We start from the raw sequence: 112,035 nt of genomic DNA, 5'->3' as shown, positions 1-112,035 counted from the left end.
TTATGTCGATGACTCGCACCAAGTCCTCGAATGTGCTCTGGCGCACCGTTCCCGTATGCATAGCGCCCGCGAAGGTAAAGACACAGTCAAGAGCCGGTGCTTTTTCAACCCAATTTGCGAGGTCGTGTCGGTAGTCCGTGGCCGTGACGTCCAACGGCGCGACCACTGCTTGACACGGCAGCTCGGCTGCTAGTGCATCGAGCGAATTCCTATCTGTGTCAACAAGAATCAAGGACTCGTAGGTGCCAGCGAGGCATCGTGCAAGGGCGCTGCCGATGCCCCCGCTCGCGCCGGTGATGAGGGCACTACGAGGCTCTGCGCGCATAGCGCGATCGAACCTGTGCGGGGTAAAATTTCGCTGCCGCTCACGCAGGTGAGATCGGCTCTGCGCCTGATGTTTCGGCCGGAGTCCTGAGCTAAAAAAGTGGTGCCTCACGGGCACTGCTTAGCACGGCGTTCCCTTTCGGGGAAGGCGCCGGAGGGACTAGAGCATGCCGTCGAGCAGCTGGCGCGCACTCCAGGGGGAGGGCGCTGCACCAGCAATCCAGGACGCCGTCCGCATTCCACGGTGGGCAGGCTGCTACCGGCACATCATCATCCAGGTTCTGCGGCATATCGCCGTGGACGACGTCTTGGTGGTTCGCAGCGACGGCGACCAGATCTGCGTGGCGATGCCGTTGCAGTCTGATCTTGCGGACCAGCTGACGCAGCACGCCCGAAGGTGGCGGCGCCAGGGCGAGACTTTCGAACTGTGGTTGGGGCCGGCGTGCGACGCAGAACTCCACGAATCGAACGACCTAATCCTTGCGGGGCGCACGCCGAGGTGCTGGCCGAGCGTCTTCGGCACACGCGTCACCGGTGGCTATTCGACGGCCGACGCATCGTGCTCAGGCAGGGTGAAGAGGCGGCGGAACCCATGATGCCGTGCGGAAGGGAGGCTCTGGTGGCACAAGTGCGATACGAGGTTGTGGACGAGCACCTTCAAAGATTCATAATGCACTAGTGTAAGTGCATCGATTTGAGCCGACGTGACCGCCAGGACCCCTTATACGGACCTTCTGGCAGGCGAGACAACAAGGAGACCGACATGACGAAGGCGATGCGGATGGCAGGCGCGACCCTGGCTATGGGGAGCGTGCTGCTGGTCTCTGCGTGCGGGAGCAGCGACGGCAACAAGGCGCCATCGACGACCGCCACGGCGCCTCCCGGCACCAAGTCGTCAACGAAGCCGGCCAGCTCGTCCACAACGACGAGCAGTGACCCGTTGGCGAAGAACAAGGCAGCGGCCATCGCGTCTGTGATCGCGTTCGAGAAGCGCGTCGATGCCCTCTATGCCAAACCGAAGGGTGATCTAACTTCCCTCGATCAGGTGGCGCGTGGCAAAGAGCTAGCTCAGTGGCAATACAACATCGGCAGTAGCCGGGAGCAAGGCATCACAGTCAAAGGGAAGACGATGATCGAAAAGCCCTCCGCCACAACGACGTCCAAGGTGTCGAAGTACAACGTCATGGCTTGTGTTGATGTCAGCGGGAACAAGACTCTGAAGAAGGGCAAGCCCCAGCCACGGCCGTCCGGCGCCCCTGTGCGCACCCGGACGAGGTTCGCGGTCACCCAGGACACGAAGACCCAGAAGTGGTACGTCACTGATGAGAAAGTGCTCGGGACATGCTGACCTGGGTGCGGGCAGCCGTTCTCGCAGCTGGAGTGTCGCTGGCGTTCGTGGGGATCACCCGTCCGACTGCCCAGGCTGCTGGCGGGGTGAAGTGCCCGCCGGGGACTGTATGGAATGGCAAAACCGGAATCTGCGTCATCAGCATCGTGGTCCCCGGCCCGCCGAGCCCGACACCAGACCCGCCGGGACCTACCCCGCCAGGCAAGAAGCCGCCCAAGAAGGGCAAGGGGAAGTGCGAGAGCAGCGTGACTGGCAAGGAAGTTCCGTGCTCCAAGGGCAATGCGTGGTGGTCGCCGTCGAAGCAGTGCTACGTGAGCGTTGCCAAGCCGCAACCGGCGAAGTCTGATCCTGTGTGGCAGGGGCACAAGAACGGCACGATCTACCAGTGCGACTTAATTACGTCTCGGTTCTTCTTCTGGTCTGCGACGCAGCCGGGCGGGCCGAAGGCGCCGCCTGACCCGGTGCAGTTGGCACGCGAAGCAGTCACGGCCATGCAGCTGAAGGCGATCACGATCGGGATCGTCCCGGGTAACGACCCCGGCAAGGTCGGGTTGGTCGGGCTCCCACAGTGGATGTGGGTGAAGAATCCGACCCCGAACACGTTCGGCCCGATCACCAAGAGCGCTTCCGCTGCCGGGTACACCGTGACGGCGATCGGCAAGGTCGACCGCGTCGTGTGGAACATGGGCGACGGCCAGATCATCACCTGCGATGGGCCGGGTACGCCGTACACAGCGGCGGCCGGCAAGGCGAAGTCCCCGACGTGCGGGCACAACGAGTACGCCAAGCAGGGCAGCTACACGGTGACGGCGACGAGTTACTGGACGATCACCTGGTCTGGCATCGGTCAGACCGGCACGATCCCGGTCACCACGGCCCGCAGAACGACCATTCGAATCGGCGAGGCCCAAGTGCTCACGAAGTGAGCGGTATCCAACGGAACACGGACTGACTGGGGAGACAGCAGCCATGGCAATTGCACCAACAGACGAGCAGCGCAGCGCGCGCCGCCGCGACCGGGGGACCAAGGATCCNTCACGAAGTGAGCGGTATCCAACGGAACACGGACTGACTGGGGAGACAGCAGCCATGGCAATTGCACCAACAGACGAGCAGCGCAGCGCGCGCCGCCGCGACCGGGGGACCAAGGATCCCGAGGACGCGATCGGACCCGCGGCTTCGAGTGACACCGTGGCGCCGCCGCCGAAGATGCGCCGGCGGCCACTGCTTATCGCCGCATCGGTGGCTGCGGTCTGTTTGGGGGCGTTGCTGGCCGTGATGGCTTTCACGTCGATGAACTCCGCGAAGGAAGTCCTCGCGGTGCGATCGACGGTGCACCGCGGTGAGGTGATCACTCGTGGGGACGTGATGACCGTCCGCGTGGGGGTGGACCCCGGTTTGAAACCGCTGTCAGCATCGCAACTGAACAACGTGGTCGGAAAGCGCGCAGCGATGGACATCGCCGCGGGCGGGCTGGTCACCGGTGACGAGATCACCTCAAGCGTGGTGCCCGGTGCAGGCGAGAGCGAGGTTGGGATCAGCCTGGCGCCCGGTGCTCTTCCGGCCAACGGGCTAGAGAACGGCGACGATGTGCGGATCGTGCTGACCCCGGGCCAGCAGGGACAGTACAAGACCGACTCGACACCCACGGACGTCGCAGCGACCGTCGTCGGCGTCTCGAACGGCGGCTCGAACGGGCAGAAGGTGGTGGACGTCCTGGTCCCCAAGGACCAGGCGCCCGACGTGGCATCGATGGCGGCCACCGGAAAGGTCGCTCTCGTCTTGGACTCGCGAGAGCACTGAGCCATGGCAATCATCATTCTCACCTCAGCCTCGGGATCGCCCGGCGTGACGGCTACTGCCCTGGGCCTGACACTGACCTGGCCGCGTCCAGCTGTGCTGGTCGAGGCAGACCCGACCGGTGGCAGTGGACTCCTGGCGGGTTACTTCCACGGCGAGGTCGCTCACTCCGGCGGTCTGATCGACTTGGCGGTGGCACACCGCGAAGGCAACCTGGCGCAGTCGCTGTGGTCTCAGATGGTGCCCATCCCGGGTTCGAACGCCCTGCTGCTTCCCGGGGTCCGCAGCCACGCGCAAGCGCGCAGCCTGACGACGTTGTGGGGTCCCCTCACAAGCGCACTACGCGGGCTGGAGCGCAACGGCCAGGACGTCATCGTCGACGCGGGCCGACTCGGCTTGGAGGGCGCGCCGGGACCCTTGATGATGGGCGCCGATCTGGCGTTGCTGACGATGCGGACAAGCCTGCCGGCGCTATCGGGTGCCAGGTCCTGGGCCGAGTCACTGCGCGAGGAGTTCGAGAAGATCGGTTCTCTGCCCCGGCTGGGCACCCTGCTGATCGGGGAGGGACAGCCATACGGCGCGCGGGAAGTTCGCAAAGTCCTCGGACTGCCCGTCATAGAGAGCGTTCCGTGGGATACCGGCGGCGCCTCCGTGTTCTCCACCGGAGCTAACCGCCCGCGCAAGTTCGACAACTCCAGCCTGGTGCGCGGCTTGCGCGCGACCGGGGCAGCGATCCAGGCCGCGGTCGAAAGCAACCGCGCCGATCTTGAGGCCACCAAGAACGTAGGGAGCCCCGCATGACCCAGTCGAACCCCTGGGTGTCCGATCCGGATGACCCGACAGACCCCACCTCCTTGCCGCTGTTCGCCGGCGACGACAGCGCGGCCGCGGCCCAGCCGAAGACTGGCCGAGTGCGGTCATCGTTCTCGCTGGGGGAGCAGTCGCACGACCGCCGCGCCTACATTCATGCAGTCGACCAGCCAGGGTCGGACGACGACGAGTCCGATGGCGGGCGAGGGCGTCGGGCAGGCAGATCAGCACGACGACGCAAGACGGGCGCGAACGCGCACGACGGCATCGACTGGGGGCTGGTCGCTGCGTTCCGCGGCAGGGCATCCGAGCAGCTGAGTGCGGCGATCGGTGAAGACCGCACGTTGGATGAGCAAGCCCAGGAGGAACTCGGGCGCTCGATCATCGTCGAACTACTGGAAAGCGAGGCAGCAGAGGCTGTTTCGGCCGGCCGTCAGTCGTGGTCCCTGGACCAGCAGGACGACATGGCCGACGCGATCTTCAACGCACTGTTCCGGTTGGGTCGTTTTCAGCCGTTGGTCGATGACGAGACGGTGGAGAACATCGAGGCGTACGGCAACGATCATGTGCTCTTACTGCACGACGACGGGCGGATCGAACAAGGCCCGCCGGTCGCCGAAAGCGACGAGGAGCTGGTTGAGTTCCTCACGTTCCTGGGCAGCAAAGCAGGCAGCGGACGGCCCTTCTCCGAGGCGCAACCCCGGTTGCATATGAACCTTCCAGGAGGCGCTCGACTCGCTGCCGCATGCTGGAGCTGCACCAGGCCGACAGTGGTGATCCGCCGGCACCGCGTGCGCGATACGGACCTGCGTGAGTTGGCCGCGACCGGGATGCTCAGCGATCTGCAAGCCGATTTCCTCGAAGCGGCAGTCAAGGCCCGGCTCAACATCATCGTCGCCGGCCCGCAAGGCGCGGGAAAGACGACCATGGTGCGCGGGCTGTGCGCCGCCATCGACCCCTGGGAGAAGATCGGCACCTTCGAGACGGAGTACGAGCTCTTCCTGGATGAGATGCCTCGCCACAAGCGGGTCATCGCCTTCGAGTCCCGTCCGGGATCGGGGGAAGTGGGCATGAACGGCCGGCAGGCCGGTGAAATCACGCTCGATGAGCTGCTCATCGACAGCTTCCGGTTCATGCTCGGACGCACGATCGTGGGTGAGGTCCGTGGTCCGGAGATCTTGTCGATGATCAAGGCCATGCAGTCCACGTCCGGGTCGATCAGCACGACGCACTCGGCCAACGCGAAGGCGGCGATCCGAAAACTGGTCATGTGCGCCATGGAGGCGGGCGCGCACATCTCCGACGGTTATGCGGTGAGTGCGGTGGCCGGACACGTCGACCTGATCGTGCAGCTGCACTACCAGCCCGGTGCGCAGGAGGGGACCGACGAGGAGAGGCGGCCGCAGCGGTGGATCTCTGAGATCGTCTCGGTCGAGCCCGGGGAAGAGTCCACCGGGTATGCGACTCAGCATGTGTTCCGGCCTAAGTCTGGCGGGCCGGCGGTCGCCAGCGTGCTGCCGGAACACATCCGCGGGGTGTTGGAAGAGCACGGATTCGACACTCGCGCGTTCGAGGACGAGCGCCGGATCCACGGGGGCGAAACCTCATGACCGCCCTGGTCCCTGGCCTGGCGGGTGCGCTCATCGTGGCCGGCGTGCTGGGTGCTGTGCTGGGTGTTCGACCCGCGCCGGAGAAGCCACCTGCACCAGCCCGGACGCACCTGCCCTTGGTGGCACGGCTGGGTCAAATCTCCCCTAGAACCCGGGTGCTATTGCTGGTCGGGGCTGGTGCAGGTCTCATCGTGGCGATCGTCACGGGATGGTTCATCGCGATCCTTGCGGTGCCCGCGATCATCGTGGGGCTGCCGATGCTGCTGACCGCGCCTCGTGCGGCGTCCGAAATCGAGCGGCTCGAAGCGATGGAGGAGTGGACCCGGTCGTTGTCGGGTGTCCTCACGGCCGGAGTCGGTCTCGAGCAGGCATTGATCGCCACGTTGCGATCGACCCCGGACGCTATACGCCCGGAGGTGACCCGGCTGGTCGCTCGGCTCGGTGCCCGGTGGGGTACCGAGGACGCGTTGCGGGCGTTTGCCGAGGATCTCGACGACGCCACGGGAGACCTGGTGGCCGCCAACCTGATCCTCGGGGCTCGGCGCCGCGGTCGCGGCCTGGCCAACGTGTTGGAGTCACTGGCCGAGTCGGTGGCTGCTGACGTGCGGGCTCGCCGGCAGATCGAGGCCGACCGCGCCAAGCCTCGCGCGACTGCCCGCTGGATCACCTTGATCACTGTCGGCGTGCTGGCGTTCCTGGCACTCACCGGACGGTATGTCGCACCGTACGGTTCGCCGCTGGGGCAGGTCCTGCTGGTTGTGCTGTTGAGCGCGTACGTCGCCACCTTGATCTGGATGCGCACGATGACGCGCGGCGCGGCCCTTCCGCGCTTCATCGGGATGCAGGCTGAGGGAGGGAAAGCATGATCACGGGACTGCAACTGGCGCTGGTCGGCGGCGGGTTCATCGGCCTCGGCATTGCGTTGCTGGTGTGGCGGCTGGTGCCCGCTCAACCCGACCTCGGGGACGCCCTGGGGCGTCTCTCCCCGGACCAGCCGCGTCGCGTTCGTGATCGTGCCGAGACGGCCGCGCAGCCGGCGGATTCCCGTGAGCGGGTCGGTCAGTGGGCGCTCAAGACGTTCCCGCCTGGCGCGTGGGCCCGCACCCCACACAGGGAGCTGGCGCTGCTGCGGATTCCGCTGACCCGCTTCTACGGCGAGAAGGTGCTGTTCGCCGTCTTCGGCCTGGTCGTCCCGCCGTTGTTGACGAGTTTCTTCGCGGTGATCGGACTGCGGCTGCCGTTCGTCATCCCGGTCGTCGCGACGCTCGTGTTCGCCGGGGTGATGTTCTTCCTACCCGACTACAACGCACGCGACGACGCCAAGAAGGCCCGCGACGAATTCAACCGGGCGCTGGGTGCGTACATCGATCTTGTTGCGCTGGAGCGCAATTCAGGCTCGGGTGCCCGGCAGGCGATGGAAGTCGCGGCGGGTGTCGGCGACAGCTGGGTGTTCCGCCGGCTCAGCGAAGAACTCACCCGGTCACGGTGGTCGGGGGAGGCGCCCTGGGAAGCCATCCGGGCACTGGGGCACGAGCTCGGCTTGACCGAGCTGGAGGACCTGGCCGACATCATGCGGCTGTCCGGGGAGGAAGGAACTCAGATCTACACCCAGCTGCGCGCCCGCTCGGCGTCGATGCGGACCGCGATGCTCAACTCCGAACTCGCCAAGGCCAACGAGGTAGGCGAACGGATGAGCATCCCGATGAGCTTGCTCGGGGTGATCTTCATGGCCCTGCTGATCGCGCCGGCGCTGCTGCGAGTAGTCGGAGGTGGCAGCTGATCGGACCTATTTCCCCGCCACACCAGACCAACCGAACTGAACCGTCACCAACCGGGCCGCCGGCCACTTACTAGAAGAAAGGCACAACCATGATTCAGCTCATCGCCACTTTGCACACTCTCGGCGCACGCATGCAGAACAGCCTCGACGAGGCCCGCACCACCATGCGAGACAACCGGGAGGAGGGCTCGGTCTCGATCGAGTCCGTCGTCTGGGCGGTTGCCGTGATCGCGATCGCCGGCATCGTCGTGACAGCCATCACCGCCTACGTCCGCAGCAAGTCCGGCGACATCAAGTAGACGGACCGGGCAGAGCAATGACCAGGATCGTCACGCTGTTCCGCACCCGACTCGGCCGCCGAGCCGGGGCGGAACACGAACGCGGATCGAGCTCCATCCAGATGATTGTGCTCCTGCCTGCGCTCTTCACGGTGATGTTCCTGGGCATGCAAGCTGCCCTCTGGTTCCATGCACGGTCCGTCGCGATCGCCGCGGCACAAGAGGGTGCACGAACCGCCGGTGCGCAGAACGGGTCCGCGGCGGCCGGGATCAGCGATGCTGCCTCTTTCGTCAGCGATGCCGGCGGCAGCGATGTGCTCGCCGGCGTCCACGTCAGCGGCGGCCGTTCCGGAAACCGGGCAACGGTCACCGTCAGTGGCACCTCGATGAGCATCATCCCTGGCTGGACCATCTCGGTGCACCAAAGCGCCACGGTCCCGGTGGAAAGGCTCACCCGATGAAGTGGCCACGCAACCGTCGCGACCCGGAGGAGGGCTCGGCCGCCATCGAGGCCGCCATCGCGGTGCCAGCGTTCATGCTCTTCGTGCTGCTGGTGATCTTTGGCGGCCGGGTCGCCATGGCGCACCAGGCGGTGCAGTCAGCAGCAGCCGAAGCCGCCCGGACAGCATCACTGGAACGGACCGAAGGAGCCGCACAAGGCAGCGGGGCCAGTGGTGCGGCGGCAAGCCTGACATCACAAGGCCTGCACTGCATCTCGCAACACGTCGACGTCGACGCCTCCGGTTTCGCCGCTCCCGTGGGGACACCGGCCACCATCCGGGCGACGGTTCGCTGCACTGTCGACCTGTCGGACGTGTCCGTGCCTGGTGTCCCGGGGTCGATGACGATCACCGAGACGATGACCAGCCCGCTCGACACATACCGGGAGCGATGATGCAGAACGGCAAGAAGCAGCATCAGGAACTCGACCGCGAACGCGGTTCGGTAACCATCTTCATGGCCGCGGCGGCCTTCGTGATGATCGTGCTCGTGGGTCTGGCCGTCGACCTCGGCGGGCAGGTCGCCGCTCAGCAACGCGCCCGGGATGTGGCCGGCCAGGCCGCACGGGCAGGCGGCGAGCAGGTCCTCGGCGGGCCCGCTGTCGAAGGCCAGGGCGCCCAGATCGACACCAACGCAGCGGCAGCCGCTGCCCGCAGCTACCTGGCAGCAGCCGGAGTAGACGGCACGGTTGCGGTCAGAGGCAACGACACCTTGGTGGTGACGACCTCGCAGAACTACCAGACCAAGTTCCTGTCGGTCATGGGAATCGGGAGCCTGCACGTCACCGGCCACAGCAGCGCGCGGCTGATCCGCGCGCAGAATGGAGTAGCCCGATGAGAGGCATCCGCGCCCGGCTCGCCGGGCTGTTCGCCACGTTGCTGATCCTGGGCATCATCATCGGGCTGCCCCTGGTGCTGCTTGCCGTGGGAGCCAACCCGGCGCACTTGTCGGTGCCGACGCTCGACGGCATCAAGACCGCATTGACCAACCCCGACGACGGCACCCTCGCCTTGTCGGCCGTCAAAGTCATCGCTTGGGTGGCATGGGCGTTCCTCACGGTGTCGATCGTGCTGGAGATCTTCGCCCGCGCCAGAGGAGTCCGGGCACCGCAGCTGCCCGGACTGCACATGCCGCAGTCGGCCGCCAAGGGCATGGTCGGCATGGCCATCCTGCTGTTCACTGCCTCGCCCGTCACCGCTCAGCTGGCCAACGCCGCCCCGCTGCCCGCGTCGCAGAACGTGACCGCCTCCTCCGTCGCCCATCCCGGCAGCAAGTCCGCCCCGCAGGCCAAGGACACGAGCCACGGCCAACAGGCCACCAAACCGGCAGCCACCCACACGGTCAAACACACGGTGCAGCCAGGTGAGACCTTGTGGTCCATCGCCCGAGACCACTTGGGTTCGGGCGAGCGATACACCGAGATCGCCGCGTTGAATCACGACGTGCTGGGCAACAAGCCCGGCTTCTTGAAACCCGGCTGGACCCTCCACCTGCCGGCACCCGCGGGGCAGACGTCAACCGGCGAGCACACCGTGACCGTGCACGCCGGGCAAACCCTGTCCGGGATCGCGCAAAAGCAACTCGGCGACGCCAACCGATACCCCGAGATCGAAGCGGCCTCGAAGGCGCTCGTGCAGCCGGGCGGCACCCACCTGACCAACCCCAACCACATCGGCGCAGGATGGACGCTGGTCATCCCGGGCTCGACGAGCAGCAGTCACGTCAAGCAGGCGATCACCCAACACCCGGCACCAAACCATGCGCCCGCACCGAAACACAGTGCACCAAAACCCACTGCGACGGCGACACCACCTGCGGCTCCTGCTCCTACCCACCAGGCGCCCGCGCCGAAGGCCACGCACGAAACCCCCGCGCCGCCACAAACGCACAGCACACCGACGCCGGCACAGTCCACGGAACAGCAGACCGTTCCGCACGAGGCCCAGCTGGACCAACAGCACGCGAGCAGCGCGCCCTGGATGCTGACCGGCCTCACGGGCGCCGGCGCGATCCTGGCGGGATCGGCGTGGCTCACGCTGCGCCGGCGTCGTCGCACCCAGTTCCGAGCCCGCCGTCCGGGGCGAACGATCGCCGTACCAGAGCCCGAGCTGGCACCGGTCGAGAAGACCATCACCGCTGTCGGTGCGACGTCGGCTCCCACGGTCGAGCAGATGGACACGCTGCTGCGGGGTCTGGCGTCCCACGCCACGGACGCCGGGTTGACGTTGCCGCCGGTCGCCGCGGTTGAACTCGGCACCACACAGATCGTGCTGCACCTCAGCAGCCCGAGCTCCCTGCCCGAGCCATGGGAAGGCACCGACGATCAGCTGCACTGGGTGTGCCCGGCCGAGGGCCTTGCCGGTCTGCCCGCCGACCTGGACCAAGACCAGCCGGCGCCCTACCCGCTCCTGGTCACCATCGGTTCCAGCGACGACGACCACGTGTGGCTGCTCAACTGCGAGGACCTCGCCGCGATCAACCTGACCGGAGACACCACCTACGCGCACGACTTCGCCCGATACCTCGCGGCAGAACTCGCGCTCAACCCATGGTCAGCCGGCGTCACGGTCGACTGCATCGGCGTTGCCAGCGAAATCGCCGGGCTGAACCCCGAGCGGGTCCGCTACCACGACGCGTCCGGTGACGCCGCCGCCGAGGCCGTCGCCGATGCCGTGGCGATGATCGACCGCGCCGAAGCGCAACAGGTCGACGTGACAACTGGCCGCGGCAGCAAAACCGACGACGATGTGTGGCCCGCCCGGCTCCTGCTGGTTGACGCCGACCGGACTGCGGATCGGAAGGTCGTCGACCAGCTACTCGACCTGGTCGAGCAGCACAGCGGAAAGACCGGCACCGCGATCGTCGTGTCAGCCACGCAGAGCGAAGAACCCCCGACTGGAACCGTGCTCAACCTCAGCTCCGCTGGGCGGCTGACGATGCCTCGCGCCGGACTCGACCTGGTAGCGGTCGGACTAACCGCCGACGAGGCCAAAGGCTGCGCCACACTGTTCGCGAACAGCGAGGTCCTCGACGACATCGCGATCCCGGTCGACCAAGACGCCACCGACGGATGGCGGTCGTTCACCAATGAGGCCGGCGCGCTGCGCGAGGAGCACACCAAACCACGCGAGGACCGCGACGACGAGACAGCCGAGAGTGTGCTGGACGCCGAGGACGCCGACTACGTCGCCGCGGCCGCGACAACCGAAGAAGACCTGAAAGCGCTGGCCCCACAGGTCCCGGCCCAGGTCCGGGCGGACATCGAAGCCGCCGACCCCACCCTCGACGACGACGTCACGGCCTGGTTCAACGACGACTGTCCGCTGCCGCGTCTGACCCTGCTGGGCCCGATCCATGCACGAACGCACGGCTCCGCCGTGGCAGTGGCCAAGCGCAAGCCCTACGCCACCGAGCTGCTGGCGTACCTGGCAACACGGCCCTACGGTGCGACCCCGGCCCAGCTGGCTGAGGCGTTCAACCTCACCGAGGGACGGGCCCGCAGTGACATCAAGATGGTGCGCGACTGGCTTGGGGTGAACCCACGCACCGGCAACAAACACCTGCCGAACGCGCGCGAATCCGCAGCAGCCAAATGCCGCGGCGTCGGGGTGTACGAGGTGGAGGACATCCTGGTCGACATCGACCTGTTCCGCAGGTTGCGCGCCCGAGGTGAAGCCCGAGGCGGGAGCGAGGGCATCGCCGATCTGCTGCGCGCCCTCCAGCTGGTCGACGGACGCCCCTTCGATCAGATGCGCCCGGGCGGTGGAGAGTGGCTGGCCGGTGGCGACCGGATCGATCACCACATGAACGCCGCCATCGTCGACGTCGCGCACATGGTCACCACCTCGTGCTTGGAATCTGGGGACCTCGTCCGTGCTCGGGCGGCGGCTGAAATCGCCACCGCCGTTGCACCAGACTCAGAAATCGCCAAACTCGACCTGGTCGCGGTCTTCGAGGCAGAAGGCCACCGTGCCGATGCCGAAAGAATCCTGCGTGACGAGGTCTGCAACCGGTCAGACGACGGTGGGGCACCGGTGGAGCTGTCCGAGCGGACCGAGACGATCATCCGTAATCACGAGTGGCTCAACCCGGACCGAGCGGCCAGCTGATGGCCGCCGAACGGTTCGACCCGGCGCCCGAACGGGCAGCGGTCGCGGTGCGCATCCGCAGGATCAGCGGCGACCTCGCCGACCAGCACGACGTCGACGCCCTGATCAACACGTGGAACCGCAACTACATGCCGCGCTGGTTGCTCTACCCCGGCGGGGTCAGCAGGGCGCTCAAACGGCAGACCGGACCAGCACCATGGAAGCAACTCGCCCAGGCCGGGATTCTCCCCACAGGCGGATGCGTGGTCACCGATGCCGGCGAGTTGAGCACGCGCCTGAAGCTGATCCACGTGGCCGGACTCAACCTCCTTTGGAGGGCTACCGAGGCCTCAATCCAGGCATCTGTGCACTCGGCCCTTCGAGCGGCGAGCACCCACCGGATGCAACGCATCGCGATGCCGCTGATCGGATCAGGATCGGGCGGCTTTGACCGTGCTTCCTCGTTGCGCTGCATCGAAGACACACTGCGCCAGTACGAGGTGGGCGAGCCACTCGAGGTGCTCGTCGTCGAACACGACGAGCAGCGCTGAAACTCGGAGATGGCAAACATGATCACGACGTCGCCCGCCGCGCGGGGAAGTCTCTATCGGCAACAGTGGCCGGATCACGAATGCGTCAGCCGCGACGAAGCTACCGGCGGCTTGGTACACATCTGTACCTCGTTCAATACAGAGTGTGACTGGTGTGTCGAGGCCCGCCGCGACTACTTGCGTCTCAACGGGTATGCGGCCCGTGGTGAATGGGACGGACTCGCCGGTCTTGCCGCGACCGCGCTGGTGCCGTGGCAGGCAGCGCCGGACGCCCCCGGCGGCTACGCAGTGTTCGCGACCGACCTAGCAAGGAAGGGCCTCACGGCCGCCGCCGTACCCCACTTAACGGTGTTGGCCGAGGCGACGAATGCGCCGTCGGACGCCGAACCGTCTCGGCATGGTTCGGACGACGGGATCACACCGTGCACCTGAACGATGACACCCCGAACCTGCGACAACCGAACGGGAGATAACCATGCACTCGAAGAATTCTGAGGCCGACGACATGTTCGCGCGGGAACGTTCCGACGTCGAGATCATGCTGAGCCTGGCCAGAGGGCTGTTCGTGGTGCTCCTGTTCGGTGCGGCAATCACACTCACCGTGTGCGGGGTTCGTGGGCCCGTACTCAACTTCGCATGGGTGCTGGCACTCCTGGGTGGTGTCGGAATTGCGCTCGGCAGTTCGGTCGGGGCAGATCGATCATGATGATCGCGATCGCCGGCCAGGCCCCGGAATCGAGATAGGAGCTCGACCCGTGACAGATGGTATGAACCAGATCGGACAGACACAGAACGTGGTGACGCACTTGGCGCTGCTGGTGCCGGGTGTCGGTCCGATCACCGTGGACCGTCTCGACACCGTCACGCGACACCCTGAGGGAAAGGAACTGCACGTCGAACGCAGAGACGTCGTGCTGTTCTCCCGTGACAGCGCCGGCCGGCTCAGTCCGCTTGATCCGGCTGATCTGTCGCAGGGCTACGCCGGCGATGGGGCGCTGACTGTCGTCGACGACGACGGTACGAGTTTCGTCTTCGCTGCTGGGGCCTGGCCGGGTCTGAGATTCACCGTTGCTGAAGCACGGTCGTTGCTCGCGCGGGGAGATCGGTGATGGTCGGCCGGGGAGGCGGGAATTACTTCTCTCGCGCGGACGAGGCGGACGAGGCCGAGCAACTGCAGATCCTCGCGGATGCCGGGATCAGCGCCGAGGACGTCGACCTGGTGGTGCAGCACCATCTCCGTCACGAGCACGAGAGCGCGCGCGAGCACGTTGAGGTGTTGCGCGCCGCGCAGAGTGCGCTGGAGCGGCATGGTGGCGCATGTAACCCCGTACCGCAGGCGGATCGCTGGGACCTCGGGCCGATCGTCACCGCGACTGACCTGATAGGTGCCGGACGTGTGTTGAGCGCGGCGATCGCGCACGCCCAGGACGAGGCTGACCGTGGGGACACCCAACGGGACATCACTTTCGCCCGCAGCGCGGTAGTCGGCGGCATGGTTCGCCGGGAGGCCGAGGGGAAGCACGACGAGAACCTGCGGCTCATCGAGGGTGCGCGGCCGCGTCGCCGCGGCGGGCGTACCGGCACCTGGCTGTGACCCCGATGCCACCGATAAGCAGCCGCTACGACAAGCCGGACCGGCCCCGGTACCCGTGGGTGCAGGTGTGGGTCACTCTGGTCGCGTGCGTCCCCGCGGTGTTCGTTGCGTGCTATCTGGCGGATCGGTGGTGGCATCCACGCTGGGGGCACAACGACCCGCGCGAGCTGCTCACCTTGCCGATCCTGGTCGTGCTGCTCGTGCCCGCAGTCGTGCTGGCGGCCGTCGCGCTGCGGCGAACGCAGCGGTCGTGATGAGCTGGCGCGTTGCGAGCTTGGTTGCCTCTGCGGTCCTGGTGACCGGGTGCCAGTCAACGGCCTCGACGTGGTCGCCGGTGGGCGGCTCGTCGACCACACGCGCAGCCATCCACGGCGGGCGAGTGCAGGCCTACGTGACAGCGACGACAGACGGCGACACCTTCCGCGCCGACGTCGATGGCCGGTCGCAGCGAATTAGGTTCCTTGGGACAAACTCTCCGGAGGTCCGACACGGGTCCGCGCCGGAGCAATGCGGGGGAGAGGATGCCCGGACCGCGCTGGATCGAATGATCTGGCGCCACACCGTCACATTGTCGCCCGGCCCGGGCAGCGACACTGTAGATCGCTACGGGCGCCTGTTGCGTTACGTCACTCTCGACGGCCGCGACGTCGGACTGGCGATGATCCAGGCGGGCAGGGCGTCGGAATATCACCCACGCTCGACAGCCCCGGAGTCACGCCGCGCACAGTATGTTGCCGCGCAAAGGGAGGCGCAGCGTGCCCGCCGTGGTCAGTGGGGGACGTGCACGATCAGCCAGGAGGGAAAGCGATGACAGGACCCGATGCCGGCGGACCGATGCCGGGCTCCGCAACTTCCACGGCCTACGGTCCGGTGTTCGCAGCGGCGCTCGAGGCAGCGGCGCGGGCGATGTACGAGACGTCGAGCGGTTTCGGCAATGTGTTGCCGCACCCGCCGTCATGGCCGGAATTGCCGGCAGCGGACCGCGACCGGTGGCGTGACGACGTGCCTCGTCCGGTGGTCGAGGCCGTGTTACGCGTCGCGGGAGGTTCGCTCGCCCACCAAGGCAGTGATAGCTCCTGTGTCGAGGGCCGCTCCGACGAGCGATTGGTCTCCGTCGACGGGCCTGCTCGATCTGCGTACCGCAGCGCCTGACACACCATCTGAGGTGTCAGTGCCCTCGGTCAGCATGGGGGCTGTGCACGCTGGTGAGCTGATCGAATACGCCGACACCTGCGCCCTGGACGCCGGGCCCGACCACCGGGAGTGGATGCGGATCTGGATGGACCGCATGCTATCTGTACTCGTCACGCCTGCTCTGGGCGTTCTTGCTGGTCGAACCGTCAGCACTATATCGCTGAAGCCTCGCCCCCAACCGCTTCTTGGCGTTGGCCAACGGCCGTGATCGTCCGTCTCGTTGCCGCTGCCCGAACCCGTTACGGGGCGGGATGAGATGCGCGAATTGTCCGGTTATCTGTCGTCGGGCCGGTACTGCTCAACTCAGGCGGGCCAGAACGAATTGCGCTGCCTGGTCGGGCATGCCGTTGTGGAAGTACGCGACGTGTCCTTCGACGTCTGATCCTGGCGCGTTTTGAGCGGAGATGTCGCCCCGGGCGCAGTAGTCGCGGATCTTGGAGACGTGCCCTGCGAGCATGCCGGATTGGCGGGGTATCACTCCGCTGACTCCGGGGGCGGGCTCGCCTGCGTTGTGGGGTTCGCCTGCGGTGAAGGTGGGGTTGCCGAACAGCGCGATGGCGGCGATCTGGTCGATGGCTGGCGGGTCGAGGTCGGGTGCGTCGGTTCCGGCATACCGCACCTCATGCGGCACGAGTGCGTCGGTGATGACTTGGGCGCCTTGGGACCAGCCGAGCAGCACGGTGCGTCGCTGCGGGCGGGAGGCGGCTTCGTCGTTGAGCAGTGACACCAGGTTGCGCACGCCGATCGTCGGGCTATGTCCGAGGTCGATGCGTGCCGGGTAGGTCGCGGTGAAGCTTTCGAACGTCGCCGGGTAGGGCAGGCTGTGGACCTGCACCTCCCCGGCGTACCGGTGGCTGATCGCGTGGGCGATGGGTGTCAGTAGGCGTGACCCGCTGGCAGGTTCGGTACTGCCCCGGACCGTGACGATCAGGACGGGCGGTTTCCGATCGTCTTTACTCATCGGCTGTGCCGGGTGGGTTGTTGGTCATGGCGTCGAGGCCCCGGTGGTGGCTGTTGTCGCAGCGGTCGCGTGTTCGCGGGCCCAGGTCTGGGTGGCGATTTGGACGGCGTCCCACGGTGACCCGAGGGGCGGGGTGTAGGACAGGTCCAGTTCGCTGACGGCTTCGACGCTCATGCCGTGGAAGAGGGCGGTGGCGTAGGTGTCGACGCGTTTGGCGGTTTCGGTGCCGCGGGCTCCGACCAGCTGCGCACCCAACAGCCGGCCGGTGTGTTGGTCACCGGTGACACGGATGGTGATGGGGCGCGCGCCCGGATAGTACGCCTTGTGGTCGTCCGGGGTCGCCGTGGCTGAGACGGGTGCGAAACCGGCTGGGGTTGCTTCGTGTTCGCGGAGCCCGGTGCGGGCGGCGACCAGGTCGAACACCTTCACGACCTGGGTGCCCAGGGACCCGGCGAACCTCGCGTGACCGCCGAGGGCGTTCTCTCCGGCGACCCTCCCTTGTTTGTGCGCGGTCGTGCCCAGCGGCAGGTAGGTGGTGCCCAGCAGCCGGTGGTGGGTGACGACGCAGTCACCGGCGGCCCACACGTGCGGCAGACCGGTGGCCATCGTTTCGTCCACGAGCACGGCGCCGCGTGGCCCGGTGGTTGCTCCGGCCCGCACGAGTAGGTCGGTGTCCGGGGTGACGCCGACGACCACGAGGACCAGGTCGACGTCCCACGACAGGGGCTCTCGGTCGGGGCCGGTCCCGGTGACGTGCAGCCCGTCGCCGGTTTTGGTGATGCGGGTGACGGTGGTGTTGGTGTGCACGGCGACGCCGTGCTTGGTGAGTTCGGTGTGCACGAGGGCGCCGAGGTCGGGGTCGACCGTGGGCAGGACCTCGGGAAGCATTTCGACCTGGGTGACGGCAATGCCGCGGCCGGTCAGTCCTTCGGCCATTTCCAGGCCCACGTACCCGGCGCCCACGATCAACGCGTTCGTGGGGTTGATCCGGTCCAGGGAGTCGGTGAGGGCGAAGGTGTCGCCCATGGAGTGCAGCAGGTGCACCCCGTCACCCGCACCGAGCTGGTCGAGTCCCTCGATCGGCGGTGTGGCGGGTACGGCACCGGTGCCGACGACCAGCTCGTCGTAGCCGATCGTGTCGGTGCCTCCATCGGCCGTCTTGACGATCAACTGTTGGCCGGCCACGTCGATGTCGGTGACCAAGGTGTCCAGCCGCAGCCGCATGCCGGTGGCTTCCAGGTCCGCGTGGGTGCGGTGGGCCAGGTTGGACCAGTGCGTGACTTCGCCGGAGATGTAGTACGGGATGCCGCAGATGGAGAAGTTCGGGTAGGCGTCCGCGACGACGACCGTCACGTCGGTGGTGGGGTCGAGTTCGCGGGCGCGCAGCGCGGCGGAGATACCGGCGTCGGAGCCGCCGATGGCAACCAGGTGCATGGACGTTGGCCTTTCAGAACGGGAAGGTCACGGGACGTGCAAGGACAGGACGGGTGGTTCCGAGCAAAGGGGTTAGATGTTGAGTTCGCGCAGCAGGGTGCCGACGCGGGTGGTGAGGTCGTCGCGGATGTCGCGCAGCACGGGCAGGGGTTGCCCGTCGGGGTCGGCGACGTTCCAGTCTTCGTAGCGTTTGCCCGCGTAGACGGGGCAGGCGTCGCCGCAGCCCATGGTGATGATGACGTCGGCGGCGTGGACGACGCTGTCGGACAACGGTTTCGGGTAGGCCTCGGTCAGGTCGATTCCGCGCTCGTGCAGGGCTTCGACGGCGACCGGGTTGACGCCCCCGGTGGGGTGGGACCCGGCGGAGCGTACGTGCACTTTCCCGGGTGCCAGGTGTGCGGCGATCGCGGCGGCCATTTGGGAGCGTCCGGCGTTGTGGACGCACACGAACAGGATTTCCGGGACGGTCTTGGCGACCAGGCCGGCCGCTTGCGCGGTCGCGGTGAGTTGTTCCTTGGCGTGCCGGGTGATCAGGATTGGCAGGAACGTGGCGATCTTCGAGGGCGGTTCCAGCAGGTCGCGGGCGTCGGTGACGGCGACGGTGACTTGGTCGCGGGTGAAGACGCCGTCGAATTGGTAGGCCAGGTCGTCGATGATTGGCGCCAGCTCGACCGGCCGGGCCGGGGCAGAGGGTGCGTCAGGTGAGGGCATGGGCCGACTCCTTTGTCGTGAACCTGTTGCGTAGCGCCAATGACACGTAGACGAGGCCGACCAGGACCGGGACCTCGATGAGGGGGCCGACGACACCGGCGAGGGCTTGGCCGGAGGTGACTCCGAAGGTGGCGATCGCGACGGCGATGGCCAGTTCGAAGTTGTTGCCTGCGGCGGTGAACGCCAACGTGGTGGTGCGTTCGTAGCCAAGGCCGACAGCCCGACCGAGGGCGTACCCACCGCCCCACATGAGGGCGAAGTACACCAGCAGCGGGAGCGCGATGCGGGCCACGTCCAGCGGGTGACCGGTGATCTGGTGGCCCTGCAACGCGAACAGGATGACGATCGTGAACAACAGCCCGTACAAGGCCCAGGGACCGATCCGGGGCAGGAACTTCTCCTCATACCAAGTACGCCCCTTGGCCTTCTCCCCGAGGCGGCGTGAGAGGTACCCGGCCAGCAGCGGGATGCCGAGGAAGACCAGGACGGACCCGGCGATCTTCCACGCGGACACGTTGAGGTGTTCTTGGTGCAGGCCGAGCCAGCCCGGCAGCACCGACAGGTAGAACCAGCCCAGGACGGCGAACATGATGACTTGGAAGACGGAGTTGATCGCGACCAGCACGGCGGCTGCTTCGCGGTCGCCGCAGGCCAGGTCGTTCCAGATGATCACCATCGCGATGCACCGGGCGAGGCCGACGATGATCAGCCCGGTGCGGTAGGTAGGCAGGTCGGGCAGGAAGATCCAGGCGAGGGTGAACATCAGCAGCGGCCCGATGACCCAGTTCAGCACCAGTGAGGTGACCAGCAGCCGCCGGTCGCCGGTGACGGAGTCCAATTTGTCGTAGCGGACCTTGGCCAGGACCGGGTACATCATGATCAGCAGCCCGAGCGCGATCGGCAGTGAAACGCCTTGGATGTCAACGGCGCTCAGCGCGTTGTCCAGGCCGGGGATGGCGCGCCCGAGCAGTATCCCGGCGACCATGGCGGCGCCGATCCAGACCGGCAGGAACCGGTCCAGGGTGGACAGCTTCCCGACCACCGCATCATGGGCCGGAGCCTGCCTCGTGGTGGTCATCAGGACAGACCACCCGTGGTGGACAGGCCGCCGAGGCTGACCGGTTGCGGACCGACCGGGCCGCAGCAGCCGCCGCCGGAGCCTTCCTCGGAATCGAACAGACCCGCGCCGCCACACACGCCGGTGTCGGGCAGGGCGAGCTCCACCTGGCGGGCCGCGTCCAGGTCACCGGCCAACGCCGCGGCGATGGAACGGACCTGCTCGTACCCGGTCATCGCCAGGAACGACGGGGCACGCCCGTAGGACTTCATCCCGGCCAGGAACAAGCCGTCCTCGGGTTGGACCAGGACGTCATACCCGTGGGGCTGCACCGACCCGCAGGAGTGCCAGTTCGGGTCGATTTCCGGGGCGAGCTTGGCCGGTGCCTGCAACCGCTGATCCAAGTCCAGGCGCACCTCGGACAGGAACGACAGGTCGGGACGGAACCCGGTCACGCACACCACCTGATCCAGGCCCTCGATGCGGCGACCATCAGAAGAGACCAACACAACTCGGCCGTCAGCGTTGTTGTCGGTGCCGCTGTTGTTGTCGGCGTCTTCGACGGCGATGGTGCGGAACCCGGTGACGACCTCGATCCGGCCATCGGTGACGGCTTCACGGACCCTGGCGCCCAGGGCGCCACGTGCCGGAAGTTCGTCGGCGTCGCCGCCGCCGTAGGAGTTCCCGACCGTCCCGCGGCGCAGCACCCACACCACCCGGGACCCGGGGGTGTGGACGCCGTCGCCGGTGAGCGCGATCAGCGACGTCAGCGCCGACGCACCGGAGCCGACGACCGCGACGGCCATACCCGCGCACGGGTTACCGTCCGCTGTGGCGTCCGGCATGCCGTACAGAATCCGGTCGGCGTGCGCGGTCTCACCGGAGACCGGGTATCCCTCCGAACCCAGCGGATTCGGCACACTCAACGTGCCGGTCGCGTCGATCACGGCCCGCACGAACACCCGCTCGATCGACCCATGAGAGGACTGCACGTGCAGCACGAACGGTTGCTCGTCGCGGCCGGACTCCACCAGCAGGTCCCGATCCAGTCGCGACACACCGACCACGGTGGCACCGGTGCGTACCCGGTCGCCCAGCACTGCCGCCAACGGCGCCAGGTAGTCCGTGATCCACGCGGTGCCGGTCGGATACCGCTTCCCGTTCGGTGCCGCCCATCCGGTGGGTGCCAGCAGTTTCTCCGCAGCCGGAGAGGTGAGTTCGGACCACGGGGAGAACAACCGCACATGTCCCCAGGTCCGCACCCCGGCCGCCGGTTCGTTGCCTTGCTCGAAGACCACGACCTTCTGGTCGCGGCCGACCAACTCCGCAGCGGCGGCCAGACCGATCGGTCCGGCACCGATCACAGCGACCGGAAGCTCTTGGGGGACAACGGAAACCATCAGCGACCACACCTTCTGACTAGACGACTGATTAGATGAATGTCGATATGGTCAGCGTTGCGCATTGCATCGATGATTGTCAATATGGTGTGGTGACCGCAACCAAGACGACCCGCACACCACCCGCCGCGACGCCGGTGTGCGACACCGCATGCGTGCCAGGAGACGGCCTCGACGCCGTAACCGCCGAGCGCGCCGCGGCCGTCTTCAAAGCGCTCTCAGACCCGGTCCGGCTCCGGCTGTACACCCGGATCGCGTCCTGCGCGGGCGAGACGTGCGTGTGCGACATCCAAGACGTCGGCGTCTCTCAACCGACCGTGTCCCACCACCTGCGCAAACTGCGCGAGGCCGGGCTCATCGACTGCGAACGCCGCGGCACCTGGGTGTACTACTGGCCCGTCGCCGGCGGACTCGATCCACTGAGCGCAGTGCACACGCACGCCCGGTAAAGGCTTCCCGGCGCGACTCAAGCCCACCAGCGCGAACTCGCCGACCTCGCCGCACGACTGGACCAGCCGCGCGCCGAGCGCGATGCCGCTCTCGGCAAACTCATCACCCTGCGGCGAGGCACCCGCAGTAGTGAATCAGCCACTCGAACAACGATTCCCACTGATCCGCGCCCCTGAGCCGCGGTATTCAACGGTCGTGTTCGTATCTAGCTAGCTGCCGGGGACTATCGCAATTTTGGTGTTTCTGGTCCGTGACACGCCCCCCTGGTTGGGGCGGGATCGGAGTAGTAGCGCATGACACTGCAGCGCACCACGTCGTCGACCAGCTGCACGTCCTCATAGAGCCTGCTGGATCCGGTCATACACCGCAGGTCCCGTGCTGTGGTGACGAGTTGCTCCAGGTCCTCGCTACTGGGCACCGTCCCAGCAACGTCGGGTGCGGGGGAGTAGGTCAGCGTCACGGCGTAGGAGCTCATGCCGTGGATTGTGTCGCGGCGACCTGACACCCGGGTTGGCCAACGGTGCCGGCACGCCGACGGGCGCCTTATTTGGCGACCGTCAGTAGACCCAGGGGATGCCGCCCCGGTCCGTGTTTCGTCACCGATTCCCTCCCGTGCGGTGCGCCCGGTGAGGGAGTAGATCCCCGCCGCGAGATCGCCGGCGGAGGGTGCGGGATCGGGCGACAGCGCACGCCCGATGCGCGTCCAACCACCTGGCGCAACCCCTGGCCGGAAGAAATTCTGAGAAGAGGGGGAACGAGGTGTTTGTGCAGGTCAACGTGCCGTAGCGGTCAACGTTCCCCCTGCGTTCCCCCAGCCACGGTGCCCTTGGAGGCACGTAGCCGGATACGTCCGCTGGGGACCTTCTGTCTGTCCGATTCGACAGACAGGAACTCAGGCGATGAGCGTTGAAGACTGCCTCGGTCTCTCCCCGAACAGCGAGCTGCTGGCGCAGGCCGACCAGGCGTGGCCGACATGGTGCGAACAACATCCCAGGCTGAGTGCCGCCACCGACACCACGACCATGCGGTCCTGGCTGCGGCAGCACACCACCGAGGAATGCGACCAGCTACTCCGGTGCCTGGCGGAACTGGCCGCCACCGACGGCAGCAACGACGTCGCGGCGGCCGCCGCTCTCGCCTGGGCGCTGATGCCCGGGGTGTGCTCCCTAGCGAACAGGCTGGGCACGCTCGCCCCGGAGATCGACCAAGTCGTCGCCGGACAGCTGTGGCTGGAAGTGCGCACCTTCCCGTGGCGCCGGCTGACCAAGGTCTCCGCCAACATCCTGCTGAACACCCGCGCCGGGGTACTGCGCGAATGCGGCGCCCACTCCCAGCTCGAACGGACCGACCCGACATGGTCACGCACCAGCCCGGTCGACCCGTCCCATTGGTTCTGGCTGGAGGGACCGGCCGACCCCAACGACGCGGCCGCCGAGGAGCTCCTCCAACTTTTGGAGTGGGCATGCGACCACGACGTCATCACCCCCGCTGACCGGTCGCTGTTGCTGTGCCTGGTCGAGGCGGCCGACCGGACAGCGATCAACCGCACCGGCCGCAGCGGCGCCGGGCTCATGGCCAACGGCCTGAACCAAGAGGTTGCCACCCAGCTGGGGATCTCGGTGCGGACACTGCGCCGCCGCACCCGCCGCAGCATCGACGCCCTGACCGATGCATGCGGACACGGGAAGGCGACGGCATGAGTGACCGCCAGCACCCCCATCGGCACCTTAGGTCGGTCGAGGTGATCACAGTGACCGAGACGACGGAAACCCCGGCAGAAGAACCCCAGCACGAGGCTGGACGCAGCACCGCAGACATCGCGGCCTTGTTCGACGTGGCCGGCCGCGAAGAAGAAGCCATCCGCCAGCTCGACGGCTGCATGGCACGCCTGCACGAGGTGCAGCACGCCAAGGCCGCGCTCAAGACCCTGTCGGCGCCGGAACTGCGGGCGGCACTGGAGTTTCGCCGGGCAGCCCTCGGTGGTGAGCCCGCATGACACAGGTAGTCGCCGAACGGCCCGCCGTCTCCGTCGACGAGCTCAAACGCGCATGGGTGGCGGTGCAGGCCGGACAATTCCGGGCTAACACCACACGGCCCGCAGCGCAGCCCGCTGTCGACCCGCGCCGGACCCGCACGACCAGCCCGTGGCAGCCCGACCCCACCGAGGTCGTCCTGCCGGTCCTCGGGTGCGGAGGATCCTCCGGGGCCACCACGCTGGCCGTCGCGATCGCCACCGCCGCCGGGGCCGGCTCCCGGGTCGTGGAGTGCTCGTCAGTCACCTCCTCCGGTCTGGCGGCCGCCAGCACCGCGGAACTGGGCGCCTACGAGAGCGCCTGGTGTCGCGGTAGCCGCGACCATGTGCTGCTCGAACGGGTCGTCGACGTCCTCACGACCGCCGAAGAGATCCCGCACCCGTCAACCCCCGACCGGCCCGTGACGCTCACCGTGCTGGACATCGGGTGGGAGCTCGGCCAGGTCCTGACCACTCCGGGCTGGATCGGCGACTTCGTCCGCGATGCCACGCACGTGGTGTTGACCACCACCGCCACCGTGCCCGGCATGCGCCGCCTCGAGGGGGCACTCGACCTGCTCGGCAACGACCACGCGTGCGCCGCGGTCCTCGGACCGCGCCGCAAGAAGTGGCCCAAGAGCGTCGAGCACACGGCCGGTCGCGTCACCCGTGACCTGGACCGGCAGGGGCTGCTGTTCGAGATCCCCGAAGAGGCCGCCCTGGCGGTCGACGGGCTCACCGGGTGCCCGCTTCCCAAGCCGCTGCTGTCGGCAGCTGACCAACTCGCCCAGCGCCTGCTGGACGACTCCACGAAAGGAACACCGCAATGATGAGTCAGACGAGTGTGCACGCGGTCGCTCTGGCGGCCAAGGTCTGCCCGAAGGCGCCGAAGGGCGCCACGGGGGCGATGAACGACATCACCGGCTACGTGATGTGGGGCGTCATCGCTCTCATGGGCTTGGGGATGCTCGTCGGCGTCGGCGGCGTCGTCGCCGGCCGCGTCTTCTCGATGCCGCACGCGAGCAAGATGTCGATCATCGGCATCTGCGTCGTGTTCGGCGCGGCGATCGCCTACCTGGTGCTGCCCGGAATGCTGAACGCAGTCATCGGTAAGGGCTGCGTGTGACATGAGTGCGCAGCTCGATGGAACCGTTGGCTGGGACCGTCGTCGGCTGGTGTTCGTGCTCGGGGTCGTGGTCGCAGCCGGGGTCGCTCTGATCCTCGGCCTGGGGTTTGCGATCTATTTCGCGATCTCCACCGCGATGTCCGGCGGACACAGTGACTCCGGCTCGGCCGGGAAAGAGTCGCATACCAGCACGCACGCCACCGGCACGGCTCACCGCAATCAGATCGCGGCCGAGCCGATGCTGACGGTCGACGAGGACGCGGCGCAACCAGCGCCGCCGGCCGCCGTGGCAGCGAAGACGGTCAACATCCCGCAGAGCACCACACAGGGGCCGGCGGGAGTGCCATCGGGTTTTCCGCACTCTCCGGAGGGCGCGGTCGGCCAACTGGCCGCCATCGAGCAAGTCGTGCTGCAAAGCATGAGCATCCAGCAGGTCGACAGTATCCACGCCGGTTGGGCGATGCCCGGCGCGCCGAGCGTCGCCAAGTGGCCACTGACCCAGGACGTTCAAACGTTCCTCGGCGACGCTCAAATGGGCGGCACGCTCGACCCCACGAGCACCGTGGTGGTCACCCCTGTCGGTGCCCAAGTCAAGGGCAGCGACGGACCGGACTGGGTCTTGGCGTGCGTGCTGGTGAAAGTGCACGCCACCATCACCCAGGACGCCCAGATGGGATACGGCTACTGCGAACGCATGCAGTGGCACACCGGCCGCTGGATGATCGCACCCGGGGCCCTTCCGTACCCGGCACCGTCGACCTGGCCAGGTAGCGATATCAGCAACAAGGCCGGCTGGAAGACCTGGGCCGGCGCCGACGAGGGGTCCGACCAGTGATCCCCGCAATCGGTTGGCCTCATGTGCCCAACCCGTTCAGCTGGCTCGCCGGCGAGGCCGGCAAGGTCGTGACCGGCGGGTGGACCATGGCGATGCTCGGCCTCTGGAACGCCGGGCTATGGATGCTGCGGCTGGTCCTGAACATCATGGACGCGTTCCTGACTCCCGATCTGAGTGAGAACGGGGCCGGGTCGGAGGTCTACCAGTACACGTTCTGGATCGCGGGATCACTGGTTGTGCTGATGCTGATGATCCAGCTCGGGGTGGCCGCGATCCGCCGCGATGGCAAGAGCATCGCCACTGCCCTCGTAGGCACCGGCCAATTCACGCTCGTCTGGTCCTGCTGGGTCGGCGGCGCCGTCATGGTGCTTGCCGCCGCGGGCGGGCTGCAACGGGCCTTGATGCTGGCCTTGCTGAAGGTCGACTCCTGGTCCGCCTGGAGCCCCTTTCAGGACATCAGCACCAAGACCATCACCGATGGCACAGTCGCCACCGTTCTCGGCGGCATGGGCTGCCTACTCTGGCTGGCAGCGATCGGCCACCTGCTGGTGATGCTCACCCGGGCCGGCGCACTGCTCGTCCTGTCGACGACGACACCGATCTCGGCGGCCGGGCTGGTCTCGGACGTCGGCCGGCCGTGGTTCTGGAAATCGTTGCGGTGGTTCATCGCCGCGGCCTTCTCGCCCGTCATCATGGTGCTTGTCCTGGGCCTCGGGGTGAAGCTGAGCACCGGCGTAGCTACCGGATTCACCGACTCCACCCAGAAGGCGATCGGCACCGCCGTGCCCGGGGTGGTGTTGATCCTCATCTCCACGTTCTGCCCGCTGGCCCTCTTCAAGCTGCTCGCGTTCGTCGACCCGGGCACCACCTCGGGAGCCGCCCTGCGCGCCGGCCTCGATGCCCAGGGCGGCCTGCAAGGGCTCCTCAGCGGCGGTGGCGGAGCCGAAGACGCAGGGTCCAGCGCTGCGTCCAGCTCGGACGAGAACGGCACCTCGCAGGGAGAGGCATCCGGCGAGGACGCCACTTCGTCCCGGTTCAACAAGGCCGAGGGCGGCATGCTCCAGTCCGCCGGCGGCATGCTCGGCAGCGTTGGCGGAGCCATCGGCGGAGCAGCGGGCAAGGGCCTGGGCGCGATGCAGACCGTTGGCACCCGGGGCGCCGCGATCGGTGCCGATCTGACGAACCAAATGGGTGTCGGACACAACAACTACTACCCGGACTTCAGCGGCGGGAAGCAGCAGCAGAAGAGCAGCGGCAACAGCGGCAAGGACGAGAACCCGGACCGTCACAAGGACGGCGAAGGCGGCGGCGACGGGCAGGGCGCGGGTCCCAACGACCCCTCGAGTTCGACCCAGAACGACCCGACCACCGGGCAAGGCGCCGACGGCGAACAGGGCCCGACGAACCCCGGGCAGGCCACGCAGGGACCCGAGATGCCGACACCACCTATGCCACCCAATACGTCTCCGTCAGGCGGCGACGGCGGGGGCCAACAGGGCGGCGGCCAACAGGGCGGCGGGTCGAAGGGCGGCGGCGGCGGTGGTCCGAAGGGCGGCGCCCCTGGCGGATCCGGTGGCGCCGGCGGCGGAGCAGCAGGAGGCGGCGCCAGCGAAGCGGCTGTCGTTGCGGTGTGAGCGAAGAAGGAGTGAACTGAAATGGCAACGATCTACAACGACTACTCACGCGATCGGATCGGCTGGTTCTTCGGGCTGTCCGGATGGCAGGCCGGGACTCTCGCCGTCGCGGTGCTGCCACCGTGCTGGGCCCTGTCCAAAGGTGCGTGGGCCTCGCTCGGCCTGTTCGCGTTGCTGTGGGTGGTGCTGTTCGTCGTCACCGTGACGCCGGTGCGCGGCCGCTCGGCAGTGGGATGGTTCGGGGCGCTGACGCGGTCGGCGGTCGGCGGGCTCTTGGGCTGGACACGGTTCCGGAGCAAGGCGGTCACCGGAGAGATCGACAACCTGGATGACGCCGACTTGCCCGGAGTCATCCAGGCCGTGCAGATCCACGACGGCCCACCCTCGGGGCCATCGCTGGCTCGGATCGCGGTGATCCAGGACCACGCCACCAAGACATGGGCAGTCACCGCTTCGGTCGTACATCCCGGGATCGGCCTGAAAGAGGCGGCCGAGCGGCTCCAGCAGGGGACGGGGCTCAGTGACCTGCTGGACACCGCGATGCGCACCGAACTCGTCGAAGAGATCATCTTCCTCATTCGCACGGTGCCCGACGATGGTGCCGAGCGAGACCTCTACGTCGAACGACACCGCCGCAACGGGCCAACGCTGGCGCGACAGATCAATGACGAGCTCCAGGCCGGCCTGTCCGCAGCGGGCGTGCGCACCGAGGCGTTCTGCACCATCGTCGTCGCGGAGTCGCGGCTGAAGGGCGAAGCCAAGGAGACCGGCGGCGGGTTGGACGGTCGATGCCGCGTCCTGTACAGCCTGATGGCCGAAATCGAGGCACAGCTGCGCGGCGGCATGGCGATGACCAACGTGGCCTGGCTGACCTCCCCGGAACTGGCGCTGGCGTGCCGCACCGGGTTCGCCCCGGGCGATCGGGCAAGCGTGGTCGACGCCCTGGCAGCTCGAGAGCGCGACACCGACGTGAACACCGATGTCCCTTGGGCGATGGCGGGGCCCTCTGGTGCCGACGCCGCGATGCGGCACTACAGCCACGACGCGTGGAACTCGGTGTCGAGCACCATGAAGCTGCCGACCAAGGGCGCCGTGATGGGAGCACTGGCGCCGGTGCTGACCCCCGGCGAACCAGGGGAACGACGCAGCTTCATGGTCTGCTACCCGATCGTGCGGCAGGCCAAGGCAGATCGGCAACAAGGAAACTCTGAGTGGAAGGCCGACGTCGCCGACGCGCTGCGGAGCAAAGCCAAGGTGAAGGCCCGCGCCCGACAGCGCAACGAAGCTGCCAAGGTTCGCGGTCTGGACACCAAACTCGCGCGCGGCAACGCGCTGATCCGCCCTTACGCCGTGTGCACCGTGACGGCACCCAAGACCGCTCGGATCAGCGAGTACGGGCGTCGGCTGGACGCCTCGGTCCGCCGAGCAGGGTTCGCGCCGCTGCGTCTCGACGTCGCCCAGGACGCGGCTTTCGCCGCTTCGACCGTCCCGCTCGGCATCAGCCTTTCCCGGCAGGGGGACGCATGAGACCTGTACCTGGCACGCGCACCGGCTCGGCTCGACCACTCGAGCTGCACGACCAACGCCGCTTCGGACGAATCAAGCACGGCAAGGGAGCAACGCTCAAAGCCGTTCTCGCGCAAGCGATTCAGGAGCAGAAGCGACGATGAAGCCACACCGCAAAGACGGCCGCGATATGGCCCGCCTGCTTCACGACTTCGGGCACGAACTGCCACGGGTCCCCGCACCGGTGCCGACCCCGAAAGACCTGCGGCTGTTCCATTACGCCTCATGTGGCGGAGCCAAACGTCGCGGCCGAGGCTGGGCGCCAGCCAAGGCACCCGTGACCGCTTGGCGGATGACATCGGACCAGGCGCCGGTCCTGTGGCCCTTCGTGGCAACCCCGGGTCTGCCGCCCACCGGCGCGCAGATGGGTATCGACCAGCTCAGCGGCGGCTCGTTCTTCGCCGACCCACTCGGATGGGTGCTGGACGACGAGGTCCCGGTCACCAACCCCAACATCATGCAGTTCGGCAAACCGGGCCGCGGAAAGTCCGGCAACACCAAGGCCTTCTGCCTGCGGATGATGGACTTCGGCTACCGCACGCTGATCCTGGGCGACCCGAAAGACGAATACGAAAAGCTCTGCCTGGCTCTGGGAGTGGAGCCGTTTGCGATCGGCCCCGGAATGCCCGCGCGGATCAATCCGCTGGCATTCGGTCCGCTGGGTCAGGGGTGGGAAAAGCTCTCGGCGGAAGAGGCGCAGCGTCGCGCGCCGATCATCTTCGGGCGATGGCTCACCCTGGTCCGCGGGCTCGTCGGCTCCCAACGCATCGGTGACGACCGTGTGCCCTTCGGCCCCGACGAAGGCAACGTCGTCGAGAACGCGTTGCGGGTGCTCACCGGATACAGCGCCGGCGCATCGCGGCTGCGGGAAACCACCATCCCCGAGCTCTGGTATTTGCTGCACAACCCGACCGAGGAACTGATCGCCGAATGCCGCTACAGCTCGGACCGGCACTTCCTCGACGAGACACGGTTGCTGCGCAACGCCCTCGGTCAGCTGGTCTCCGGTGCACTGGCCGGAATGTTCGATGCGCACACCACGATCGACGTCGACTGGAAAGCCCCCATTCAGAGCCTGAGCCTGCGCCGACTCGAACCGCTGGGCGATGACGCGATGGGTATCGCGCTGACCTGCGTCGGCTCGTGGGGACGCGGCATGCGCGAGATGGCCGACCCCGGAGACCTGCGAGTTGTGGTCCGCGACGAGATCTGGAAGCAATTCCGCCTCGGCCCCGAGGCAGTCAAGGCGTATGACGCGGATCTGCGACTCTCCCGCACGGACGGCGACATCCAGTGGGCCAACGCCCACAAGCCGTCAGACCCGATGTCGGCGGGCGACCAGGGATCGCAAGCTGTCGCGATCGCCAAAGACCTCATGCACCTGGCAGACATCAAGATCCTGATGGGCCAAGACAACGCGATCGGCGACGAACTCGAACAGCTCCTCGGCCTGGGCCCCATCGCCCGATCCCTGATCACCGGCTGGGGCATGCAAGGCAAGGGCCGAGGCCTGTGGGTCGTCGGCGAGCAGATGTACAAGGTGCAGACGGTGCTCCACCCGCTCGAGCGCGAGCTGACCTTCACCAACGAGGCAATCGAGTCGGCGGCCTGAACCATGAAGAAGGTCGTCATCGGTCTCGCGATGGTCCTGGCCCTCATGGTGGCCGCGCCCCTCGCGGCAGCCGTGATGATCGTCGTGGTGTCGTCCCCAGCTGCCGGGGAAGAGCTCAAAGCGCAGAAATGCCAGTCGGGTTCGACGGTCGCGACCGGCCCATGGCGTGTGCCGACGGCGCAGAAGTATGTCATCACCTCCGGGTTCGGCCACCGGACATCACCAGGCGACGGCATCGGTTCCACCTACCACGAAGGCGTCGACATCGCGATGCTCCCCGAGCCGGCGTCGGTGCTCGCCGCCGCAGCCGGCACAGTCAAAGTCGCGGGCCCCTACGGCGGGCTGGGGAACGCCGTCGTACTCGACAACGGCTCCGGGATCTCGACGACCTACGGCCACATGGCCAAGCTCGACGCGAAGATCAAGGTCGGATCGAAGGTCACCATCGGGCAGCGCCTCGGGTTGGAAGGATCGACAGGAAACTCGACCGGCAACCACCTGCACTTCGGCGTCGCCGAAAACGGCAAGTACATCAACCCCGTGCCGTTCATGAGTCAGCACGGCGCGCCCCTCAACGGGCAACAAGTCGCACCGACCCCACCCAAGAAAACGCCCCCGGGCGACCCCGGCGGCGAGGGCGGGATCGGTTTCCCGCTGCCGCCGCCCGGAAAGCCACGGAAGGCGTCGCTGCACAACCCGCCGATCGTCATCCCCAGCGCGATCAAGGCGTTCTACGTGAAGGCCGCCAAGCGCTACAAGTTGCCGTGGACCCTGCTGGCCGGAATCGGCATGGAAGAGACCTCGCACGGATTCAATCTGGGTGTGAGCTCCGCCGGGGCTCAGGGGCTGATGCAGTTCATGCCCTCGACCTGGGCGACATACGGGGTCGACGGCGACGGCGACGGTAAGGCCGACATCGACAACAACGCCGATTCCATCATGACTGCGGCGAACTACCTGACAAAGCTCGGCGTGACCACCGGCGGAGCAGCAGGCGTCAAAAGGGCGATCTTCGGATACAACCACGCCCAGTGGTACGTCAACGACGTGCTGTATTACGCCGCCAAATACGGTGGCGGCACCGTGCACGGGGACCCCACCGAGTGCGGTACCGGGAAAGGCAACGGAAACCCAGACCTGCCTCCGCTGAAGAGCAAACGAGTGAAGAAACTGCTCACCTGGGCCAGGAGCCACCTGGGTGACAACTACGTGATGGGGGCCAACGGGCCGCACACCTGGGACTGCTCCAGCTTCGCCTCGGCGGCATATCGACAAATAGGCATCACCATGCCAAGGACCGCCCAAGTGCAGCAGAAATGGCTCGCGTCCGGGAACGGATTCCGGGTGTCACCCAGCGACGCCAAGCCTGGCGACCTGATCTTCTTCGACAGCTACCTCGGCCCCAACGCCATCGGCCACGTCGAAATGGTCTTCAACCCCGCCACACATCAAGCGATAGGCGCGCAGAACCCGAGCATCGGCGTCGCGATGACCGACTACTCGTACGACATGAAGAACAAGCACATCTTCCAGGTGTGGCGCGTGGGTGACATCTCGGATAGCGGCAAACACACAATGTAAATAGGTTAGCTATAGTTTAGATATCTGGACTGCACACGAGTCAGTCACCCTCCGTCATCGCGGGCGTCCGAATCGGGTGAGCGGCGGTGACCGCCGGGAGGGCCTCCTTCTCCTTCGGGACAGCAGAGCCAACCTAGGAGGAACGATGCAGAGAGCTCGTCGCCGCGACCCCGTCCCGTGGACGTGGGAGATTCCGTTCGCGATCACGGTGGCCGTCCTGGTGGTGTTGTCGCTCGGCGTGCAGCTGGGTCGAGCGATCGCGAACCTGTTGTCGGGGGACGGTTGGACGTGGGCGCCCAGAGTCGAGCTGTTCAGCAGCTTGCCGGGGGTCTTGGGCGGGCACGCCGATAGCGGCCTCACTGGCGCAGGCCACGTCGCCGGCGCGCATCTGTTGTGGGCGTGCGTGATCGTCGTCGAACTGGGCCTGATCGTGGCCGCAGGCTGGGGCGTGAAAGTTGGGATGGACCGTTGGGGACCGAACCGACTGCGCGGAATGGCCAGCCGTGCGGAAGCTGAAGAGCTGCTGGGCCGGTCGCATTTGCGGGAGGTCGCGCCGGTGGTCCGACCGGACCTGTACGGCAAGAGGAGCGGCCGATGAGGGCGTTACGGGTAGACCCGGCCGAGGTTGGCTGGAAGATCGGCACGGCGCACGAGCCACGCGGTGGCGAGCTGTGGCAGCCGTGGGACCGTACCGCCGGCGTGATCGGACCCCAGGGCTCCGGTAAAACCCTCGATCTGCTGATCCCAGCGCTACTCGGCGCACCCGGTGGGGCGTTGGTGACATTGACCAAGCTCGACGACCTCTTGCTGAGCCTGACCGCCCGGCGGCGAGATGGCCGACCGTGTGTGGTGCTCGACCCCTTCGGGCTGGCCAGCGGACTGGACGAGCTGATCTTCGACCCGATCGCCGGCTGCGTCGACTCGATGATCGCGGAACGCCGAGCCAAAGCGTTCACCGCCGGCACCGTCAAGGGAGCTATCCAGGGAGGGCAGGGCGATGACGCCGCCCGGTTCTACGCCGCGGAGGCGGCCAAGGTCCTCCAGGCCTATTTCCACGCTGCTGCACTGAGTGGCAGGACCCTGGAAGACGTATTGCGGTGGGTGGCGAATCCGCAGAGCACCACCGACCCGACCGAGATCTTGCGTGAGCACCCGCACGCTGCACCGTTCTGGCACGGGCTGCTGCATGGGGCGTTGAACGGTGACGATCGCACCGCCGGCAACACCATCACCACGGTGCAGCAAGCGATGAGCCTGTTCTTCCAGCAAGACATCCGCCGCCGGTGCGTGCCTGGAGACGGCCGACCGGCAACCGACATCGCCAAGGTCATCCAGCAGGGTGGGACGATCTACCTGCTCGGCCGGGAAGACCCGTACGCCAGCGCATCGCCGCTGATGACCGCGGTTGCCGAGCATGTCCTCGATATGGCGCTACTGGCGGCCAATAGTTCACCGTGGGGCAGGTTGTGCCCACCGTTCCTGGCCTGCCTGGACGAGCTGCCGTCGACGGCGCCGTTGCCGACGTTGCGGACTCGGATGGCCAACGAACGAGCCCTGGGGTTGTCGTTCATTTATGCGGCGCAGACCTGGCGCCAGCTCTCCTCGATTTTCGGTGAGAACGATGCTCGGGCGTTGTTCGGGTTGACCAACTCGGTGATCGTGTTCGGCGGCTCGAAGGACGTGGCGTTCAACCAGGAGATTTCGGACCTGGTCGGCATGGTCCGGGTCTCACGCACCAGCTGGCAGACCGGGCAGATGGGCGGACGCACCACCTCAGGGGAGGACATCGCGATCCTGCGGCCGGAGGAGATTCGGCAGTTGGAGGAGCGGCACGCCTTGGTGATCGCCGAGAACGGCAAGTCGATCATCGCCCGCTTGCATCGGTCCATCGACGGGGCCGCAGGTAGGCAGCTGCTGGCCGAGCAGGACAAGCTGCGGGTTTCTTTGGCGGCCGTCCGCCGCAAGGCCATCACCCCCGAAGCCCGCACGACCGCAGCCCTGGTGGAAGCCAAGCGCCGGGGCCTGACCGTTGACAGGAGTCAGCAGTGAATACCGATGCCGCGCGTGAACCCCTGGTCGCCTCGATGGTGCGCCCCTTCCCGGAAGGCGGCAGCATGGTGCGGCTGGCCTACCGGGAGCTCAGCATCGCCGCCAATGGCGACAAGGACCAGGTCAAGGCTCTCGGGCCGTTGCACATGCTGCCGCGGCCGTGGGATCCGCCGACGTGTCGTCGACCCGAACTGCGCGAGCAGCTGTGGGAGTGGCTGGAGGAAGTCGTCAGCTGGCTCAATCGCGAGTACACCTGGGACGTGGCCGGGGCGATTCCTCCTTGCTGGCCTCAGCACCCTCACCTGGTGCACGAGATCGCGGTGCTGGCGGACCAACGTCGCCGCGCGGGCCTCGCCTTCGACAGCAACGCGATGGAGGAATGGCACCGCTACGCGCTGCCGGCGTTCGCCGACCGGATGCGCAACCGGCTCAAAGATCACTGCGAGGACGGCCACCAGGGCTGGCCGGGCCGAGGCCGGTATGCCCGGTTCACAAGCGATCAGACGGTGCATGAGCGGCAGGAGACCTACGCCGCCGACGTTCGTACGACCGCACTCGGCCGCAGGATCGAGCACAAGGTCGAGGAGGAGAGCCGCCCCCGGCTGGCTTCGGTCAACCTGGACACCGGCGAGCTGGACGATCTACCCGAGGGTCCCCAACCGGAGTAGTCGAAGATCAGGGCGCGAAGACCGCCACGGCGATGAGTGAGCCCAGCAGCATCCACGGTCCGAACGCGATCCGAGTGATGCTGGGTTTGCCGCGCCGCGTGACCGCAACCCACGCCAGGCACAACAACGAGGACAGCAACATCGCCCACCACAGCACACCAAGGCCGACAGCCCCGAGGGCGAGACCCAGGACGGCCGCGAGCTTGACGTCGCCGAGCCCGACCGCGCCACCGCCCACCAGGTGCAGCGCGAAGTAGCAGCCACCGGCAAGGACGAGGCCGACTCCACCCAGGACCGGCACCTGGAGCCGGTCGGTCACGGCCGAGACAACGACGACCGCGAGTAGCGAGGCGACCGCAACCGGTCCGAGCACACGATCCGGCAGCCGGTGCACGTCCAGGTCGACCGCGGCGAGCCACGGCCCGGTGATCGCCAATGGCGCCAGTAACAGCAACGCCCACGGCCGGTCAGGTGACAACCGCAGGCCCAGGGCCGCGGCAGCTATCAGGGCAGTCGGCAACACCCATGCCACCGAGGACGGCCGCGGAAGAGCAGCTTCATGGTCGTAGCGGTACCGCAGGGCGCGTAGGTTGCGGACGCTCAGGACCCCGGTGAGTGCGCCGACCAGTGCCGCGGCCACGGTGAAACCTGCGGTGTCCATGGCGCTGACGGTACGGGAATCGGCAGCTCGCGCCGCTGCGTCATCCACAGCCCCCGGCGCGCTACGTGTAGTTCCTCAGCGCCGGGGTGCGCGCAGGCGAACGGTCATGTTCGGTGCCGGATCCGGCCGGGACGGATCTCGACGCCTGCTGACCTGCTGGGCCTCGGCGCGATCCAGGTCAGTCGACGGGCCGCGGTCGCTGCTGGTGGAGGTCGTAGACATCCGCTGGGGTGTGCGTACGAGGCTCTCGGAGATCGTGAAGTCGGCGTGCCGGCCACGGTTGGACGTGAACCCAAACCGCCGATACAGCCGGTCGAGGCCGGCACGGGACGAACCGAATGAGGTGTCCGGAGTGCCCGCGAGAATCCAGCCGTGACGATCGGCGGCCGCCGTCAGTTCGCAGAGAGTCTGAGTCCCAATGCCGTTACGGCGCAACGGCTTCGGAACTTGTAGCAAGGCGATCACGATCAGGTCGTCGCGAAGTGCCGTGATGCGCAGTTGCTGGACGTTGCCTGGCTCGAGCAGCCGGGCCCGCAGCGCCGCAACCTGCTCGACGACGGCAGGGCTGGTCATCGGCGAGGACCGACCGGGCGATCGGTCGGTGCCGTGGTCGGTGCGCGCCGCTCCTGCGCAGCACCCGACTGAGGTGTGCCGGAAACTGGTCCGCCGGTGTCGACCTGGACGTCGAGCGTCGCGACCAGGCGGTAGCGCAGGTCCTGGGCTGGCTGCTCGGCCAACGGACGTTCAGCGACCAGCTGGCGCGCGACTGCCGGCACGTCGTGCCCTTCGGCGGCTGCCTGGTCGAGCATCTGCGCCAACGCCGGCCAGTCGGCCTGCCGGGGGAGTCGAGGGTCGAGTTCGCCGGCGAGACCGGCCCACCGTTCGCGCGGTGGCAGCTGCGCGGCCTGCTTCATGCGATCTCGCACCTCCGCAACCTGGTCGAGCTGGGTGCGCGCCGCCTGGCGGCGATCGCCCACCCAGGAGTCGGCGGCCGGGATCAAGTCGCGCTGTGCCATAGCGGTGCTGATGTGCAGCCGGTCGGAGATACGTGTCGTCCCGTCCTGCCAGTGCCGGGCCGGGCGGGCAGCGATGATCTGTGCCCCGGCCGTGCGGGCCTGGCCCGGAGGCAGGTTGGTCAGCCGCTCTTCCAGCAGCGAATTGGCCAGCGCGTTCGGCTGCTTGAGCGCCTCACGCAGCGCGGCCGGCCCACGCAGCGTGTACATGTCGGCCGGGTCGAGACCGGACGGGAATGTGGCGTGGCCGGAGTCCAGGTCGTGGGGGGCCAGGAGCCAGTAGTCGCGCTCGGCGGCTACCTGTCCGGACAGGTTCTCGTCGTTGTCCGTGGCGACGATCAGCCACGGGTCGAACTCTGTCGCGGAGGAGTCCAGATCGGAGGCGGTGCCCGCGCCAAAGTGTTCCCGGATCGCAGCGAGCTGCTGGGACTGTTCCTCGGTGAGGGAGGTGCCCAGCGGGGCGACCCCGACCAGCTGCCCCGCCGAGGCGAGGGTGATCGCGATGGCGTCCATCGGACCCTCGACGAGCACGGGCCGCGCGCCGTTCTCGTAGAGATCGTTGCCCGCGACATACAACTGCGCACCCATGGCGAACAGTGAGGTGGTCGGACTGTTGAGGTATTTCGGGCCGCTCTTGTCCTTGTCCGTGAGGTCGGGGTGCCGGCGTCCTACGAAGCCCAGGACGACATCGCCGCCGGCGAAGGGCACGGTCTCGAAGTTCTCCCAGCCGTCGCGGCGGTGGACGATCGGCAAGACCAGGCGATTGACGAAATGGTCGCGGATCCGCCCGGTCGACTCGTTCCGTTTCGCGACACCGGCCGCGACCATTTCCTCGTCGCTGACGCCCAAGGTGCGCAGGTGCTTGACCAGGCGCTCCCACCCCGGCGGGGCGAAGCCGGGCCGGAATCGTTCATCCGCGGCGAGATCGTCGCCGAACCGGTCGACCAGGTGCTGTGCGGCCCACGACCCGGGCAGCTGCTGGCGGTAATACGCGAGGGTGAGCGTGTTGATGTGCGCGATCCGGTCGTTGCTGACCGGGCTGCTCGCGAACCGCATCGCACGGTCGGCGGACCGGTCCATCTGTTCGTCGGAGATCTCCAGCGGTCCGAGGGCATCACGCCGCAGCTCGGCCAGGAGCAGCTGCCGCTCCAGGTCGTCCTCGTCGATCTCGTCCACCAGGTCCGGCGGTGGTTCGTCCTCGAGCGGCGGGTGCTGATCGACGGTGACGTCGGGGGGCAACATCACGACGGCATCGTCGGGCAACGGGACGTGTTCCCACAGGTCCTCGTCCTCGTCGGGGTAGGCGTCGTAATGCTCGTCGGGGACGGGGTCCATCGCAACGGACAACCGCCAGATCAAGGCCTGGCAGGGATCGTCGCCAGGCTCCAGCGGCTGTGCTGCTTCACTGCGGAACAAGTCTTCGACCGACCACCCGCGCTGAAGCGCGCGGTCCACGGTGGTGACCAGGGTGGGCCACCACGGGCTGGCCTGCACTTCGGCTGCGCGGTCCTGACCCAGCAGCTCCGGCAGGCGCGGCGTCCAGGCGGCCTCAACGTGGCGGTCCTTGTCGACCTGTTCGGCGACCGCCGGGGACAGGTGACGACTGATGCGCCACCACAACGCGGCAGCGGCGTGATCGTCGGGCAGGGCGCCCGTCGCGGCAGCACGCCGCAGCATGCCGGCGGCGTCGACCCCGGAGCGGGCCATCGCAGCGAGCCGTTCGGCCAGGATCGGCGCGAACGGGTCGCTGCCGGTGGCACGGGAGGCAGCGGCGATCTGCGGGCCCCATTCCTCCATCGCGGGCGCACGGTCGCCGACGAGCCGCTCATTCAGCTTGCGCTGCCAGATCGCGGCCGCCTTCTGCATCTGCGCCCGACCGGTGGGACGCCGGTCGGCGTCGTCGACGAGCATCGCGGCCCGCCATACCGCCACGTCGCCCAGCACCGCATCGGCGGGCCGGCCGGCGCCGGCGGATGCCCAGCTCGGCGTCGTACCGATGGTGGCGTCCTCACGAACAGTGGCTGCCAGGTCGGTGACCTTCGCGGCCCGCTGGACCAGGTAGGAGCCCCACACCGTGTTCTCGGACAGGGACGAAGGCACGCCGGGGATCCACGGCAGCGGTCCTCGGCCGCCGCCACGCAGGCCGGTGTCGTCCAGCCGCCAGTCCAGCACCGCAGCGGTGTCGCCGGCTGTGTCGAGCTCACGAGACTCGGCGGCCGCGCGCAGCTGCACGATCGGGTCGACGCCGTGAGCGCTGGTGAGGATCAGGTGGGCGCGCAACGCCGGCCAGGCGGGCTGCTCGGTGACGTCGGGGACCACACGCTCGACATCCGCTTCCAAAGCGGCGACCTTCTCCGTGCCCAACTGATGCTCGGCCGCGGTGTACAGGGCATCGAGGTAACGCTGCGTTGCCTGACCGAGCAGCGTCGCCGGCTCGCTCTGCTCGCGCAGCATGGTGGTTGCCGATCGGGGTGCGTCGTCGCGCGCCAGGATCTGCTCGAGTAGGTCGGTCGGGGTCAGCGGGTGGGTCATCTCCGGGCGGATAACGCTGTGCGGGTCACCGTCGCCGACGACCTCCAGGTACACGTGGTTGGACTGCTTTCCGCGGGTCAACATCGTGTACAGCTGCTGCCGTGATTCGTCACCGCTGGCGAGCCCGTGCATGGTGTCCACCGACACGCCCTGAGCCGTGTGCACCGTCGTTGCGTAGCCCAGCTCGGTGTTCTTGCTGACGTAGTCCGCCGGCAGGGTCACCAGCCGTCCGCTCTGGGTGTGCTGCACCCGCAGCTGGCCGTCGTCGATCTCGAGCACGCTCCAGCGGTCGCCGTTCTTCACCCAATCGGTCGAGGATGACCGCAGCCGGCGATCGTTGGAGCGGGTGATGATCAGTTCGCCGACGCTGGCCAGGTTGCCGTCCGCCAGGCGCACCGTCGGCCCCTGTTCGCCGGGGTCGTCGACGGCGTCGTCACCGGCGCCCTCGAGTCGGTGCGCGCGGGCGCGTTGGTTGAGTTCGCTGACCAGCTCGCGGGTCGGCGCGAGCATGATGGAGTCCAGACCCTTGCCGCGGTCGGCTTGCCACGCCCCGAACACGTCCTCGGTCATGGTCGCCAGGTCACCGACGTGGACCCGGTCCCGATCCAGATAGAACCCGAGCGACTCGGGCCGACCTTCGCGCAGCGCGAGGGATGCGGCACCCTCGGCGGGGTCGACGAACCGGACGAGTTCGGTCAGTCGGCAGGCGCCGTGGGTGGTTTGGATGTCGCGCAGGACACCGCCGGCGCCGATGGCGGCCAACTGCTGGTCGTCGCCGATCAAGCGCACGCTGCCGCCTCTGTCGAGGACGAACTGGACTGCCAGATCGAGGGAGATTGTGTCGGCCATGCCGGCCTCGTCGAGAACGACCAGCGTCTTGGGCCCGATATCGGTGGCCGATACCCGCCAGGGCGCCAGCGGTGCCCCTTCGGCGACCTGTTTCGCGCCTGCGGGGGCGTACCAGGAGCGGGCTTGCGGATCCCAACGGGCACCGGCGGCCTTTGCCTCGTTCTTCTCGCTGATCGGGACGTCAAGCCAGGTGCGGGCGTTCGGGTCGCGGCTGGTGAGCTCGTGCACGAGCTTGGCCAGGGTGTCGGTACTGGTGTCGATCTGGGACCGCAGTGCCGCCGCTGCGGCCGCGGATGGGGCGAGCCCCAGTACCTGGCCACCGCCTTCGATCCACGCGCCCGACAAGGCCCGCATGGCGGTCGTCTTGCCAGACCCGGCGGGCGCGATCGCGAGCTGGAGGCGTGCCCCGGAGGTGGCCATCTCACGCACGAGCGATGTCTGGCCAGCGTTGAGCGTGACCCCGTTGGCAACGCTCTCCATGAGGGCCATATCGACCGCCGATTCATCGACGGCGAGCCCATCGGTGCGGCTGGCAGCCTCCACCAGCCGCTTCTCGGCCGCGATCACCTTGGTCGACGTAAACAGATCGGCGCCGGCCACCGAGTAGACCGAAGATCCGTCCCGGCGTCGCTGGGGCTCCGGCTCGACGATGTCGCGCTCGGGGCGAGCCATCGACACTGAGATCTCCAGGGCACGGGCGACCACCTGGTCGACGAGTCCCGGCATGCGCCCCGGTGATGCTCCCGCGCCGCGGATCTGTCGCTCGGCCTCGGCCCGCACGTGCCAGACCTGCCAGTTGGACCGCCGGTTTTCCATCTGCGTGATGACCGTCCGGGCCGTCTTGGTGACGTCGACCCGGGCGTACCGGCTTAGCCTTTTGGGGAAGCGTGATCCCAACGTTTCCGAGAGCATCGAGGTGATGCCCTTGTCGCCGCCGAGGATCTCGCGCGCCTGCTCCCGCCAGGTTGCGCGCTGCTCGGCGAGGGTGCGTGGCTCGTGCTTCGGGTCGCGAGTTTCCAGGGTGGCCTGCTGGGATAGCTGAACCGCTTCGATGGGGGTCGGCGGCCGGCCGTGCGCGCGCTGAAAGTCGGTGGCGAGTTCGTCACGGCGGACCTCGATTGCCGCACGACGAGACGACCACCGTTCCCGCAGGCGCGGATCGACGCCCACCAATTCCCGGACCGGGCGCTTGCGCGGGTCGCCGTCCGGGCGTTCCTCGAACTCGACCCCCAGGTCGGTGGCCAGGTGCCGCTCCAACGAGCTGTTGTAGACCTCCGAGGCTGCCACGGTCGCCTTGAACAAGACCCTTCCGTCGATCGCCAGCCACTTGCCGTCGAGCGTCTGCACCTTGTTGGCGACGGCCACGTGTGTGTGCAGCAGCGGCTCGCCGGCGCGTGAATCGCGGTGTGTGAAGGCTGTGGCGACCAAGCCCTTGACGTCGACCTGGCGGACTCCGTTGGTTCCCTCTCGGGAGTACAGCGCGTTCTGTTCGATGAAATCGAGGGCGTCCTTCATGGCTGCCTGGTGCGCGCGCTCGACCCGAGCGGCGATCGCTGGATCGGCCAACGCCCATAGCACCGCCACGCTCTTGACCGGCTTGAAGGTCAGGTCGAACCCCGCGACCGCCTTGGTTTTCGGGCGTGAGTGCTGGGCGATGGTGCTGGACAACTCGCGTGCGTCCTGGGGGTCGCGGCCGTGTTCGGCCCGGAAGAACTCTCGACCGACCTCGGTGCGGATCCGGGCTCGGTCCTCGGCCGGAACCGGCCAGTCCCTGGGAAGTCCCTGCTCCTCGTTGAGGTCGGCCAGCCGCTTCGCCACCTCGATCCGGTAGGTGGAGACGTCGTTCTCGTACACCTTGAACGGCACCCCGAGCCGGGTCGCCGCTCGGTAATCCGCGTTCGTCAGGTCCGGGCCCTGGAGAGCTTCTCGCCGTTCATGGGCGAGGGGATGGTGCCCGGAACCGAACAGAGCCTGCATCTGCTCGGCGGTGACGACGTCTCCGGCGGACAGGCCGTCGATCCCGGCCATCCCGGACCCCACCCAGACGCCGGGGGCCTCGCCTTTTTCGCTGTAGTACGACGCGAGGCCGGTGTGGCCCTTGTCGGTGGCGTCCATGGCCGCCACCTGGCGGGTCAGGTAGTCGTATCCGGAGCCCGCTGTCAGCTTGTGAATGCCCATCGTCACACCTCCCGAAGGGGCGGAATCCGCCCTGGCGGTCACAAATTGAAAAATCAACAAAAACCGGGAATGCAAGAGCTGTGTAGGGCTTCGACTTCCAAGGTTCAGGAGGGGGAACGGGCGAGGGGTCGTGGCTGGCTGGCTGGACGGGAACTCAGGTGGTCGGCGGTGGCCGCTGACGGAGGTCGGGATGTCTTAGGGGGGTGCGATGGTTCGACACGAGAAAGGTGCACATCAATGGGCAAGCAGACGATCAGGCAGGAAGCTCGGCGAGCGGCGCTGGATGCGCAATCCAAGAGACGCGAGGAACGCGCGGAGCGAGAGCGCCGGGTGGAGGCCCTCGCGATCAAGGTGCTGGTCGCGATCCGCGAACGCGAGGCGGCCGACCGGCGCGCGGGTGAGGCGCTGACGGAGATGATCGAGACCGAGCGGCTCTCGGCGCGCGAGGCCGTGCAGTGGTGCGGCGATGAGGTGAGCACGCGCGAAGTCGCACGACTACGGCGCGTGGCGGCGGATGCCGCCGACCAGGCCGCACAGGAGGACGACGGCGCTGGCGCGGACACCGGCGCGGACGCGCCCACCTCGGCGGCGTCGTGAGCCGGTGAGCGCGCGGCGGCTCGGGCCGGGCGGCGTGGCCGCGCTGGCTGAGGCACTGGCGGACCCTGAAGTCGTCGCGCGCTATGCGGCCAAGGTGGTGCAGGTTCCGGGCACTGAGTGCGCCTGGTGGACCGGTGCGATCAGCGGGCGCGGGCACGGTCGGTTCTGGTTCGGTCACGACCGCGTGGTCGACGACCTGGGCGACCTGGTGGCGCGACTGGACGAGCTCACCGCCGGGTGACCCGCAGCGCGTCCGCTGCGGCGCGTCGGTACGGTCCACGGCGCCGACGCACTCGACGCGGTGCGCGTGCTGGGTCACAAGTGCGACAACCCGCTGTGTCAGCGAGTCGCGCCGGGGCATGTCGTCGCGTCGTCGGCGGCCGAGAACCGGCGCGAGTGGGTTGCCCGTCGCGCGTTGACCGGTTCCCCGCTGGGCGACCCGCGCGGGGCACGCCGCCGCGCACGCGAATTACGCGATATGGCGCGTCGGGATCCGCGTGAGGTCGCCGACGACTTGGAGCGGCTGCGGGCGCTGTTCGGGGAGCAGCTCGCGCTGTGGTGAGACGCGACAAGGCGACCGGCTCGGGTGAGCCGGTCGCCTTGTCTTGTCAGGGCAGGAACTACACGGGCAGGCACTCGACAATCTCGGCGGTGTTGGCGATGCCGGTCAACGCGGCTGCCAGGGCGCGAGCGGTGCGCGGGGTGACGGTGAGGGCATCGCCCTCGACCGCGACGACGACGGTCGCCGGGCCGTCGTCGTCACGGCGTACGGCGGCGGTCAACACGTTGCCGTCGCCGTCGTGGAAAACGACGGACTCGCCCAGCACCAGCTGGATGCCGTCCGGGTGGGCGGTGACGCCGTCGCGTCGGGTTGTGGTCATGAGGGTGACTCCTTGCTGATCGGTTGCGGTGGTGGTGGACGGTGACGCCGCGTCGCGTGGATCGGCGCGGCGTCACCGTTGCTCGGGTGGATCAGGCCGGGACGAGCTCGTCCCACGCGGTGCGCTTGACCCGCGTCAGGTCGTCGCTGGTGAGCAACCGGGCCGCGCGGGCGGACGCCTGGTCGCGGTTGCCGGCCCGCACGGGGGAGAAGTGGTCGATGTACTCCACGACCGCCTGGTAGCCGGCCCACGCGGTGCCCCGGATGCCGGCCTGCGTCTCGGCGTCGTGCCACAGGTGCGACAGCTTCGCGTTGCGCTCTCGGTGCGCGTTGAGCGTGCGCACCGACGCGGACGACGGTTCGGGGAAGCAGCGACGCACCAGCGAGTCGAACTCGGTGTCGGTCATCGTGGTCTGGATCAGCTTCTCGGCCTCGGCCTCGAACTCTTCGCAGTAGGCGAGAGTCAGCCCCAGGGCGTCGCGGGCCTCCTGCACGGCGCTCTTGGCGTTGGCCGTGTGCCGAATGCTGAAACTGGACACGTGGTCGCGCAGCGCGGCGGCTTGGGTGTTCGCGCACACCACGCGCACGGGCGTGATCACGATGCGGAACGCCGACGACCCGTCGTGACTGTTCAAGGCGGCAATGTTGAGGTCGACGCGATCAGAGCCGCCCACCTTCAGCGACTCCGGTAGCCGCATGGTGACGAACACCTGGCGGCCTCCGCGCAGCGAGCCTGCGGTCTCGAAGACTGCGCCGGATTCGTGCGACAACGTGTTGAGGAACGCGGCGTGCTCCTCGTTCTGCAAGGGCGTATATCCGGAGCCGACGACGCCAAGTGCCTCGGCCTCTTCGGTGAACGGGTTGGTGCGCACGGTCGCGAACCCTGGCGCGGCCATCGTCGTGACGCCGTCCTCGGTGATCTCGGTCGCGGTGAGCGGCACCTTGCGGACGTTCCAATTGCCCAGGTGGCCGAGCGTCATCGCTTCTTCGGCGGTGAACGCGCGGTCGCGCACGACGGTGCCGAGCCGGTGCCACGCGTCCTTGCGCGCGAAGACGGCAGCGGCCTGGTCGCCGTGGGTTTCGATCTGGTGAGCCATGAGTGGTTCCTCTCGGGTGGTTCTCTGTCCTGACAAACTCAATTCTAGTTTTTCTACTCTACTGAGTTGAGTTGTCCACAGGGGCAGACGAATTCGCGGTCGATGTGTCGGCATGCTGTGCGCGGGCTAGCTGGTACTCGGCGCGCGCGGCCGCGTCGCGAGACCGGTAGGTGATGTCGCCCGGTCGCCGGTCGCAGACGATGCGCCATTTGCGGTCCGGGTAGTTGCGACTGACGCAGCCAATCGCGCCGTTGGGGTAGCGCACTTCGAGGACGTACCAGCCGCCGTGCCGCCACCGGTCATAGGTGAACGCGGAAGGCGTGTCGGACGGGGTTGCGGGGGCCGCGCTCATGAGGGGTCACCGGTCGCCGCGCGGACCTGGTCCAGTGCGCGGTTCAGCAGCTCCTGGAGTTCCTCGCCGCTGCCCTCGATGACGGTCACCTCATCGCACGCGAGCAGCAGCGCGAGGGGTGCGTCGACGACCTCCGTGCCGAGTTCGCGCCCGGCAGTCACAACCTCGGTGCTGGCCGTGCGGGCGCGCATCCATTCGTAGCGCACGCTCATCGTGTTGCCTCCTTCGCGGTCGCGGCCAGCCGGTGAAACACGCGCCGCCCTCCTTGCATGACCGCGACGGCCTCAATGCCGTACTCCGACGCGTGCTCCAGCTGAGCCTCGGCGGCGGCAATCGCGCGCGTTCGAGTCGGGATCATCGCCGCGTGCATCTTCGAGCGGGTGGTGCCGAACGACGGGGTGACGAACACGAATCGTCGCTCTCCGCTGAATCGGACTTTGAGGAAAGCGCACACCTCGTCACGGGTCTCGGCGGCGGTGTCGGATGAAGTGGTGCTCATGGATGGGTGTCCTTTCGTGAGGGCCGGTGGCGTGCACCGCACGTGCACGCCACCGGCCACGGGTAGGGGAGAGGTCAGGCGGCGGGGTGCTCGTCGCTGCTGGCAGCGGTGTCGCCCTCGGCGGGACTCGTCTGCGGTTCGGGCGTCGCCGTCTTGCGGGCCTTCTTCGCGCGCGGCTTGGGTGCGGGCTTGTCGAGTCCGGCGGCACGCTTCTCGACGTCGGCCAGCTCGTAGCCGTTGGCTGCCAGGAACGCCAGGTAGCGCGCGGGGCCGGGGGTCACGTTCCGCCAGGTGTGTGTGCCCATCTGTGCCTCGTAGGCGGCGCAGCACTGGCCGACCGCGAGCATCAGCGCGCGGCCCTCGGTGACGTTCTCGGCGGCCTTCGCGCGGTCGGCCCGCATCCGCGCCTTGCCGCCGTTCAGCAGCTCGTCTGCCTTGGTGGGGGTGCGGTGGTCGCTGAGCCAGTGGCCCTCTTCGGCAATGGTCGCGACGACGAACGCGGCGCTACCCTTCGGCGCGGTTTTGCGCGTCAGGAACTTGACCACGAAGGCGGCGCGTACGGTCTCGGCGGATTTCCACGCCTTGTTGGACTCGATCACGTCGCGTCGCTCGGCGCGCGCGGCTTCTCGCTCGGCCTCGCTCATGTCGGCGGCCTTCTTCTTGGTGCTGCCTCCGTAGCCGCCCGCCCAGCGATCGACGTGGCCGTGCTCCTTGGCGTCGGTGCAGACGTATGTCGCGACCGTCACCTGCTCCTGCTCGTCGGTGGCGTCGTCGTCTTCGGCGTCGGTCTCGATCCAGCGCCATTCGCGGGTCACGTAGGCGGCGTGCCCGGGGCAGTCGGCGTGCGTCTCGGGGGTGATCCGGTTGCCCTCGGCGTCGTCCAGCTGGTTCAGGCGCAGGATCGTCTTGTGGTCGTGCGGGGGCCGCTCGATCACGGTGACACCGTCGGCGGTCAACTGCTCAGCGAACGCCTTGATTGCCTCGCGGTCGTCACGCTTGTCGCGCTGCCGCTGCAACTCGTGGTCGAATCCGCTGCCCCGCTCGGCGGCAACGGTGAGCGCCTGGAGCGCGTCGGCATCCTGGTCGAACTCGGCGAGGGCGGCAGCCTGCTCCAAGGTGAGGAATCCCCAGCGTTCGGTCGCCTTGCTGGCCAGATCGGACCCGGCCACTTTCAGACCGGCATCGACCTCGGGCCGCTTGTAGCCGGTCTTCTTGACGATCTGCGCAGCGGACAGACCGAACCCGGCCAGTTGCTCGAAGCCCTTCGCCCGCTCGGCCGCCGTGATGGCCACACGGTGATGGTTGGCCGACATCTGAGCGACGATCCTGTCGGCGTCCTCACGGCGGCGGGTGGCGAATGCCGGGATGGTCGCCTGCTTGGCCTCAATTGCGGCCAAGGTGCGGCGTTGACCATCCACGACGACGTAACGGCCATCGCCATCGAAGTAACCGACCACGGGGACGATGACGCCTTCCTCGCGCACGTTCGCGACGAACTCCTTGTCGACGTTCGCGTCCAGGCGCACATTCGCGCCGATCTGCACCTGGCGCGGGTCAATAGCGACCACGGTCTCAGCGGCGGCGGCTTTTACGGTGGTGGCTGTGCTCATGATTCCTCCTGAGTGGAATAGAAAAAGTGGTAGTGCTATCCTGCCCGCGCGCGCGTACGGCTCGGGCTGGCTCTCGCGCGGCTGTGGACAACGCGGCGCGGGCGGTGACCCTGTGGGAATCGCCGATGCCGGAGCGGCGACGGGCGACTCGGCGCGGCGCGGGCCTACCCTCGACCTGGCCGGCGCCGGCTGGGCGTGAACCCTCCGGTCGAATACCGGGAGGGTGTTAGGCCTCAGGGTCTGGCGCAGACGGTCGACGACAACAACGCCGGTGTGTTCGGCCGCGGTTACCCTTTGGGCGAAGTAGAGAGAGCAGACGAGGGAGGTAGCTGGATGGCGTCTAAGCGCACACCAAGCCTGCCCGCCGGATCCGCGGCGTTCGCGGTGTACTGGGACCGGGCGACCTGGGATGTGTCGCGATCGGCATACATGGCCGACCTCGACGACCTGCCGAAGAGCCCGGATTCATGGATCGGGTGGTTTCAGTACGCCCTCAAGCGGCATGTGCGACGCAGCGCCCGGTCGCGGGCGGCACTCGAGGTGTCACTCCCGGATCGGAACCCGAGGGGCAGCCAGAAGGAACTCAAAGACGCGGGGGAGCCCCTCGACGGCTTCACCAAAACGCACGTCGTACCCGAGGAGCTGCTGGACCAGGTCGAGCGAGCGATCGTCGACGACCGAATCAAGGCCGGCCGGATGATCAGCCGCTCCCAGTTCGCCCGCGAGGCGGTCATCGCGGCGATCGGCGAAACGCGCTCCAGGCGCGGCCGGCGGGGCCTGCCGCCGGCGCCGGACCGGTTGCCGAACCGCCCGCGCAGCCGGGCCTGACCTATGCCGGCGCCGGCCGACGCCGAACGGTGGGCCACCCAGCTGGCGGCCTCGCACGGAGTAGAGCTGGCCGGGATCACATGGGCCGCTGGCGCCGGTGGCGCGGCGCGGATGACGGACGCCGGTGCTGAGCTGACGCTCGCTCCCGAAATACTCGTCGACGTCGCCACCATGCGCTTCCACATCGCGCACGAGGTTGGGCACGTCGTACTGGGGCACGCCCGCGGCCGCCGCCAGCAGCTGCGCGCCGCCGCGCCCTACCTGGCTGCCGGAGGCGCGGTCGAACTGGCGGCGATCATCGGCGCGGCATTCTGGCGGTGGTCGATCGTGATGTTGCCGATCGCGTTCGTAATCACCCTGGCCGTGCTAGCCCGCCGGGTGGTGCTACCCCAGGAGCGTGCGGCCGACGTGTTCGCGGCCGCCAACAGAGCACCGGCTTGGCTGGCGAGTCCGCCGGCGAAGGCTCGACTCATGGCGCGGCTGATCAAGACGCACCCGACCTGGGCGGAACGGTCCGCCTGTGGACAACGATCGGCGGTCGAGTAGAAAGAGTATTTTCATTCGAAAGCCATTCGTTGGAAGGGATTTCGACCATGAACGACACCGCGGAAGCACACGACACGTCATCGGCACCGATGAGCGTCTCCAATCTCACTCTGGGTGATGTCGGCCCGGATCTGATGCACATCATCGATGGCTCCGATGTCCACGTCGACGGAATCGGCGCCAGCGCCGACATGCACCCCGCCTTCGACCCGGCCGGTGCGATCCACGGCGAGAGTGGCCTGCTGGTGACATTCACCGACGCGCACGGACGCAATCGCATCGCTGAGGTGAGCATCATCGCCCGGTGGTGTGAGGACGACTGCTGGCACTTGCACACCCAGCGCGGCGAACTCGGCCGCGAATGCCGGGACTGCGGGACCGTCGTGGAGGCCTCGGCGGCACGCTAGAGGGACAGAGCGACAACAGCTGTCGTCGCCGCAGATGACCGCCACGAGGCCCGCGAACGCCTTCGGGAAATAAAGACGCCCCGAGCAGCGGGCGGCTTGTCCACAGGGCGGCGCGCAACCCAGCGAACCGCAGCACCGAAGGAGCACACTCAGAAGATCTACTCTTTCTACTCGACTAGGGATATGACGTGAGCATCATCCAGACTCGAAAAACAGAAACAGCGCCACGGATCCGAGTCGGTTTCGCCCATCGAGTGGCCACGCCTTCGACCTCGCCGGCCGCCACGGCGTTGGAGAGCGCGGCGGCCGACTTCCTCCGCGCGAACGCCGCCTACCGCCAGGCGTATGCGACCTGGCGAGCTGAGCGTGAGAGTCGCCAGCCGGGGGAGTGCGTCACCTCAGCTGACGACCAGCGCCGCGACCGACGGCACCAGGCCTTGTTCGCGGTTCATCGGCAACTTGACGCCGCGGCCGCGGAAGTCCGCCGTGAGGGCGGCCAGATCGACTACAGCCCGAGCGACGGCGACACCGTCCGCGTCTACGGGCCACGTCGTCAACTACTCGGTCGCATGTGACGACAGCAGTGAAAGCCCAAGAAACAGAGGAGTGTTCAACATGACCACGCTCACGAACGCACACACAGTTCCCGGAGTGACGGACCGACCGAAGGTCACCTCGTGGATCCTGACCCCGCCGATCGGGCCTGCGGTCCCGGTCGACCTGATCCGGCACAGCGAGACATACCTCGAGCTGCGGCTGGGTATCGGTGCGAGCGCCTTCTCCGTTGCCCGCGGCCACCAGGACCCGCGATCGGGTTCCTGGGTCGTCGACATCCTGCTGATCGGTCACCGATTCAATGTCGCTACTAGCGATGGCGCCGTCGCGATGATGCTGGGCGAGATGCACTCGCTCGTCAACGGCGTGCTCAAGCCCACATGTTCGGCCGAACTCTGGTCGGCCGGCTGTTTGGCATGCGGAGTCTCGATCATCGAAAGCGCCAGTCTCGGTGAGGCAGAGTGGCTCGCCCGGACGCACAACCGGGAGCACCACCACGGTGAGCCGGCCGCGGCGACTTACCTACGGATCCTGTGCGACCAGTGCGGCGACCGGGACGCCACCACGGTGTGCAGCTGCGACGGTACGACGCCGGTCGCCGTCTGCGGACGGTGCGCGTCGACCAGGAGCTCGTGATGCCCACCACCGACCCGCGCTGGGCCAAACACTTCCGCCTCGACCAACACCGCGGGATCTCCAGGTACGTCGACGCCGCGCCGATCCGGGCGCACATCGAGCAGCTGCGCGCGGCCGGCGCGTCAATGCGGGCGATCGCCGATAAGGCGGGAGTCTCCATCAGCCAGGTGAGCAAGATCGCCGGTGGGCAGACACACGTACGGCGGCCATACGCCGCCCGTATCCAGGCAGTCACCCCGGCCGCGATTCTGGCTCGCAGCGGCGCCGACGACTTCGTGCCAGCTGTCGGGGCCCGTCGACGGATCGAGGCCCTCCAGGCAATTGGTCACTCGTCGACGACGATCGCCGAGACCATGGCGGACGGCGCCACTGCGGATGCGGTCAGGAACCTGAAGAACCACCCAGGTGACTGGATTTCCCGGGCCAACCACGACCGAGTGCTGCGGGCCTACAAACAGCTGTGGGACAAGCCCGGTTCCTCCCGTCAGACCCTCGGCGCCGCCCGCCGGCTCGGTTTCGCACCGCCGCTTGCCTGGGACGAGGAGACGCTCGACGACCCGACCGCGCAGCCTTGGAGCAACGACGCCGTCGATGACGACCTGGTCGACGAAGTCGCCGTGATGCGTGCGGTGGCCGGCGAACCCGTCCCACTCACCGCAACCGAGCGAGCCGAAGCGGTAGGGCGGCTGGCCGCGACAGGACTGTGCGACAACGAGATCGGAGCCCGCATCAGGATCAGTGGCCGCACCGTGCAACGGATCCGTAAGGCGGCTGGCATCCCGTCCGGCTGGAAAGAGCCAGCGGCATGAGCGGCAAGCGGTTGAGCACGGACCAGCGCGAGCTGATGCTCGGCCTGATCCGCGACGGGCTGCCCAGCCAGGAGATCGCCGACGCAGTCGGCGTGAGCACCTCGATGGTTCATTACTACGCCGTCCGGCACGGCATCGACCGCTCCCGCAAACCGGCAGCCCCACCGGCGATCGAAGCCGTCGTCCCGGAGACCGCGGATCCGCAGCAGTCGCTGGATTGGCAGGCCGATGCGCTCTGTCGGCAGACCGACCCGGAGATCTTCTTCCCGGAGAAAGGCGGATCCACTAAAGACGCGAAACGCATCTGCCACAGCTGCACCGTCGCGGCCGAATGCCTCGATCAGGCGCTGGCCAATGACGAACGCTTCGGCATCTGGGGCGGCGTCTCAGAACGGCGCCGCCGCAAGCTCGCACGCACTCTCAAACAGTCCTGAAGAGGAGATACATGTCATGTCCACCAAGCAAGTCACCACCGAGACCACTCTGACCGTCGTCAAGCACCTCATCAACGGCCGCACGGATACGTTCATCGCCGAGGCGACGGGCCTCGCGATCACCCAGGTCCAGGACATCAAGGTCAGCCACGGGTACCCCGAGATGCACAAGATGGAGTGGTCTCGCGACAAGCTGGAGGAGCGGGTCAACGAACCCGCGGCTGCGACCGCGACACCAGGGCCGACCATCAGAGCCGCGGTTCCGGCGCGACGTCACGACCCCGCGCGGGGCGACCCCGCGTCCGTCCGACCCGCGACCGGTCATCTCGACCGCACGCGAGGTCAAGCCCTCCGCGAACGAGCTCATCGTCGCGGCCGCCACCTCACCGAAAGCGCGCACCCGAGCACTCGGGGTGAAAGTCGCTGGCCTGCTCGGCGACCTCAGCCAGCGCCTCGAGACAGAAGAGCGTGAACAAGCTGCCCAGGCGGCCGAGAAGGCCGCGAACGCCAAGAGGCTCAAGCGGATCGAGGAGCTGGAGGCAGAGCTGAAGAAGCTGCGGCCGAAGACCCGTAGCACCAAGACGGCGCCACCGTTGGGTGCACCAGCGCCAGAGGTGCGCAGGTGGGCCAAGGGCGAGGGCATCGAATGCCCGGGCTACGGCAAGATCCCGAACACGGTGCGCGACGCGTACGACGCAGCGCACGCCGCCGCCTGATCCGAAGAGGGCGAAAACCTATGAGCCGCAGAGCAACCAGGGTCATCCTGGTCGTCCTCCAACTGGCGTCAGCTGGCATCTTGATGCGAGCACTCACCGCAGTCGGCCTGTGGTGGCTGACCCCAGCCGTCGCTGTTGTGGTGGCGGGCATGGTCACGTTGGAACTGCGCCCATGCAGGCCATGGATCGTGCTCGACGACAACGGGCAGCCGGCCACCGGCCGCGACGCGGACCGGTACACCCAGTGGCGGGCCAGCCTGTGCGTGCACCAGAGAGCGGCCTGGGACGAAGCGCTGCGAGACGTCGTCGCGCGGAACCAGGCCAACAGGAAGGACGAACCATGATCTGCACCGGGTGCCGCGAGCCACACCAGCCGGCCGATTGCGAGGACGCCCGCCGGCCCGCCGACGCGCAACGATCGTGCTGCTGCCAGCACAAGCCCTACACGAAGGCGGCGCCAGTCGCGCCAACCAGCGAGCCGGGCCGAGAACAGGCTGATGCCGGCGGCGAATCCGAGGAGACGGGCCCCCAGCAGAAGCCGTAGTCGAGGGTGGCCGCCATCGATCCCGGCCGCCGCTCAACGACGCCACGGAAAGATCCGGCGAAATTTTGCAACCCGATCGGTAATCACGTCGTGGCCGGTGACCGCCAGAGACCGCCCGGCCGCCTTCTGGGAGATAGCAGCACGAAAGTGCACTGCTCGTCGACCAGGAGGAAGCCTTGAAATCGAACACCAGCGAACGAGTGCTGGCAGCTGCGGGGATGTTCACGCTCACCGTCGCCGGCACGGCATTCACGCCGGCGCACGCCGACACCGGTGGATCGTCGATCACCAACCAGGGAGTGTCGCCCAACAGGGCGGCCGGCCAGGCGAAGCTGGCGGCCAGCCCTCGCGTCGCCCCGACCTACGCGGGATACCAGACGAAACCGGTGACGTCGCCAAAAGGCGGATCGCACTCGATCTGGTTCGGCCGCATGAACTATGCCGGGCTGCTGGTGTACTGCATCGACGGTGAGAACCTGGCACCGTCGCAGGCACCCTCCAAACCGGTCACCCGCACCCAGCAAGTGAAGCTGTCCTACCTGCTCAGCCGGTACGCGAACAGCTCCGACAAGCCCACGATCGGGGCACTGTCCTACATCTCCCGCCAGCTGCTGGACCCGGGCTGGTCCTTCGACCAGAAGGCGTTCGGCACCCTCAGCACGGCAGACCAGACGGCGATCAAGGCTCGCGTCGCCCGGCTAAACACCGAAGCAGCCAACTATGCCGGCGGATACAAGCCGGTGGTGACCAACGCGGCGGGCACACCCTCCACCGCCGGCACGGTCCGGACAGGGACAGCGACGGTCGGAATCACCTCAGCCACAGGGAAGTTCGTGCCCGGGGTCGCCTTCCGCGCCACCGCAACGGGCGCCACCTTCACCAGCGGAATCCGCACCCTGAAGACAGGCAAGAGCAGCAGCGCAACCACCAACGGCACAACCTCCACCGCCGCGACAAAACTGCCCTGGACGGCGACGCCGACAGCCAAGAACGGCGACAAGGTCACCCTGACCGGGTCCTTCACGGGCATCCCCGCGTCCACCTACTACGAATACGCGGCCCCGCACGTGGGGGAGCAGCGGGTCATCGGCGCGGCGCCCGCGGGAACAGGAGCAGGCACTGGAACACCGGTGACGATCAAGGTCGCGGTCCCGAAGGCGATCACCCGGGTGTCCACGCAGCAGTGGGTCCCCGGCAAGACCATCACCGACACGGTGACCACCTCAGGTCTGGAATCGCAGAAGGTCGACATCACCGCAGCCGCAGCCGTCATGCGCCGCCCAGACGGAGTGGCCTCATGCGAGAACGTCGGCGTCGACCAGTGGGAGAAGGCCTTCAACGCAGGCAAGGTCTCCACGATCTCGACCGCGAAAGTCACCGGTGCGGCAGCCAACACGGACGTGCAGATCCCGCTGCACCTGACCAGCAAGCTGCCCAGCGATGTCACGGCCGGCACCTGGTGCGGATCGATCAACGAGAACGTGTGGCAGGCGGGAACACAGAAACGACTGGTGGCCACCCAGTTCGGTGAGGTCAACGAGTGGGGCTCGCTGACCGTCGCAGCACCCAAACCGACACCCACGCCGACACCGCCCTCGACGACACCGCCGGCCCCGAAGCCGACACCGCCGAGCTCCCAGCCGGTGATCCCGACCGATGGCCTGGTCTCGTTCGGCGGCCCGGACATGGCCGGGCTGCTCGTCGGCGCCGGCTTCCTGGGCGTCGGAGGCACCACAGCCGGTGTGCTGGCACGGCGCGCGATGCGCCGCCGCAACAACCGGCACTGACGTGGCACGCCTCGACACCGTCAAGGACGTCGTCCAGGGCCACGCGCGGCGAGTGAGCGGCCCCGTGGCGTTGATCCTGGCCGGGGTGTTAGCCGTGGTCGTCGGTGGCGTCGGCATGATCGCTACCAGTTGGTTGAGATCACCGCCCGCCGCTGCGGCCGGAACCCCGGCACACACTTTCCAGACCAAGGACCTCAGCGCGGCGCCGCCGGTGTCACATTCGGACACACCGGCAGCAGCCGCGGCTCCTCGCAGTAGTCGTGCGACGACGAGACGGAACCAGCACGCGGCCGGGTCGTCGTCGCAGGCCGCGCACCGTGCGACGTCGACGCGAGAACCTCGAGCGACGACGCCGGCGAAGGACACCAGCTCCCGGACGAAGCCCGCGCGGTCGACACCGGGCGGGCAGCCGCCGAGCACGTCTCACAGGGCACCGTCGCCGCCGGCGAAGAAGGCACCGACGATGAGCCCAGACAGCGTCTGGATCCCGTCGTTGGGTGTCTCGGTCACCGTGCTCTCGGAAGGGCAGTCCAGTGGCCTGGCATCGATCCCGATCGGAGAGACGCGGGTCGGCTGGCTGAACTGGACGCCCTCGTTGACCACCCGCGCCGGGACGACGGTCATCGCGGGGCACGTGACGTACAACAACATCCCCGGCGCGTTCTACAAGCTCCCGCAGATCAAGGCCGGCGCCGTCGTCTACACCACGACGCACACCGGGACGGTGCAGGCGTGGCGAGTGCAGTCAGCGGCCACCTACCCGAAGGGCAAGCTACCGGCGGCGGTATGGGCGACCGGGGGAGCGCACCAGCTCGCCCTGGTCACATGCACCGGCAGCATCGGACGAGTTCCGAAGCAAGGCGGCTACGCCCACCTGGACAACCTCGTGGTGATGGCGAAACCGGTGGCCACACGCTGACTCCCAGATCGAGCGCTCCGGCGCTGGTCGCGGTGGCATGGCGTCTGCCTGGGCATACCCGGTGAGTCCGGTCAGGTCCGGGCGCCGTAGCCGTACTCGGAAGGGTTGTTGCCCTCAGTCCAGGCCTGCTGCGCAGGCAGTCGGCACACACTGACAGGGCAGTCCGAGCCGCCGTCGCGTAACAGTGATCGTGCGCATACGCGCGCGACGACAGGGTGACCCGTCCGGGCACCTCGGCACTCGAAGGTGCGAGTGGCTAAAGGCCATGAAAAGAATTAAAGGAACTAAAGGCCGTTAAAATTCGGGTAATCTGGGTGCATGAACCCGTTCACCCCGAGCTTCGGAACAAGCCCGCCTCTGCTCGTCGGCAGGGATAGTGACCTCGAGGACTTCCGTGAAGGCTTGCGCGGCGGCCCCGGATCGCCCGAGCGCGCGACACTCGTGACTGGTCTGCGCGGGACTGGCAAGACTGTCATGTTAAACGCCTACGAGGATCTGGCCAAGAGCGAAGGGTGGGTTGTCGTCTCCGAGACAACAACGCCCAACCTCATGGACCGTATTACGCACGAGCACTTGCCCGCGCTTCTTCACGATGCCGATCCACGCCAAACAGAATCGCATCTCACCGGCGTCTCGTTGCCGGGCGGGCTCGGAGCAAGTCGCGATGTCACGGAGCGGCACACCCCACGCCCCGGCCTGAGATCACAACTGTTCCAGTTGGCCGACCTGCTCGCCGTGCAAGGCGGTGGGGTGCTGATCACCGTCGACGAGGTGCACCGCAAGGGACTGCACGACCTGCGAGAGCTGGGCACAACGATCCAGCACGCCTTCCGGGAGCAACGCAATGTTGCCTTCGTCGGAGCGGGCCTTCCGTCCGCTGTCGAAGAGCTGTTATCCGACGACGTCTCGACGTTCCTGCGCCGCGCCGACCGCCGGCATCTGCGCACGGTCAGTCCTGACGAGGTCGCCGAAGCGCTCGCTGTGCCCATTCGCACAGCCGGGCGCGACATCACGCCAGAGGCCCTACAAATAGCCGTGGCGGGGACGGGCGGTTACCCGTTCATGATTCAACTGATCGGGTTGCATGCCTGGCGCGCTGACAGCGCTGCTCTAGTCATCGATAGCGCCCAAGCGCAGCGCGGTGTCGATCGGGCACGTCGCAAGGTTGGCCAATTGGTGCACGCCAGCGCGTTGGGAGACCTTTCCGATGTCGATCGGTCCTTTCTCGCGGCCATGGCCCACGATGACGGGCCGAGTCGCCTTGCCGATATTGCGCGTCGACTTGGCGTCGACGGAACCTATGCCGGGCAGTACCGCTTGCGGCTTATCGCAGCGGAAGTGATCGAACCCCACGGATATGGCCGGTTCGACTTCACACTGCCAGGGCTGCGTGACTACTTGCGAGAGCATGTCGCGAGCAGCCATTGGGGCCCAGATGCAGAGCCCTCGCTGGCGCCGAGTCGAGTGCTACCCGGCGCAGAGCACGAACGGAGGCAAATTCCAGGGCCGCGCAACGGCGATCCGGAAGGCCGTGGTGATTCCTGAACCCGTAGACGGCCAGAGATGACGCCGCGCCGTCTTGATCGCCGTTGGGAATGTGGAAGCACATCTCGAAGTGACAGGGGCACCGACATGACTTCACGAGGCTGGGGCGCACTGGAACAGCTGATCCAGGTACGCGGCACGACGCATCCGAGCGGATCTGCGTCCTCCCAACCAACTCCCGGCCTGACTCTGTCAGCACGGTGATGCATTCGGTTGTGTAGAACAAGTCGTGGTTGATCGGCGCCCTGGTGGTCCCACTTGGGCTGTCTTTGGCGGGCAAGGCGCTCTTTAACTCGATGAGGTTCGACGCGGGCACGGACTCGTCCCAGTCGTCGGCGCAGGAGAGGCCCGACGTCAAGGAGGACTGGGCGGCCGTGAAACCTGGCTCAACACGGTGACGCACGTGAATTCCTTGAGCTACCGGCTATGCGTGATATCAGCTCACCGGTGATCCGTAGTTGTCTTCTGGCGAGCCAACAAAATGCTCGGCCGGCTCGGCCTGGAACTGCCCAAGCCGGCGGGGCCAATCGACGCTGTCCCGAGTCCGCGACAGTACGAAAGCTGCTGCGACTACGAATACGCCTGCGAACGCTGCGATCTCGCGCAGGTCGATGAGCGCGGTGCGCAACGGCTCCGACAGACCCGCGCCGACGTTGCCAACCAGGTCAACGAGGCCGAGGCCCGCGGGTGGCGCGGCGAACAGGAAGCAGAGAACGGCGTTCTCGAAGCGATCACCCGCAAGATCAGCGACCTCGGGGCGGGCACAAGCCCGGACTCGGATCGTGCACCTGGGCATCCCCGCTGCCCGGTCGTGAACGTGCGCCACGGCGAAGTAGTTGCTGGGCCCTGTACTATTTGCGCATGCATGCAGATACGCAGCCGCCGGTGTGGGGTGACGACGTGGTGGATCTCGCGGTCGAGGTCCTACGAGTGTTGGCCGATCCGACCCGCTTGCAACTGGCCGGACTCCTGCTCGACGGGGAGAGATCCGTTTCTGATCTGGCTGCCGCGCTCGGCAAGCCCGGTCCGGCGGTCTCTCAACACCTGGCGAAAATGCGGATGGCACGGCTTGTCGCCACCCGTAAACAGGGCACCTCGGTGCTGTATCGAGTGGAGAACGGGCACGTCCGGCAGCTGGTCGTCGACACCATCGGTCACGTAGAACACCTGCTGGACGACGTGCCGGCCCATCACCGCATCCAGGGCGTGTCATGAGCCCGCACCCCGATCATGAGCACCACGAGCACGCGGCGCGCGATTATGTCCACGGTCACGGTCACGGGCACTCACACGAGCACGCTGGCGGCACGCGGTGGGCGCGTTACCGGCATGCCGTCTCCGACCTGCTGGGCGCGCACTCCCACGACACGGCCGACCAGGTCGACGAGGCCCTTGAAGCGGACGCGCGCGGCCGGCGGGCGCTGTGGATCAGCCTGGCGGCGTTGGCGATCACCGCGATCCTGCAGGCCGTCGTCGTGGTCTTCACCGGATCCATCGCCCTGCTCGGCGACACCCTGCACAACGTGGCCGACGCCGCAACGGCGATCCCGCTGCTGATCGCCTTCTGGTTGGCCAAACGCCCCGCGAACGACCGCTACACCTACGGGTACGGCCGCGCCGAAGACCTCGCCGGGCTGTTCGTCGTGGCGATGATCACCCTGTCCAGCGTGCTCGCCGGCTGGGAAGCCATCAACCGGCTCCTCAACCCGCAGAACGTGTCCCACCTATGGGCCGTAGCCGCCGCCGGCATCATCGGCTTCGCCGGCAACGAACTTGTCGCCCGCTATCGCATCCGCGTCGGGCACCAGATCGGATCCGCCGCCCTCGTCGCCGACGGGCTACACGCCCGCACCGACGGGTTCACCTCCCTGGCCGTCGTCATCGGCGCCGCCGGCGTCGCCGCCGGGCTGCCCTGGGCCGACCCGGTCATCGGACTGCTCATCGCGATCGCCATCCTCGGCGTCCTGCGCTCGGCGGTCAAGCAGGTCGGCGCCCGCCTGATGGACGCCGTCGACCCCGACCTGGTCGCCCAGGCCCGCATGGTCATCCGCGACACCCCGGGCGTCCTCGGGGTCCGGTCGGTCCGGTTGCGGTGGATCGGACACACGCTGCACGCCGAAGCCGACGTCACCATCGCCGACGACATTTTCGTCGAAACCGCACATGACACCGCGCACCGCGTCGAAGAACGCCTCACCAGTCAGATCCCCCGGCTCACCGCCGCGCTGATCCACGTCAGCCCACTGCGGGCACACGCACCAGTGACCTAGCCGCAGCGATTCGCGGCACGCAACTCGTCGTGCCGCGTCACGGGCGCGATGAGATGGCCTCGCAAGAAAGCGCTGCCGAGTTCATGACGTAGGCGAACGACATGCGACAACCACGACGCACAGCGCGTTCGGAGGGGAGCGACACGATCACTGCTGATCGCGGTACCCAGCGGGCAAGTCCGGTTGTGGGTGATGAGCCACACCACCCACACCGATGGGCAGCCCAATAGAGGGCGTCGCGCTGAGCACCTGGGCCCGGGTCTGGCCAGACACCGGTATTGGGGGATGGCTCTAGTGGCTCAGAATGAGGTGCGCCTTATCGCCAGGCTCAGGCTACGAGAGGCAGACGGCGGAAGCCGGACGACTGCTCTGTGGTCCGGTCAATAGGTCAACACGTGCAGCACTACCGAGAGTCACTCTCACCTCATCGCCTGGGTTGAGGTCACTCCCCGGGGAGCAGCGCAGCACAACCGGTGACTTCTCGCCGGGTACTGATACGACGAGCCGCACGTGGTCACCGCGGAATCCAGTGGAGACGATGCGACAACCGGTGGTTTCGGTCGCGCGAGACACCTGCACCTGCTCGGGACGCAAGACCAGTCGCACTGCTCCACGAAAGTCCGCTGACACCGGGACGGTGCCGAGCGCACAGCGCGCTACCCCCGCCTCGGCCGACGCCGTCAGTTCCACGGTGTCGCCGACGAAGCGAGCGGTTTGCGCATCGACGGGATGCTGGTAGACGGCTTCCGGAGACCCGACCTGACGGAAGACGCCGTCGGACATCACTGCCATCTGGTCGGCGAACGACAGCGCCTCCTCCTGGTCGTGGGTCACCAGCACGGTGGCAATGTCCGCCTCCCGCAGAGCTGCACCCGCGATCTCGCGGGTGCGCGCGCGCAGTCCGGTGTCCAGCGCCGAGAACGGCTCGTCCAGCAACATGACGCGTGGCTGCAGGGCGAGCGCTCGGGCCAGCGAGACGCGCTGCTGCTGACCGCCGGACAGTTCGTCGGGTCGCTTTCGGGCAACAGCCGGATCGAGGTCCAGGGTGCGCAGCAGTTGAGCGATCCGCTCTGAGCTGCGTTGCCGGCGTGGCAGGCCGAAGCCGACGTTGTGCCCCACCGACAGGTGCGGAAAGAGCGCACCGTCCTGGGCGACATACCCGACGGCGCGCCGGTGGGCCGACACCCAGGATCCTCCGGCGACCACGCGATCACCGACGCTGATCACGCCGGCGTCCGGTGTCTCGAACCCGGCGATGCAGCGCAGCAGTGTTGTCTTGCCGCAGCCGGACGGTCCGACCACCGCGGCGATCGAACCGTGCGCCACCTCCAGCGAGATGCCTTGCAGCACAGGCGTATTGCCGTAGGACTTGCTGACTTCGCGCAGCGACAGTGCGTAGGTCATGACAGGCCAGCCACCTTTCGAGACTGCTGGAACAACAGGTAGGTCATGGGCAGCGAGAGGACCACGAGCAGGAATGCGTATGGCGCCGCCGCGGCGTAGTCGATCTCGGAGGTCAGCGACCAGAACTGCGTTGCCAGCGTCGTGGTCCCTGTCGGCGCCAGTAACAGGGTCGCGGTCAGCTCGCCGGTGACGCCCAGGAAGGTCAGCGCGATCGCACCGCCCAGCGCGGGCGCGAGCAGTGGCAGGGTCACCCGCACGAACGCCATCGCGTGGGAAGTCCCCAGCGATCGCGCGGCCTCCTCCAGCGCGGGTGGCGCCTGCGCGATGCCAGCGCGCAGAGTGACGACCGCCCGGGGGAGGAAGAGAACGGCATACGCACCGATCAGCAGGATCGGCGTCTGATAGACCACCTGGGCGTACCGGATCGCGTATGAGACGACGGCCAGGCCAACCACGATGCCGGGCAGGGATGCCGCGATGAAGGTGGCACCCTCGAGGGCGCGCACCCAGCGGCCCGGGTGGCGGACGGACAACCAGGCGATCGGTAGCCCCGCAGCGCACGTGATCAGCCCGGCGAGGACGCCGTACAGCAGGGTTGTGCCGAGTATGGACAGGAGTTCGCCACTCCAGACGGCGGCGCCGCCGCTGACCAGCCAACGACCGATGCTCCAGCCGGGCACCCCGAGGGAGAGGACGAGGACGACCAGTGCACCGGCCCAACACGGCACTGACCAGCCGCCGAGCGGTGCGAGCCGCGGTCGACGTGCCGCGCCCGGTCCGACGCGCGCATAACGCTCCCGCCCGCGAACGCCGGCCTCAGCGGTCAACAGCAGGAGGCAGCACAGCAGTAGAACTCCGGCGAGCATGGCAGCGGCGGTGCTGGCGAACGTCGAGCGGTACTGGTCGTAGATGGCCGTGGTGAACGTGTCGTAGCGCACGAACGCGAAGGCACCGTACTCCGCGAGCAGATGCACTCCGACCAGGAGCGCACCGCCCAGCACCGGCAACCGCAGTTGAGGAAGGACGACGCGCACCAGAACCGCGGCCGGACCGAGTCCGAGCGATCGTGCGGACTCCTCCACCGCCGGGTCCAGCCTGCGCAGCGTCGCCATCACGGGGATGTACACGAACGGGAAGTAGGACGCGACCGAGACCAGCAGCGCACCGCCGAGTCCGCCGATCGAGGGCCAGATGGTCGCCCAGGCGTAGCTCGCGACGAACGCCGGCACCGCCAGCGGGGCGGCGAACAGCAGGGCGAGCACGCCTCGCCCGCGCAGCGCGGTGCGCTCGACCAGCAGCGCCGCGGCCACCCCGAGCACGACGGTGGCCGGCACGGCGGTCACCACCAGCTTGACCGTGTTGCCCAGCAACTGACCGACCCGGGCGCGGAAGACCAACTCGTATGCCGTGGACCATCCGGCGTCCAGCGCCGACTGGATGACGTAGGCCAGCGGCACCAGGCAGGCCAGCGTCACCAGGACTGCAAGCAGGGTCGCCAGAGCCGGCGGGCGGGCCGACCGGGTCGCGCCCACCCGCTGCGGGGCTCGGGTCAGGGTCAGAGCAGACCAGCCTGCTGCATCAGTGACACGACCTCAGGGCCGTTGAGGCTGGCCGGATCGATCTTGGGCGCTCCGAGCTCGGACAACGGCTTCAGGCGCGAGTTCGAAGCGGCGCCCTTGGCGACGGCATACTCGAAGGACGAGCCGGTCTTGAGCACGTTCTGACCCTGCTTGCCGACGATGTAGGCCAGGAAGGCCTGCGCAGCCGTCGAGTTCTTGCTCGACTTCAGCACACCGCCGCCGGACACCGACACGAACGCACCAGGGTCCTTGTGGCCGAAGTAGTCCAGCGCGACGTTGTTGCTGTTCTCGCCGGTCTTGGCCTGGTCTCCGAACCAGTAGTAGTGGTAGATGACACCACCGTCGATCTCACCCGAGTTGACCGCCTTCATCACCGCGCTGTTGCCCTTGTAGATCTTGGCGTTGGTCTTCATCGCCTTGAGCCACCCCAGGGTGTCGTCCTTGCCCTTCACCTGCAGCATCGCGCTGACGATCGCCTGGAAGTCGGCGCCCGAGGGAGACGCGCCCCACCGCCCCTTCCACGTGGGCTTAGCCAGATCCATGATCGACGCGGGGAGTCCGGCAGGCTTCAGATCCTTCTTGTCGTATGCGAAAACCGTTGAGCGCGCTGCGATTCCAACCCAATCACCGCTTGTGGGGCGGTATGACGCGCGCACCCGCTGCAGTGTCGCCTTGTCCACGGGCGCGAAGAGCCCCTTGGCGCTGACGATCGACATGGCCGGCGAGTTCTCAGTCAGGAACACGTCCGCAGGTGAGGCCTTCCCCTCGGCCACGATCTGGTTGCCCATCTCGCTGTCGTCACCATTGCGCAGATTGACCTTGACGCCGGTCGCCTTGGTGAACCCGTCGGCCCACGCCTGACCCAGCTCCTCGTGCTGCGCGTTGTAGACGGTGATCTCACCGGACGGCTTGCCCGAGGCGCCCCCGGACGTACCACCGGACGCGCCATTGCTCGAGCCGCTGCCGCAGGCGGCGAGCGAGGCAATGAGGGCAACAGGGAGGATGGCCGCGAGAGAGTGGCGGCGGAAACGGGTTCGCATGGCAGGTAAGGCTAACCTACCTATTCTGCCGCCGCTGAGGGCCCCGGGTGGCCGACCGACCTGCAGCGCGAAAAGGACTATGGTCCAGGAGAATTGAATGGCACAGCTCCGCCGTGCCGATCGGCTTTGCGGCGCCGCGGGAGTTCCGAGGAGTGGTTCAGTAGCAGCCTGGCCCATGGCTGCCCTGCGGCCCCTGGGCCTACCGCTGATATCGTGCGCCTCTGTTGAAGGGGAGTAGCCCGCTACCGACGAGTCGACACGCTGGACAGTTCTCTGTCCCGGCTCCCGGGCCCGCGCACACAGCGGGTGGGCAAGACCTTCGGCCTGCGAAACCGTCCATGGTTCCCGCGGGTCGAGGTTGGTGCACTCCCGTTCACTTTCTTCCTCTCGCGGCCTGATCCGAGAGGAACCCCGTTCGTGGTTCACGTCTTCTTACTGTTGGGCTGCGCGGTGGCCATCTACCTGGCCTGCGAGTGGTTCGTCAACGCCGTCGAGTGGCTGGGCGCCCGGCTACAGGTGGGCGCCGGCGCGGTCGGCTCCATCCTGGCCGCGGCCGGGACCGCACTGCCCGAGAGCGTGGTCACCCTGGTCGCTGTGCTGTTCGGCAGCCCGCAGGCCGGCAACGACATCGCCGTAGGTGCCGCGCTCGGCGGCCCGCTGGTGGTTGGCACGCTTGCCTACGCCGTCACCGGCGCGATGCTGCTGCTGCGCCGACGCCATAGGCTCGATGGTTCCGACGACACCGACGAGGAGCGCGCCGCGTTGTCCGGAGCCAACGGTGCCCGCCTGGCGACCGACCAGACCTGGTTCGTGGCGATCTTCGTGGTCAAGGTCGCCCTCGGCCTGGTCGCCTTCGCGATCAAACCCTGGCTGGGACTGGTCTTCTTCGCCGCCTACGGCGTCTATTTCTGGCGCGAGATGCGCCAGGACGACGAGGTCGCCAGCCACGACGACCTCGAACCACTGAAGCTGCAACCCCAGCGGGTGCACCCGGCCACCTGGGCGGTCACCGCGCAAGCCCTGGTCACCTTGGTGATCATCTTCGCGGCGTCGCAGCTGTTCGTGGCGCAACTGGAATGGGCCGGTCCCGCGCTCGGCCTGCCCGCGGTGGTCGTTGCCCTACTGTTGTCGCCGGTCGCGACCGAACTGCCCGAGATCCTCAACGCGATCATCTGGGTGCGTCAGGGCAAGACCCAGCTCGCGCTGGGCAACATTTCCGGCGCGATGATGATCCAAGCCACCGTGCCGTCCGGCATCGGCCTACTCGGCACCCCGTGGATGTTCGACACCCCGCTGCTGATGGCGGCCGGAGCCACCCTGGCCTCCGTCCTCTACCTGCTCTGGTTGATTCGGACCCGGCGCGCGACCGCACAGACTTTGACCGGCGCCGGAGTCTTCTACGTGTTGTTCGCGGCGGGCCTGGCCACCGCGCTGTGAAGCGGATGGAAGCGCATTTCGTCGTGACGCGTCCCGGTTGGCCCATTAGCCCTCGGTCAGCTGCGCAAGTCCTCGCCGGCCTGCTGCGATCGCTCAGCTCCGAGAGCGTCGCCACGATTCGCGGACTGGGCCAGGCCAGCCAGTATCACGGAACAGTCCAGCAAACTGCCCGGCGCCATCACCGGTGAGTTCCATGGGGCTACGCAATGCCCCTCTGAGCGCAGAAGATCATGATCGTCGTTACGCGCTATCATTGACATGTGACGATGAAAACTCACGCGGACGTGACTCCACTAGCAGTCGGTACGGAGGTCGAGGCGTTGACTGCCGCGGCGTGCATGTTCAAGAGCCTGGGTGACCCGACCCGATTGGCGATCGTGCAGCACTTGGCGCTCGGGGAGCACCGGGTGGTGGATATGACTGCGCACCTGGGGTTGGCGCAGTCGACGGTATCGGCGCACCTTGCCTGCCTGAAGGACTGTGATCTCGTCGCGTCCCGGCCCGTGGGCCGAGCCTCGATGTTCTCCTTGAAACATCCCGAGTTGCTGGACTTGCTCCGACAGGCCGAGGTGCTGCTGGGAGTGACCCGGGACGCGGTGACGCTGTGCTCGACCTTCGGCTCGGCCGCGGCGGGGCCGCGGTGACCGCGTCCACCGCGGTAGTTCCCGAGTTAGACCGAGCGCGGCTTGCCCTGCGGGCTCAACTGCTGGCGGCAGCGACCGTCGGATACAACCTGGTCGAAGCGGTGGTGGCTGTGTCCGCAGGCCGGGTAGCCGGTTCGTCAGCGCTGGTCGGGTTCGGTCTGGACTCGGTGGTCGAGGTGTCCTCAGGGCTGATCATCTTGTGGCAGTTCCGCCACCACGTACCCGAGTCCCGGGAAGCGCAGGCGCTTCGACTGATGGCTTTCGCGTTCTTCGCCCTGGCCGCCTACGTCACCGGTGACGCGGTCCGGACGCTCGCCGGATCCGGTGCACCGCAGGCCTCCACGGTCGGGGTGATCCTGGCTGCCCTTTCCCTGGCCGTGATGCCGTTCCTGTCCTGGGCGCAGCGAAGAACCGGGCGGTCGCTGGGCTCCGGGTCGGTGGTCGCGGATTCCAAGCAGACCCTGCTGTGCACTTACCTGTCGGCGGTGCTGCTGGCCGGGCTGCTGCTGAACGCCGGCCTGGGCTGGTGGTGGGCCGACCCGGTCGTCGGGTTGGTCATCGCCGCCGTCGCCACCCGCGAGGGCCTCCAGGCATGGCGTGGTGAATCCTGTGGCTGCGCGCCGGCGCGGGACCTGGCCGACGGCACCGACAGCGCCGCCGGTGCGGGGTGCGGGTGCGGGCCGGGCTGCACCGACTCCTGCTGCCAACCAGCAGCCTCGGTCACCGACGCGCCAGCCGGGAAGCGGAGCGCATGAGTACCTCACCACCCGACAACGACCCGCGCGTCGGCACTGCACCCGACGGTACGAGCGGGCACACCACGCCGGCCACGAACTCCGGCGGCGGTCATGATCACGGGGCTGGTGGTGGTCACTCCCACGGGGTGGCCGCAAACGCCGACCGGCGGTACCTGCGCGGCGCGCTGATCCTGCTGGTTCTGTTCATGGTCGGCGAGGTGATCGTCGCGTTCGTGTCCGGGTCGTTGGCGCTGTTGTCCGATGCGGGGCACATGCTGTCCGACGTTGGCGCCATCGCCGCCGCGCTGTGGGCGATGCGACTGGCCGCCCGCCCCGCACGGGGGGCGTGGACGTTCGGGTGGAAACGCGCCGAGATCCTGTCCGCGGCCGGCAACGGGATCACCTTGCTGGTGGTCTCCGGTGTCGTCGGCGTCGAGGCGATTCGGCGCCTGATCCACCCGCCCGCGGTCGAGGGTGGGCCGGTCCTGGTCGTCGCCTTGGTCGGGGTCGCGGTCAACATCGGCGCCGCGTGGTTGCTGGCCCGGGCGAACCGGACCAGCCTGAACGTCGAGGGCGCCTACCAGCACATCCTGACCGACCTGTACGGGTTCATCGGCACCGTGGTCGCCGGGATCGTCATCCTGGTGACTGGGTGGACCCGCGCCGACGCCGTCGCCTCCCTGGTTGTGGTTGCGCTGATGCTGCACGCTGCCTGGGGGCTGTTGCGCGACTCTGGACGGGTGCTGCTGGAAGCAGCCCCAGAGGGGACCGACCTGGATGACATCCGCGCCCACCTGCTCGGGGTCGAGCACGTCGTCGACGTGCATGACCTGCATGTCTGGACCGTGACCACGGACCTGCCTGCCCTGTCCGCGCATGTGGTCGTCGAGGACTCCTGTTTCACCGACGGGCACGCCCCGCAACTGCTGGACCAGGTGCAGGCGTGCCTGGGCGGGCACTTCGATGTCGAGCACTCCACGTTCCAACTCGAACCGGCCGCACATGTCACGCACGAGCCCGGAACCCACTGAGCAAACAACGGTTTGGAAGGAAGCATGACCATTGACGACCCTGCGGGTTCGCTCGATTTGGCGCGGAGTCCGAGAGCCGGGCGAGCGGGTGCCGCGGCGCGGTCTGGCGGTACTTCTGCCCGCGCATGGGTGCTGGCATTGGGGTGCGTCGCGTCAGCGGTTGTAGCAGTCTTGTTAGCGGGCGTCGTTGGTTACCGCGCGGGCGACGCGGTGCCGGGCAACGACAGCGCTGAGGCAGGCTTCGCCAGGGATATGCAGGTACACCACGCGCAGGCCGTCCAGATGGCCTTCATCATCCGGGACAAGAGCAAGAATCCAACGATCAAGACGATCGCCTTCGACATCATCAGCACCCAGCAGCAACAGGCCGGCCAGATGTTCGGATGGCTCGAGCAATGGCGATTACCTCAGGCGGCAACACGGCAACCGATGTCCTGGATGCCGGCGACTCACGTCGGTCAGGCAACGACACATCGGGGTGGAAGAATGCCCGGGATGGCATCGCAGTCGCAGCTCAACCAGCTGCGATCCCTTGTCGGCGCCGCCGCGGACCGGCGCTTTCTGACACTGATGATCGCCCACCACCGTGGTGGCCTCATGATGGCCGAGGCCGTCCAGCCCCTTACCCAGAATGCTGCCGTAGACGCTCTCGCGGCCGCGATAGAGACGTCGCAACGGGCTGAGATTGGCCAGATGACCCGGTTGCGCGCCACGCTATGACGCTGCCCGACTGGGCCGAGCGCCCGGCCGGCGCACAGAACGTCAAGTCAGTGCGCGAGACATCCCGTGCCCGGCCGGACCCGAGGCGTCGGTCAGTTCGCTGGGGACCCGGTGCCGCCGGTGCAGGGGGCGCCGGGCTCGGGGGTCTGAGGACCCTGCTTGTATTTGGTGACGAACGCCTTCAGCCGCTTATCGGTCGCGTTCTGCAGTCGTAGCTGAACACCCCACGCGGACACGACCACTGGTGCCGGCAAGCCTGGGTACGGCGAGAGGGTCAGGTAGGTCTGCCCACCGACCAGTTGCCGCAATGCCTTGACTTCGGTGGCGGGCAGCGATGGTTGGTAGGTGATCCAAACGGCGCCGTGCTCCAGGTCGTGGACGGCGTTCTCGTTTCGCACCGGAGCGGTGTAGATGCCGCAGTTCAACCAGGTGGGGTCGTGGTCGCCTCCGACCGGAGGCGTCTGCGGGTACCGCACTGTGGTGGTGACGTGGCCGGGTCGGGACACCGGGTACGTCTTGACCGCCCCCAGAGATACCTGCGCGGGCCGGTTGGCAAGCACGGCCCACGACACCCCGCCGCCCACGACGACCAGGATTGCGACGACGGCTCCGACCCATGTCATTGTGCGTCGGCGGGACCGCCGGCTCTGTTGTCGGCGGAGCTGGTCCAGGCGAAGCTGTCGGGCGCTCATGTCAGCGTTTGTTTTCCGTGGTGTCATTGCGTTGGGTCTCCCGTGCCGATCGTCAGTTGGTGCGGTAGGCGGTGGTTCGCTGCGCCGGCCGGTCGCTCTTGCGGGTTCCTGGCGCCTGCTTCGACGTCAGCCATCGGTGGGTGGCGCCGACTTGTCAGCTTCTGACCACGTCTTCCCTTGATCGCGACTGGCATAGATCACCGCACGCTGGTCCCGCAAGACTCCAGCCAGCAGCGTGCTGCGGGAGCCGAAGGTGACGGCAGAGGTTCCAGCTGGAACGCTGAACGGCTGCCAGGTGGCTCCGTCGTTACTGCTGGTGGCAGCACCTGTCATGCCAATGACGACCAGCTGGCGGTGGTCGGCAGGGTTCCACGCGACGGCCATCGCGCCAACCGGGCCACCGGTCGGACGCCAGGTGCGGCCGCCGTCAACGGTGCGCATCAGCCCGGTTGCCATGTCGGGTGCGAAGGCGTGGGAGGGGTTCTTCGGGTCCACCAAGATAGTGCCCATGAAGCTTTGCCCATGGCGTGCATTGCGCAGCTCCCAGGTGTGGCCGCCGTCTAGGGAGGCGAACAGACCGGCTTGCGGGGATCCCAAATAGATCACTGTTCCCTCCCCGCCGAGGGAGTGCACGTCAGAGACTGGCGCCGCGACCTTGGTGAATGTGGTTCCTTCATCCACCGAACGGAACAGACCCGGGTGACCACCGACGAGCAGGCTGCTCCCTGAGGCGGCCCAGCCCATCGCATCAGCGCCGGCCAACGACGCTATCGGTCGCAGGTGCTGGCCACCGTCGGTGGAGGTGACCACGGCGTCATGACCTCCTACATACAGCTTGCCGGCGTCGAAAAAGACCGTGTGCAGGTCTCCGCCGATCTGTGCGCCCGCGCCGGTCTGGCTGTCAGCCGCCGACCGAGACTTCGGCGCTGCGAACGTTAGGGCTGCTACCCCGGTGACAATCACGAGTACTACGCCGATCGCCAGCCACATCCAGTTGCGGGGCCGGCCGCCGGTCGTGGCCGCGAAGGTCGTCGAGATGTTTTGCTTGAGATGAGGCACGCGCACACTCTACTAGGCTAATTAGGAAGCGCCTGGCGGGTCGGCGCTCCTGCCTAAGTCGCTTAGGATGTGCGCCAGAAGTCATACGACTGGAGAAGGAGTCCTGCAGATGCCGCGCTTTGGCGACCTGGAGGCCGCGATCATGGACCAAGTGTGGGCGCTCGGCGACCCGGTCCGAGTCCGGGATGTGCTGGAGGAACTCCAGCGCAGCCCGGTGCCGGCATACACGACGGTGCAGACGGTGATGGACATCCTCTTTCGCAAGGGATGGCTGACCCGACGCAAGCGCGGGCGGGTCAATCTGTACGCCGCTGCGGCCAGCAGGGAGGACTATGTCGCACAGCTGATGGGTGAGGCCCTCGCCGAGGCCAAGGACCGCTCGGCCGTGCTGGTGCGGCTGGTGGGGGAAATGGACCCCGCCGAGTCCGCAGAACTTCGCACGCTGCTTGAGGCCGCCCGCTCCGACCGCTCAGATCCTGATTCCGAGGGGGCACAGTGACCACGGCAGTAGTTCTGTTGAGTTACGCCGCCGTGGTCGCAATGGTCGGCCCTTGGATGCTCCTGACCGGCGGGTGGAGCGACCGGGCGCCGCGATTGGCAATTATTGCGTGGCAATGCCTGACCGTGTCCGTCGTGGCAGCGGTCGCCCTCGCCGGCGTTGCCCTGCTGATCCCCACCGCCAGTGTCAGCGGAGGCCTCGCAGAATTACTGCGCGCATGCGCGATGGCGTTGAGCGCACAGTACTCGTCGCCCGGCGGTGCCGCAGCTGCCGCTACGGGGGCGATCCTGATGACGGCTGTCCTGGGACGACTGGCGTGGTGCCTCACCGCCGTGCTGACGGACGCGCGCCGCCGCAGGTCCCGCCATCGAACCACGTTGGACCTGGTCGGCACGACGGTTCCAGGTCTGGATGCCGTGGTGCTGAGCGCCGACCGCCCCGCGGTGTACTGCCTGCCCGGACGCCATCGACGGATCGTCGTCACCTCAGGCGCATTGCAGCTCCTGACCGAGGAACAACTCACGCTGGTTCTTCGCCATGAGCAAGCCCACGCCCGGCAGCGACACGATCTGGTTCTCGCCTGGTCACAGACCACCGCAAAGGCGTTCCCCCGGGTGCCGCTGTTCGCGACTGCGCGTGCCGAGAGCGCTCGGTTGGTTGAACTGCTCGCCGACGACGTGGCCATCGGCCACGACGGGAACCCACTCGCCCTCGCCGACGCCCTCTTGACACTGAGCAGCGCACCCGCGCCAGTGGCGGCACTGGCTGCGGGCGGCTCGACCGCGGGGGCGAGAGTCCGTCGCCTCATCAACCCGCGCAGACCGCTAGGCCGCCTCGGCGGGGCTCTCACCGCGGCGGCGGCCCTAGGAATGCTGCTATTGCCCGTAGCGGTGGCGGTAGGTCCGGCAGCGTCGGCGACCCGGATGGACTACTGCCCAACGGCCGCCCCCTCAGTTGCGGCCTCGACGCCCAGCGCGGCTGGCTGAGGGCGTTGCTGCCTAATTACTAATCTCCTTAGTTGTTTCGTGTATGGTGTGCGCGTAAACAACTCATGGAGAGGCTCAGGCGATGAATTGGTTGTACGCCCTACCGGTCCTGGCATGTCCCGTTGGGATGGGGTTGATGATGTGGCTGATGATGCGCCCGGGGCGATCCCAGAGCCCCAGTGCCGACCCAGCGTCAGGCGAGGAGATCGAGCAGCTGCGCGCCGAGGTCAGCCGGTTGCGGCAATCCCAATTCGGCGGTTACCCACCGCACGGTGATGGCGTCCTGCTGGACAAACGGTAGCCACCCCGCAACAACAACCTGGTCCGCCAGCCCTGGTCGGGGGCATTGGCCCTAGCCCAGCAAACACGTGGACCCACGCGCGCCGGCGCGCGCCCGGCCTCCGCGCGCCCGGGGCCCTTTGTGACGGCAGCACACACACCCCAGACTGGAGCGATCCCCGAATGCCAGACACCTCACCTGCCCCGCCGTCAATGCCCGCCCGGTGGCGACGGCACCGACGGCTCGTGCGGCTCGGACAGGCGCTGATGCTCGTCGGCCTCGTCATCGCCGCCGTGCACGCGGTGATGCACATGGCCGGCAACCCCTCCGGTTGGACCGACCTGACCGTCGGCTACCCGACGGCGGCCGTGGTCGCGTTCGCCGGTGCCATCCTGGCCGGCCGGGCGGAGCCGAAGGCATGAACCGATGATCACGACCCCCTCTCTCGACGCCACGCTGGGCGTCGGCTACCGGCCGGTGCCGACCGTGCTGGGGATCTCACCGCACGGGATTCTCGCGGCGGTAGGCATCGTCGCCGGGTATTGGGTCCTGCGCGGCTTGGCGCGGCGGCACGACCTGCCATGGGATGTGCTCGAGCGGGCGATTCTGTGGGCGATACCCGCGGGAATCGTGGGAGCCCGGGCTGACTTCGTGCTGTCTCACCCCGGCGAGTTCGACTCCGTCGGCAGCGTGCTACAGGTCTGGAACGGTGGCTTGGCCCTATTCGGCGGTTTGATCGCGGCGATCACGGTGGCACTGCTCGTGTTGCGTCGCGACCGGCTGCCGTTACGACTGGTGCTCGACGTTGCGGCCCCGGCGATCGCGCTGGCCATCGGCATCGGGCGCATCGGTGACTTGCTGCTCACCGATCACCTGGGCAAACCAGCCAGTTCGGCGTTCGCGCTGGCATACCGGGTGCCGTTCGGCGCCGACCTGGCGCCCGGGTTCGGCCCGAGCCCGGCCCGTGCCCCTGGGGTTGGGGAGTCCTGCGCCGACGTGGGGCGGTTTTTCGCCGGGTGCAGTTATCACCTGACACCGGCATACGACCTTGGCGGTGCCCTGGTCCTGAGCGCATTCCTGTGGTGGCTGCTGGTGCGGCGCCTACACCCGGAAGGCGCCGTGTTCGCGCTGTTCGTGATTGGGTACGCCACCCAGCGGCTGATGATCGACGCCACCCGCGCCGTCGACGAACGGCCGCTGTGGGGGATGACCGGCACGCAACTGGCCGCGTTCGTACTCGCACTGGCCGGGGTGGCCTGCATCGGCTGGCTGTACACCCGGGACCGGTCGTTGCGCTCCGCACCCCGGCGGCGCCTGACGTGAAGCGGCCCGCTGTGTGCCGGCGCCACATGCTGCTGGCCGTGCTTGGCCTTGCCGGGGCAGGTGTGCTGGCCGGCTGCGGTACCAGCAACCCGGACTCGGTCGCCGCGCAGGCGCAGGGCGGCGACCAGAAGGGGTATGTCGCCGGTGACGGAACCGTCGCCCAGATCGCAGCGGCTGACCGGGGCAAGCCCGTTCGGCTGACCGGGGCCACCATTGACGGCGGCACCTGGTCGCTGGCCGGCCGCACCGGCGGGGTGGTGGTCAACGTGTGGGGCTCCTGGTGCCCACCGTGCATCCAGGAGACGCCGGACTTGAAGAAGGCCTACACCCGGCTGCGGTCCGTCCGTCCTCGGGTGGCGTTCGTCGGTGTGGACATCAAGGAGTCCCCGGCATCGGCGCAGTCCTTTGTCGTGAAGAACCGGGTCCCTTACCCGTCACTTGCTTATGAGGGCGGCAAGTCGCTGCTGGCATTGCATGGGATGGCCCCGGCGACCCCGACCACCCTGGTGCTGGACCAGCAGGGCCGGATCGCGGCGCGGGTTCTGGGCCCGGTTGACGCGACGACCTTGGTTGGGCTCGTGCAGGACGTCATCCCCAGCACACCGGCCGCAGGTACCCGATGATCCAGCAACTGGCAGCGGGACCATTCGTGCTTGCGCTGGCGGTGGCGCTGCTGGCCGGGCTGGTCTCGTTCGCCTCCCCGTGTGTGCTGCCGCTGGTACCCGGGTTTCTGGGCTACATCACCGGCCTGTCTGACGTGGCGCTGGAACACCGCCGCCGCTCCCCGATGCTGCTCGGCGCGGTGTTGTTCGTGGCCGGTTTCTCCAGCGTGTACCTACTGACGGCCGTGGCGATCTCCGCCCTGAGTCTGCGACTTCAGGCCCAACAGCCGCTGCTGCTGCGGATCGGCGGAGCACTGGTCCTGGTGATGGCCGTGCTGTTCCTGGGGGTCGGTAACCGGTTTGCCCGGGCACCGTCCTGGCGGCCCGCCGCAGGACTGGCCGGGGCACCACTGCTGGGGGCGGTCTTCGGGCTCGGATGGAGTCCGTGCCAGGGACCGGCACTGGCCGCGATCCTCGCGCTGGCCGCGCCGTTGTCGGCGCAGGCCCACACGGTGACCCGCGGCGCCGCGCTTGCCGCTGCGTACTGCGCGGGCCTCGGGGTCCCGTTCATTGCGATGGCGGGCGCCTACCAGCGTGCCGGACGGGTGAGCGGCTGGCTGCGAGAGCACCATCGGCCGATCCAGGTCACCGGCGGCTTGGCCCTGGCACTGGTCGGGACGCTGATGGTGACCGGCGTCTGGGAGGTCGCGATCACCTGGCTCCAGTCCCGGCTGGTGTCCCAATTCCAGACGGTGCTGTAGATATGGCCACCGCACCCACCCGCGCAAAGTCACCCGCTCGTGACGTACGCCAGCCCCGACTCGGACCACTTGGGTGGGCCCGGTGGGTATGGCGCAACCTCACCAGCATGCGCACCGCGCTCTTCCTGCTGCTGCTCCTGGCAGTGGCAGCTGTCCCCGGGTCGGTGTTTCCGCAGCGCAACATCGACGCCGGGAAAGTCACCCGGTACCTCGCAGCGCATCGAGGCAGCGGGCCATGGCTGGACCGCCTCGGCTTCTTCGACGTGTACGCCTCCCCGTGGTTCTCCGCGATCTACCTGCTGCTGTTCATCTCCTTGATCGGCTGCATTCTGCCCCGCACCCGGGTCCACCTGCGCGCGCTGACCTCCCGGCCTCCCAAACCACCACGCCGCCTGGACCGCCTTCCCGCACACACCCAGATCGTCACCGCCGTGTCAGCAGAGCAGGCATTGGGCGCGGCCCGGCAAGCGTTGCGCGGCCGGCCCGGCCGGCTCGGGAAGAGTCGCGGGCGGTTCCGCGTGCACGGCCACGACCCGGCGACCTTGTCGGCCGAAAGCGGCTACCTGCGCGAGACCGGTAACCTGGCGTTTCACGTCGGCCTGTGCCTGGTCATCGTCGGCGTGGCCATCGGTCACCTGTGGAGCTGGCGCGCCGATGTCATCGTTCCCGAAGGCAGCGGCTTCTCCACCGCACTGGGCTCGCTGGACACGTTCAGCGCCGGACCCCTGGTCGATCCGGCCGACCTGCCCTCGTTCAACCTGACGATCACCAAGATGAACGTCACCTTCGAAGACAAGGTCGGCGGCAGCCAATTCGGCAAGCCGCGCACGTTTCTCGCCGATGCCACCGTGGACACCGGCACCGGCCGCCCACACCCGGCGCAGATCGCGGTCAACAGCCCGTTGCGGATCGGCGACGCGCAAGTGTTCCTGTTGGGCAACGGGTACGCACCGGTCCTGACCGTCCGCGACGCCAAGGGCGCGGTCGTCTATCAGGAGGCCACCCCGTTCCTGCCGCAAGACGGTAACTACCTGTCCACCGGCGTCGTCAAAGTCACCACCGCCGCACCGCAGCAGCTCGGGCTGGACGGGTTGTTCCTGCCCACCGCCGACCAGAACTTCACCCGAGGACCCACCTCACTGTTCCCCGGGCTGCGCAACCCGGTCCTGGTGGCGTCGGTGTGGACCGGGAACCTGTTCCCCGGCAACGCACCCCAGTCCGTGTACACACTGAACACCAGCCAGATGAAACGGCTGACCAAGCCCAGCGGGGCGCCGCTGCTGATCCGCCTGGCCCCCGGGCAGACCGTCCAACTACCCGACGGCCGCGGCTCGATCAGCTTCGACCGGACCGTTCGCTGGGCCGGCCTGTCGGTGCGCCACACCCCCGGCAAGACCCTCACCCTGCTGGCCGCACTGGCCGCGGCCGCCGGACTGATCACCTCCCTGCTGGTCAAGCGGCGCCGCGTCTTCATCCGCGTCAGCACGCCCGACCCGAGCGCCGGGGACCAGCCGGGGACTGTCGTGGTGACCATCGGGGCATTGGCCAAGGGCACCGACCCCACCCTCACCGCCGTGGTGCAACAGCTCGCCGACCAGATCGCGCGCCTGACCGACCAGGCGCCTACTGACAGGAGACCCGGATGATCCACCCTGCCCTTGCCCCGTACGCGAACCTGGCCGTCTACACCGCCATGGGCCTGTTCACCGTCATCCTGATCTGCTTCGCCCTCTACTTGGCTGCCCGCACTAAGCCCCTGCCGAGAGCGGCGGTCGTGGCTGAGGCCCGCACGCCGGTCAGTGTGCCCGGAAGCCATCACCTGCCCGCCGTCGATGGTCACCTCGAAACCTCTGAGCAGCCGCCCCCGACAACCGCAACAGCCGACCCCGGCGATTCCAGGCACGCCCGGCAGATCGCGGCCGTCGCGGTCAACCTCACTTACCTGGGCGCCGCCTGCCTGCTAGCTGCGGTCGTGCTGCGCGGCATCACCGTGATGCGACCTCCCAACGGCAACATGTACGAGTTCACCATCGCCGCCTGCGCGGCCGCCGCCACCGTCTACGCGGCCCTGGCCAGACGCCGCCACTGGGAATGGCTCGGGGCATTCGTCACCGGATTGATCCTGGCCGCCCTGATGGCCGCCGTGTTGCTGTTCTACACCGGCGCCGCTCAGCTGCTGCCCGCGCTGCAAAGCTACTGGCTCGGCATCCACGTCACCATCGCTATCTGCGCCGTCGGGTTCTTCACGATCGCGTTCCCGCTGTCCCTGCTGCAACTGGCCCAGCGCCGCCGCAGCACCCGCCCCACCATGACCGGACACCGGCTGCTCGCAGTCGTTCCAGACGCTGAGACTCTAGAGCGCGCCGCCTACGGCATGAACATCGTCGGCTTCATCCTGTGGACCTTCACCCTCATCACCGGAGCCATCTGGGCCCAGGAAGCCTGGGGCGCCTACTGGCAGTGGGACCCCAAAGAAGTCTGGACCTTCATCGTCTGGATCGTCTTCGCCGCACACCTGCACGGCCGCGCTACCGCCGGCTGGCAATCCAAGCGCGCCACCTACATCGCCCTGGCTGGATACGTCGCCGTGGTGGCCAACTTCACCCTGGTGAACCTGTCGTCCACCTTCGCCGGCATGCACAACTACTCCGGCATGTAACGAAGACTCGATGACCCGCCCAGCACCCCCGGCCGCGATTGGCCCGGTGTCCTACCCCGCGCGAAGCTGCCCCTCGTCATCGACCAGCCTGACGGGTCAGTGCCGCTGCATGAGTAGGTCTGCCCGTCCCTGCTGCCGGAACTCCAGGACAATCATCGCGGCGATCACGATGGCGTATGCGACACGTCGACGTCGTGGGGTCCAGGCGAAGCGAAGGCCGATCCAGCGTCGCGTCACCAGGCCGACGAGGAGCCGCACCAGAGCCAATGCGGCCGCTACGGTGGCCAGGATCCCCAGTGGGTTATACCGCCACGCCGCCTGCAGATTGCCCTGAGCTGTCAGTCGCGCTGCCCTGGTACCGCCGCACAGCGGATCCATAATGCCCGCATAATGCAGTGGACTGTGAATGTCGACCGGCGGCAGGCCGAAGACGGCCATCATTACTGCGACGACCAAGCCGCCGACGCCCGTGATGCTCAGCACCAGCATCTGGTCGGGCCTGTCGATCCTCATCGAGGCGGAGGCCGCCCCCTTAGGGACAACGGATTTGAGCACCACACCTCCCACAGTAAAGGCATCCATGCACCTACTCGACTTGCCAGCCAGGATCGGCTTCTTCGTTACCCGATGCTACCGATCATCCCGATCAGGTGCCCGGAAGCGTGATGGCCCATGGACTGTCCCGATGTCGTCCAAAAAGTGGGTGAGCCGCCCCGGTCGGGCACGCCGGCTTCCGCGCCTGCTTGAGCGCCAAGGCGCTGCGGTGCGGCTAGTCAGTGCTCGGTACCCTTCTCCCGTGCGGCTACGTAGCCCACGTCATCAGCTGAGGTAGAAATCGTTGAGTAGCTACGCAGGGCGTCACCGCGCCCATTCCCCGGTGGGGCGCCATCGCGCTCAGACACGCACCCTCCTTGCCCGTCACAAGGTCGCGCTACCGGTGGTCGTTGCGGCGACGGCGTCCGCGGTGGCGGCTGGTGTCGCGGCCAGTGCCGCGCCGCTTGGCCTGATGGGCCCGCGCCAGAGCCGGCCAGCCGCGGTCGCGAACGACCGGCTGACTCTGCGAACTGCACCGCCGCAAGAGCGTTCGTCGGCCGTTGGTCGGCCCGCGGCGGCGACGGCTCGTGTCACAGCAGCACGAGACCGGGCCGCGTCCCGGGATCAGCCTCGGGATACGCCCAGCACGGCGACCGCGCCGCGACCGTCTACCGCCGGGTCAACGGCGGCTGCTGACCGCGCAACCCGACATCCCGCAGAACAGGAACACCCCGCGACAAGCAGCAGCACCAGCCGCCCACGGCCCCAATGGGTGTGCGCGATCGCCGGGTGTGGCGCGACCTTCACCTCCGGGTACGGCTCCCGGGTCTCACCCGGCGGTATCGGTTCGACGTACCACCAAGGTAACGACTTCGCCGCACCCACCGGCACACCGGTACGGGCGCTGCACGACGGCGTGGTGACCGCCGCCGGATGGAACGGCGGGGAGGGCCTGCGGGTAGCGATCGACTTCGGCAACGGCGCCAGTGCGGTCTATGCACACCTGTCCCGGCAGCTGGTCACCGTCGGCGCCCGGGTATCCGCAGGACAAGTCGTTGCCCACTCGGGTAATACCGGTCATTCCACCGGGCCGCACCTTCATTTGGAGATCCACGTCGGCGGTGCAGCGATCGACCCGATGCCCTGGCTGTGGGCACGCGGCATCTTCTAAGCACCCTTCGAATGCGCCGCCGACAATCCTCCCGGAGCGAGTGGCAACGTGAAGGTGAAGCATGCGCCGGCGCCCTCACCGCCGCTGTCCGCGGTGAGGGCACCGTGGTGGGCTCGGGCGATGGCGCGGGAGATAGTGAGTCCGATGCCGCTGCCGGTGCTGTCGCGTTCTCGCGCGAGGCTCCCGCGGTAGAAGCGTTCGAAAATGTGCGGTAGTTGGTCGGCGGGGATGCCATCGCCGGTGTCGATCACGGCAATGCGTATTGACCGTGTGTCGACGATGGTCTGGACTGTCACCCTGCCGCCGGGGGGAGTATGGCGCAGTGCGTTGATCAGCACGTTTGTCAGTGCCTGGGCGAAGCGCTGGAAGTCGACGAGAACCTCGGCGTCGGGACGGTCACCGATGGCACTGCGCAGGTCGACACCTTTGCCGGCGTACCGGGGTCGCAGGCTCTCGACCGCTGCCTGGACGACCAACTGAACTCGGGTGCGGTCGAGGACCAGACCGAGTTCGCCTTCTTCGGCACGGGATACGTCATTCAGATCCTCGGCGAGTCGGTGCAACCGAGTGATCTGGTCCCGGAAGACACGTGCCGGCTCCTGGCCCCACCCGGTGATGCCGTCGTCGAGCCCGTCGAGGTACGCCTCCAGGGTCGCGATCGGGGTGCGTAACTCGTGGGCGAGATCGGCCAAGAGCCGGTGCCGGGTGGCCTCGGTGTGTTGCAGGCGCTCGGCAACATGATTGAACGTAGCTGTCAGGGACGCCAACTCCGGACCCGCGGTCGCCGGTGTCGCCCTGGCCGTGTAGTCCCCGTCGGAGAGGCGTTCGGCGACGGCGGCCAGTTGCACCACCGGGCGAGTCAGTCGGCGTGACAGATACCAGGTGACGGCGATCGCGGCGATCAGCGCGATGAGCACGGCCATGCCGAGGGCGATCGTATTTGCGCTGGTGTAAGCGCGCTCGATGTGCCTCAGCTCGGGGGTGTTCGGCTTCTCCCCGGCCATCAGCAGATGATGATGGAACAAGGGTGGCCCGACGATCGCGGCGACTCCGGCGGCGGTGAGGGCGCCGCAGGTGACGACCAGTCCCTGTGCGAGCAGGAGCCGGGTCGCGATGCCTGGACCGCTTCCGGGCGTAGCAGGGCGTTTCATGACCTGACCATCCGATACCCGACGCCGCGCACAGTGTCGATGTACCGGGGCTCGGTCGGATCGTCGGCCAGCTTGTTGCGCAGGTGCGCGATGTGCACATCGACCACGTGCTCATCACCAACCCAGGACGGGTCCCACACCTCCTCGATGATCCGGCGACGCGAGAACGCCACTGTGGGCGAAGCCGTCAGCAGCGCCAGGATGTCGAACTCGGTGCGGGTCAGCACGACGGGCTGGCCGGCCAGGATGACGCGCCGCCCGACGGCGTCGACTGTCAATGATCCGAAGGTTCGCAGCTGCGCAAGCGACGAACCCTGTTGGCGGGGACGGCGCAGGAGGGCTTGAACGCGTGCGACCAGTTCTCGGGGGCGGAACGGTTTGGTGAGGTAGTCGTCGGCACCGACGGATAGTCCGACGATTGTGTCGACCTCTTCGCTGCGGGCGGTGAGCATCAGGATGTAGCAGTCGGTGAAGGTTCGCAGCCGCCGGCACACCTCGATGCCGTCCAGGCCGGGCAACCCCAGGTCCAGCACGATGACGTCCGGTTGCACGGCGTGAGCGGCGTCGATCGCGTCTGGGCCGGTGTGCACCAACGGTGCGGCGTACCCGGCGCGTTCCAGGTAAGAGCCCACCATGGTCGCCAGGTCCTTCTCGTCCTCGACCACCAGCACCGTTCGAGCAGCATCGACCATGCATCCATCATCACCGCCGGCACGCATCCGCTGCAGCCGGACATCAGCTGCTGGCGGTTTCTTGATCGTTTCTTCAGGGTTCAGCCGGTCTGATCACAACATCGGAGGCGCACCCTGGACGCCATGATCGGGTGGGGCGACACCGGCGTGTCCGGCTGGACGTGGGTGTTGCTGCTGGTCTGCGTTCTGACGCTCTGGGCGTTGGTGGCTTCCGCAGCCGCTCTTCTCGTACGAGATACGCACGGTCCCCGCGGCAAGACGCGGCGTCTGCTGGGTCGGCGCAGGACAGCGGTGGGTGACGGTGCGCCGCAGGAGTACGCCAAGCACTCGGGGACTGGATCGTCCGCTAAAGCAGCATCTCCCGCGGAAGGACCGGAATGAGAATCGTTCGTCGCGCCATCCGTGCGCAAGTGTCCGACAACCATCGACCGCAACGGCCGCTGTGCCAGCCGGTTCCACCTGATTCACACCAGCAAAAAGAGATCCTTCGAAGGAGAAATTCGTTGTTCCCTACCCGCGCCGCCCGTGTCCTGCTGACCGTTGCTGCCGCCGCCAGTCTGGCGGTGGTGGCCGGCTGCTCCTCGAACGCGTCCTCGTCGGCCGACTCCGGCGCTCATCACTCGTCCAGTAGCGCGATGGGTGGTATGTCGATGGGCTCCTCATCGACGCCGACGACCTCGTCCTCGTCCTCGATGGCGATGAACCACGGCGACAGTGGTCCTGTCCCGGCAGGGATGAAGCCGGCCACGAACCCCAAGTACCCGGTGGGTAGCAAGGTGATCTTGACCGCCGACCACATGGAGGGCATGAAGGGCGCGCGCGCCACCGTCGTCGGCGCGTACTCCACGTTCACCTATGCGGTCAATTTCACTCCGACCACCGGTGGTCCCATGGTCAAGGACCACAAATGGGTCGTCCAGCAGGACATCAAGGACGCCGGAAGCAAGCGGCTCGCGGACGGGACGAAAGTGGTCCTGACCGCCGACCACATGGAAGGCATGAAGGGCGCCCACGCCACCATCGCCAACTCCACCGACCAGACCGTCTACGTCGTGGACTACACCGCAGGCGGTATGACGATGAAAAACCACAAGTGGGTCGTCCAGGCCGAGATGAAACCGGCCAACTGACCGCAGGCCGCCCATCGTCACGGAGCGCGCCGCCATGCCATGGCAGGAACGTCACCTGCGGACGAGTAAGCAACCCTCAGTACATACCCCCTAGGGGTATGTGTAAGCTGGAGTCATGAACGACGCAATGAAATCACTGCAGTTGTCCCGGCGTGGCCTGTTCGGCGTCAGCCTGGCGGCCGGCGCGGGCGTGCTGGCCGCCTGCACCTCCTCTGGGCCAGGAGATGCCACGAGCAGTTCCACCGGTTCGACCTCACCGGGCACCCGGGTCTCGCCCACCGATGGTGCGGTGCAACGGACCGAGGATGCTCGCCCCGGAGGCGGGCGCACCGTGCATGCCTCACTGAGCTCAGCCCCAATGCGCGCGAGCGTCGACGGGCAGCAGGTCGGCACCTGGGGATACGGGGACCGGCTGCCCGGTCCGGTGCTGCGGTCCCGGGTCGGGGACACCCTGTCGGTCGCGCAACGCAACCGGTTGGGCGAGCCGACGGCAACGCACTTTCACGGGCTGGCATTGCGCAACAACGCAGACGGGGTGCCCGGGCTGACCCAGCCGCCGATCAAGCCTGGCGGGTCATTCACGGCCACGTTCAAGACCGCGCACCCGGGCACCTACTGGTATCACTCGCATGTGGAGCTGCAGCGAGACCGTGGCCTGTACGGCGCACTGATCATCGAGGACCCGCACGAGCCCCTCAAGTACGACCAGGAGTGGATTCTGGTCGTGGATGACTGGCTGGACGGCATCAAGGGACGCACCCCGGCCAAACAGGCCACGCAACTGGCCAAGGGAATGCCCAAAGGCCACGACATGTCGGGCATGTCCGGCATGTCGATGCCCAGCATGTCGGGGATGGGCGGCGGTGACGGCGCGACCAGCCCCTTCCTCGGCGGCGACGCCGGCGACGTCACCTACCCGGTACATCTGATCAACGGGCGTGACGCGATGCGCCCGGACACGTTGCAGGCCAAGCCCGGACAGCGCATCCGGTTGCGGGTGATCAACGCCGCCGGCGACACCGCCTATCGGGTCGGCCTGCCCGGGGTGCCGATGACACTGACGCACACCGACGGATTCCCGGTGAAGCATCAGCGGGTGGACGCGATGGTGCTGGGGATGGGCGAACGGGTCGACGCGCTCATCACCGTGCCCGACCACTCTGTTCCATTCGTGGCGCTGGCCGAGGGCAAGGGCGGCCGGACGTTCGCCGTCCTTGCGGCAGGGAGCGGTGCCCGCCCGACGATGTCAAACGTGCCGAAGAAGTTGACCGGGACGGTCATGCAGTCCGGCTCCGCGACCGCTGACCCGTCCGTGCAGCTTGCCGACCGCCCGGTCGACCAGGTCCACACGCTCGCAATGACCGGCGGGATGGCCAAGTACGACTGGGGCATCAACGGGCGGCGCTACGACGAGGCCAACCCGTTCGCGACCGCCTACGACATTCGGGCGGGACAGCGGGTGCGGATCGACTACGCGAACCACACGATGATGTGGCATCCGATGCACCTGCACGGTCACACCTTCCAGGTCGGGGCAACCGGCCCGCGCAAGGACACCGTCATCGTCAAGCCGATGCAGACGGTGTCGGTGTTCTTCGACGCGGACAACCCCGGCCAGTGGCTGACCCACTGCCACAACGCCTACCACGCGAACCGCGGGATGATGGCCGTGGTCAGCTACGTGAAGTAGCCCGGTCTGGGGAGGTTCCGGGTCCGGTGCGAGTGTTGGCGCGTGCGGGGATGAGGCGTGCGGAGTTGAGGATGAAGGCGGTCTCACTGCCGACGTGCACGAACGCCGCGAGCACCGGGGAGAGTAGGCCGACCGCGGCCAACGCAATGCCGACGAGGTCGACGGCGATGGTGCCGGCGAAGTTGAACATCACGATCCGTCGGGTGCGCCGAGCCACGTGCACGGTGCGTACCAGGTCATTCAGGTCGGAGCTGATGAGCACGATGTCGGAGCTCTCCCGGGCGATGTGGGTGCCGGAGCCCATCGCGATCCCGACCTGGGCGCGGGCCAGTGCCGGGGCGTCGTTGACGCCGTCGCCGACCATCGCAAGCCTGCGCCCGGCCGCGCGTTCGGCATCGATCGCGGCGAGCTTCTCCTCCGGCAGCAGCCCGGCCCGCACGTCGTCGATGCCGAGCTGGTCGGCGACCGCGTTCGCGGTGTTCTCCTGGTCACCGGTGATGACCATGGTCCGCAGGCCGCGGCGGTGCAGCTCGGCCACGGCGGCCTTCGCGGTGTCGCGGAGGGTGTCGGCCAGCAGGATCGTGCCCGCGTACATGCCGTCGATGCCCACGTGGACGGCGGTCGCGATGCCCTGCCCGGCCACGGCTTGTGGGGCGTCGGGAACCAGGGTCCGGTTACCGGCAACGACAGTCTTGCCGGCAACAGTCGCGGAAACGCCCCGGCCCGGGAGGTAGGAGAAGTCCTCGCACGGGCCGACGGGCAAACCCTTGTTGCGGGCGTCGGCGACGATTGCTTGCCCGAGCGGGTGCTCGGAATACGCCTCGGCTGCGGCTGCGAGCACCAGCAGGCCGTCCGGCCCGGACCCATCCGCTGTCCTGACGTCGACGACGGCGGGCGTCCCGGTGGTCAAGGTGCCGGTCTTGTCGAAGACCACGGTGTCCACGGCCGAGAGCGCCTCCAGGTGTGCGCCGTCCTTGACGAACGCCCCGGCCCGGGCAATGCGGGCGATCGCGGCCAGGACAGCCAGTGGGGTGCCGGCGGCGATGCCACAGGCGCCGGCGACCACGACGACCGCGATGGTCGAGGTCAGGTCTCGGGTGATGACATAGGTGATGGCCGCGGCAATCAGGGCGAGGTAGACCAAGTAGGCGGCGAACCGGTCTGCCAGCCGCTGCACCGGCGGCTCGGAGGACTGAGCCTTCTTGACCGCTTCGATGATCCGCCCGTAAGACGAGTCCGTGCCGACCCGTTGCGCCCGCACCTCCAGCGCGCCGATCTGGTTGATGGATCCGGCGAACACCTCGTCGCCGGCCGTGACGTCGACCGGCAACGATTCGCCGGTGATGCGCGACTGGTCGGCGGTGGACTGTCCTGCCACGACGGTGCCGTCGACCGGGATCCGGCCGCCTGGGGCGACCACGACGATGTCGTCCTCGGCCACGTCGGCGAGGGAGATCATCGTGACGTCGCTGCCTCGGCGGACCTGGACTGTTTCGGGAAGGAACGACATGAGGTCGGTCAGGGCGTCGCGGCCGCGGTCCATCGACAGGTCCTCGAGGATCTCCGCGGCCAGGACGAAGGTGGTGATCACCAGCGCGGTGACCCATTGACCGATCGCGGCCGCCGCGGCAATCGCGATGAGCATGGACAGCTCCATGCTCATCCGCCGGGCACGCACGTCCTGCCATGCCTCGGTCAGGATCGGCCAGCAGCCGCCGAGCAGCGCTGCGACCGTGACCGCCGCCGTAATCGGCCAGGGCGCTCCGGGCACGGTCAAGACCGCGACCAACACCGCGGCCGCGGCGACCAGCAGCGTGCGCACCAGGTCGGCCCGGTCGATCCTGGCCCACCACGAATCGGCCCCGCCCGGAACGGCTACTGCCCGGTCCAGCTGCTCAATGTCGGTCCGGTTCATTTGGCTGTTCGTCACTGCCGACCACTGTTCCCTTCGCTCCGCGGTTCTGCCGCGCTGCTTCGCGACCAAGCACCAGCATACATGCGCACGTGTTCATGTATTGCGGGGTTGGAGTACCGTGACAGTCGTGGGACACGGAGTGCAGGGCCAGGTGCGGCCGGCGGAGCTGGATGCGGCCACGGCGAAGACGGTTGCCGAGACGCTGCAGGCGCTGACGGCCCCGAGCCGGTTGCTGATTCTGGGCCGGCTACGGCACGGCCCGGCCACGGTGGGGCAGCTGGTCGATGCCACGGGAATGACGCAGTCTGCCGTGTCGCACCAGCTGCGCCTGCTGCGCCATCTCGGGCTGGTCGATGGTGACCGGCACGGCCGCAGCGTCACCTACAGCCTGTACGACAGTCACGTCGCCGAGTTACTCGACCAGGCGGTCTATCACACCGAGCATCTGCGGTTGGGCACCCGTGACGCCTCGCCCGACCGGACCGGCGGTGCGGTCGTGGATGCGTGAGGCCATCCGGCTCGGAATCGCGCACCCACGGGATGATGGCCGTGGTCAGCTACGTGAAGTAGCCCGGTCCCGGGCGCGGGTGAGCCTGGGTTGTCACCACGTGATGCCGGTCGATCCGATGGCCAGCACGCTGTCGGCCGCGATGCCGATCAGCAGCGCCAGGCACCCGGCGGTGACGGCTGTGGCGACCACGCACCGTGCGTCCCATCTCTGTGCCGAGGGCTCGCTGCGCGAGCCCGTCGTTTCGGCGGCTGGTGCAGCCGGTGGGCCCGGACGGGCGAACGCGGGGGCGATCCAGCGCAGGTAGTAGTAGAGGCTGGCGACAGTGTTGACGGCAGCGACGACCACCAGCCATGCCCAACCGCCGTCCCAGGTGGCGGCGAAGACGGTGAGCTTGCCGGTGAACACGCCAGTGGGCGGAGTCCCGACCAGAGCCAGCAGGCTGACCACGAGGACGCCGGCCAGGGCCGGACTATGGCGGGCCAGCCCGCGATAGTCGGCCAGGGTGGTGAACCCGGGCCGGGCGGCGACGACGGCGAACGCGCCGAGGTTGGCGGCTGCGTACGCCGCCAGATAGAGGATCAGCGCTTCCAGCGACGCCGCGCCGTCGGCGGGGTCGGCGACCACGACGACCATGAGCAGGTAGCCGACTTGGCTAATGGTGGAGTAGGCCAGCAGGCGGGCCGGATCGTTCTGGCGGAAGGCGGCCAGGTTGCCCAGGGTCATGCTAGCCGCGGCGAGGAGTGCCAGCAGCAGCCGCCAGTTGATGGCGTCGTCGGGTAGGACGAGCACGAAGCGGTACAGCGCGAGCAGCGCCCCGATCTTGGGGACGGTGGTCAGGAAGGCTGCGGCGCCGGTGGTGGCTCCTTGCACGGCGTCGGGCACCCAGAAGTGCACCGGGACCGCCCCGGCCTTGAAGAGCAGCCCGGCGAACACGGCGACCGCCCCGAGTGCGAGGGCGGCCGGTGGCGCGCCGGGAAGGTGCCGGGACAGGTCGGCATATGCGGTGGATCCGGCCAGCCCGAACAGGACCGCGATCCCGAGGAACATGACGATGCCCAGCAGCACCCCGAACAGGTAGGTCTTCAGGGCCCCTTCGGCGCCGGCGGGGTCACGGGCCCAGCCGGCGAGGGCATACAGCGGGATGGACGCCAGCAGGTAGGCCACCGCGAGCAACAGCAGGTCGGTGCTGCCTGCCAGCAGGATGGTGCCCAGACTGGCCAGCAGCACCAGGAGGGCGAACTCGCTCTCCCGGGCGCTGCCGCGGACCCGCCAGGCGGCCAGGCCCAGCACCAGCAGCGCCGCGGCGGGGACGATGAGGCGGGCGGCGAACGTGGCGGCGTCGACCGCGTAGCTGCCGGCATACAGTGTCTGCCCCGAGTCGCCGACCGCGGCGCCGGTGGCCAGCGATCCGGCAAGGGCGACGGCCGCGACCAGTTGCGCGGCCCACTGCTGCCGCTGACGGACGAACGAGCCGGTCAGCAGCGCGATCACGGCCCCGGCCAGCAGGATCAGCTCGGGGGCGAACGCGGCCGGGTCGTCGTGCGCGGTCACCGGCTGACCAGCGTGATCAAGTGGTCGGCCGCCGGCGTGACCACGCCGAGCAGGGTCTGCGGGTAGACGCCGATCAGGATCGACAGGGCCAGCAGCGGCCCGACGGACCACAACTCGCGGGCGGACAGGTCCGCGAACGTGCCGAGCTGGGTTCGTTGCGTGCCGAGGAAGAGCCGGTGGATGGCCCACAGGAACAGGCCTGCGGTGGCCACGATGCCCACGGCGGCGACCGCGGCGGCGGGCGTGGCCGGCCCGAGGCTGCCGGCGAGGATCTGGAACTCGGCGATGAAGCCGCTGAAGCCGGGTAGTCCGAGGCTGGCGAACGCCGCGATCGTGGTGAGGGCGGCGAATCGTGGTGCGGGGCCGGCCAGGCCGCCGTACCTGCCGAGGTCGTAGCTGCCGCCGCGGTCCAGCAGCACACCGGCCAGCAGGAACAAGGCGGCGGTGATCAGCCCGTGGCTGACCATCTGCACCATGGCACCGGTGACGGCGACCGACCGGGCGTGGGCGTCACCGGCAAGGCCGGCGGCGCCGAGCCCGAGCAGGATGTACCCCATGTGGTTGACGCTGGTGAAGGCGATCAGCCGTTTGAAGTTGTCCTGGGCCAGTGCCACGAGCGCACCGTAGAGGACCGAGGCCACGCCCACCCCGACGAACACCCAGGCATAGGTGCGCCATTGGTCGGGCAGCAGCGGCATCGCGATCCGCACGAAGCCGAAGGTGCCCATTTTCAGCAGGATCCCGGCCAGCACCGCCGACCCGGCCGCCGGCGCGTCGGTGTGTGCCGGCGGCAGCCAGGAGTGGAACGGCACCGTCGGGGTCTTGATCGCCAATCCGAGTGCGATCGCTGCCAGCACCAGCGGCCCGGCCGGACCCGTCCCGGTCAACGGCGGATGCGCGGCCAACTCGGCGATGTCGAAGGTGTGCGGGTCGGAGGCGACATACAGGCCGATGAACCCCAGCAGCAGGGCCAGGGACCCGGTGAAGGTGTAGAGGAAGAACAACAGCGCGGACCGGCGCCGCGCCGGGCCGTGCCCCCAGCCGGCGATGACGAAGTACATCCCGACGATCGACAGGTCGAAGAAGACGAAGAACACGATCAGGTCCAGCGCCGAGAACACCCCCAGGCTGGTGGTCTGCAGCGCCAGGAACAACGCCGCGTACGAGCGTGGCCGCTGCCGTTCGCGCAGCGAGTAGACCGCGGTCGCGGTGAACACGACCGCGGTCAGCGCCAGCAGCGGCAGGCTCAGCCCGTCGACCCCGACGTGATAGCTGGAGCCGACGCCGGGCATCCACGGCACCCGCTGGACGAACCCGAACCGGCCCGGCCGGTGGCCGTGCAGGTATGCCGCCCACATGCCGACACTGAGGCCGACGGTGACCAGCCCGGTCACCAGCCAGGCCCACAGGGCCGCCCGGTCGGGCACCCGGGCCAGCAGCAGCACCGCGGCGACCGCGGCGGGGGCGAAGATCAGCAGGGACAGCAACGGGTTACCTCGCCAACCAGACGATGAGGACGGCCACGGCCAAACCGACCGAGGCCTGCGCGTAGTACTGGTGCAGCTGCCCGGTCTGCGGCCGCAGCGCCACGCCGGCGCCCCGCCGGGCAGCAGCGACGACGCCGCGCAGCGCGCCACCGACCCCGATGTCGTCGATCGCCGCGGCGTGGTCGGCCAGCCGTCGGCCCGCGTGGCCGGTGCCGGTCACCGCCGTCTCCAAGGCGGCGTCGCCCCGGGCCAGTAGGGTGGCCAGCCGCAGCGTCGGGCGCAGCACCCCAGCGTGCGCAACCTGCTCCAGATGCAGCCAGCTGCGGGCCCATCCGGGCGCCGGTAGGCGCTGCGGCCAGCGCAGCGCGAGGCCGGTCACCAGGACCGCGAGGACGATGGAGATTGCCAGTTCCCCGACGGAGGCGGCTGTCGGCGTCGGCGCGTCCGGGTCGACCGCTGCCCACACTGCCGGGACGACCAGCACCCCGAGGCCGGCCGCACCGATCGCGAGGGGTATCAACGGGATTCGCTCGACCCAGGCGACCTGCCGGGTGCCTGCCTGCTCGGTGTCGTAGCCCGTCGGATGATCCGGCAGGCGACGCCAGATCAGGGCGAGCGCCTTGCCGGCATACGCGCTGGAAGCCACCGCGGCCGCCAAGCCGATCACGTACAACGCGATCGATTGCTCGCGGGCGGCCGCGAGGACGGACTCCTTGGTGGCCCACAGCGTCAGCGGCGGCACCCCGGCCAGGGCCAGCGCCGCGACAGTGAAGGTGACGCCGACCCACGGGTAGGCCCGCCCGGCACCGCGCAGCGCCGGCAGGGACTTGGTGCCCAGCGCGGCCAGCCAGGCCCCGGCGGCCAGGAACAGCGGCGCCTTGGTGGACGCGTGGCCGACCAGGTGCGCCAGTCCGGCACTCACAGCGCCCGGCCCGGTGGTGCCCGCCGCGAGCACCACGAACCCGAGCTGGGCGCTGGTGGACGCCGCGAGCAGCTGCTTCAGATCGTCCTGGGCGATGGCCACCGCGCCCAGCAGCAGCGCGGTCGCCGCCCCGACCCAGGCCGCGGTGGTCGCCGCCCACCCGGCGGCCAGCAGCAACGGATGCAGCCGCAGCAGCAGGTAGCCGCCCATCGCCACCATCGCGGCCGAGTGCAACAGCGCCGAGACCGGACTCGGCCCCTCCATCGCCCGGGACAGCCAGAACGAGAACGGCAGCTGAGCGGCCTTGCCGAACGCTGCCGCCAGCACTCCCGCGGCCGCAACGTGCAGCCACGGGGACGGCAGCTGCGCCAGCCGGTCCAGCGACAGCCCCGGCGTGCTGCCGGAACCGACGGCCAGGGCCGCTCCGGCGGCGAGGTAGAGCCCGACGTCGCCGGCGCGGGTGACCACGAACGCGGTGGTGCCGGAGCCGACCGCCACCTCGCGCCGCCAGTCGAACGCGATCAGCGCGTAACTGGTGGCGCCCATCACCTCCCACGCCATCAGCAGACCGAGCAGCGTGGTGGCCGTGGCAGTGACGAGGACGGCGGCGACGAAGACCAGCATCAGCCCGAAGAAGCGGGACCGGTGGTGCCGGATTGCGCCGGCCGAGAAGACCAGCACCAGCAGGCTGACCGCGGCCACCGTGACGACGACGACGGCGGATAGCCCGTCGACCGCCAGGGTGAGCGGGTCGCCGGCCAGGAACGGCGCTGACGCGGCCGGCCGGACGGCTGCGGCGGCAACGCCCAGGCCGAGCACTCCGGCGGCGACCAGGATCCCGACCGCGGGCGTCGCCCGCTCGACGGCCCGGGCCAGCAATCTCGGACCGAGCGGTGCCGCCAGCAGGCCCGCCCCGGCCAGAGCGGGCAGCAGCACCAGCGCCCACAGCAGCGCGCTCACCGTTTCAGCTCCGCGGCCATGTCGGTCATGTCGACGTCGCTGGCCCGGAACAGCAGGGTGGCCACGGCGAAGCCCATGGCCATCTCGACGGTCATCGCGGAGATGACGACCAGCAGCAGCACCTGACCGTCCGGCGCCGAGGGCGCCAGGAAGTACCAGAACGCCGCGGCGGCGACGATGACGGCGTTGACCATCAGTTCCAGCCCCATCATCACCATCACGACCGACTGCTGGCTGAGCGCGCCGAACAGGCCGACGGAGAACAGGGCAGCCGCCAGCAGCAGGAACAACTGCAGCGTCATCGGCCGGCCTCCCCGCGATCGGCGCGGTCATCGGTCTGGTGGTAGCGGCCGTGCGGGACGGCGAGCACGAGCGCGGAGACGATGGTGGCGAACAGTACGGCCGAGATGCCGACCATGACGGGCATCTGCGGGCCCATGATCGCCTCGCCGATCATCCGGGTCGGATCGGCGGGCACGACGCCCCGCCGCGCCGGCCACGGCACCAGCACCGCACCCGCGCCCAGCAGCACGAACGTGCCGGCCGCGATGACCAGCGCGCCGCGCTTGTTGTGCAGCATCGACATCGGCATCAACCCGGCCGGGTTCATCATGAACATGACCATGAAGACGACCATGATCGCCATCTCCATGACCATCATCAAGATGGTGACCACGCCCAGGTAGTCCAGCGTGAGCAGGATGAGCTCCCCACCGACGGCCACGAACGACGCGGCCAGCGCGAACGTCGCCCTCGCCATGGAATCGACCACGAAGACCGCGACGCCGGAGGCGATCGCAATCACGGCCAGCACGATGAACACCGCGAGAGTCACGATCCACCTCCGGCCGCGGCCAGCACCGACACCACAAGCAGCTGCGCGAGCACCAGCGGCAACACCACCAGCCACGCCAGGCGCATGAGCCGGTCCGGGCGCCATACCGGCATCCGGTGGCGCATCGCCAACAACACGGCCAGCACCGCAGCGCTCTTCAGCAGGGTCCACAACCAGGCAGGCAGCAGCGGGCCTGCCCCGCCACCCAGGAACAGCGCCACGGTCATCGCCGACCCGACGACCAGCAGGGCGTACTGCCCCCACCGCAGCAGCAGCCGGGCCGGTCCGGACTGCTCGACCAGTAGGCCGCCGGCGATGTCCGCTCCGGCCGGGTGCGCGAAGGGACCCCACGCGCTGAACGCCGCCACCGACCCGGCGAACACCACTGCGGCCAGCGGCATCTGCACAATGAACCACCTACCTTGCTGGGCGGCCACGATCTGCGGCACCGACAGGCTGCTGGCGGCGACCGCGGGCGCCGTGAGAGCGAACATCAACGGCAACTCGTAGGCCAGTGCCTGGGCCAGGAACCGGTAGCCGCCGACCAGGGAATACACACTGTTCGGGCCCCACCCGGCCAGCCACCATCCCGCCCACAGCAGCACGTCCATCGCGTTGAACCACACCAGTCCCACACCCAGGTCGCTCACCACCGCGGAGCCGAGCGGGACGACTGGCGCCATCATCACCGCCACCAGTAACGGGGTGAGTACACCGATGCCCCACAGCAACCGGTCCGGTGCCGTCGTCGACCGCCGCTGAGCCAGCAGCAACCGGGATGCCTCATACACCGGGCGCAGTACCCGTCTCCTCAGAGACACCGGGCCGCGCCGCGGGTCGAGTACCGCGTCCAGTGAGCCGGCCACCACCGCCGCCGACAGCACAATGGCGACCGCGGGCAGCACCGACCAGGCCGATGCCTGCTGGACCAGGCCTGTCATGCGACGTGCCCCTCGTGCTGGTGACCGCCCGCGTGCATGTCGTGCATGTTGTGAGGGCTTGCGCCGTGATCGCCGGTCTCTGCGTGTCGCGCGTGCGTCTCCTGGTCGCCGGTGGCCGGGGTGCCGTGCAGGTCGTCAGGGTCGGGATCCAGGCTCGCCATGACCAGCCGTGCGTCGGTCAGGTCCAGCCCGGGCATCAGGTGGGCGGCGGCCGCCACCAAGGCGTCCGAGGCGTGGCCCGGTGTGCCGCGGGGGCCTTCGGCCGGCGCTACCGGCCGGCCGTCCAGTGCCAGTTCTGCCTCCGTCAGCCAGGTCTGCAACCGCGCCCACGCGTCGCCACCATCGGCTGTCGCCCGTGCGGACGGGCCCGACAGGCCGAACCGGCTGATGTCGCCCGCGTCAAGGCGGCCCAGCCCAGCCAGCGACCGTCGCAGGACCCGCGAGCGGTTCATCCGTTGGTGCAGGCGGCGCAGCTCAGTTCCCGCGTCGGCGCCCAACTCCTGCGTCGCAGTGAGGAGTACGTCGCGCTGCCCGCGGGCTTGATCCGCGGCGCCGGACCAGCTAGCGACCTCCAGCAGCCGGCCGACCGAGTCCAGATGCGCTGCCGCGCGACGTCGACAGATAACCGCGTCGTCGCCGTCGACCGTCCAGAAGCTGGCCGAGTCACCGGAACCGGTCAGCACCTGCACCGCTGCGGTTTGGACCACGTCGCCCTGCAACTCGACGACCATCACCAGCGCGGACGGCCAGGCCGGCAGCACCGGCCCCAGCGCGACATGGAGCACATCCAGTTTCAGGCCGTCTCGGTCCGGCGCCCGGTCGGCCATCATCAGCCCGCCGGGCATCTGCATGCCGCCGTGGTCATGCCCACCATGGCCGCCGTTCTTGTGACCACCCTGATCGTGTCCCTGATGGCCCTGCCCTTCATGGGCGCCGTGCCCATTGCCGCCGTCGTCATGGTCGCCGTGCTCGTGCCCCTCGTGGACGTCGTGCTCGCTGATGGGCTCGGCCGGTCTGGTCGGTTGCTCGACCCCTGCGTCGGGGGTGCTGGCCAGCCGACGGATTGCCTGGGCCAGCGCGGGCGCCGCGCCGGCTGCGTCGGGCACGTCGATGCGGATCTTCGGGGCAGGGATCTGGCTCCACAGCACGTCGGCGGCGTCCGCCAGCTCACCGCGAGGAGAGCCGGCCACGGCCAGCACGTCCCCATCGGCAGGCTCACCGGTGAGCACACCACCGAGCGCGCGGACCTGCGCTTCGACGGCCAGCCGCGCGGCAGTGCCACCGGGCGCCGTCACCAGCAGCACATGTGGCCGGCCCACGGCCCACCGCGCGAGCCGACGCCGGGCAGTGGTTCTCAGGCCCATCGCAGTGCGCCCTCCCGCCATGCGTAGACGACCCCCGCCATCAGCAGCCCGAGGAAGACGAACATCTCGACCACCGCACCCGCGCCCATCTGCGCAACCACCAGCGCCCAGGCGTACATGAACAGCATCTCCACGTCGAATGCCAGGAACAGCAACGTGACGGTGTACCAGCGCACGTGATAGCGAGACAGCGCATGCTCCATCGGCCGGCCGCCCGACAGGTACGGCGTCACGGGCTCGCCCGGCGCGCCCACCGTCAGGAGGCGGTGGCCAAGCAGGACCACGACCACGACGAGCAGCCCCAGACCCAAGGCCGCCAGGATGCTGACGAAGTCGCCCACCGCATGCTCCTTCCGTATCCGCCGATCGTCCCAGTTGCCGCGCAGTCCATGCACTCTTTCGACTGTCGCGATTCTCGAAGCCCGCCTTACCCTAGGGGGGTAAGGTATTGTTCCGCAACGAGGGAATACCCCATTGGGGTATGACGTTGATGCAGATATCCACACCACGAAGGGGCTGACCATGACCCAGACAGATGCCGCTACCGGCGTCACGCCACTTACCGACCTGTCCGAGCACAGTTACATCGCGAACCAGACCAAGGGTCAGTACCTGAAGCGGCTGCGGCGCATCGAAGGACAGGCGCGCGGTCTGCAGCGGATGGTCGAGGAAGAGCAGTACTGCATCGACATCCTCACCCAGGTCTCGGCAATGACCAAGGCCCTACAGGGGCTGGGGCTCGGCCTGCTGGACGAACACATGGCGCACTGCGTCGTCAACGCAGCCCGCCAGGGCGGCCCGGAGGCGGAACAAAAGCTCAAGGAGGCATCCGACGCCATCGCGCGAATGGTCCGCAGCTGAACGAAACATGGCACAGCCCCCAGCCGACACCTGGCCACCGCTTCGAGGCGTGCCGGGCACCTGAAGTCGTACCACCCATACAGATTCTCGAGAGGAACCAATCATCATGTGCACTTCCTGCAACTGCGGCACCCAGACCACCGACACCACCGCGCCGGTGGCGATCGGTGCGGCGCAAGCGTCCTACACGGTCACGGGGATGACGTGCGGGCACTGTGTCGCATCAGTGACCGAGGAGGTCACCGCCATCGACGGCGTCCGCGACGTGGTCGTCGACCTGCCCACCGGCACGCTGAGCTTCGCCTCCGACCAACCCGTTCCCCGCGACGCGGTCGAGACTGCCGTCCGCGAGGCCGGCTACACCCTTGCCTGAGCGCCACTCGGCGGGCTGAGCCGTCCGCCATCACAACGCGGGCTCAGGTACCGAATGCAATACAAGACGAAGGACGAGCTGATGAGCACCACCACTGACTCGCCGGCAACCACCGCCACGGAGGCGGCGGTCCCCGGCCATGTCTCACGAGGCACGGATGTCGAGCTACTGCTGACCGGGATGACCTGTGCCTCCTGCGCCAACCGCATCGAGCGCAAGCTCAACAAGCTCGACGGCGTGACCGCCACGGTCAACTACGCGACGGAGAAGGCCAAGGTCACCTACGCCGACAGCGTCACCACCGATGACCTGGTCGCCACCGTCGAGGCGGCAGGGTATGGCGCCAGGCTTCCCGAGCCGCCGAAGGAAACAACAGACGAGGACAACGACGCCAACACCGAGGACTCCGAAGCAGATTCGGCCCTGCACGACCTGCGCACCCGGCTGATCGTCTCCGCCATACTCTCCGTGCCGGTGGTCGCGATGGCGATGGTTCCGGCCTTGCAGTTCGACAACTGGCAGTGGCTGTCGCTGACGCTCGCCGCGCCGGTCGTGGTGTGGGGCGCCCTGCCCTTCCACCGGGCGACCTGGACCAACCTGAAGCACGGGGCGGCGACCATGGACACGCTGGTGTCGATGGGCACGCTCGCGGCGTTCGCCTGGTCGGTCTACGCGCTTTTCTGGGGCGATGCCGGGATGCCGGGCATGCGCCACGGCTTCGAGCTGACCATCCAGCGCAGCGACGGCACCTCCAACATCTACTTCGAAGCCGCGGCCGGGGTGATCACCTTCCTCCTGCTCGGCCGCTACCTGGAGCACCGCTCCAAGCGCAACGCCGGTGCGGCGCTGCGCGCGCTGCTCAACCTGGGCGCCCGCGACGTCGCCGTGCTGCGTGATGGCGTCGAGCAACGGATCCCGGTGTCGCAGTTGAGTGTTGACGACCGCTTCGTCGTCCGGCCGGGCGAGAAGATCGCGACCGACGGTGTCGTGGAGGAGGGCCGTTCCGCCGTCGACGCGTCGATGCTCACCGGAGAGTCCGTCCCGGTCGAGGTGGCCGCCGGCGACGACGTGGTCGGTGCGACCGTCAACGCCGCCGGCCGCCTGGTGGTCCGTGCCACCCGGGTCGGCTCCGACACCCAGCTCGCCCAGATGGCCAAGCTCGTCGAGGACGCCCAGACCGGCAAGGCCGCCGTGCAACGGCTCGCCGACCGGATCTCCGGCATCTTCGTGCCGGTCGTGATCGCCATCGCTTTCGGCACGTTCGTGGTCTGGCTGGTCACGGGTGCCGGTGCCGCCGGCGCGCTCACGGCGGCGGTCGCCGTGCTGATCGTCGCCTGCCCGTGCGCCCTTGGCCTGGCCACGCCTACCGCACTGATGGTCGGCACCGGCCGAGGCGCCCAGCTCGGCATACTCATCAAGGGACCGGAGGTGCTGGAGCAGACCCGCTCCGTCGACACGATCGTGCTGGACAAGACCGGCACCGTCACCACCGGCGAGATGACGCTCGCCAGCACCCACGTCGCCGACGGCGAGGACGCGGCGCAGGCGTTGCGTATGGCGGGCGCCCTCGAGGACGCCTCCGAGCACCCGATCGCCCGCGCCATCGCCGACGCTGCCCGCGAAGCCGGAGCGCTCGGCACCGTCGGGGACTTCGCCAACGTCGAGGGCCTGGGCGTGCAGGGCATCGTCGATGGGCACGCGGTGCTCGTCGGGCGCCCGCAACTGCTCGAGCAGTGGTCGCAACACCTCGATGCCGACCTGCAGGCGGCGTTCGACGACGCGCAGGACCGGGGTCAGACCGCGGTGGCCGTCGGCTGGGACGGGCAGGCGCGTGCGGTGCTGGTCGTCGCCGACCGGGTGAAGGACACCTCCGCCGAAGCGATCGCCCAGCTGCACGGGCTCGGGCTGCGACCGATCCTGCTCACCGGCGACAACGAGCGGGTCGCCCGCACCGTCGCCGGGCAGGTGGGCATCAACGCGGCAGATGTCATCGCCGAGGTGCTGCCCGGCGACAAGGTCGAGGTGGTCAAGCGGCTGCAGTCGCAGGGCCGGGTCGTGGCCATGGTCGGTGACGGCGTCAACGACGCGGCGGCCCTCGCCCAGGCCGACCTGGGCCTGGCGATGGGCACCGGCACCGACGTGGCCATCGAGGCCAGCGACATCACCCTGGTCCGCGGCGACCTGCGGGTCGCGGCGGACGCCATCCGGCTGTCGCGCAAGACGCTCGGCGTCATCAAGAGCAACCTGTTCTGGGCGTTCGGCTACAACGTGATCGCGATCCCGATCGCCGCCGCCGGGCTGCTCAACCCGATGCTCGCGGGCGCCGCGATGGCGTTCTCGTCCGTGTCGGTTGTCTCGAACAGTCTGCGGTTGAAGGGATTTCGATCGTCACTATGAGAATCACGGGATCACTCGCGGGCCCTTCGCACCACCCGGTCGCGGCGCAGAGGGCCCGCGCCCTGGGATGGTGGGCAGCGGCCTGCCTAGCACGCTGCGCGATGCGAGCACTCACCAAACACCACGAAAGCTGATGGCCACGCCCGGGCGCCCAGTGGGATCATCTGTATCCAGCACGCCAGGTCAATCAAGCGACCCTGGCCAGAGCGTTCATCGGTACGAGTGGCGGGTGGGTTGGATCAGCTCGCTTCGATGAGTACGGGCGGCAAGCTGCTCGACGTGTTCGATGGTCGGGACTAGATCTCGGGACTGATGGTCGCCTCGCGGAATTTAGCGGACCAGAACGGAGACGGGGACCTGAGCCGGCGCGGCGCCCCACTGTCCAGAGCCCTGTCGATTGCGTATTGAATGGGATATCCAAGGCGGCGTTCCACGGCTGCCGATTCCATGCCCGTTCTCAGCACCTCGGCCGAAGTACCAGCGCAGCGGTGACCGTCAAGGGATGGCCACACTGGCCGCAGAGCATGACGGTTACAAGGCCGGACGGGTTCAACCGGACCGGGCCCACCCGGGCGAGGGGATGACCTTGCGGACCGGGGATAGGATCGGCTCCGAGCATGAATGGATCGGCCGATACAGGTACGCCCACCACCCGGAGTGCGGGTCCGGCTCGGTGATCAGCAGCAGCCAGTTAGCAACAGACCAGCCGGGCGAAGATCAGCACGATCACCGTGGTCAACGCGATCGCCAGCGATAAGCCCCGTCGGCTCACGGCCGTTCGCCTCGCTTCTGCGCTTTCGTCGCGGCGTCTGCGTCGCCCGCGCGGGATGGTGAGGTTGCCCGGGATGACCTGTGGCCAGGTTGGACCATGCTCGGACACCACTCAAACGCGACGTGGACCGCAGACGCACCGCGTCGGGTCCGAGACGTGCGTGTCGTCAGGCGCGGCGTGCGGTTTGGCTGGAGGCAGCTCGGTCTCACGTGCATCACACCTGTCAAGGCACTGGTCAGGCGAACCGGGCGATCAGACGTGCCTGGCTGCCGGTGGTCCTCCATCCGTGTCTGTGCCTGCTCGCTGATCGGGCTTCGGGCCGTGTCGGTGAAGGCGCGGGGCGAGTGCCGCGGCGCAACCGGCGGTGAGTGCGCCGGCGATGGTGTCGACCAGGTAGTGGTTCGCGGTGGCCAGCACGACCAGCACAGTCGCCGCAGGGTAGGCCCACAGCACGTGCCTTGTCCTTGAGCGAAGGCCGTGGGTCAACGCCAGAGCCGACCATACGGCCCAGGCAACGTGCAGCGAGGGCATCGCGGCATAGGCGTCGGCGTGACCAGCGGCCTGACTGCCCCAGGATCCCACGGTGTGGCCCGCGACGACGGTGTCGATGAATCCGTCGCCAAGCAGTCGCGGCGGTGCGACCGGGTACCACCAGAAGACCAACAGCGCGGCCACGTTGACCAGGACCAGGCTGGTACGCCACCTTCGGTATTGGTCCGGGCGCCGTAGGTACAGCCAGGCCAATGCGCCGAACGTGACGACGAAATTGAGGCTGGCGTAGTAGTAGTTGGCGACGTACTGCAGCACCAGTGGCGCGTGTGACATCGCGGTGTTGAGGGCGTGTTCGGGAGCGAGCCGCAGATCGCGTTCCACGTTCAGTAGCGTGTGCGCGTGGGCTATCGCGTTGGCGCGCCGGGCCGTCCCGACGTTCTGGAGTTGGCCGTAGCCCCAGGTCAACGCCAGGACCAGGGCAACTTCACCGATCAGGCGCGGGCGGGCACGGTGGCGGGTCGGGTCGTGCCTCGCGAGCCGCGGGAGGGTGTCAGTGACCGGCACCAATGACACCCTTGGCTGCCGCCGGTCCCGGCGGCGTGCGACGCCGCGAGGCCAGGATCAGATACAGCGTCGCGGCACCGAACACGATCAGGCTGGTCCAGTCGTTCAGGCGCAGCCCGAGGATGTGGTTGGCGTGATCGACGCGCAGTGCTTCGACCCAGGCCCGGCCGAGGGTGTAGGCGGCTACGTACAAGGCGAAGGTTCGCCCGCGGCCGAGGGCGAACCTTCTACCAGCCCAGATGACCAGCAGGCCCACGCCGACGTCCCACAACGATTCGTACAAGAACGTGGGCTGATAGGTCGCGGCGTGCGGGGTGTCGGCGGGCCGGTGCGCGGGGTCGATGTGCAGCGCCCAGGGGAGGGTGGAGGGGGCGCCGTAGAGCTCTTGGTTGAACCAGTTGCCCCAGCGGCCGATGGCCTGGGCGAACACGATGCCGGGTGCGGCGGCGTCGGCGAAGTCGACCAGGGAGACCCCGGCGCGGCGGGCTCCGATCCACGCGCCCAGTCCGCCGAGGGCGATCGCGCCCCAGATGCCCAGGCCGCCGTCCCAGATCTTGAACGCGTTCCAGGGGTTCTTCCCGGCGACGAAGTACAGCTCCGGGTCGGTGACCAGGTGGTAAAGGCGGCCGCCGAGGATGCCGAACGGTACCGCCCACCACGCGATCGCCTCGATCGCGGCCGGGTCCCCGCCGCGGGCGGCCCACCGGCGTTTGGTCAACCACAGGGCAACACCGATGCCGGCCAGGATGCACAGCGCGTAGGCCCGGACCGGGAACGGACCCAGGTGCCACACCCCCTGGGACGGGCTGGGGATGAACGTGACGAGGGTGGGCACACGCGGCATTGTGCACCACGCCTCTGAACACAGGCAGCACGCGCCAGCACGGCGGGCGACAGCCGACGCTTTCGGGGTCGGACCTCCCCGCGCCTGCCCCCGTATGACGAACCAGACAGCGCAATGACCACCGTCGCCGTTCGGATTTCAGCGCAGCAGGCCGGGGCCGTCGTCGCGTACTTCGACCACCGCCGTCGGCCCACGCGCCGGACCCGTATCCGCACGATGCCGTCGGCAGGGTTGTGTCGGACGGGTTGTCCAGCACGGGTGTCGAGCACCAGGCACAGCCAGTCCCAGGCCGCATCTCAGCACCAGCTCAGGGCGGCACCTCCATCATCGACGCATGCCCATCGTGAGCGAGGCCCCCACCGCCGGCGCCCGCGGGCCGTCGATCTCGCGCGGGCGCATCGTCCCGCCTCCAACCGCAACCCCCAGACCATGCCGGGCGAAACGGCCGATGCTGCGGGTCTGGTCGGTCCTGGCGGCCTGGACCCTGCTGTGGTGTTTGATACAGGCCCGAGGCGGCATGTACTCCTGGCACTACTTCGTTACCGGAGCGCACGCGCTGGTGCACCCCGGCGCAGCAGATGGCGGGGTCCACCTCTACGCCGCGCATCCCGACCTGCAGATGGGACCGCTGACGCTGGTCGCGGCCGCCGTGCTGGCCGGGGTTGCCGGACCGTGGAGCGCGACGCTCGGCGCGGTCACGATGACCGCGCTCGGGCTGATCAGTCTGTGGCTTCTCGTCACGGCCGCCGCGCGCGCACGCGCACAACCACCCTCGCCCAGGACCACCCTGCTGGCCGGGATCACCCTGATCCCCGCCTGGACCACGCTGAGTGTGCATTACGCCCACCTGGACGATGCCCTGGCGATCACCTTGACTCTCGCCGCGCTGGTCGCCCTGACCCGGAACCGCCCATGGGCGGCGACCCTGCTCATCGCCGGAGCCGCCGCGGCCAAGCCCTGGGCACTGCCGTTCGCGCTGATCCTGCTCGCGCACCCGGCCGACCGACTGAAGCGGTCCGTGGTCTTCAGTGGCGCCTCCATACTGGTGTGGGCACCATTCCTGCTCGGTGATCCCCGCACCCTGAGCCGCCTGGGATCGTTCGCGATCGTCAACGCCCCCGACTCCGCCCTGCGCGCACTCGGCATCCACGCTACGACAACGCCGCCCTGGGACCGTGCCGCCCAGCTGTGCGCCGCCGCCGCCCTCGGACTGTGGTGTCTGCGGACCGGGCGCACCGTGGCAATCCCGGCGATCGCTCTCGCGGCCCGTCTGATACTCGACCCCGGAACCTACCCCTACTACACCGCAAGCCTGCTACTCGCGGTCCTGTGCGTCGACCTACTGCAGCGGCCCGACCGAACGGTGCCATGGCTCACGACCGGCGTGGCGACCTGGTTCGCCTTCACCGGCGTGGCTGCGGGAATGGTCTCTCCGGCCACATTGGGCATGGTGCGGGCGGTATTTCTCTTAGCTCTCATCGCATGTCTGGCGGGCAGCCGCGCCGACCGGTATGCCTCCACGAAGGCGCGCCGGAGGATCACCGGGCGAGCGCAGATTCCGCACGTGGTCCATGACGATGCCCGATCGCCCATCGGCTGGAAACTCCCACCGGCTGCACGAACCGGTGATCCGCTGTGCACCTCAGGTCGAACGCGATGACGGTCATCACCACCCTGGCAGTCGTGCTGGCGTCCGTCGCAGCGGCGATCCTGGCACCGGTCACACTCGTGCTGGTCGTACTCCTGGCCATCCGGACAGTCGTGCGAACTAGACCCCACCGTCCTGCCCGGAACCGGCGCCATGATCGGCCCCGGATCGGCTGAGCCACCGGACCAGATGAGCGGCAGTCGTGCGGGTGCGCCACCGACCTGGGCGACGTGACTACTGGAAAAACGCGCGTCGGGCAGCCCGGCGAAGGCGAGCAGCAGCAGATTCGGGTCGACCGGCCGGTTGAGGGCGCTCCCGGCCCACGACGCGGCGACCCAATACCGCCGACATGACGCCTGTGCTCAACCGGCTGCGCCGCGCCCAGGGTCAGCTCGGCGGCGTCATCCGGCTCATCGAGGAAGGCCGCGACTGCAACGACGTTGTCACTCAGCTCGCTGCCGTCAACCGCGCACTGGACAGGGCGGGCTTCGCTATCGTGTCCTCCGGCATGCGCGAATGCCTCGCCTCGCCCGACGGCATCAGCGCCGAGGACCAGGCCACCATGGAGAAGCTCTTCCTCACCCTTTCTTGACGTGAAACATCGCTTTGTAGAAGTCAGGACTCCCGCTCCTGCGACGTCGAGGGCCGGAAACCGAGTCACCCCAACGAATGCAGTGCGGTCGCGCGCCGGCTCGGATCAACCAGAGCGGGTGGGGGACGGGTTCAAGCTTCCCAGGGGCTTGGCCTGCGCCCGTACTCTCCTCCTACCTGCTGTCGTGACCGCCGTGTGCGCCTGACGAACTCATCGGCGCCGTGACGGCTGAAACCTGGTGCGGGGCCGAATAACTTCAGGTATAAAAACGCGGCCACGATCACTCGGGCGAGTGATAGTGGCCGCGTGGACCGGATGCGTGAACCCGAAGGGTCAGCGCAAGGTGCCGTAGTTGGTCGGCGTCGTCCACATGTTTTCCATTTTCACCACGGTGCCGGGGTGGTCCGCGGAGATCATCAGGTTTCCGCCGGCGTAGATGGCCACATGCGTCGCCGGCGACCCGAAGAAGACCAGGTCACCCGGCTGCGGGCTGGTGGTCTTCTTCACGTACGCCTGCTGCTGGCTCGCAGTCCGGGGGATGTAGAGGCCGGCCTGCTTGTAGACGTATGACGTGAGCCCTGAGCAGTCGAAGCCCTGCGACGGCGAGGAGCCGCCCCAGACATACGGAACACCCAGATACTTCTGAGCGATCGAAACGACTGCTGAGAGGCCATCGCCGTTCGACGGTGGGGGCGGCGGGTTCGGCGTCGGGTCGGTGCCGCAAGGGAAGCCGCCCAACGCGTTCCACGTCAACGGACCGATAATGCCGTCCGCAACGAGGCCCTTGCTGCTCTGGAACGACTTCACCCGGGACAACGTGCCGGCACCGAAGATGCCGTCAACCGCGATCCCGCCCAGCTTGCTCTGAGCGCTGGCGACGTACGAGCCGGTTGCGCCATACCGCAGCACAGTGACCTTGCACGACGGCGGCGGCGTGGTGGGCGGTGGCGTGGTCGTGGGCGGCGGCGTCGTGGAGCCCGGGAAGCCACCAAGGGCCGCCCAGGTCAACGGACCGACGATGCCGTCAGCAACCAGGCGATTCGAGCTCTGGAAGGATTTCACCTTCGCGAGCGTCTGCGGCCCGAAGATGCCGTCGACCGCCAGTCCACCCAGCCGCTGCTGCACGGTTTTGACATAGCTGCCTGTTGATCCGTAGCGCACGGTCACCACGGTGCTCGGCGAGGCTGCCCGTATGCCGCCCGTCGATGCGCTGCTGCGCTGCCCTGACGCACCGCTCGTGCCGCTGCCGGGATCGGCATACGACGGAGCGGCCTGCACGAGGCTGGCAGCGGTGGCCGGGACGCTCAGCAGCGTTCCAGTCACCACCAACCCCTTGCGGGAGGTGATCGCCGGGGCGACCTTGGCAGACAGCCCAGGCCGTGGTTTGCGATGTCTCGGAGTAGTGATCGTGGTCATGTGACCCTCTCGGTGCTCGTCCAGTCCAGAAACGCGCAAAGGGGATGCCACGCGTGCCGTGACATCCCCCGATGTCGCCTTACTCCTTCCCCGAAGAAGGCGCTGCACGAGCAATGACTATGCCGGTGTCACTACGTCTGTGAAAGACGCGATTCCTGGGTACGGATGGGCCCAGGTGGCGGTTGTGACTGGTGTGACTCGAGTGAATTGGCGGGGCTGGCGGAGCTGAAGTGGTCCAGTGTTGCAATTTCAACGAAACGACCGTTGAATGACATGCGTATAACACGTAATCGCCGAAATCGCTTCGAACGACACGCCGAACTCAAACACCCCTCACGAAATCTCAACATATGAGATATAACACACGCACGGTCTAGCCATCCACGCCAGGCGCGTTGCGGTGGCGAGAAGCCCCGCCGACCTCCATGGCTGACGGGGCTTCTCGTCGTTGTACCGGCGCCAAGCGCCGACCTCAGATGCGGGCGAAGTAGTGGCTGCCCCACAGGTTCTGGACACTGACCACGGTGCCGGGGGTTCGGGCGGCGATCATCTTGCCGTTCCCGAGGTAGATGCCGTTGTGGTACGCCGGGGAACCCCAGAAGATCAGGTCGCCGGGCCGCGGGTTGGACACGCGCGTCGCGGCGGCCGCCTGGGCCGACGCGGTCCGCGGGATGCTCTTGCCCGCCTGACGGTAGACGTACTGGGTGAAGCCCGAGCAGTCGAAACCGGAAGGCGTGGTACCACCCCAACGGTACGGCGTGCCACGCAGGCCCATGGCGATCGACACGATGGAGGAGTTGGAGCTCGGCGCCGGCTCGGTCGCCGGCGCACCGCCGTAACCGCCGAGCGCGGTCCAGGTGTGGCGGCCGACGATGCCGTCGACGACAAGCCGATGCGAACGCTGGAACGACTTCACTTTGGCTTTCGTGCGTGGGCCGAAGATACCGTCGACCGCGAGGCCCCCGACCTTGCGCTGGACGCTCTTCACGGCGGCGCCGCGGGAGCCGTACTGAACGGTGGGACCGATGTGAACCGTGCTGGACAGGTGAGCAATGCCCCGGACCTGACCGGCTGCCTGCACGGTGCCTGTCTGCGCGAGACTGGCGCTCGGCGCGGCGGAGGCGTTCTCCATGCCGGCGAGCGGGGCAATGACGGCGCCGGCAGCAGCAACTGCCAGGCTGCGGCGACCGATCTTGTTCAGAACTTTCGGCTCACAGTTGAGGTGGCGCGGGGAGTACGAACCCATGAGGCAAGGGACCTTCCGGTGGACTGCAGTGAATGACGATGCGGGCGCGGGCGCCGTTGCCCTGGGGACAAGTGCCCCACCCAATTCATGCATCCGACTCCCCGAAGCGCCGGCGGCATAGTCACCGACTATGACGCACGCGAAGCCGTTTCCCAAGCTGTTCCCAGGTGTCTGTGCATGTCCGGCCGTCAGCCTGTCGGGTCCCTCTCGCGAGGAGGCCCACCTCGGGACCGTGACCATTCCGTAATAATTCCGCGGCGTTCCGGGGTTCGCACCGTTCCGCGCACCGCCCCTAAACCAGCAGATGCTCGCACTAGATGAGTCCAAACACTGAGACATGTATGTTTCACATGGCAAGATAACTTGTCGTCCTCCATGCACTGGCGGATCGCCGCGCTCGGATTCCGAACGAATCGGATCGAGGCTAAGAGCGCCAAATCTGTACCCAAAGACATGACCGACGGTGAACAACGGGCACGCCGCCGGTTGAGTCTTCCAAGCAATGGCAGCTCCTAAGCGTTGGCCGCGGGCCTTACAGAGCCAGCCGGCTGCGGTTGGAACGCAACACGCCGTGGTACGGAGAAGCGCATCACGACTGCTGTGGTGGGAAAACGTCGATGGCACAGCCGAATTCGCGTGGGTCGGACATCACGAGGATCCGATGCCGAGCCGGGGAAGGCGTAGATCAGCCGCAGCCGCAGATGCGGACGAGCACGGGTAGTGCGTTCACTTGCACTAGTGCAAGTGCCTGATACTACGAAGGTCTGACCGCCAGCAACCACGGTTGCGCCTTATGGCTTACAGGAACGTCATAGAGAGGAACTCTGATGGATGAGCCGCCACTACTACTTGCCGGACCAGGTGATGTCGTCGCCCTCATGCCGCACGTGATTGGAGCACGCCCGGACGGGTCCGTCGTGGTGTTCCCCATCGACCCGCTGCGGCCGGTCGCGCGTGCTGACATCCCGACGACAAGCGAGAACTACGGTGACGTGGCGCACGGGCTGGCGAAGTCCTTCGAGCGGTTCACCGGCGGACAGGTCCTTGTCCTCGCCTTCACGGATCAACTGCAGCGCGCCACCTCGGTCTGCGACGCCGTCGCCGCAGCGCTCGAACCTGAAACAACAGTCGTCGATCGGATCGCGGCGCAGGCGAACTCGTGGCTGCGCTTGGGCGACACCAGGCCCGAGACGATCAACGAGGGAACGATCACCCAAGCTGACCGCGACCGTGTCGCTGTGGCGTTCATCGGCAGGGGCGAGCGGCAACCTTACGACTCCCTGAGTCAACTGCGTGCGTCCTTCGACCCTGTCGACGAGGACCTGTCTGCGGAGGTGACGGCTTGCGTGGAACACATGGCTCTTGTTGGTGGCTGGGCTCCCGCTGCCGCCGTCGAGCAGCGGTGGATGACGCACACGATCGAGGGATTCGTGGCGCGACCGGCGCCGTTGGGTGCAGACGACGCGGCGCGCCTGGTCGGCGACGTCCAGAACGTGCCCCTGCGCGATCACGCACTGGGCCTGATGACTCACGAGGAATCCGGCGCCCACGCTGCACTTTGGAAGGACCTCCTGACCCGATCCCCCGAGGATGCCCGCACTCCGATCGCCAACCTGGCGGCATTCGGCGCGTGGCTACACGGGGACGGGATGGGCGCACGGCTCGCTCTAGAGCGCGTCACCGACCCGACCAGCAGCCTTGCCAGACTGCTCGATACGGCAGTCGAGCGCGGCCTCGACCCGGCCGGCTGGACACCACCAGTGACGGAACCCACAGACGGCCAGGAACGGCCAGGTGGTCCGCCTAATCGACACGACCCGCGCCGTGAGCCGCCCTCTCACGAGGGCCCTGACCGGAAAGGGCCACCACGATGAGTCGGCGGGCGACACCCGGCGAGACCTACTGGGCGCTGATCTCCACCGACGGGCACGAGGCCGACAGTCCGTGGGTGACCGTATTCGGCAGCCATTGGGGCGTAACCGTCGACCCAGGGCCGCATCACGAGCACGGCAGCGTCTACACGAGCCGGGGCTTGCCGCCGAATGGCAGGCGAACTTTCCGGACGGAACGGCGAGTAAGCCGTTGGAGAGCGCCCAGGTCGACTATCTGGGTGGGAGCTATTTCAAACGCCACGTCGACGGCCTCAGATCGCCTGCCAGCGAACGAGTCACGCCGACCGCGACCGATGCGCGCCGGGACAGCCCGGTCGCCAGCAGGGACCACCATGCTGTCAGGCACAACCCGAGCCGCTTAGCAAGGAGCAAACCATGCAGAACCAGTCCACCGCCGAAGCACGCTTGCGCACACTCCTCGAGGAGGGCGACGACGAGGGCGACGACGAGAACGGGTCCCATCCCGAACCGGCGACCGATCAGACGACGGCCGCCGGCTACATGGTGGACCTAATTTTCCCGGCCGAAGACCGCCCCAACGGCTGAACGTCCAAGCGCAGTTGGCCGCTGGGGGCACCCGGCCTGCTAGGGATCCATAGAATCTCCGCGTGACAGGCCCCCCTGGAGGTGGGCTCGATGACCGAGATCGCGCAACCGGCAGTGAACTACCCCGACGTGCTGCACATGCCGCCCCGGGAAGCGCTACAGCTGGGTGTCGACGGCCAGGACTGGGAAGCCAACCAGGCCCGACTGGTGATCGCCGAACGCATAGTGGGCGAAGCCGACACGGCCACTGACCGAGCGTACGCAAGTGCTCACTGGATGAACGAGCCCGACGTCCCGCAACCTCGCGTCGCGCAAGCTCTGGCCGCGCACGGCGGCGATATGGCTCAAGCAGTCCAAGATCCGCGCGTGGTCGAAGGGGTGCGCGACCAGCTCGGGTATCGGCCGCAGTGGGAGGACGTCTACGACTATGAGGACGACACGATCCCGTCCGGCCAACACCTGTTCAACCAGCTCGAAGTCGACGATCACGCACTGGGCGAGGTCCGAACCGCGATCAATGAGCTACGTGCCGATGTGGGCGTCGAACCCATCGACGAGCAGCATCTCCTGGCAGCGGCGGGTGTCGAACCTAGGAGCAGTCTCGAGGTCGCCGAAGCTCGCGCTGTGTCCCACGAGGAGGGAGCCGCCGCGGAATGGCAGAATATCGTGACTGCCGACCCACCCATCGCCCGGCGGCCCGGAGACGCACCCTCGTTCTAGATCACCGCTGCCCGTAGGTCCGACTCAGGTCGGCGCGGACTGGTCTCAGCATCGAGCCGGGAACCCAGCGCTGAAGGACTACTGGATCGGCTGATTGCTCGATGTCGATCGCCTCGACAACCAGCGCGAACCAGCGGTAGGAGTGGCGAACCCCCACCCCACAAGAATGCACGTGCGTGCTGGCATCCGGTTGGGTTGCAGATCGACGAACCCAGTCATCCGTTCTCTCGCGGACGAAATTCACTCCCGGGCGAGTGTTGTCGACCGGGGACTTCTAACCATTGCCTGCTGCGGTGGCCAACCGTCGGCGAGTCAGCACGAGCAAGGGGAGGGCGGCGAGCTGGACGAGGGCGGAGATCACGGCCAGCGCCACCAGGGACGTGTCGTAGAGCACACCGAGCAGGATGCTGCCGGCGAACCACGCGACGCCGAAGCCGGTGTCGAACAGCCCGAAGGCCGAGGCGCGCCGGTTGGCGGGCACGATGGTGGTTAGCACTGCCTTGATGATCGATTCCTGCGCGGCCATACCCAGACCCCAGGCAAGGATCCCGATCACGGCCAGCGGCAAGCTGCCGAGGAAGACTAGCGGTGCGTATGCGGCGGTTAGGACCGTCACGACGAGCACGGACCGCAGACCGACCCGGTCGAAGACCTTGCCCAGGACCAGTGCTGCCACTGCTTCGGCGGCCATTGCCACGGCATACAGCACCGGTGCGACCGTGGAACCGACCATGCGCTCTTCGCTGAAATGCAACGCGATCAGCGGCCAGTCGGCGTAGCCGACTGCGATCAAGCCCATGGCGGCCAGGTAGAGCCAGAACGCCGGCGGGCGCGGTGCGCTGTCGGTCGTCGGGGCGGGTGCCTCAGATTCCAGGTCCGCGGGGTTGGGGAACTGCCGCCAGGTGAACACCAACGAGAGCAGGGTCAGTGCGGCGGGGATGCCGAGCCAGGCGAAGGCAGACCGGTCACTTCCGTGCAACCACAGGACAAGGCTGACCACCAGCGGGCCGACCATCGCGCCACCGGCATCGAGCGCCTCGCGCACGCCGAACGCCCAGCCGCCGCCGAGTCGGTGTGCCGCATGTGCGGTCATCGCGTCCCGGGTCGGGATGCGGATCGCCCGCCCGACCCGTTCGGTGACGATCAGGACCGCGGCGACCGGCCAGTTGCCGGATATCGCGAGCAATGGCACCACGGCCATCTGCAGGGTGTACCCAAAGAACGCGATCGCCCAATACCTGCCCGTGCGATCGGCCGCCCGGCCAGCGAACCAACGCAACCCGTAGCCGAGCAACTCGCCGCCCCCGGCGACGACCGAGACGATCAGGCCGCTGGCCCCCATCGATCCGAGGAAGGGGCCGGTGATGCTGCGGGCGCCCTCGTGCGTCATGTCGGAGAAGGCGCTGACGACCCCGATCAGCAGCACGAACCGCAACGCGGCGCGCCGGGCCAGCACCGGATGCGGGCGAATGGGGACCGGCCGATCGGCGGGGTCCGGCACGGTGGGCACCTCCGCACTCCATGCGGCGCACGATCGCACGCCGCCGGTTCGAAGGTAGCGCCCCCGACGTGGGAACGGTGGCAACGTCGTCATGCGCACCGCAGCCGTTCACCACGGGCTCTCAGGACCCTCTCAGCCAGGAAAGGATTAGCTGGCAGCTCGACGCGCCCAGTCGGGCACACCGAACGAAAGGCCACACCCACCCCCATGTTTTCGCCGGCGCTGTCGATCTCGACGTACGACGGGTCGCGCATCGACGGTTCGCTCTTCCGGGACGTCACCCAGTTCGCGCGGCACACCCACTGGCTCAACGCGGCCGCGGAAGCCTGGACCACCTACAGCATTGGCCTGTTCGTCATCTTGCTGCTGGTGGGCTGGTGGATTTCCCGCCCGTACGGGGACCGGCAGATGACGGGGGCCCTGGTCGCACCAATCGGTGTCGCAGTGGCATTCCTGGTGACCGAAGTGATCAAGAACCAGATCGGCGAGCTGCGCCCCTGCCGCTCCGTACCGCACGCGTTCATCGTCGAAACGTGCCCTGCACCAACGGATTACGCCATGCCGAGCGGACACACCACGTTCGCAGCCGCTGTCGCGGTCGCACTCTTCTTCGTGAACCGACGACTCGGCGTCATCGCCGCACTACTGGCGATCCTTGAAGCCATTAGCCGGGTATATGTCGGCGCGCACTACCCGCACGACGTCATCGCCGCCATGGTCGTCGCTGTGGTCGTCGTGCTGATCACCAGCCCACTGCTTTCTCGTCTCCTGCAACGGGTCGTCGGCAGAGCACGCCGCGGATCCTTGCAAGGGCTGCTGTCAACCCGCGGCGCCGGCTGAGGACACCTAACGGGATCACGCACCACAGCTGGCGGCACTGGGCTGCCACGAGCTCCATGCCGGGGCAAGCCGGGCCCCGGCTTTGCACGGTGCTTCCTTTCGCGGCGACGTACTCGGGTATCGAGTCCATAGCAGTTCGTGGTGCTTCTGCGGTCATCGTTACGTTCGGCATAGCCTGTCATCGGTGTGACGGCACCTCGTAGGTAAGCCCAGGTGGCGCCGGCCAATTGTCGCCAGCGGTCTGCGGTCTGGTGCCGATGCCGAGCAGGTCTGCCAGGACGGCGGGCGGCAGCTCACGGGCCAAAGTCAGCAGGGTCGTGTCGCGGGCGTGTCGGGAACGGATCCCTGCCCGGCGCAGTTCGTTCAGAAGGGCTTCGGTTCGCGTCGTTTCCCGGGTCCGCGACCGGGAAACAGCCACCTGTCTTCGGTGGTGTCGAAGCTGTTGGCGATGCCGCGCTCTGCCAGCGTGGAGATTGTCCCGGTGGCGGTGTGGCGCAATATCGTCGCTATCGGGTCTGCGATGTCGACGGCATCAGCGCCGAGCCGCGGGTGGTGGGCGGTCCCGCCGTGACGTACGAGGCGCTTAGCTGCATGATTGTGCTGGGGTGCTGTCCGTATATCAACACCAGGGTGCCGGCCAGTCGGATCCGGGGGCTGAGGGTGTCGTCGTGCAGGCAGTGGCGAAGCAATCCCCACTGCTGATCGGGATCATTGAAGTCCATCGGGTCGTTCATCCGCTGCACGGGCAAATTCACCAATGGCGCGAGCCGGTGCCGCGTCGCCCATCGCAGGAAGACCGACACTGAGATCGCGTCCGACCGGCGGCATGCCAGCCACTAATCAAGGACCGGCTGACGCAGGGACCCGATGTGTTCGCCGCGTGAATGGAGTTCCTCGATGAGGCGCCGCGGCCCGTACAGCATGCCGCGGGCCAGGTCCCGTCGTTGTGGGTCACGGGCGGGTCTCCAGCATTCGCCGGACACTCAGCACGTGCCATTGGATATACCGGGCGATGGGCCATCTGATCCTCGCCCGGGTGTGCTCGATCATCCGGGAGAATGCCGTCTCCAGTCGCGAGAGGTATTCCTCGCGTTGTGGCAGCACTCCGGCGGACACCAGCAGCCGGCGCAGGTGTTCGAGCTGATGGCGCGGCCGCCGCTGGAGGCAGCCGTCGACCTGCTGCGCCGCGATCTGTCATCCGTTGAACACATCGGCGCGGCACGCGAACAGGTCGGCCAAGCCCTCCACCATCTGAATCATGCTCGAACCACACCTCTTCCGCAGGCTGGTCATCGGCAGACGGCAGCCAGACACCGTCGACGTCGAGTCACTCGCCACGACCCGAGCCGCAGGCAATGACCACCGGCGTCGGCCGCAGCGGCCCGATGAGACCGAACCCGGTCGAAATGGTGACCGCCAGGGCCCGTAGTTGCGCCTTCGGGATAGCACCCAACGAGAGGAACGCCATGAGCAACGACGCCGCCGAGGAAGAGGCGCGGGACCAAGGGCTGGAGATCGAATCAGAACGTCGCTCTGCCGGCATCGGCGCAGTCGAGGATGCCCAGGATCGTCACCGAATCGCCGAGGAGGAGGCCAGTGCCAGCGGGCGCAGCGGTGCTGAGCACGAGCAGGCCGACGCATGGGCGTATGACGACCCGTTGTCGAGCTACGGTCCGCGGCGCTGAGACGGGCGGCATCGTGGGAAGGGAAATGACGACGGCACGCATCACCAAACGCTGACCGGGGCGGCCCCTGATAGCGTAATCGGCCCCAAGACCCGGGCGAC

The 112,035-nt window shown here is 67.9% G+C and carries 117 protein-coding genes (1 of these 117 only partly in view); 77 read left to right on the top strand and 40 right to left on the bottom strand.

The window, feature by feature from the left end:
• Positions 1–325 carry the 5' portion of an SDR family NAD(P)-dependent oxidoreductase gene (locus ACN8HC_RS10565; RefSeq protein WP_490074787.1) on the bottom strand. The gene continues 452 nt to the left of window position 1, outside the view, so only the first 325 of its 777 coding nucleotides appear in the window; its start codon is at positions 323–325; its stop codon lies beyond the left edge, outside the window.
• Between the two features lie 762 nt (positions 326–1,087).
• Here ACN8HC_RS10565 and ACN8HC_RS10560 point away from each other — a divergent pair.
• From ACN8HC_RS10560 to ACN8HC_RS10470, 19 genes are all read left to right on the top strand, one after another.
• Complete coding sequence (locus ACN8HC_RS10560) at positions 1,088–1,672, top strand: hypothetical protein (protein WP_490074786.1); 585 nt, start codon at positions 1,088–1,090, stop codon at positions 1,670–1,672.
• 311 nt (positions 1,673–1,983) lie between these two features.
• Entirely contained in the window at positions 1,984–2,598 is a 615-nt protein-coding gene (locus ACN8HC_RS10555; RefSeq protein WP_490074785.1) for a hypothetical protein, read from the top strand.
• Between the two features lie 163 nt (positions 2,599–2,761).
• Positions 2,762–3,475 (top strand): SAF domain-containing protein, encoded by a 714-nt coding sequence (locus tag ACN8HC_RS10550; RefSeq protein WP_490074784.1) that lies wholly within the window; start codon positions 2,762–2,764, stop codon positions 3,473–3,475.
• 3 nt (positions 3,476–3,478) lie between these two features.
• A complete protein-coding gene (locus ACN8HC_RS10545; RefSeq protein WP_490074783.1) occupies positions 3,479–4,273 on the top strand; it encodes a hypothetical protein in 795 nt (264 codons plus the stop codon).
• Entirely contained in the window at positions 4,270–5,892 is a 1,623-nt protein-coding gene (locus ACN8HC_RS10540) for a TadA family conjugal transfer-associated ATPase (RefSeq protein ID WP_490074782.1), read from the top strand. The genes ACN8HC_RS10545 and ACN8HC_RS10540 overlap by 4 nt, the downstream gene beginning before the upstream one ends.
• A complete protein-coding gene (locus ACN8HC_RS10535; RefSeq protein WP_490074781.1) occupies positions 5,889–6,758 on the top strand; it encodes a type II secretion system F family protein in 870 nt (289 codons plus the stop codon). The genes ACN8HC_RS10540 and ACN8HC_RS10535 overlap by 4 nt, the downstream gene beginning before the upstream one ends.
• On the top strand, positions 6,755–7,672 hold the full coding sequence (locus ACN8HC_RS10530) for a type II secretion system F family protein (RefSeq protein ID WP_490074780.1): 918 nt from the start codon (positions 6,755–6,757) through the stop codon (positions 7,670–7,672). The genes ACN8HC_RS10535 and ACN8HC_RS10530 overlap by 4 nt, the downstream gene beginning before the upstream one ends.
• Before the next feature lie 89 nt (positions 7,673–7,761).
• Positions 7,762–7,971, top strand: a complete 210-nt coding sequence (locus ACN8HC_RS10525; RefSeq protein WP_490074779.1) for a hypothetical protein — start codon at positions 7,762–7,764, stop codon at positions 7,969–7,971.
• 17 nt (positions 7,972–7,988) lie between these two features.
• The gene (locus ACN8HC_RS10520) at positions 7,989–8,411 is read left to right on the top strand and encodes a TadE family protein (protein WP_490074778.1); all 423 of its coding nucleotides are present in this window, start codon (positions 7,989–7,991) and stop codon (positions 8,409–8,411) included.
• On the top strand, positions 8,408–8,845 hold the full coding sequence (locus tag ACN8HC_RS10515) for a TadE family protein (protein ID WP_490074777.1): 438 nt from the start codon (positions 8,408–8,410) through the stop codon (positions 8,843–8,845). Before ACN8HC_RS10520 ends, ACN8HC_RS10515 begins: the two co-directional genes overlap by 4 nt.
• Positions 8,842–9,288: a TadE/TadG family type IV pilus assembly protein gene (locus ACN8HC_RS10510; RefSeq protein WP_490074776.1), complete on the top strand. Its 447-nt coding sequence runs from the start codon at positions 8,842–8,844 to the stop codon at positions 9,286–9,288. The genes ACN8HC_RS10515 and ACN8HC_RS10510 overlap by 4 nt, the downstream gene beginning before the upstream one ends.
• The gene (locus ACN8HC_RS10505; RefSeq protein ID WP_490074775.1) at positions 9,285–12,560 is read left to right on the top strand and encodes a LysM peptidoglycan-binding domain-containing protein; all 3,276 of its coding nucleotides are present in this window, start codon (positions 9,285–9,287) and stop codon (positions 12,558–12,560) included. Before ACN8HC_RS10510 ends, ACN8HC_RS10505 begins: the two co-directional genes overlap by 4 nt.
• The gene (locus ACN8HC_RS10500; protein WP_490074774.1) at positions 12,560–13,090 is read left to right on the top strand and encodes a macro domain-containing protein; all 531 of its coding nucleotides are present in this window, start codon (positions 12,560–12,562) and stop codon (positions 13,088–13,090) included. Before ACN8HC_RS10505 ends, ACN8HC_RS10500 begins: the two co-directional genes overlap by 1 nt.
• Before the next feature lie 18 nt (positions 13,091–13,108).
• Entirely contained in the window at positions 13,109–13,522 is a 414-nt protein-coding gene (locus ACN8HC_RS10495; RefSeq protein ID WP_490074773.1) for a hypothetical protein, read from the top strand.
• 374 nt (positions 13,523–13,896) lie between these two features.
• A complete protein-coding gene (locus ACN8HC_RS10490) occupies positions 13,897–14,199 on the top strand; it encodes a hypothetical protein (protein WP_490074772.1) in 303 nt (100 codons plus the stop codon).
• The gene (locus tag ACN8HC_RS10485; protein WP_490074771.1) at positions 14,199–14,684 is read left to right on the top strand and encodes a hypothetical protein; all 486 of its coding nucleotides are present in this window, start codon (positions 14,199–14,201) and stop codon (positions 14,682–14,684) included. The genes ACN8HC_RS10490 and ACN8HC_RS10485 overlap by 1 nt, the downstream gene beginning before the upstream one ends.
• Positions 14,685–14,689: 5 nt before the next feature.
• Positions 14,690–14,938 carry a hypothetical protein gene (locus ACN8HC_RS10480; RefSeq protein ID WP_490074770.1) on the top strand — a complete coding sequence of 83 codons (249 nt, stop codon included), beginning with the start codon at positions 14,690–14,692 and terminating at the stop codon, positions 14,936–14,938.
• The gene (locus ACN8HC_RS10475) at positions 14,938–15,495 is read left to right on the top strand and encodes a thermonuclease family protein (protein ID WP_490074769.1); all 558 of its coding nucleotides are present in this window, start codon (positions 14,938–14,940) and stop codon (positions 15,493–15,495) included. The genes ACN8HC_RS10480 and ACN8HC_RS10475 overlap by 1 nt, the downstream gene beginning before the upstream one ends.
• A complete protein-coding gene (locus ACN8HC_RS10470) occupies positions 15,492–15,836 on the top strand; it encodes a hypothetical protein (RefSeq protein ID WP_490074768.1) in 345 nt (114 codons plus the stop codon). The genes ACN8HC_RS10475 and ACN8HC_RS10470 overlap by 4 nt, the downstream gene beginning before the upstream one ends.
• A gap of 340 nt (positions 15,837–16,176) precedes the next feature.
• Here ACN8HC_RS10470 and ACN8HC_RS10465 read toward each other — a convergent pair whose 3' ends face one another.
• The 5 genes from ACN8HC_RS10465 to ACN8HC_RS10445 all read right to left on the bottom strand — a co-directional run bounded on the left by ACN8HC_RS10465 (position 16,177) and on the right by ACN8HC_RS10445 (position 21,441).
• The gene (locus ACN8HC_RS10465; RefSeq protein ID WP_490074767.1) at positions 16,177–16,839 is read right to left on the bottom strand and encodes a cutinase family protein; all 663 of its coding nucleotides are present in this window, start codon (positions 16,837–16,839) and stop codon (positions 16,177–16,179) included.
• A 24-nt stretch (positions 16,840–16,863) separates the two neighbouring features.
• Entirely contained in the window at positions 16,864–18,273 is a 1,410-nt protein-coding gene (locus ACN8HC_RS10460) for an FAD-dependent oxidoreductase (RefSeq protein ID WP_490074766.1), read from the bottom strand.
• Positions 18,274–18,345: 72 nt separating this feature from the next.
• Positions 18,346–18,984, bottom strand: a complete 639-nt coding sequence (locus ACN8HC_RS10455) for an arsenate reductase/protein-tyrosine-phosphatase family protein (RefSeq protein WP_490074765.1) — start codon at positions 18,982–18,984, stop codon at positions 18,346–18,348.
• A complete protein-coding gene (gene arsB, locus ACN8HC_RS10450) occupies positions 18,971–20,062 on the bottom strand; it encodes an ACR3 family arsenite efflux transporter (protein ID WP_490074764.1) in 1,092 nt (363 codons plus the stop codon). The genes ACN8HC_RS10455 and arsB overlap by 14 nt, the downstream gene beginning before the upstream one ends.
• Positions 20,062–21,441, bottom strand: coding sequence for an FAD-dependent oxidoreductase (locus ACN8HC_RS10445; protein ID WP_490074763.1), 1,380 nt, complete (start codon positions 21,439–21,441; stop codon positions 20,062–20,064). The genes arsB and ACN8HC_RS10445 overlap by 1 nt, the downstream gene beginning before the upstream one ends.
• A gap of 92 nt (positions 21,442–21,533) precedes the next feature.
• Here ACN8HC_RS10445 and ACN8HC_RS10440 point away from each other — a divergent pair, with 92 nt between their 5' ends.
• On the top strand, positions 21,534–21,890 hold the full coding sequence (locus ACN8HC_RS10440; RefSeq protein WP_490074762.1) for an ArsR/SmtB family transcription factor: 357 nt from the start codon (positions 21,534–21,536) through the stop codon (positions 21,888–21,890).
• A 224-nt stretch (positions 21,891–22,114) separates the two neighbouring features.
• Here ACN8HC_RS10440 and ACN8HC_RS10435 read toward each other — a convergent pair whose 3' ends face one another.
• Entirely contained in the window at positions 22,115–22,366 is a 252-nt protein-coding gene (locus tag ACN8HC_RS10435) for a hypothetical protein (RefSeq protein WP_490074761.1), read from the bottom strand.
• A gap of 424 nt (positions 22,367–22,790) precedes the next feature.
• On the opposite strand from ACN8HC_RS10435, the gene ACN8HC_RS10430 reads away from it, so the two are divergent.
• From ACN8HC_RS10430 to ACN8HC_RS10375, 12 genes are all read left to right on the top strand, one after another.
• Positions 22,791–23,591: a hypothetical protein gene (locus tag ACN8HC_RS10430; protein WP_490074760.1), complete on the top strand. Its 801-nt coding sequence runs from the start codon at positions 22,791–22,793 to the stop codon at positions 23,589–23,591.
• Between the two features lie 50 nt (positions 23,592–23,641).
• Entirely contained in the window at positions 23,642–23,887 is a 246-nt protein-coding gene (locus ACN8HC_RS10425; RefSeq protein WP_490074759.1) for a hypothetical protein, read from the top strand.
• Positions 23,884–24,732, top strand: coding sequence for a hypothetical protein (locus tag ACN8HC_RS10420; protein ID WP_490074758.1), 849 nt, complete (start codon positions 23,884–23,886; stop codon positions 24,730–24,732). The genes ACN8HC_RS10425 and ACN8HC_RS10420 overlap by 4 nt, the downstream gene beginning before the upstream one ends.
• On the top strand, positions 24,732–25,028 hold the full coding sequence (locus ACN8HC_RS10415; protein WP_490074757.1) for a hypothetical protein: 297 nt from the start codon (positions 24,732–24,734) through the stop codon (positions 25,026–25,028). The genes ACN8HC_RS10420 and ACN8HC_RS10415 overlap by 1 nt, the downstream gene beginning before the upstream one ends.
• Position 25,029: 1 nt before the next feature.
• The gene (locus ACN8HC_RS10410) at positions 25,030–25,863 is read left to right on the top strand and encodes a hypothetical protein (RefSeq protein WP_490074756.1); all 834 of its coding nucleotides are present in this window, start codon (positions 25,030–25,032) and stop codon (positions 25,861–25,863) included.
• A 23-nt stretch (positions 25,864–25,886) separates the two neighbouring features.
• On the top strand, positions 25,887–27,497 hold the full coding sequence (locus ACN8HC_RS10405; protein ID WP_490074755.1) for a TrbL/VirB6 family protein: 1,611 nt from the start codon (positions 25,887–25,889) through the stop codon (positions 27,495–27,497).
• Positions 27,498–27,518: 21 nt separating this feature from the next.
• Positions 27,519–29,024, top strand: coding sequence for an SCO6880 family protein (locus tag ACN8HC_RS10400; RefSeq protein WP_490074754.1), 1,506 nt, complete (start codon positions 27,519–27,521; stop codon positions 29,022–29,024).
• 331 nt (positions 29,025–29,355) lie between these two features.
• The gene (locus ACN8HC_RS10395) at positions 29,356–30,675 is read left to right on the top strand and encodes an ATP-binding protein (protein WP_490074753.1); all 1,320 of its coding nucleotides are present in this window, start codon (positions 29,356–29,358) and stop codon (positions 30,673–30,675) included.
• 3 nt (positions 30,676–30,678) lie between these two features.
• Positions 30,679–32,256 (top strand): peptidoglycan DD-metalloendopeptidase family protein, encoded by a 1,578-nt coding sequence (locus ACN8HC_RS10390; protein ID WP_490074752.1) that lies wholly within the window; start codon positions 30,679–30,681, stop codon positions 32,254–32,256.
• A 145-nt stretch (positions 32,257–32,401) separates the two neighbouring features.
• A complete protein-coding gene (locus ACN8HC_RS10385; protein ID WP_490074751.1) occupies positions 32,402–32,854 on the top strand; it encodes a hypothetical protein in 453 nt (150 codons plus the stop codon).
• Positions 32,851–34,305: a type IV secretory system conjugative DNA transfer family protein gene (locus ACN8HC_RS10380; RefSeq protein WP_490074750.1), complete on the top strand. Its 1,455-nt coding sequence runs from the start codon at positions 32,851–32,853 to the stop codon at positions 34,303–34,305. Before ACN8HC_RS10385 ends, ACN8HC_RS10380 begins: the two co-directional genes overlap by 4 nt.
• Entirely contained in the window at positions 34,302–34,973 is a 672-nt protein-coding gene (locus ACN8HC_RS10375) for a hypothetical protein (RefSeq protein ID WP_490074749.1), read from the top strand. Before ACN8HC_RS10380 ends, ACN8HC_RS10375 begins: the two co-directional genes overlap by 4 nt.
• A 7-nt stretch (positions 34,974–34,980) precedes the next feature.
• On the opposite strand, the gene ACN8HC_RS10370 is transcribed toward ACN8HC_RS10375, so the two are convergent.
• From ACN8HC_RS10370 to mobF, 3 genes are all read right to left on the bottom strand, one after another.
• On the bottom strand, positions 34,981–35,634 hold the full coding sequence (locus ACN8HC_RS10370; RefSeq protein WP_490074748.1) for a prepilin peptidase: 654 nt from the start codon (positions 35,632–35,634) through the stop codon (positions 34,981–34,983).
• A 75-nt stretch (positions 35,635–35,709) separates the two neighbouring features.
• Positions 35,710–36,207 (bottom strand): hypothetical protein, encoded by a 498-nt coding sequence (locus tag ACN8HC_RS10365; protein WP_490074747.1) that lies wholly within the window; start codon positions 36,205–36,207, stop codon positions 35,710–35,712.
• Complete coding sequence (mobF, locus tag ACN8HC_RS10360; RefSeq protein ID WP_490074746.1) at positions 36,204–42,206, bottom strand: MobF family relaxase; 6,003 nt, start codon at positions 42,204–42,206, stop codon at positions 36,204–36,206. The genes ACN8HC_RS10365 and mobF overlap by 4 nt, the downstream gene beginning before the upstream one ends.
• 237 nt (positions 42,207–42,443) lie before the next feature.
• Here mobF and ACN8HC_RS10355 point away from each other — a divergent pair, with 237 nt between their 5' ends.
• Genes ACN8HC_RS10355 through ACN8HC_RS10345 form a run of 3 tightly spaced genes read left to right on the top strand, consistent with a single transcriptional unit; the run spans position 42,444 to position 43,365 of the window.
• A complete protein-coding gene (locus tag ACN8HC_RS10355) occupies positions 42,444–42,803 on the top strand; it encodes a hypothetical protein (RefSeq protein ID WP_171157353.1) in 360 nt (119 codons plus the stop codon).
• Positions 42,804–42,807: 4 nt separating this feature from the next.
• On the top strand, positions 42,808–43,044 hold the full coding sequence (locus tag ACN8HC_RS10350) for a hypothetical protein (protein WP_490074745.1): 237 nt from the start codon (positions 42,808–42,810) through the stop codon (positions 43,042–43,044).
• 60 nt (positions 43,045–43,104) lie between these two features.
• Positions 43,105–43,365, top strand: a complete 261-nt coding sequence (locus tag ACN8HC_RS10345) for a hypothetical protein (RefSeq protein ID WP_490074744.1) — start codon at positions 43,105–43,107, stop codon at positions 43,363–43,365.
• 58 nt (positions 43,366–43,423) lie between these two features.
• Here the strand turns inward: ACN8HC_RS10345 and ACN8HC_RS10340 are convergent, their stop codons facing one another.
• From ACN8HC_RS10340 to ACN8HC_RS10315, 6 genes are all read right to left on the bottom strand, one after another.
• Positions 43,424–43,684, bottom strand: a complete 261-nt coding sequence (locus ACN8HC_RS10340) for a hypothetical protein (protein WP_490074743.1) — start codon at positions 43,682–43,684, stop codon at positions 43,424–43,426.
• Positions 43,685–43,775: 91 nt separating this feature from the next.
• Positions 43,776–44,780 (bottom strand): DUF932 domain-containing protein, encoded by a 1,005-nt coding sequence (locus ACN8HC_RS10335; protein ID WP_490074742.1) that lies wholly within the window; start codon positions 44,778–44,780, stop codon positions 43,776–43,778.
• A gap of 58 nt (positions 44,781–44,838) precedes the next feature.
• Positions 44,839–45,132, bottom strand: coding sequence for a hypothetical protein (locus ACN8HC_RS10330; RefSeq protein ID WP_490074741.1), 294 nt, complete (start codon positions 45,130–45,132; stop codon positions 44,839–44,841).
• Positions 45,129–45,344 carry a hypothetical protein gene (locus ACN8HC_RS10325; protein WP_490074740.1) on the bottom strand — a complete coding sequence of 72 codons (216 nt, stop codon included), beginning with the start codon at positions 45,342–45,344 and terminating at the stop codon, positions 45,129–45,131. The genes ACN8HC_RS10330 and ACN8HC_RS10325 overlap by 4 nt, the downstream gene beginning before the upstream one ends.
• Complete coding sequence (locus ACN8HC_RS10320) at positions 45,341–45,631, bottom strand: hypothetical protein (protein WP_490074739.1); 291 nt, start codon at positions 45,629–45,631, stop codon at positions 45,341–45,343. Before ACN8HC_RS10320 ends, ACN8HC_RS10325 begins: the two co-directional genes overlap by 4 nt.
• Before the next feature lie 74 nt (positions 45,632–45,705).
• Positions 45,706–47,241 (bottom strand): ParB/RepB/Spo0J family partition protein, encoded by a 1,536-nt coding sequence (locus tag ACN8HC_RS10315; RefSeq protein WP_490074738.1) that lies wholly within the window; start codon positions 47,239–47,241, stop codon positions 45,706–45,708.
• 333 nt (positions 47,242–47,574) lie between these two features.
• On the opposite strand from ACN8HC_RS10315, the gene ACN8HC_RS10310 reads away from it, so the two are divergent.
• The 12 genes from ACN8HC_RS10310 to ACN8HC_RS10255 all read left to right on the top strand — a co-directional run bounded on the left by ACN8HC_RS10310 (position 47,575) and on the right by ACN8HC_RS10255 (position 56,967).
• A complete protein-coding gene (locus ACN8HC_RS10310) occupies positions 47,575–48,069 on the top strand; it encodes a hypothetical protein (RefSeq protein ID WP_490074737.1) in 495 nt (164 codons plus the stop codon).
• Between the two features lie 3 nt (positions 48,070–48,072).
• The gene (locus ACN8HC_RS10305) at positions 48,073–48,615 is read left to right on the top strand and encodes a M48 family metalloprotease (protein ID WP_490074736.1); all 543 of its coding nucleotides are present in this window, start codon (positions 48,073–48,075) and stop codon (positions 48,613–48,615) included.
• A 47-nt stretch (positions 48,616–48,662) separates the two neighbouring features.
• Positions 48,663–49,022 (top strand): hypothetical protein, encoded by a 360-nt coding sequence (locus tag ACN8HC_RS10300; RefSeq protein WP_490074735.1) that lies wholly within the window; start codon positions 48,663–48,665, stop codon positions 49,020–49,022.
• A 254-nt stretch (positions 49,023–49,276) separates the two neighbouring features.
• Entirely contained in the window at positions 49,277–49,597 is a 321-nt protein-coding gene (locus tag ACN8HC_RS10295; protein ID WP_490074734.1) for a hypothetical protein, read from the top strand.
• A 40-nt stretch (positions 49,598–49,637) separates the two neighbouring features.
• On the top strand, positions 49,638–50,213 hold the full coding sequence (locus tag ACN8HC_RS10290; protein WP_490074733.1) for a hypothetical protein: 576 nt from the start codon (positions 49,638–49,640) through the stop codon (positions 50,211–50,213).
• Positions 50,213–51,022: a hypothetical protein gene (locus ACN8HC_RS10285; RefSeq protein ID WP_490074732.1), complete on the top strand. Its 810-nt coding sequence runs from the start codon at positions 50,213–50,215 to the stop codon at positions 51,020–51,022. The genes ACN8HC_RS10290 and ACN8HC_RS10285 overlap by 1 nt, the downstream gene beginning before the upstream one ends.
• Positions 51,023–51,192: 170 nt before the next feature.
• On the top strand, positions 51,193–51,456 hold the full coding sequence (locus ACN8HC_RS10280; RefSeq protein ID WP_490074797.1) for a WhiB family transcriptional regulator: 264 nt from the start codon (positions 51,193–51,195) through the stop codon (positions 51,454–51,456).
• Positions 51,457–51,869: 413 nt separating this feature from the next.
• Positions 51,870–52,172 (top strand): Lsr2 family DNA-binding protein, encoded by a 303-nt coding sequence (locus tag ACN8HC_RS10275; RefSeq protein ID WP_490074731.1) that lies wholly within the window; start codon positions 51,870–51,872, stop codon positions 52,170–52,172.
• Between the two features lie 20 nt (positions 52,173–52,192).
• The gene (locus ACN8HC_RS10270; protein ID WP_490074730.1) at positions 52,193–52,516 is read left to right on the top strand and encodes a hypothetical protein; all 324 of its coding nucleotides are present in this window, start codon (positions 52,193–52,195) and stop codon (positions 52,514–52,516) included.
• Between the two features lie 376 nt (positions 52,517–52,892).
• A complete protein-coding gene (locus ACN8HC_RS10265) occupies positions 52,893–54,503 on the top strand; it encodes a hypothetical protein (RefSeq protein WP_490074729.1) in 1,611 nt (536 codons plus the stop codon).
• A 463-nt stretch (positions 54,504–54,966) separates the two neighbouring features.
• A complete protein-coding gene (locus ACN8HC_RS10260; protein ID WP_490074728.1) occupies positions 54,967–55,422 on the top strand; it encodes a class F sortase in 456 nt (151 codons plus the stop codon).
• Positions 55,423–55,740: 318 nt separating this feature from the next.
• A complete protein-coding gene (locus ACN8HC_RS10255) occupies positions 55,741–56,967 on the top strand; it encodes an ATP-binding protein (RefSeq protein WP_490074727.1) in 1,227 nt (408 codons plus the stop codon).
• A 436-nt stretch (positions 56,968–57,403) separates the two neighbouring features.
• Here the strand turns inward: ACN8HC_RS10255 and ACN8HC_RS10250 are convergent, their stop codons facing one another.
• Positions 57,404–57,793 (bottom strand): hypothetical protein, encoded by a 390-nt coding sequence (locus ACN8HC_RS10250; protein ID WP_490074726.1) that lies wholly within the window; start codon positions 57,791–57,793, stop codon positions 57,404–57,406.
• A gap of 35 nt (positions 57,794–57,828) precedes the next feature.
• On the opposite strand from ACN8HC_RS10250, the gene ACN8HC_RS10245 reads away from it, so the two are divergent.
• Together ACN8HC_RS10245 and ACN8HC_RS10240 are read left to right on the top strand one after the other, a co-directional pair.
• Positions 57,829–58,182 carry an ArsR/SmtB family transcription factor gene (locus ACN8HC_RS10245; RefSeq protein WP_490074725.1) on the top strand — a complete coding sequence of 118 codons (354 nt, stop codon included), beginning with the start codon at positions 57,829–57,831 and terminating at the stop codon, positions 58,180–58,182.
• A complete protein-coding gene (locus tag ACN8HC_RS10240) occupies positions 58,179–59,237 on the top strand; it encodes a cation diffusion facilitator family transporter (protein WP_490074724.1) in 1,059 nt (352 codons plus the stop codon). The genes ACN8HC_RS10245 and ACN8HC_RS10240 overlap by 4 nt, the downstream gene beginning before the upstream one ends.
• Before the next feature lie 333 nt (positions 59,238–59,570).
• Here ACN8HC_RS10240 and ACN8HC_RS10235 read toward each other — a convergent pair whose 3' ends face one another.
• The 3 genes from ACN8HC_RS10235 to ACN8HC_RS10225 are packed head-to-tail and all read right to left on the bottom strand — an operon-like array spanning position 59,571 to position 63,261.
• Complete coding sequence (locus ACN8HC_RS10235) at positions 59,571–60,641, bottom strand: ABC transporter ATP-binding protein (protein WP_490074723.1); 1,071 nt, start codon at positions 60,639–60,641, stop codon at positions 59,571–59,573.
• Positions 60,638–62,173, bottom strand: coding sequence for an ABC transporter permease (locus ACN8HC_RS10230; RefSeq protein ID WP_490074722.1), 1,536 nt, complete (start codon positions 62,171–62,173; stop codon positions 60,638–60,640). Before ACN8HC_RS10230 ends, ACN8HC_RS10235 begins: the two co-directional genes overlap by 4 nt.
• A 23-nt stretch (positions 62,174–62,196) precedes the next feature.
• Positions 62,197–63,261: an iron ABC transporter substrate-binding protein gene (locus tag ACN8HC_RS10225; RefSeq protein ID WP_490074721.1), complete on the bottom strand. Its 1,065-nt coding sequence runs from the start codon at positions 63,259–63,261 to the stop codon at positions 62,197–62,199.
• 417 nt (positions 63,262–63,678) lie between these two features.
• Here ACN8HC_RS10225 and ACN8HC_RS10220 point away from each other — a divergent pair, with 417 nt between their 5' ends.
• From ACN8HC_RS10220 to ACN8HC_RS10200, 5 genes are all read left to right on the top strand, one after another.
• The gene (locus ACN8HC_RS10220) at positions 63,679–64,698 is read left to right on the top strand and encodes a sodium:calcium antiporter (protein WP_490074720.1); all 1,020 of its coding nucleotides are present in this window, start codon (positions 63,679–63,681) and stop codon (positions 64,696–64,698) included.
• A gap of 266 nt (positions 64,699–64,964) precedes the next feature.
• Positions 64,965–65,342, top strand: a complete 378-nt coding sequence (locus tag ACN8HC_RS10215) for an ArsR/SmtB family transcription factor (RefSeq protein WP_490074796.1) — start codon at positions 64,965–64,967, stop codon at positions 65,340–65,342.
• Positions 65,303–66,097, top strand: coding sequence for a cation efflux transmembrane domain-containing protein (locus ACN8HC_RS10210; RefSeq protein WP_490074719.1), 795 nt, complete (start codon positions 65,303–65,305; stop codon positions 66,095–66,097). The genes ACN8HC_RS10215 and ACN8HC_RS10210 overlap by 40 nt, the downstream gene beginning before the upstream one ends.
• Entirely contained in the window at positions 66,094–67,110 is a 1,017-nt protein-coding gene (locus tag ACN8HC_RS10205; protein ID WP_490074718.1) for a cation diffusion facilitator family transporter, read from the top strand. Before ACN8HC_RS10210 ends, ACN8HC_RS10205 begins: the two co-directional genes overlap by 4 nt.
• A gap of 24 nt (positions 67,111–67,134) precedes the next feature.
• Positions 67,135–67,830, top strand: coding sequence for a DUF305 domain-containing protein (locus ACN8HC_RS10200; RefSeq protein WP_490074717.1), 696 nt, complete (start codon positions 67,135–67,137; stop codon positions 67,828–67,830).
• A gap of 92 nt (positions 67,831–67,922) precedes the next feature.
• On the opposite strand, the gene ACN8HC_RS10195 is transcribed toward ACN8HC_RS10200, so the two are convergent.
• Positions 67,923–68,453, bottom strand: a complete 531-nt coding sequence (locus ACN8HC_RS10195; RefSeq protein WP_490074716.1) for a thioredoxin-like domain-containing protein — start codon at positions 68,451–68,453, stop codon at positions 67,923–67,925.
• A 195-nt stretch (positions 68,454–68,648) separates the two neighbouring features.
• A complete protein-coding gene (locus ACN8HC_RS10190) occupies positions 68,649–69,581 on the bottom strand; it encodes a WD40/YVTN/BNR-like repeat-containing protein (RefSeq protein ID WP_490074715.1) in 933 nt (310 codons plus the stop codon).
• 109 nt (positions 69,582–69,690) lie between these two features.
• Between ACN8HC_RS10190 and ACN8HC_RS10185 the strand changes: the two genes are divergently transcribed.
• The 9 genes from ACN8HC_RS10185 (at position 69,691) to ccsB (ending at position 76,691) form a co-directional block, all read left to right on the top strand.
• Positions 69,691–70,080 carry a BlaI/MecI/CopY family transcriptional regulator gene (locus ACN8HC_RS10185; RefSeq protein WP_490074714.1) on the top strand — a complete coding sequence of 130 codons (390 nt, stop codon included), beginning with the start codon at positions 69,691–69,693 and terminating at the stop codon, positions 70,078–70,080.
• Between the two features lie 134 nt (positions 70,081–70,214).
• Positions 70,215–71,066, top strand: a complete 852-nt coding sequence (locus tag ACN8HC_RS10180; protein WP_490074713.1) for a M56 family metallopeptidase — start codon at positions 70,215–70,217, stop codon at positions 71,064–71,066.
• Positions 71,067–71,148: 82 nt separating this feature from the next.
• Positions 71,149–71,367, top strand: coding sequence for a hypothetical protein (locus ACN8HC_RS10175; RefSeq protein WP_490074712.1), 219 nt, complete (start codon positions 71,149–71,151; stop codon positions 71,365–71,367).
• A gap of 224 nt (positions 71,368–71,591) precedes the next feature.
• Positions 71,592–71,768 carry a hypothetical protein gene (locus tag ACN8HC_RS10170; protein ID WP_490074711.1) on the top strand — a complete coding sequence of 59 codons (177 nt, stop codon included), beginning with the start codon at positions 71,592–71,594 and terminating at the stop codon, positions 71,766–71,768.
• 4 nt (positions 71,769–71,772) lie between these two features.
• Positions 71,773–72,669: a prolipoprotein diacylglyceryl transferase gene (locus tag ACN8HC_RS10165; RefSeq protein WP_490074710.1), complete on the top strand. Its 897-nt coding sequence runs from the start codon at positions 71,773–71,775 to the stop codon at positions 72,667–72,669.
• Positions 72,670–72,707: 38 nt separating this feature from the next.
• On the top strand, positions 72,708–73,292 hold the full coding sequence (locus ACN8HC_RS10160; RefSeq protein ID WP_490074709.1) for a TlpA family protein disulfide reductase: 585 nt from the start codon (positions 72,708–72,710) through the stop codon (positions 73,290–73,292).
• Positions 73,289–74,032: a cytochrome c biogenesis CcdA family protein gene (locus tag ACN8HC_RS10155; RefSeq protein WP_490074708.1), complete on the top strand. Its 744-nt coding sequence runs from the start codon at positions 73,289–73,291 to the stop codon at positions 74,030–74,032. Before ACN8HC_RS10160 ends, ACN8HC_RS10155 begins: the two co-directional genes overlap by 4 nt.
• A gap of 2 nt (positions 74,033–74,034) precedes the next feature.
• On the top strand, positions 74,035–75,678 hold the full coding sequence (resB, locus tag ACN8HC_RS10150; RefSeq protein ID WP_490074707.1) for a cytochrome c biogenesis protein ResB: 1,644 nt from the start codon (positions 74,035–74,037) through the stop codon (positions 75,676–75,678).
• On the top strand, positions 75,675–76,691 hold the full coding sequence (ccsB, locus tag ACN8HC_RS10145) for a c-type cytochrome biogenesis protein CcsB (RefSeq protein ID WP_490074706.1): 1,017 nt from the start codon (positions 75,675–75,677) through the stop codon (positions 76,689–76,691). Before resB ends, ccsB begins: the two co-directional genes overlap by 4 nt.
• A 96-nt stretch (positions 76,692–76,787) precedes the next feature.
• Here the strand turns inward: ccsB and ACN8HC_RS10140 are convergent, their stop codons facing one another.
• Positions 76,788–77,249: a DUF2752 domain-containing protein gene (locus ACN8HC_RS10140; protein ID WP_490074705.1), complete on the bottom strand. Its 462-nt coding sequence runs from the start codon at positions 77,247–77,249 to the stop codon at positions 76,788–76,790.
• A gap of 748 nt (positions 77,250–77,997) precedes the next feature.
• On the opposite strand from ACN8HC_RS10140, the gene ACN8HC_RS10135 reads away from it, so the two are divergent.
• Positions 77,998–78,396, top strand: coding sequence for a M23 family metallopeptidase (locus tag ACN8HC_RS10135; RefSeq protein ID WP_490074704.1), 399 nt, complete (start codon positions 77,998–78,000; stop codon positions 78,394–78,396).
• On the opposite strand, the gene ACN8HC_RS10130 is transcribed toward ACN8HC_RS10135, so the two are convergent.
• On the bottom strand, positions 78,393–79,547 hold the full coding sequence (locus tag ACN8HC_RS10130; protein ID WP_490074703.1) for a sensor histidine kinase: 1,155 nt from the start codon (positions 79,545–79,547) through the stop codon (positions 78,393–78,395). The genes ACN8HC_RS10135 and ACN8HC_RS10130 overlap by 4 nt on opposite strands.
• The gene (locus ACN8HC_RS10125) at positions 79,544–80,239 is read right to left on the bottom strand and encodes a response regulator (RefSeq protein WP_490074702.1); all 696 of its coding nucleotides are present in this window, start codon (positions 80,237–80,239) and stop codon (positions 79,544–79,546) included. Before ACN8HC_RS10125 ends, ACN8HC_RS10130 begins: the two co-directional genes overlap by 4 nt.
• Before the next feature lie 503 nt (positions 80,240–80,742).
• Between ACN8HC_RS10125 and ACN8HC_RS10120 the strand changes: the two genes are divergently transcribed.
• Together ACN8HC_RS10120 and ACN8HC_RS10115 are read left to right on the top strand one after the other, a co-directional pair.
• Positions 80,743–81,369, top strand: coding sequence for a YdhK family protein (locus ACN8HC_RS10120; protein WP_490074701.1), 627 nt, complete (start codon positions 80,743–80,745; stop codon positions 81,367–81,369).
• 115 nt (positions 81,370–81,484) lie between these two features.
• Positions 81,485–83,059, top strand: a complete 1,575-nt coding sequence (locus tag ACN8HC_RS10115) for a multicopper oxidase family protein (RefSeq protein ID WP_490074700.1) — start codon at positions 81,485–81,487, stop codon at positions 83,057–83,059.
• Here the strand turns inward: ACN8HC_RS10115 and ACN8HC_RS10110 are convergent.
• Entirely contained in the window at positions 83,043–84,989 is a 1,947-nt protein-coding gene (locus ACN8HC_RS10110) for a heavy metal translocating P-type ATPase (protein WP_490074699.1), read from the bottom strand. The genes ACN8HC_RS10115 and ACN8HC_RS10110 overlap by 17 nt on opposite strands.
• Positions 84,990–85,101: 112 nt before the next feature.
• Between ACN8HC_RS10110 and ACN8HC_RS10105 the strand changes: the two genes are divergently transcribed.
• Positions 85,102–85,482 (top strand): ArsR/SmtB family transcription factor, encoded by a 381-nt coding sequence (locus ACN8HC_RS10105; protein WP_490074698.1) that lies wholly within the window; start codon positions 85,102–85,104, stop codon positions 85,480–85,482.
• A gap of 93 nt (positions 85,483–85,575) precedes the next feature.
• Here ACN8HC_RS10105 and ACN8HC_RS10100 read toward each other — a convergent pair whose 3' ends face one another.
• From ACN8HC_RS10100 to ACN8HC_RS10065, 8 genes are read right to left on the bottom strand one after another with little or no spacing between them, the layout of a single operon-like run.
• Positions 85,576–87,036: an NADH-quinone oxidoreductase subunit N gene (locus ACN8HC_RS10100; RefSeq protein ID WP_490074697.1), complete on the bottom strand. Its 1,461-nt coding sequence runs from the start codon at positions 87,034–87,036 to the stop codon at positions 85,576–85,578.
• Positions 87,033–88,523 (bottom strand): complex I subunit 4 family protein, encoded by a 1,491-nt coding sequence (locus tag ACN8HC_RS10095; protein WP_490074696.1) that lies wholly within the window; start codon positions 88,521–88,523, stop codon positions 87,033–87,035. The genes ACN8HC_RS10100 and ACN8HC_RS10095 overlap by 4 nt, the downstream gene beginning before the upstream one ends.
• Positions 88,524–88,527: 4 nt before the next feature.
• Positions 88,528–90,405 (bottom strand): proton-conducting transporter transmembrane domain-containing protein, encoded by a 1,878-nt coding sequence (locus ACN8HC_RS10090; RefSeq protein ID WP_490074695.1) that lies wholly within the window; start codon positions 90,403–90,405, stop codon positions 88,528–88,530.
• Positions 90,402–90,707: an NADH-quinone oxidoreductase subunit NuoK gene (locus ACN8HC_RS10085; RefSeq protein WP_440283724.1), complete on the bottom strand. Its 306-nt coding sequence runs from the start codon at positions 90,705–90,707 to the stop codon at positions 90,402–90,404. Before ACN8HC_RS10085 ends, ACN8HC_RS10090 begins: the two co-directional genes overlap by 4 nt.
• Positions 90,704–91,240, bottom strand: a complete 537-nt coding sequence (locus tag ACN8HC_RS10080) for an NADH-quinone oxidoreductase subunit J (RefSeq protein ID WP_440283725.1) — start codon at positions 91,238–91,240, stop codon at positions 90,704–90,706. The genes ACN8HC_RS10085 and ACN8HC_RS10080 overlap by 4 nt, the downstream gene beginning before the upstream one ends.
• Positions 91,237–92,181: a complex I subunit 1 family protein gene (locus ACN8HC_RS10075; RefSeq protein ID WP_490074694.1), complete on the bottom strand. Its 945-nt coding sequence runs from the start codon at positions 92,179–92,181 to the stop codon at positions 91,237–91,239. Before ACN8HC_RS10075 ends, ACN8HC_RS10080 begins: the two co-directional genes overlap by 4 nt.
• Positions 92,178–93,500: a hypothetical protein gene (locus tag ACN8HC_RS10070; RefSeq protein WP_440283727.1), complete on the bottom strand. Its 1,323-nt coding sequence runs from the start codon at positions 93,498–93,500 to the stop codon at positions 92,178–92,180. Before ACN8HC_RS10070 ends, ACN8HC_RS10075 begins: the two co-directional genes overlap by 4 nt.
• Before the next feature lie 35 nt (positions 93,501–93,535).
• On the bottom strand, positions 93,536–93,886 hold the full coding sequence (locus tag ACN8HC_RS10065; RefSeq protein WP_440283728.1) for an NADH-quinone oxidoreductase subunit A: 351 nt from the start codon (positions 93,884–93,886) through the stop codon (positions 93,536–93,538).
• A gap of 181 nt (positions 93,887–94,067) precedes the next feature.
• On the opposite strand from ACN8HC_RS10065, the gene ACN8HC_RS10060 reads away from it, so the two are divergent.
• The 3 genes from ACN8HC_RS10060 (at position 94,068) to ACN8HC_RS10050 (ending at position 97,176) form a co-directional block, all read left to right on the top strand.
• Positions 94,068–94,406, top strand: coding sequence for a metal-sensitive transcriptional regulator (locus tag ACN8HC_RS10060; RefSeq protein ID WP_440283729.1), 339 nt, complete (start codon positions 94,068–94,070; stop codon positions 94,404–94,406).
• A 106-nt stretch (positions 94,407–94,512) separates the two neighbouring features.
• Positions 94,513–94,779, top strand: a complete 267-nt coding sequence (locus tag ACN8HC_RS10055; RefSeq protein WP_490074693.1) for a heavy-metal-associated domain-containing protein — start codon at positions 94,513–94,515, stop codon at positions 94,777–94,779.
• 81 nt (positions 94,780–94,860) lie between these two features.
• Positions 94,861–97,176 (top strand): heavy metal translocating P-type ATPase, encoded by a 2,316-nt coding sequence (locus tag ACN8HC_RS10050; RefSeq protein WP_490074692.1) that lies wholly within the window; start codon positions 94,861–94,863, stop codon positions 97,174–97,176.
• 1,024 nt (positions 97,177–98,200) lie between these two features.
• On the opposite strand, the gene ACN8HC_RS10045 is transcribed toward ACN8HC_RS10050, so the two are convergent.
• Together ACN8HC_RS10045 and lgt are read right to left on the bottom strand one after the other, a co-directional pair.
• On the bottom strand, positions 98,201–99,004 hold the full coding sequence (locus ACN8HC_RS10045) for a phosphatase PAP2 family protein (RefSeq protein WP_490074691.1): 804 nt from the start codon (positions 99,002–99,004) through the stop codon (positions 98,201–98,203).
• Positions 98,991–99,839 (bottom strand): prolipoprotein diacylglyceryl transferase, encoded by an 849-nt coding sequence (gene lgt, locus ACN8HC_RS10040; RefSeq protein WP_490074690.1) that lies wholly within the window; start codon positions 99,837–99,839, stop codon positions 98,991–98,993. Before lgt ends, ACN8HC_RS10045 begins: the two co-directional genes overlap by 14 nt.
• A gap of 343 nt (positions 99,840–100,182) precedes the next feature.
• Here lgt and ACN8HC_RS10035 point away from each other — a divergent pair, with 343 nt between their 5' ends.
• On the top strand, positions 100,183–101,508 hold the full coding sequence (locus tag ACN8HC_RS10035; protein WP_490074689.1) for a hypothetical protein: 1,326 nt from the start codon (positions 100,183–100,185) through the stop codon (positions 101,506–101,508).
• Between the two features lie 337 nt (positions 101,509–101,845).
• The gene (locus ACN8HC_RS10030) at positions 101,846–102,088 is read left to right on the top strand and encodes a metal-sensitive transcriptional regulator (protein ID WP_490074688.1); all 243 of its coding nucleotides are present in this window, start codon (positions 101,846–101,848) and stop codon (positions 102,086–102,088) included.
• Between the two features lie 333 nt (positions 102,089–102,421).
• Here ACN8HC_RS10030 and ACN8HC_RS10025 read toward each other — a convergent pair whose 3' ends face one another.
• Both ACN8HC_RS10025 and ACN8HC_RS10020 read right to left on the bottom strand, forming a co-directional pair.
• The gene (locus tag ACN8HC_RS10025; protein ID WP_490074687.1) at positions 102,422–103,504 is read right to left on the bottom strand and encodes a C40 family peptidase; all 1,083 of its coding nucleotides are present in this window, start codon (positions 103,502–103,504) and stop codon (positions 102,422–102,424) included.
• Between the two features lie 472 nt (positions 103,505–103,976).
• Positions 103,977–104,750, bottom strand: a complete 774-nt coding sequence (locus ACN8HC_RS10020; RefSeq protein ID WP_490074686.1) for a C40 family peptidase — start codon at positions 104,748–104,750, stop codon at positions 103,977–103,979.
• Positions 104,751–105,577: 827 nt separating this feature from the next.
• On the opposite strand from ACN8HC_RS10020, the gene ACN8HC_RS10015 reads away from it, so the two are divergent.
• The 3 genes from ACN8HC_RS10015 (at position 105,578) to ACN8HC_RS10005 (ending at position 107,908) form a co-directional block, all read left to right on the top strand.
• Entirely contained in the window at positions 105,578–106,624 is a 1,047-nt protein-coding gene (locus ACN8HC_RS10015; RefSeq protein ID WP_490074685.1) for a DUF4192 domain-containing protein, read from the top strand.
• Between the two features lie 393 nt (positions 106,625–107,017).
• The gene (locus ACN8HC_RS10010; protein WP_490074684.1) at positions 107,018–107,188 is read left to right on the top strand and encodes a hypothetical protein; all 171 of its coding nucleotides are present in this window, start codon (positions 107,018–107,020) and stop codon (positions 107,186–107,188) included.
• 90 nt (positions 107,189–107,278) lie between these two features.
• The gene (locus ACN8HC_RS10005) at positions 107,279–107,908 is read left to right on the top strand and encodes a hypothetical protein (RefSeq protein ID WP_490074683.1); all 630 of its coding nucleotides are present in this window, start codon (positions 107,279–107,281) and stop codon (positions 107,906–107,908) included.
• A gap of 274 nt (positions 107,909–108,182) precedes the next feature.
• Here the strand turns inward: ACN8HC_RS10005 and ACN8HC_RS10000 are convergent, their stop codons facing one another.
• A complete protein-coding gene (locus ACN8HC_RS10000; protein ID WP_490074682.1) occupies positions 108,183–109,418 on the bottom strand; it encodes an MFS transporter in 1,236 nt (411 codons plus the stop codon).
• Between the two features lie 198 nt (positions 109,419–109,616).
• On the opposite strand from ACN8HC_RS10000, the gene ACN8HC_RS09995 reads away from it, so the two are divergent.
• Entirely contained in the window at positions 109,617–110,249 is a 633-nt protein-coding gene (locus ACN8HC_RS09995; protein WP_490074681.1) for a phosphatase PAP2 family protein, read from the top strand.
• Between the two features lie 506 nt (positions 110,250–110,755).
• Here the strand turns inward: ACN8HC_RS09995 and ACN8HC_RS09990 are convergent.
• Positions 110,756–111,052, bottom strand: coding sequence for a hypothetical protein (locus ACN8HC_RS09990; RefSeq protein WP_490074680.1), 297 nt, complete (start codon positions 111,050–111,052; stop codon positions 110,756–110,758).
• 663 nt (positions 111,053–111,715) lie between these two features.
• On the opposite strand from ACN8HC_RS09990, the gene ACN8HC_RS09985 reads away from it, so the two are divergent.
• On the top strand, positions 111,716–111,934 hold the full coding sequence (locus ACN8HC_RS09985; RefSeq protein ID WP_490074679.1) for a hypothetical protein: 219 nt from the start codon (positions 111,716–111,718) through the stop codon (positions 111,932–111,934).
• Positions 111,935–112,035 lie beyond the last annotated feature (101 nt).

Source organism: Flexivirga sp. YIM B11880 (genome assembly GCF_058148645.1).
This window is presented reverse-complemented; position numbering and strand designations above follow the sequence as displayed.

Excerpts from the sequence above, each read along its gene's own strand:
- ACN8HC_RS10560 (WP_490074786.1), top strand. The coding sequence starts at position 1,088 with ATGACGAAGGCGATGCGGATGGCAGGCGCGACCCTGGCTATGGGGAGC.
- ACN8HC_RS10550 (WP_490074784.1), top strand. The coding sequence starts at position 2,762 with ATGGCAATTGCACCAACAGACGAGCAGCGCAGCGCGCGCCGCCGCGAC.
- ACN8HC_RS10545 (WP_490074783.1), top strand. The coding sequence starts at position 3,479 with ATGGCAATCATCATTCTCACCTCAGCCTCGGGATCGCCCGGCGTGACG.
- ACN8HC_RS10540 (WP_490074782.1), top strand. The coding sequence starts at position 4,270 with ATGACCCAGTCGAACCCCTGGGTGTCCGATCCGGATGACCCGACAGAC.
- ACN8HC_RS10535 (WP_490074781.1), top strand. The coding sequence starts at position 5,889 with ATGACCGCCCTGGTCCCTGGCCTGGCGGGTGCGCTCATCGTGGCCGGC.
- ACN8HC_RS10530 (WP_490074780.1), top strand. The coding sequence starts at position 6,755 with ATGATCACGGGACTGCAACTGGCGCTGGTCGGCGGCGGGTTCATCGGC.
- ACN8HC_RS10525 (WP_490074779.1), top strand. The coding sequence starts at position 7,762 with ATGATTCAGCTCATCGCCACTTTGCACACTCTCGGCGCACGCATGCAG.
- ACN8HC_RS10520 (WP_490074778.1), top strand. The coding sequence starts at position 7,989 with ATGACCAGGATCGTCACGCTGTTCCGCACCCGACTCGGCCGCCGAGCC.
- ACN8HC_RS10515 (WP_490074777.1), top strand. The coding sequence starts at position 8,408 with ATGAAGTGGCCACGCAACCGTCGCGACCCGGAGGAGGGCTCGGCCGCC.
- ACN8HC_RS10510 (WP_490074776.1), top strand. The coding sequence starts at position 8,842 with ATGATGCAGAACGGCAAGAAGCAGCATCAGGAACTCGACCGCGAACGC.
- ACN8HC_RS10505 (WP_490074775.1), top strand. The coding sequence starts at position 9,285 with ATGAGAGGCATCCGCGCCCGGCTCGCCGGGCTGTTCGCCACGTTGCTG.
- ACN8HC_RS10500 (WP_490074774.1), top strand. The coding sequence starts at position 12,560 with ATGGCCGCCGAACGGTTCGACCCGGCGCCCGAACGGGCAGCGGTCGCG.
- ACN8HC_RS10495 (WP_490074773.1), top strand. The coding sequence starts at position 13,109 with ATGATCACGACGTCGCCCGCCGCGCGGGGAAGTCTCTATCGGCAACAG.
- ACN8HC_RS10485 (WP_490074771.1), top strand. The coding sequence starts at position 14,199 with ATGGTCGGCCGGGGAGGCGGGAATTACTTCTCTCGCGCGGACGAGGCG.
- ACN8HC_RS10480 (WP_490074770.1), top strand. The coding sequence starts at position 14,690 with ATGCCACCGATAAGCAGCCGCTACGACAAGCCGGACCGGCCCCGGTAC.
- ACN8HC_RS10475 (WP_490074769.1), top strand. The coding sequence starts at position 14,938 with ATGAGCTGGCGCGTTGCGAGCTTGGTTGCCTCTGCGGTCCTGGTGACC.
- ACN8HC_RS10470 (WP_490074768.1), top strand. The coding sequence starts at position 15,492 with ATGACAGGACCCGATGCCGGCGGACCGATGCCGGGCTCCGCAACTTCC.
- ACN8HC_RS10465 (WP_490074767.1), bottom strand. The coding sequence starts at position 16,839 with ATGAGTAAAGACGATCGGAAACCGCCCGTCCTGATCGTCACGGTCCGG.
- ACN8HC_RS10460 (WP_490074766.1), bottom strand. The coding sequence starts at position 18,273 with ATGCACCTGGTTGCCATCGGCGGCTCCGACGCCGGTATCTCCGCCGCG.
- ACN8HC_RS10455 (WP_490074765.1), bottom strand. The coding sequence starts at position 18,984 with ATGCCCTCACCTGACGCACCCTCTGCCCCGGCCCGGCCGGTCGAGCTG.
- arsB (WP_490074764.1), bottom strand. The coding sequence starts at position 20,062 with ATGACCACCACGAGGCAGGCTCCGGCCCATGATGCGGTGGTCGGGAAG.
- ACN8HC_RS10445 (WP_490074763.1), bottom strand. The coding sequence starts at position 21,441 with ATGGTTTCCGTTGTCCCCCAAGAGCTTCCGGTCGCTGTGATCGGTGCC.
- ACN8HC_RS10435 (WP_490074761.1), bottom strand. The coding sequence starts at position 22,366 with ATGAGCTCCTACGCCGTGACGCTGACCTACTCCCCCGCACCCGACGTT.
- ACN8HC_RS10430 (WP_490074760.1), top strand. The coding sequence starts at position 22,791 with ATGAGCGTTGAAGACTGCCTCGGTCTCTCCCCGAACAGCGAGCTGCTG.
- ACN8HC_RS10420 (WP_490074758.1), top strand. The coding sequence starts at position 23,884 with ATGACACAGGTAGTCGCCGAACGGCCCGCCGTCTCCGTCGACGAGCTC.
- ACN8HC_RS10415 (WP_490074757.1), top strand. The coding sequence starts at position 24,732 with ATGAGTCAGACGAGTGTGCACGCGGTCGCTCTGGCGGCCAAGGTCTGC.
- ACN8HC_RS10410 (WP_490074756.1), top strand. The coding sequence starts at position 25,030 with ATGAGTGCGCAGCTCGATGGAACCGTTGGCTGGGACCGTCGTCGGCTG.
- ACN8HC_RS10400 (WP_490074754.1), top strand. The coding sequence starts at position 27,519 with ATGGCAACGATCTACAACGACTACTCACGCGATCGGATCGGCTGGTTC.
- ACN8HC_RS10395 (WP_490074753.1), top strand. The coding sequence starts at position 29,356 with ATGACATCGGACCAGGCGCCGGTCCTGTGGCCCTTCGTGGCAACCCCG.
- ACN8HC_RS10390 (WP_490074752.1), top strand. The coding sequence starts at position 30,679 with ATGAAGAAGGTCGTCATCGGTCTCGCGATGGTCCTGGCCCTCATGGTG.
- ACN8HC_RS10385 (WP_490074751.1), top strand. The coding sequence starts at position 32,402 with ATGCAGAGAGCTCGTCGCCGCGACCCCGTCCCGTGGACGTGGGAGATT.
- ACN8HC_RS10380 (WP_490074750.1), top strand. The coding sequence starts at position 32,851 with ATGAGGGCGTTACGGGTAGACCCGGCCGAGGTTGGCTGGAAGATCGGC.
- ACN8HC_RS10370 (WP_490074748.1), bottom strand. The coding sequence starts at position 35,634 with ATGGACACCGCAGGTTTCACCGTGGCCGCGGCACTGGTCGGCGCACTC.
- ACN8HC_RS10365 (WP_490074747.1), bottom strand. The coding sequence starts at position 36,207 with ATGACCAGCCCTGCCGTCGTCGAGCAGGTTGCGGCGCTGCGGGCCCGG.
- mobF (WP_490074746.1), bottom strand. The coding sequence starts at position 42,206 with ATGGGCATTCACAAGCTGACAGCGGGCTCCGGATACGACTACCTGACC.
- ACN8HC_RS10355 (WP_171157353.1), top strand. The coding sequence starts at position 42,444 with ATGGGCAAGCAGACGATCAGGCAGGAAGCTCGGCGAGCGGCGCTGGAT.
- ACN8HC_RS10340 (WP_490074743.1), bottom strand. The coding sequence starts at position 43,684 with ATGACCACAACCCGACGCGACGGCGTCACCGCCCACCCGGACGGCATC.
- ACN8HC_RS10335 (WP_490074742.1), bottom strand. The coding sequence starts at position 44,780 with ATGGCTCACCAGATCGAAACCCACGGCGACCAGGCCGCTGCCGTCTTC.
- ACN8HC_RS10330 (WP_490074741.1), bottom strand. The coding sequence starts at position 45,132 with ATGAGCGCGGCCCCCGCAACCCCGTCCGACACGCCTTCCGCGTTCACC.
- ACN8HC_RS10325 (WP_490074740.1), bottom strand. The coding sequence starts at position 45,344 with ATGAGCGTGCGCTACGAATGGATGCGCGCCCGCACGGCCAGCACCGAG.
- ACN8HC_RS10320 (WP_490074739.1), bottom strand. The coding sequence starts at position 45,631 with ATGAGCACCACTTCATCCGACACCGCCGCCGAGACCCGTGACGAGGTG.
- ACN8HC_RS10315 (WP_490074738.1), bottom strand. The coding sequence starts at position 47,241 with ATGAGCACAGCCACCACCGTAAAAGCCGCCGCCGCTGAGACCGTGGTC.
- ACN8HC_RS10310 (WP_490074737.1), top strand. The coding sequence starts at position 47,575 with ATGGCGTCTAAGCGCACACCAAGCCTGCCCGCCGGATCCGCGGCGTTC.
- ACN8HC_RS10305 (WP_490074736.1), top strand. The coding sequence starts at position 48,073 with ATGCCGGCGCCGGCCGACGCCGAACGGTGGGCCACCCAGCTGGCGGCC.
- ACN8HC_RS10300 (WP_490074735.1), top strand. The coding sequence starts at position 48,663 with ATGAACGACACCGCGGAAGCACACGACACGTCATCGGCACCGATGAGC.
- ACN8HC_RS10290 (WP_490074733.1), top strand. The coding sequence starts at position 49,638 with ATGACCACGCTCACGAACGCACACACAGTTCCCGGAGTGACGGACCGA.
- ACN8HC_RS10285 (WP_490074732.1), top strand. The coding sequence starts at position 50,213 with ATGCCCACCACCGACCCGCGCTGGGCCAAACACTTCCGCCTCGACCAA.
- ACN8HC_RS10270 (WP_490074730.1), top strand. The coding sequence starts at position 52,193 with ATGAGCCGCAGAGCAACCAGGGTCATCCTGGTCGTCCTCCAACTGGCG.
- ACN8HC_RS10260 (WP_490074728.1), top strand. The coding sequence starts at position 54,967 with ATGAGCCCAGACAGCGTCTGGATCCCGTCGTTGGGTGTCTCGGTCACC.
- ACN8HC_RS10255 (WP_490074727.1), top strand. The coding sequence starts at position 55,741 with ATGAACCCGTTCACCCCGAGCTTCGGAACAAGCCCGCCTCTGCTCGTC.
- ACN8HC_RS10245 (WP_490074725.1), top strand. The coding sequence starts at position 57,829 with ATGCATGCAGATACGCAGCCGCCGGTGTGGGGTGACGACGTGGTGGAT.
- ACN8HC_RS10240 (WP_490074724.1), top strand. The coding sequence starts at position 58,179 with ATGAGCCCGCACCCCGATCATGAGCACCACGAGCACGCGGCGCGCGAT.
- ACN8HC_RS10235 (WP_490074723.1), bottom strand. The coding sequence starts at position 60,641 with ATGACCTACGCACTGTCGCTGCGCGAAGTCAGCAAGTCCTACGGCAAT.
- ACN8HC_RS10225 (WP_490074721.1), bottom strand. The coding sequence starts at position 63,261 with ATGCGAACCCGTTTCCGCCGCCACTCTCTCGCGGCCATCCTCCCTGTT.
- ACN8HC_RS10215 (WP_490074796.1), top strand. The coding sequence starts at position 64,965 with ATGAAAACTCACGCGGACGTGACTCCACTAGCAGTCGGTACGGAGGTC.
- ACN8HC_RS10205 (WP_490074718.1), top strand. The coding sequence starts at position 66,094 with ATGAGTACCTCACCACCCGACAACGACCCGCGCGTCGGCACTGCACCC.
- ACN8HC_RS10200 (WP_490074717.1), top strand. The coding sequence starts at position 67,135 with ATGACCATTGACGACCCTGCGGGTTCGCTCGATTTGGCGCGGAGTCCG.
- ACN8HC_RS10195 (WP_490074716.1), bottom strand. The coding sequence starts at position 68,453 with ATGACATGGGTCGGAGCCGTCGTCGCAATCCTGGTCGTCGTGGGCGGC.
- ACN8HC_RS10185 (WP_490074714.1), top strand. The coding sequence starts at position 69,691 with ATGCCGCGCTTTGGCGACCTGGAGGCCGCGATCATGGACCAAGTGTGG.
- ACN8HC_RS10175 (WP_490074712.1), top strand. The coding sequence starts at position 71,149 with ATGAATTGGTTGTACGCCCTACCGGTCCTGGCATGTCCCGTTGGGATG.
- ACN8HC_RS10165 (WP_490074710.1), top strand. The coding sequence starts at position 71,773 with ATGATCACGACCCCCTCTCTCGACGCCACGCTGGGCGTCGGCTACCGG.
- ACN8HC_RS10155 (WP_490074708.1), top strand. The coding sequence starts at position 73,289 with ATGATCCAGCAACTGGCAGCGGGACCATTCGTGCTTGCGCTGGCGGTG.
- resB (WP_490074707.1), top strand. The coding sequence starts at position 74,035 with ATGGCCACCGCACCCACCCGCGCAAAGTCACCCGCTCGTGACGTACGC.
- ccsB (WP_490074706.1), top strand. The coding sequence starts at position 75,675 with ATGATCCACCCTGCCCTTGCCCCGTACGCGAACCTGGCCGTCTACACC.
- ACN8HC_RS10130 (WP_490074703.1), bottom strand. The coding sequence starts at position 79,547 with ATGAAACGCCCTGCTACGCCCGGAAGCGGTCCAGGCATCGCGACCCGG.
- ACN8HC_RS10125 (WP_490074702.1), bottom strand. The coding sequence starts at position 80,239 with ATGGTCGATGCTGCTCGAACGGTGCTGGTGGTCGAGGACGAGAAGGAC.
- ACN8HC_RS10115 (WP_490074700.1), top strand. The coding sequence starts at position 81,485 with ATGAACGACGCAATGAAATCACTGCAGTTGTCCCGGCGTGGCCTGTTC.
- ACN8HC_RS10085 (WP_440283724.1), bottom strand. The coding sequence starts at position 90,707 with ATGACGCTGCAGTTGTTCCTGCTGCTGGCGGCTGCCCTGTTCTCCGTC.
- ACN8HC_RS10075 (WP_490074694.1), bottom strand. The coding sequence starts at position 92,181 with ATGACAGGCCTGGTCCAGCAGGCATCGGCCTGGTCGGTGCTGCCCGCG.
- ACN8HC_RS10060 (WP_440283729.1), top strand. The coding sequence starts at position 94,068 with ATGACCCAGACAGATGCCGCTACCGGCGTCACGCCACTTACCGACCTG.
- ACN8HC_RS10055 (WP_490074693.1), top strand. The coding sequence starts at position 94,513 with ATGTGCACTTCCTGCAACTGCGGCACCCAGACCACCGACACCACCGCG.
- ACN8HC_RS10050 (WP_490074692.1), top strand. The coding sequence starts at position 94,861 with ATGAGCACCACCACTGACTCGCCGGCAACCACCGCCACGGAGGCGGCG.
- ACN8HC_RS10035 (WP_490074689.1), top strand. The coding sequence starts at position 100,183 with ATGCCCATCGTGAGCGAGGCCCCCACCGCCGGCGCCCGCGGGCCGTCG.
- ACN8HC_RS10030 (WP_490074688.1), top strand. The coding sequence starts at position 101,846 with ATGACGCCTGTGCTCAACCGGCTGCGCCGCGCCCAGGGTCAGCTCGGC.
- ACN8HC_RS10025 (WP_490074687.1), bottom strand. The coding sequence starts at position 103,504 with ATGACCACGATCACTACTCCGAGACATCGCAAACCACGGCCTGGGCTG.
- ACN8HC_RS10020 (WP_490074686.1), bottom strand. The coding sequence starts at position 104,750 with ATGGGTTCGTACTCCCCGCGCCACCTCAACTGTGAGCCGAAAGTTCTG.
- ACN8HC_RS10015 (WP_490074685.1), top strand. The coding sequence starts at position 105,578 with ATGGATGAGCCGCCACTACTACTTGCCGGACCAGGTGATGTCGTCGCC.
- ACN8HC_RS10010 (WP_490074684.1), top strand. The coding sequence starts at position 107,018 with ATGCAGAACCAGTCCACCGCCGAAGCACGCTTGCGCACACTCCTCGAG.
- ACN8HC_RS10005 (WP_490074683.1), top strand. The coding sequence starts at position 107,279 with ATGACCGAGATCGCGCAACCGGCAGTGAACTACCCCGACGTGCTGCAC.
- ACN8HC_RS09995 (WP_490074681.1), top strand. The coding sequence starts at position 109,617 with ATGTTTTCGCCGGCGCTGTCGATCTCGACGTACGACGGGTCGCGCATC.
- ACN8HC_RS09985 (WP_490074679.1), top strand. The coding sequence starts at position 111,716 with ATGAGCAACGACGCCGCCGAGGAAGAGGCGCGGGACCAAGGGCTGGAG.